Annotated in this window: 109 protein-coding genes, 2 tRNA genes and 1 riboswitch (2 of these 112 cut by a window edge); of the genes, 62 read left to right on the top strand and 49 right to left on the bottom strand. The window is 66.3% G+C overall.

Features of this window, described 5'->3' with window-relative positions; translation table 11 throughout:
• Positions 1–198, top strand: the final stretch of a protein-coding gene (locus tag QX132_RS24230; protein WP_316163070.1) for a DUF4337 domain-containing protein. 393 nt of this gene lie to the left of the window's left edge; the window shows 198 of its 591 coding nt (coding positions 394–591); its start codon lies beyond the left edge, outside the window; the stop codon is at positions 196–198.
• A gap of 41 nt (positions 199–239) precedes the next feature.
• On the opposite strand, the gene QX132_RS24225 is transcribed toward QX132_RS24230, so the two are convergent.
• From QX132_RS24225 to QX132_RS24175, 11 genes are all read right to left on the bottom strand, one after another.
• A complete protein-coding gene (locus QX132_RS24225) occupies positions 240–770 on the bottom strand; it encodes a hypothetical protein (protein ID WP_315740714.1) in 531 nt (176 codons plus the stop codon).
• Between the two features lie 129 nt (positions 771–899).
• Complete coding sequence (gene lpdA, locus QX132_RS24220; protein ID WP_315740713.1) at positions 900–2,303, bottom strand: dihydrolipoyl dehydrogenase; 1,404 nt, start codon at positions 2,301–2,303, stop codon at positions 900–902.
• Between the two features lie 44 nt (positions 2,304–2,347).
• On the bottom strand, positions 2,348–3,094 hold the full coding sequence (locus QX132_RS24215; RefSeq protein WP_315770549.1) for an SDR family oxidoreductase: 747 nt from the start codon (positions 3,092–3,094) through the stop codon (positions 2,348–2,350).
• Between the two features lie 65 nt (positions 3,095–3,159).
• Positions 3,160–4,398: a 2-oxoglutarate dehydrogenase complex dihydrolipoyllysine-residue succinyltransferase gene (odhB, locus tag QX132_RS24210; protein WP_315740710.1), complete on the bottom strand. Its 1,239-nt coding sequence runs from the start codon at positions 4,396–4,398 to the stop codon at positions 3,160–3,162.
• A 138-nt stretch (positions 4,399–4,536) separates the two neighbouring features.
• On the bottom strand, positions 4,537–7,494 hold the full coding sequence (locus tag QX132_RS24205) for a 2-oxoglutarate dehydrogenase E1 component (RefSeq protein ID WP_315770551.1): 2,958 nt from the start codon (positions 7,492–7,494) through the stop codon (positions 4,537–4,539).
• A gap of 139 nt (positions 7,495–7,633) precedes the next feature.
• Positions 7,634–8,518, bottom strand: a complete 885-nt coding sequence (gene sucD, locus QX132_RS24200; protein ID WP_316163069.1) for a succinate--CoA ligase subunit alpha — start codon at positions 8,516–8,518, stop codon at positions 7,634–7,636.
• Between the two features lie 55 nt (positions 8,519–8,573).
• Positions 8,574–9,770 (bottom strand): ADP-forming succinate--CoA ligase subunit beta, encoded by a 1,197-nt coding sequence (gene sucC / locus QX132_RS24195; RefSeq protein ID WP_315740707.1) that lies wholly within the window; start codon positions 9,768–9,770, stop codon positions 8,574–8,576.
• Positions 9,771–9,897: 127 nt separating this feature from the next.
• Positions 9,898–10,866, bottom strand: a complete 969-nt coding sequence (gene mdh / locus QX132_RS24190; protein ID WP_009031546.1) for a malate dehydrogenase — start codon at positions 10,864–10,866, stop codon at positions 9,898–9,900.
• 226 nt (positions 10,867–11,092) lie between these two features.
• A complete protein-coding gene (gene zapE, locus QX132_RS24185; RefSeq protein WP_315770553.1) occupies positions 11,093–12,274 on the bottom strand; it encodes a cell division protein ZapE in 1,182 nt (393 codons plus the stop codon).
• Between the two features lie 191 nt (positions 12,275–12,465).
• Entirely contained in the window at positions 12,466–13,005 is a 540-nt protein-coding gene (gene thpR, locus QX132_RS24180; RefSeq protein ID WP_315740705.1) for an RNA 2',3'-cyclic phosphodiesterase, read from the bottom strand.
• Positions 13,006–13,209: 204 nt separating this feature from the next.
• Positions 13,210–13,842, bottom strand: coding sequence for an arylesterase (locus QX132_RS24175; RefSeq protein WP_315781752.1), 633 nt, complete (start codon positions 13,840–13,842; stop codon positions 13,210–13,212).
• A gap of 55 nt (positions 13,843–13,897) precedes the next feature.
• Here QX132_RS24175 and QX132_RS24170 point away from each other — a divergent pair, with 55 nt between their 5' ends.
• The 4 genes from QX132_RS24170 (at position 13,898) to QX132_RS24155 (ending at position 18,938) form a co-directional block, all read left to right on the top strand.
• Entirely contained in the window at positions 13,898–14,635 is a 738-nt protein-coding gene (locus QX132_RS24170; RefSeq protein WP_315757140.1) for an ABC transporter ATP-binding protein, read from the top strand.
• Positions 14,632–17,202 (top strand): ABC transporter permease, encoded by a 2,571-nt coding sequence (locus tag QX132_RS24165; protein ID WP_316163068.1) that lies wholly within the window; start codon positions 14,632–14,634, stop codon positions 17,200–17,202. Before QX132_RS24170 ends, QX132_RS24165 begins: the two co-directional genes overlap by 4 nt.
• Before the next feature lie 264 nt (positions 17,203–17,466).
• Positions 17,467–18,258 (top strand): Bax inhibitor-1/YccA family protein, encoded by a 792-nt coding sequence (locus tag QX132_RS24160; protein ID WP_315740702.1) that lies wholly within the window; start codon positions 17,467–17,469, stop codon positions 18,256–18,258.
• 152 nt (positions 18,259–18,410) lie between these two features.
• Positions 18,411–18,938, top strand: coding sequence for a GNAT family N-acetyltransferase (locus tag QX132_RS24155; protein WP_315797883.1), 528 nt, complete (start codon positions 18,411–18,413; stop codon positions 18,936–18,938).
• Positions 18,939–18,981: 43 nt separating this feature from the next.
• On the opposite strand, the gene QX132_RS24150 is transcribed toward QX132_RS24155, so the two are convergent.
• The 3 genes from QX132_RS24150 to acnA form a co-directional block, all read right to left on the bottom strand.
• Positions 18,982–19,347 carry a DUF2794 domain-containing protein gene (locus QX132_RS24150; RefSeq protein ID WP_315757137.1) on the bottom strand — a complete coding sequence of 122 codons (366 nt, stop codon included), beginning with the start codon at positions 19,345–19,347 and terminating at the stop codon, positions 18,982–18,984.
• A gap of 424 nt (positions 19,348–19,771) precedes the next feature.
• Positions 19,772–20,554: a DUF1223 domain-containing protein gene (locus QX132_RS24145; RefSeq protein ID WP_315777347.1), complete on the bottom strand. Its 783-nt coding sequence runs from the start codon at positions 20,552–20,554 to the stop codon at positions 19,772–19,774.
• A gap of 188 nt (positions 20,555–20,742) precedes the next feature.
• On the bottom strand, positions 20,743–23,460 hold the full coding sequence (gene acnA / locus QX132_RS24140; protein WP_315740699.1) for an aconitate hydratase AcnA: 2,718 nt from the start codon (positions 23,458–23,460) through the stop codon (positions 20,743–20,745).
• Between the two features lie 223 nt (positions 23,461–23,683).
• On the opposite strand from acnA, the gene ccmA reads away from it, so the two are divergent.
• From ccmA to QX132_RS24115, 5 genes are all read left to right on the top strand, one after another.
• Positions 23,684–24,313 (top strand): heme ABC exporter ATP-binding protein CcmA, encoded by a 630-nt coding sequence (gene ccmA / locus QX132_RS24135; RefSeq protein ID WP_315797884.1) that lies wholly within the window; start codon positions 23,684–23,686, stop codon positions 24,311–24,313.
• Positions 24,314–24,635: 322 nt separating this feature from the next.
• A complete protein-coding gene (gene ccmB, locus QX132_RS24130; protein ID WP_315740697.1) occupies positions 24,636–25,304 on the top strand; it encodes a heme exporter protein CcmB in 669 nt (222 codons plus the stop codon).
• 93 nt (positions 25,305–25,397) lie between these two features.
• Positions 25,398–26,174 carry a heme ABC transporter permease gene (locus tag QX132_RS24125; RefSeq protein ID WP_315740696.1) on the top strand — a complete coding sequence of 259 codons (777 nt, stop codon included), beginning with the start codon at positions 25,398–25,400 and terminating at the stop codon, positions 26,172–26,174.
• A gap of 1 nt (position 26,175) precedes the next feature.
• Positions 26,176–26,355: a heme exporter protein CcmD gene (gene ccmD, locus QX132_RS24120; protein ID WP_315740695.1), complete on the top strand. Its 180-nt coding sequence runs from the start codon at positions 26,176–26,178 to the stop codon at positions 26,353–26,355.
• Positions 26,352–26,948: a DsbE family thiol:disulfide interchange protein gene (locus QX132_RS24115; RefSeq protein ID WP_315811917.1), complete on the top strand. Its 597-nt coding sequence runs from the start codon at positions 26,352–26,354 to the stop codon at positions 26,946–26,948. The genes ccmD and QX132_RS24115 overlap by 4 nt, the downstream gene beginning before the upstream one ends.
• A 105-nt stretch (positions 26,949–27,053) precedes the next feature.
• Here the strand turns inward: QX132_RS24115 and QX132_RS24110 are convergent, their stop codons facing one another.
• Together QX132_RS24110 and ftsY are read right to left on the bottom strand one after the other, a co-directional pair.
• A complete protein-coding gene (locus QX132_RS24110; RefSeq protein WP_315740693.1) occupies positions 27,054–27,656 on the bottom strand; it encodes a septation protein A in 603 nt (200 codons plus the stop codon).
• A 119-nt stretch (positions 27,657–27,775) separates the two neighbouring features.
• Positions 27,776–28,723, bottom strand: a complete 948-nt coding sequence (gene ftsY / locus QX132_RS24105) for a signal recognition particle-docking protein FtsY (RefSeq protein ID WP_316163067.1) — start codon at positions 28,721–28,723, stop codon at positions 27,776–27,778.
• Between the two features lie 59 nt (positions 28,724–28,782).
• Here ftsY and QX132_RS24100 point away from each other — a divergent pair, with 59 nt between their 5' ends.
• Entirely contained in the window at positions 28,783–29,679 is an 897-nt protein-coding gene (locus QX132_RS24100; protein WP_316163066.1) for an RNA pseudouridine synthase, read from the top strand.
• An 8-nt stretch (positions 29,680–29,687) separates the two neighbouring features.
• Here QX132_RS24100 and mtaB read toward each other — a convergent pair whose 3' ends face one another.
• Together mtaB and dapF are read right to left on the bottom strand one after the other, a co-directional pair.
• Positions 29,688–31,034, bottom strand: coding sequence for a tRNA (N(6)-L-threonylcarbamoyladenosine(37)-C(2))-methylthiotransferase MtaB (mtaB, locus tag QX132_RS24095; RefSeq protein WP_316163065.1), 1,347 nt, complete (start codon positions 31,032–31,034; stop codon positions 29,688–29,690).
• Entirely contained in the window at positions 31,031–31,897 is an 867-nt protein-coding gene (dapF, locus tag QX132_RS24090; RefSeq protein ID WP_315757130.1) for a diaminopimelate epimerase, read from the bottom strand. Before dapF ends, mtaB begins: the two co-directional genes overlap by 4 nt.
• Positions 31,898–32,067: 170 nt before the next feature.
• Here dapF and QX132_RS24085 point away from each other — a divergent pair, with 170 nt between their 5' ends.
• Both QX132_RS24085 and QX132_RS24080 read left to right on the top strand, forming a co-directional pair.
• On the top strand, positions 32,068–32,826 hold the full coding sequence (locus QX132_RS24085; protein ID WP_315797888.1) for a GyrI-like domain-containing protein: 759 nt from the start codon (positions 32,068–32,070) through the stop codon (positions 32,824–32,826).
• A 5-nt stretch (positions 32,827–32,831) separates the two neighbouring features.
• Positions 32,832–33,542 (top strand): SIMPL domain-containing protein, encoded by a 711-nt coding sequence (locus tag QX132_RS24080; RefSeq protein ID WP_315797889.1) that lies wholly within the window; start codon positions 32,832–32,834, stop codon positions 33,540–33,542.
• A gap of 214 nt (positions 33,543–33,756) precedes the next feature.
• Here QX132_RS24080 and QX132_RS24075 read toward each other — a convergent pair whose 3' ends face one another.
• Positions 33,757–34,749, bottom strand: a complete 993-nt coding sequence (locus QX132_RS24075) for an MBL fold metallo-hydrolase (protein WP_315797890.1) — start codon at positions 34,747–34,749, stop codon at positions 33,757–33,759.
• Positions 34,750–35,154: 405 nt separating this feature from the next.
• Here QX132_RS24075 and ffh point away from each other — a divergent pair, with 405 nt between their 5' ends.
• The 7 genes from ffh to QX132_RS24040 all read left to right on the top strand — a co-directional run bounded on the left by ffh (position 35,155) and on the right by QX132_RS24040 (position 41,633).
• Positions 35,155–36,705, top strand: a complete 1,551-nt coding sequence (ffh, locus tag QX132_RS24070; protein ID WP_315797891.1) for a signal recognition particle protein — start codon at positions 35,155–35,157, stop codon at positions 36,703–36,705.
• A 140-nt stretch (positions 36,706–36,845) separates the two neighbouring features.
• Complete coding sequence (rpsP, locus tag QX132_RS24065) at positions 36,846–37,178, top strand: 30S ribosomal protein S16 (protein ID WP_008964221.1); 333 nt, start codon at positions 36,846–36,848, stop codon at positions 37,176–37,178.
• A gap of 127 nt (positions 37,179–37,305) precedes the next feature.
• Positions 37,306–37,899 (top strand): ribosome maturation factor RimM, encoded by a 594-nt coding sequence (rimM, locus tag QX132_RS24060; protein ID WP_315797892.1) that lies wholly within the window; start codon positions 37,306–37,308, stop codon positions 37,897–37,899.
• Positions 37,900–38,101: 202 nt separating this feature from the next.
• Positions 38,102–38,878, top strand: a complete 777-nt coding sequence (gene trmD, locus QX132_RS24055) for a tRNA (guanosine(37)-N1)-methyltransferase TrmD (RefSeq protein ID WP_316163064.1) — start codon at positions 38,102–38,104, stop codon at positions 38,876–38,878.
• 109 nt (positions 38,879–38,987) lie between these two features.
• Positions 38,988–39,371, top strand: a complete 384-nt coding sequence (gene rplS / locus QX132_RS24050) for a 50S ribosomal protein L19 (RefSeq protein WP_015663536.1) — start codon at positions 38,988–38,990, stop codon at positions 39,369–39,371.
• A gap of 448 nt (positions 39,372–39,819) precedes the next feature.
• Entirely contained in the window at positions 39,820–41,226 is a 1,407-nt protein-coding gene (leuC, locus tag QX132_RS24045; RefSeq protein WP_315777296.1) for a 3-isopropylmalate dehydratase large subunit, read from the top strand.
• Between the two features lie 191 nt (positions 41,227–41,417).
• Positions 41,418–41,633 (top strand): hypothetical protein, encoded by a 216-nt coding sequence (locus QX132_RS24040; protein ID WP_315770559.1) that lies wholly within the window; start codon positions 41,418–41,420, stop codon positions 41,631–41,633.
• 84 nt (positions 41,634–41,717) lie between these two features.
• Here QX132_RS24040 and QX132_RS24035 read toward each other — a convergent pair whose 3' ends face one another.
• The 4 genes from QX132_RS24035 to QX132_RS24020 all read right to left on the bottom strand — a co-directional run bounded on the left by QX132_RS24035 (position 41,718) and on the right by QX132_RS24020 (position 43,919).
• Positions 41,718–42,362 (bottom strand): hypothetical protein, encoded by a 645-nt coding sequence (locus QX132_RS24035; protein ID WP_316163063.1) that lies wholly within the window; start codon positions 42,360–42,362, stop codon positions 41,718–41,720.
• 322 nt (positions 42,363–42,684) lie between these two features.
• Positions 42,685–42,960, bottom strand: coding sequence for a hypothetical protein (locus tag QX132_RS24030; protein ID WP_315740680.1), 276 nt, complete (start codon positions 42,958–42,960; stop codon positions 42,685–42,687).
• 94 nt (positions 42,961–43,054) lie between these two features.
• Positions 43,055–43,324: a hypothetical protein gene (locus QX132_RS24025; RefSeq protein WP_315777297.1), complete on the bottom strand. Its 270-nt coding sequence runs from the start codon at positions 43,322–43,324 to the stop codon at positions 43,055–43,057.
• 286 nt (positions 43,325–43,610) lie between these two features.
• A complete protein-coding gene (locus tag QX132_RS24020) occupies positions 43,611–43,919 on the bottom strand; it encodes a hypothetical protein (RefSeq protein ID WP_409997714.1) in 309 nt (102 codons plus the stop codon).
• A gap of 143 nt (positions 43,920–44,062) precedes the next feature.
• Here QX132_RS24020 and QX132_RS24015 point away from each other — a divergent pair, with 143 nt between their 5' ends.
• From QX132_RS24015 to QX132_RS23995, 5 genes are all read left to right on the top strand, one after another.
• A complete protein-coding gene (locus QX132_RS24015; RefSeq protein ID WP_315740677.1) occupies positions 44,063–44,461 on the top strand; it encodes a metallopeptidase family protein in 399 nt (132 codons plus the stop codon).
• An 89-nt stretch (positions 44,462–44,550) separates the two neighbouring features.
• On the top strand, positions 44,551–45,153 hold the full coding sequence (gene leuD / locus QX132_RS24010) for a 3-isopropylmalate dehydratase small subunit (protein ID WP_315777298.1): 603 nt from the start codon (positions 44,551–44,553) through the stop codon (positions 45,151–45,153).
• An 81-nt stretch (positions 45,154–45,234) separates the two neighbouring features.
• Positions 45,235–46,035: a hypothetical protein gene (locus QX132_RS24005; protein ID WP_316163062.1), complete on the top strand. Its 801-nt coding sequence runs from the start codon at positions 45,235–45,237 to the stop codon at positions 46,033–46,035.
• A 111-nt stretch (positions 46,036–46,146) separates the two neighbouring features.
• The gene (locus tag QX132_RS24000; RefSeq protein ID WP_315740675.1) at positions 46,147–46,563 is read left to right on the top strand and encodes a DUF6455 family protein; all 417 of its coding nucleotides are present in this window, start codon (positions 46,147–46,149) and stop codon (positions 46,561–46,563) included.
• 34 nt (positions 46,564–46,597) lie between these two features.
• Positions 46,598–46,969, top strand: coding sequence for a cytochrome c (locus QX132_RS23995; protein ID WP_315781693.1), 372 nt, complete (start codon positions 46,598–46,600; stop codon positions 46,967–46,969).
• Between the two features lie 4 nt (positions 46,970–46,973).
• Here QX132_RS23995 and QX132_RS23990 read toward each other — a convergent pair whose 3' ends face one another.
• Positions 46,974–47,852 (bottom strand): CoA ester lyase, encoded by an 879-nt coding sequence (locus tag QX132_RS23990; protein ID WP_315740673.1) that lies wholly within the window; start codon positions 47,850–47,852, stop codon positions 46,974–46,976.
• 101 nt (positions 47,853–47,953) lie between these two features.
• On the opposite strand from QX132_RS23990, the gene QX132_RS23985 reads away from it, so the two are divergent.
• On the top strand, positions 47,954–48,598 hold the full coding sequence (locus tag QX132_RS23985) for a carbonic anhydrase (protein ID WP_315740672.1): 645 nt from the start codon (positions 47,954–47,956) through the stop codon (positions 48,596–48,598).
• A 66-nt stretch (positions 48,599–48,664) separates the two neighbouring features.
• On the opposite strand, the gene QX132_RS23980 is transcribed toward QX132_RS23985, so the two are convergent.
• Together QX132_RS23980 and QX132_RS23975 are read right to left on the bottom strand one after the other, a co-directional pair.
• Positions 48,665–49,207 carry a TIGR00645 family protein gene (locus QX132_RS23980; RefSeq protein ID WP_315770572.1) on the bottom strand — a complete coding sequence of 181 codons (543 nt, stop codon included), beginning with the start codon at positions 49,205–49,207 and terminating at the stop codon, positions 48,665–48,667.
• 34 nt (positions 49,208–49,241) lie between these two features.
• Entirely contained in the window at positions 49,242–50,276 is a 1,035-nt protein-coding gene (locus tag QX132_RS23975) for an aspartate-semialdehyde dehydrogenase (RefSeq protein WP_315740740.1), read from the bottom strand.
• Positions 50,277–50,390: 114 nt separating this feature from the next.
• Here QX132_RS23975 and QX132_RS23970 point away from each other — a divergent pair, with 114 nt between their 5' ends.
• The gene (locus tag QX132_RS23970) at positions 50,391–51,194 is read left to right on the top strand and encodes a hypothetical protein (protein WP_316163061.1); all 804 of its coding nucleotides are present in this window, start codon (positions 50,391–50,393) and stop codon (positions 51,192–51,194) included.
• A gap of 228 nt (positions 51,195–51,422) precedes the next feature.
• The gene (locus QX132_RS23965; RefSeq protein WP_315740669.1) at positions 51,423–51,806 is read left to right on the top strand and encodes a hypothetical protein; all 384 of its coding nucleotides are present in this window, start codon (positions 51,423–51,425) and stop codon (positions 51,804–51,806) included.
• A 981-nt stretch (positions 51,807–52,787) separates the two neighbouring features.
• Here QX132_RS23965 and leuB read toward each other — a convergent pair.
• Positions 52,788–53,900, bottom strand: a complete 1,113-nt coding sequence (gene leuB / locus QX132_RS23960; RefSeq protein WP_316163060.1) for a 3-isopropylmalate dehydrogenase — start codon at positions 53,898–53,900, stop codon at positions 52,788–52,790.
• A gap of 272 nt (positions 53,901–54,172) precedes the next feature.
• On the opposite strand from leuB, the gene QX132_RS23955 reads away from it, so the two are divergent.
• Positions 54,173–55,369: a YbfB/YjiJ family MFS transporter gene (locus QX132_RS23955; protein ID WP_316163059.1), complete on the top strand. Its 1,197-nt coding sequence runs from the start codon at positions 54,173–54,175 to the stop codon at positions 55,367–55,369.
• Positions 55,370–55,533: 164 nt separating this feature from the next.
• Here the strand turns inward: QX132_RS23955 and QX132_RS23950 are convergent, their stop codons facing one another.
• From QX132_RS23950 to QX132_RS23940, 3 genes are all read right to left on the bottom strand, one after another.
• Complete coding sequence (locus QX132_RS23950; protein ID WP_315715877.1) at positions 55,534–56,316, bottom strand: molybdopterin-dependent oxidoreductase; 783 nt, start codon at positions 56,314–56,316, stop codon at positions 55,534–55,536.
• Positions 56,317–56,330: 14 nt separating this feature from the next.
• Complete coding sequence (locus tag QX132_RS23945; RefSeq protein WP_316163058.1) at positions 56,331–56,984, bottom strand: cytochrome b/b6 domain-containing protein; 654 nt, start codon at positions 56,982–56,984, stop codon at positions 56,331–56,333.
• Positions 56,985–57,184: 200 nt separating this feature from the next.
• Positions 57,185–57,739 carry a fasciclin domain-containing protein gene (locus QX132_RS23940; protein WP_316163057.1) on the bottom strand — a complete coding sequence of 185 codons (555 nt, stop codon included), beginning with the start codon at positions 57,737–57,739 and terminating at the stop codon, positions 57,185–57,187.
• Between the two features lie 481 nt (positions 57,740–58,220).
• On the opposite strand from QX132_RS23940, the gene QX132_RS23935 reads away from it, so the two are divergent.
• Complete coding sequence (locus QX132_RS23935; RefSeq protein ID WP_315777311.1) at positions 58,221–58,589, top strand: hypothetical protein; 369 nt, start codon at positions 58,221–58,223, stop codon at positions 58,587–58,589.
• Between the two features lie 12 nt (positions 58,590–58,601).
• Here QX132_RS23935 and QX132_RS23930 read toward each other — a convergent pair whose 3' ends face one another.
• Positions 58,602–59,789 carry a DNA topoisomerase IB gene (locus QX132_RS23930; protein WP_315770588.1) on the bottom strand — a complete coding sequence of 396 codons (1,188 nt, stop codon included), beginning with the start codon at positions 59,787–59,789 and terminating at the stop codon, positions 58,602–58,604.
• 377 nt (positions 59,790–60,166) lie between these two features.
• Between QX132_RS23930 and acs the strand changes: the two genes are divergently transcribed.
• Together acs and QX132_RS23920 are read left to right on the top strand one after the other, a co-directional pair.
• Complete coding sequence (acs, locus tag QX132_RS23925; RefSeq protein WP_315758728.1) at positions 60,167–62,119, top strand: acetate--CoA ligase; 1,953 nt, start codon at positions 60,167–60,169, stop codon at positions 62,117–62,119.
• Between the two features lie 216 nt (positions 62,120–62,335).
• Positions 62,336–62,842: a L,D-transpeptidase gene (locus tag QX132_RS23920; RefSeq protein WP_409997711.1), complete on the top strand. Its 507-nt coding sequence runs from the start codon at positions 62,336–62,338 to the stop codon at positions 62,840–62,842.
• Between the two features lie 84 nt (positions 62,843–62,926).
• Here the strand turns inward: QX132_RS23920 and QX132_RS23915 are convergent, their stop codons facing one another.
• Positions 62,927–63,181 carry a DUF1674 domain-containing protein gene (locus QX132_RS23915; protein WP_315740657.1) on the bottom strand — a complete coding sequence of 85 codons (255 nt, stop codon included), beginning with the start codon at positions 63,179–63,181 and terminating at the stop codon, positions 62,927–62,929.
• Between the two features lie 195 nt (positions 63,182–63,376).
• Here QX132_RS23915 and QX132_RS23910 point away from each other — a divergent pair, with 195 nt between their 5' ends.
• The 3 genes from QX132_RS23910 (at position 63,377) to purH (ending at position 68,559) form a co-directional block, all read left to right on the top strand.
• A complete protein-coding gene (locus QX132_RS23910; RefSeq protein ID WP_316163056.1) occupies positions 63,377–64,729 on the top strand; it encodes an RsmB/NOP family class I SAM-dependent RNA methyltransferase in 1,353 nt (450 codons plus the stop codon).
• 245 nt (positions 64,730–64,974) lie between these two features.
• Positions 64,975–66,690 carry a heparinase II/III family protein gene (locus QX132_RS23905; protein WP_316163055.1) on the top strand — a complete coding sequence of 572 codons (1,716 nt, stop codon included), beginning with the start codon at positions 64,975–64,977 and terminating at the stop codon, positions 66,688–66,690.
• Between the two features lie 172 nt (positions 66,691–66,862).
• Positions 66,863–66,943, top strand: a riboswitch (ZMP/ZTP riboswitch).
• A 23-nt stretch (positions 66,944–66,966) separates the two neighbouring features.
• Positions 66,967–68,559: a bifunctional phosphoribosylaminoimidazolecarboxamide formyltransferase/IMP cyclohydrolase gene (gene purH, locus QX132_RS23900; RefSeq protein WP_316163054.1), complete on the top strand. Its 1,593-nt coding sequence runs from the start codon at positions 66,967–66,969 to the stop codon at positions 68,557–68,559.
• A gap of 78 nt (positions 68,560–68,637) precedes the next feature.
• On the opposite strand, the gene QX132_RS23895 is transcribed toward purH, so the two are convergent.
• On the bottom strand, positions 68,638–70,041 hold the full coding sequence (locus tag QX132_RS23895; protein ID WP_315770595.1) for an MFS transporter: 1,404 nt from the start codon (positions 70,039–70,041) through the stop codon (positions 68,638–68,640).
• A gap of 169 nt (positions 70,042–70,210) precedes the next feature.
• Here QX132_RS23895 and ggt point away from each other — a divergent pair, with 169 nt between their 5' ends.
• Entirely contained in the window at positions 70,211–71,917 is a 1,707-nt protein-coding gene (gene ggt / locus QX132_RS23890; RefSeq protein WP_316163084.1) for a gamma-glutamyltransferase, read from the top strand.
• 167 nt (positions 71,918–72,084) lie between these two features.
• A complete protein-coding gene (locus tag QX132_RS23885) occupies positions 72,085–73,491 on the top strand; it encodes a serine hydrolase (protein WP_315740653.1) in 1,407 nt (468 codons plus the stop codon).
• Positions 73,492–73,494: 3 nt separating this feature from the next.
• Here QX132_RS23885 and QX132_RS23880 read toward each other — a convergent pair whose 3' ends face one another.
• A complete protein-coding gene (locus tag QX132_RS23880) occupies positions 73,495–74,160 on the bottom strand; it encodes a glutathione S-transferase (protein WP_315777318.1) in 666 nt (221 codons plus the stop codon).
• A 164-nt stretch (positions 74,161–74,324) separates the two neighbouring features.
• On the opposite strand from QX132_RS23880, the gene QX132_RS23875 reads away from it, so the two are divergent.
• The 5 genes from QX132_RS23875 (at position 74,325) to panE (ending at position 78,961) form a co-directional block, all read left to right on the top strand.
• On the top strand, positions 74,325–74,897 hold the full coding sequence (locus tag QX132_RS23875) for a DUF2239 family protein (protein WP_315781717.1): 573 nt from the start codon (positions 74,325–74,327) through the stop codon (positions 74,895–74,897).
• A gap of 151 nt (positions 74,898–75,048) precedes the next feature.
• On the top strand, positions 75,049–76,362 hold the full coding sequence (locus QX132_RS23870) for an MATE family efflux transporter (protein ID WP_316163083.1): 1,314 nt from the start codon (positions 75,049–75,051) through the stop codon (positions 76,360–76,362).
• Between the two features lie 104 nt (positions 76,363–76,466).
• Entirely contained in the window at positions 76,467–77,075 is a 609-nt protein-coding gene (locus QX132_RS23865; RefSeq protein WP_315797910.1) for a 2-hydroxychromene-2-carboxylate isomerase, read from the top strand.
• Between the two features lie 108 nt (positions 77,076–77,183).
• The gene (locus QX132_RS23860; RefSeq protein WP_315777321.1) at positions 77,184–77,921 is read left to right on the top strand and encodes an SDR family oxidoreductase; all 738 of its coding nucleotides are present in this window, start codon (positions 77,184–77,186) and stop codon (positions 77,919–77,921) included.
• Between the two features lie 116 nt (positions 77,922–78,037).
• Positions 78,038–78,961, top strand: coding sequence for a 2-dehydropantoate 2-reductase (panE, locus tag QX132_RS23855; RefSeq protein WP_315781723.1), 924 nt, complete (start codon positions 78,038–78,040; stop codon positions 78,959–78,961).
• Positions 78,962–79,211: 250 nt separating this feature from the next.
• On the opposite strand, the gene QX132_RS23850 is transcribed toward panE, so the two are convergent.
• Together QX132_RS23850 and QX132_RS23845 are read right to left on the bottom strand one after the other, a co-directional pair.
• Entirely contained in the window at positions 79,212–79,793 is a 582-nt protein-coding gene (locus QX132_RS23850) for a c-type cytochrome (RefSeq protein ID WP_316163053.1), read from the bottom strand.
• Between the two features lie 179 nt (positions 79,794–79,972).
• Positions 79,973–81,250 carry a PQQ-dependent sugar dehydrogenase gene (locus QX132_RS23845; protein ID WP_316163052.1) on the bottom strand — a complete coding sequence of 426 codons (1,278 nt, stop codon included), beginning with the start codon at positions 81,248–81,250 and terminating at the stop codon, positions 79,973–79,975.
• 384 nt (positions 81,251–81,634) lie between these two features.
• On the opposite strand from QX132_RS23845, the gene QX132_RS23840 reads away from it, so the two are divergent.
• The 3 genes from QX132_RS23840 to QX132_RS23830 all read left to right on the top strand — a co-directional run bounded on the left by QX132_RS23840 (position 81,635) and on the right by QX132_RS23830 (position 85,925).
• On the top strand, positions 81,635–82,981 hold the full coding sequence (locus QX132_RS23840; RefSeq protein ID WP_316163051.1) for an amidase: 1,347 nt from the start codon (positions 81,635–81,637) through the stop codon (positions 82,979–82,981).
• 96 nt (positions 82,982–83,077) lie between these two features.
• Positions 83,078–84,382 (top strand): nicotinate phosphoribosyltransferase, encoded by a 1,305-nt coding sequence (pncB, locus tag QX132_RS23835; RefSeq protein ID WP_315758706.1) that lies wholly within the window; start codon positions 83,078–83,080, stop codon positions 84,380–84,382.
• Positions 84,383–84,491: 109 nt separating this feature from the next.
• Positions 84,492–85,925 carry a caspase domain-containing protein gene (locus QX132_RS23830; RefSeq protein ID WP_316163050.1) on the top strand — a complete coding sequence of 478 codons (1,434 nt, stop codon included), beginning with the start codon at positions 84,492–84,494 and terminating at the stop codon, positions 85,923–85,925.
• 37 nt (positions 85,926–85,962) lie between these two features.
• Here QX132_RS23830 and QX132_RS23825 read toward each other — a convergent pair.
• Positions 85,963–86,037 (bottom strand) — tRNA-Gly (locus tag QX132_RS23825).
• Positions 86,038–86,325: 288 nt separating this feature from the next.
• Here QX132_RS23825 and trxA point away from each other — a divergent pair.
• Positions 86,326–87,246: a thioredoxin gene (gene trxA / locus QX132_RS23820; RefSeq protein WP_315781732.1), complete on the top strand. Its 921-nt coding sequence runs from the start codon at positions 86,326–86,328 to the stop codon at positions 87,244–87,246.
• 48 nt (positions 87,247–87,294) lie between these two features.
• The gene (locus QX132_RS23815) at positions 87,295–87,969 is read left to right on the top strand and encodes an LON peptidase substrate-binding domain-containing protein (protein ID WP_315715855.1); all 675 of its coding nucleotides are present in this window, start codon (positions 87,295–87,297) and stop codon (positions 87,967–87,969) included.
• Here the strand turns inward: QX132_RS23815 and QX132_RS23810 are convergent, their stop codons facing one another.
• From QX132_RS23810 to QX132_RS23800, 3 genes are all read right to left on the bottom strand, one after another.
• Entirely contained in the window at positions 87,970–88,800 is an 831-nt protein-coding gene (locus QX132_RS23810; protein WP_315758703.1) for an FTR1 family protein, read from the bottom strand.
• 11 nt (positions 88,801–88,811) lie between these two features.
• Positions 88,812–89,159, bottom strand: coding sequence for a cupredoxin domain-containing protein (locus tag QX132_RS23805; protein ID WP_316163049.1), 348 nt, complete (start codon positions 89,157–89,159; stop codon positions 88,812–88,814).
• Positions 89,160–89,454: 295 nt separating this feature from the next.
• Positions 89,455–89,805 (bottom strand): hypothetical protein, encoded by a 351-nt coding sequence (locus QX132_RS23800; RefSeq protein WP_315740639.1) that lies wholly within the window; start codon positions 89,803–89,805, stop codon positions 89,455–89,457.
• Positions 89,806–89,896: 91 nt separating this feature from the next.
• Here QX132_RS23800 and QX132_RS23795 point away from each other — a divergent pair, with 91 nt between their 5' ends.
• The 3 genes from QX132_RS23795 to QX132_RS23785 are packed head-to-tail and all read left to right on the top strand — an operon-like array spanning position 89,897 to position 91,626.
• Positions 89,897–90,439 carry a TetR/AcrR family transcriptional regulator gene (locus QX132_RS23795; protein WP_315770603.1) on the top strand — a complete coding sequence of 181 codons (543 nt, stop codon included), beginning with the start codon at positions 89,897–89,899 and terminating at the stop codon, positions 90,437–90,439.
• A 56-nt stretch (positions 90,440–90,495) separates the two neighbouring features.
• Positions 90,496–90,693: a Trm112 family protein gene (locus QX132_RS23790; protein WP_006613415.1), complete on the top strand. Its 198-nt coding sequence runs from the start codon at positions 90,496–90,498 to the stop codon at positions 90,691–90,693.
• A 3-nt stretch (positions 90,694–90,696) separates the two neighbouring features.
• Positions 90,697–91,626, top strand: coding sequence for an alpha/beta hydrolase (locus tag QX132_RS23785; RefSeq protein WP_316163048.1), 930 nt, complete (start codon positions 90,697–90,699; stop codon positions 91,624–91,626).
• A 3-nt stretch (positions 91,627–91,629) separates the two neighbouring features.
• Here the strand turns inward: QX132_RS23785 and QX132_RS23780 are convergent, their stop codons facing one another.
• Positions 91,630–92,850 (bottom strand): ubiquinone biosynthesis hydroxylase, encoded by a 1,221-nt coding sequence (locus QX132_RS23780; protein WP_315797918.1) that lies wholly within the window; start codon positions 92,848–92,850, stop codon positions 91,630–91,632.
• 155 nt (positions 92,851–93,005) lie between these two features.
• Here QX132_RS23780 and tesB point away from each other — a divergent pair, with 155 nt between their 5' ends.
• Positions 93,006–93,878, top strand: coding sequence for an acyl-CoA thioesterase II (gene tesB, locus QX132_RS23775; protein ID WP_316163047.1), 873 nt, complete (start codon positions 93,006–93,008; stop codon positions 93,876–93,878).
• Between the two features lie 25 nt (positions 93,879–93,903).
• On the opposite strand, the gene QX132_RS23770 is transcribed toward tesB, so the two are convergent.
• Together QX132_RS23770 and QX132_RS23765 are read right to left on the bottom strand one after the other, a co-directional pair.
• Positions 93,904–94,374 (bottom strand): zinc ribbon domain-containing protein, encoded by a 471-nt coding sequence (locus QX132_RS23770; protein ID WP_315781738.1) that lies wholly within the window; start codon positions 94,372–94,374, stop codon positions 93,904–93,906.
• The gene (locus QX132_RS23765) at positions 94,371–94,976 is read right to left on the bottom strand and encodes a GYF domain-containing protein (RefSeq protein ID WP_316163046.1); all 606 of its coding nucleotides are present in this window, start codon (positions 94,974–94,976) and stop codon (positions 94,371–94,373) included. Before QX132_RS23765 ends, QX132_RS23770 begins: the two co-directional genes overlap by 4 nt.
• 246 nt (positions 94,977–95,222) lie before the next feature.
• Here QX132_RS23765 and QX132_RS23760 point away from each other — a divergent pair, with 246 nt between their 5' ends.
• From QX132_RS23760 to QX132_RS23740, 5 genes are all read left to right on the top strand, one after another.
• A complete protein-coding gene (locus QX132_RS23760) occupies positions 95,223–95,561 on the top strand; it encodes a P-II family nitrogen regulator (protein WP_172112996.1) in 339 nt (112 codons plus the stop codon).
• Positions 95,562–95,651: 90 nt separating this feature from the next.
• Entirely contained in the window at positions 95,652–96,962 is a 1,311-nt protein-coding gene (locus tag QX132_RS23755) for an ammonium transporter (RefSeq protein ID WP_316163045.1), read from the top strand.
• Positions 96,963–97,294: 332 nt separating this feature from the next.
• On the top strand, positions 97,295–97,633 hold the full coding sequence (locus QX132_RS23750; protein ID WP_006611147.1) for a P-II family nitrogen regulator: 339 nt from the start codon (positions 97,295–97,297) through the stop codon (positions 97,631–97,633).
• 39 nt (positions 97,634–97,672) lie between these two features.
• Positions 97,673–99,175, top strand: coding sequence for an ammonium transporter (locus QX132_RS23745; protein ID WP_316163044.1), 1,503 nt, complete (start codon positions 97,673–97,675; stop codon positions 99,173–99,175).
• 1,034 nt (positions 99,176–100,209) lie between these two features.
• Positions 100,210–100,713, top strand: a complete 504-nt coding sequence (locus QX132_RS23740; RefSeq protein ID WP_316163043.1) for a DUF2059 domain-containing protein — start codon at positions 100,210–100,212, stop codon at positions 100,711–100,713.
• 227 nt (positions 100,714–100,940) lie between these two features.
• Here QX132_RS23740 and QX132_RS23735 read toward each other — a convergent pair whose 3' ends face one another.
• The 4 genes from QX132_RS23735 to tsaD all read right to left on the bottom strand — a co-directional run bounded on the left by QX132_RS23735 (position 100,941) and on the right by tsaD (position 104,288).
• Positions 100,941–101,156, bottom strand: a complete 216-nt coding sequence (locus QX132_RS23735) for a dodecin family protein (RefSeq protein ID WP_316163042.1) — start codon at positions 101,154–101,156, stop codon at positions 100,941–100,943.
• 167 nt (positions 101,157–101,323) lie between these two features.
• Complete coding sequence (locus tag QX132_RS23730; protein ID WP_316163041.1) at positions 101,324–101,737, bottom strand: EVE domain-containing protein; 414 nt, start codon at positions 101,735–101,737, stop codon at positions 101,324–101,326.
• A gap of 288 nt (positions 101,738–102,025) precedes the next feature.
• Positions 102,026–103,006 (bottom strand): NAD(P)H-dependent glycerol-3-phosphate dehydrogenase, encoded by a 981-nt coding sequence (locus QX132_RS23725; protein WP_316163040.1) that lies wholly within the window; start codon positions 103,004–103,006, stop codon positions 102,026–102,028.
• 214 nt (positions 103,007–103,220) lie between these two features.
• Positions 103,221–104,288: a tRNA (adenosine(37)-N6)-threonylcarbamoyltransferase complex transferase subunit TsaD gene (gene tsaD / locus QX132_RS23720; protein WP_315777336.1), complete on the bottom strand. Its 1,068-nt coding sequence runs from the start codon at positions 104,286–104,288 to the stop codon at positions 103,221–103,223.
• 140 nt (positions 104,289–104,428) lie between these two features.
• On the opposite strand from tsaD, the gene QX132_RS23715 reads away from it, so the two are divergent.
• The 5 genes from QX132_RS23715 (at position 104,429) to QX132_RS23695 (ending at position 110,442) form a co-directional block, all read left to right on the top strand.
• Complete coding sequence (locus QX132_RS23715) at positions 104,429–105,157, top strand: uroporphyrinogen-III synthase (RefSeq protein WP_316163039.1); 729 nt, start codon at positions 104,429–104,431, stop codon at positions 105,155–105,157.
• A 50-nt stretch (positions 105,158–105,207) separates the two neighbouring features.
• The gene (locus QX132_RS23710; protein WP_316163038.1) at positions 105,208–106,512 is read left to right on the top strand and encodes a hypothetical protein; all 1,305 of its coding nucleotides are present in this window, start codon (positions 105,208–105,210) and stop codon (positions 106,510–106,512) included.
• 7 nt (positions 106,513–106,519) lie between these two features.
• A complete protein-coding gene (locus tag QX132_RS23705; RefSeq protein ID WP_316163037.1) occupies positions 106,520–108,415 on the top strand; it encodes a heme biosynthesis protein HemY in 1,896 nt (631 codons plus the stop codon).
• A gap of 147 nt (positions 108,416–108,562) precedes the next feature.
• A tRNA-Thr gene (locus tag QX132_RS23700) sits at positions 108,563–108,638 on the top strand.
• 400 nt (positions 108,639–109,038) lie between these two features.
• Positions 109,039–110,442, top strand: coding sequence for a GSCFA domain-containing protein (locus QX132_RS23695; RefSeq protein WP_316163036.1), 1,404 nt, complete (start codon positions 109,039–109,041; stop codon positions 110,440–110,442).
• A 17-nt stretch (positions 110,443–110,459) separates the two neighbouring features.
• Here QX132_RS23695 and QX132_RS23690 read toward each other — a convergent pair whose 3' ends face one another.
• Positions 110,460–111,038 carry a hypothetical protein gene (locus QX132_RS23690; RefSeq protein ID WP_316163035.1) on the bottom strand — a complete coding sequence of 193 codons (579 nt, stop codon included), beginning with the start codon at positions 111,036–111,038 and terminating at the stop codon, positions 110,460–110,462.
• A gap of 432 nt (positions 111,039–111,470) precedes the next feature.
• Here QX132_RS23690 and QX132_RS23685 point away from each other — a divergent pair, with 432 nt between their 5' ends.
• Positions 111,471–111,887 carry a hypothetical protein gene (locus QX132_RS23685; protein WP_316163034.1) on the top strand — a complete coding sequence of 139 codons (417 nt, stop codon included), beginning with the start codon at positions 111,471–111,473 and terminating at the stop codon, positions 111,885–111,887.
• Positions 111,888–111,966: 79 nt separating this feature from the next.
• Here the strand turns inward: QX132_RS23685 and QX132_RS23680 are convergent, their stop codons facing one another.
• Positions 111,967–112,648: the 3' portion of a polysaccharide deacetylase family protein gene (locus QX132_RS23680; protein ID WP_316163033.1), read on the bottom strand. 359 nt of this gene lie beyond the right edge of the window; the window shows 682 of its 1,041 coding nt (coding positions 360–1,041); the start codon falls outside the window, past its right edge — the gene reads right to left on this strand; the stop codon is at positions 111,967–111,969.

The following is a 112,648-nucleotide window of genomic DNA, read 5'->3' as shown; positions in this document are numbered from 1 at the left end:
GAGCGCGACCTCGCCACCGCAAAGTACCACCACTATGAGCTCGCGTCGGCCGCCTTCCAGATCGGCATCGTGCTGGCGTCAGCGACGATCATCACGGGCATGCTCGTGCTGGCCTGGGCGTCCGGAGGGCTCGCGCTGATCGGTATTGCCATGACGTTGCTCGGCCTGTTCCAGCCACATCTCTTGCATCTGCACTGAGGTCAGCGACAGCAACTGGCTTTGCGACGTGGCGACCACCACTACCGCGCCTGCTGCACGCTCCTGCGGAAGCGCATGATCACGCGCAGCACGCGCGATGACCAGCCATCGGCATTGCCGCGGATGATCTCGCGGATGCGCTGCTTGATCGGATCGACCAGCGCCGCGGCTTTCCTGCGCAGCGCGAGCACGGCCTCGTAGAGCCACGCGAACCAGGACATCTGCAGCAGCTTGCTGCGCGTCACATCGAAGATGAAGGCGGTGACGCCGACGCCGACGATCTTGCCGAACACGATCGTGGCCAGCGCAAACTTCCACTGCTGGTGCATCAGCAGCCACATGCCGATCAGCTTGAGCGGAAACAGCAGCACGACCGGCACGACGAAGACGATCAGGGTCAGCGCCGGCGACAGCGTCTCAATGCGCCCGGCCAGCCAGTGCTTGAAACTACGCAGCGGTATCGCGGCGACAATGCGCGCCACGATCGGCTCGAGATGGTCCCACAGCCAGGCCTCGATCAGGAAGATGATCGCAAGCAGAACCCAGAACGGCTGAAGCAGGCGGCGCAGCATCGGACTCCATCTCCGCCAGGCCCCGCGGGTTGAGGCCGCTATGACGATACGACCTCGCGCCTTGCCGTTCGGTTCAGCGTCACCAGCGGGCGTTTTGTCGCACCCACCGAAGACGTCTCCGGGCGTCCATCACATATGGATGGCCCGCTTGCCCACCGCAAGCGCGGCTTCCTTGACGGCCTCCGACCGCGTCGGATGCGCGTGGCAGGTGCGCGCGAGATCCTCGGCAGAGCCACCGAACTCCATCAATACGGCGGCCTCGTGAATGATTTCCCCGGCCTCGCGGCCGATGATATGGGCGCCGAGCACGCGATCCGTCTTCGCATCCGCAAGGATCTTCACGAAGCCGTCAGTGGTCTGATTGACCTTGGAACGACCGTTCGCGGTAAACGGAAACTTGCCGACGGTATAGGCGACGCCCGCCTGCTTCAGCTCGTCCTCGGTCTTGCCGACGGACGCGACTTCCGGCGTCGTGTAAACGACGCCGGGAATGACGTCGTAGTTCACATGGCCGGCCTGTCCGGCGATGATCTCGGCGACCGCAACACCCTCGTCCTCGGCCTTGTGCGCGAGCATGGGCCCGGCGACGACGTCGCCGATGGCATAGACGCCCGGCACGCTGGTCGCGAAATGGTGATCGATCTGGACGCGGCCGCGATTGTCGAGCACCACGCCGGCCTCCTGCAGGCCAAGACCGTCGGTGTAGGGCACGCGCCCGATCGCCACCAGCACGACATCGGCTTCGATCTTTTCAGCCGCTCCGCCCGCGGCGGGCTCGATGGTCGCCGAGAGCGTAGCCCCGGACGTATCGACGCCGGTCACCTTGGCGCCGAGCTTGAACGCAAAGCCCTGCTTCTCGAGAATGCGCTGAAACTGTTTCGCGATCTCGCCATCCATGCCGGGCAGGATGCGGTCGAGGAATTCGACCACGGTGACCTTGGCGCCGAGGCGGCGCCACACCGAGCCGAGCTCGAGCCCGATCACGCCGGCGCCGACCACCAGCAGCCTCGAAGGCACTTTCTCCAGCGACAGCGCGCCGGTCGAGGAGACGATGCGCGTCTCGTCGATCTCGATGCCCTTCAGGCGCGCAATGTCCGAGCCGGTCGCGATCACGATGTTCTTGGTCTCGACGGTCTGCACCGCGCCGTCATTGCCGGTCACCTGCAGCTTGCCTGTGCCGAGGATTTTGCCCTTGCCCACGAGCACGTCGATCTTGTTCTTCTTCATCAGGAACTCGACGCCCTTGACGTTGCCGTCGATGCCCTGCTGCTTGAAGTTCATCATCGCCGGCAGATCGAGCTCGGGCTGCGACACCTTGACGCCCATCTTGGCGAAGGAGTGCCCGGCCTCCTCGAACAGCTCGGAGGCGTGCAGCAGCGCCTTCGACGGCATGCAGCCAACGTTGAGGCAGGTGCCGCCGAGGGTCGCGTTCTTCTCGACTACGGCCACCTTCATGCCGAGCTGCGCCGCGCGGATGGCGCAGACATACCCACCGGGTCCGGTGCCGATGACGACGAGATCGTAAGATGCCATGATCGAATGTTCCGTAAGCTTGCAGTCAAAGATGACGACGGTCGTCAGCGTCCGCCCGACACGTCGAGAATGGCCGAAGTGACATAGGAGGCCTCGTCCGACAGCAGCCAGACGATGGCATTGGCGACTTCCTCCGCGGTGCCGACGCGCTTCATCGGCACCATGGGGGCAAGGCGGTGGGCGCGATCGGGCTCGCCGCCGGCGGCATGGATCTCGGTGTCGATCAGGCCCGGGCGGATCGCGGCGACGCGGATGCCTTCGTTCGCGACCTCGTGACCGAGGCCGACGGTGAAGGAATCGATCGCCCCTTTCGAGGCGGCGTAGTCGACATAGGTGTTGGGCGAGCCGAGCCTGGCCGCGACCGACGACAAATTGATGATGACGCCGCCCTGACCACCATGCCGCGTCGACATCCGCTTCACGGCCTCACGTGCGCACAGGATGCTGCCGGTGACGTTGACCGCCATCAATCGCTCGATGCGCTCCGCGCTCATCTCGTCGACGCGCGTGGTGGGGCCGACGATGCCAGCGTTGTTGATGAGAGCGCCGAGGGTACCGAACTTGTCGGCCGCCTTGAACAGAGCGAGGATGTCGTGCTCGCGGCCGACGTCGCATTTGACCGCGATGGCCTTGCCGTTCTTGGCCTCGATCGCGGCCACCGTGCTCTGCGCCGCCGCCTCGTTGGAGGCGTAGCCGACCACGATCTTGAAGCCGCGCGATGCGGCCGCAATGGCGGTGGCGCGGCCGATGCCGCGGCTGCCGCCGGTGATCACTGCAACTCGATCGGTCATGATGGCCCCCGTTAGGTTTGAGGCGCGCTTTCGGCGCGCCTCTCGAGCATCAGATATGACGTTGCTCAGAGATCCAGCACGAGCCGCGCCGGATCCTCCAGGCTCTCCTTGACGCGCACCAGGAAGGTCACCGCCTCCTTGCCGTCGATGACGCGGTGATCGTAGGACAGCGCGAGATACATCATCGGGCGGACCTCGATCTTGCCGGCAACCACGACGGGGCGCTCCTGGATCTTGTGCATGCCGAGGATGCCGGACTGCGGCGCGTTCAGGATCGGGGTCGACATCAGCGAGCCGTAGATGCCGCCATTGGTGATCGTGAAGGTGCCGCCCTGCATCTCGTCGATCTTGAGCTGGCCGTCACGGGCGCGGCGGCCGAAATCGGCGATGCCCTTCTCGATGTCGGCGATCGACTTGTGGTCACAGTCGCGCACGACCGGCACGACCAGGCCCTTGTCGGTGCCGACGGCGACGCCGATGTGATAGTAGTTCTTGTAGATCAGGTCCGAGCCGTCGATCTCGGCGTTGACCGCCGGAATGTCCTTCAGCGCCTGCACCACCGCCTTGGTGAAGAAGCCCATGAAGCCGAGCTTCGAGCCGTGCTTCTTCTCGAACACGTCCTTGTACTGGCTGCGCAGCGCCATCACGTTGGTCATGTCGACCTCGTTGAAGGTCGTGAGCATGGCCGCGGTGTTCTGGACGTCCTTGAGGCGGCGCGCGATGGTCTGGCGCAGCCGGGTCATCTTCACGCGCTCCTCGCGCGCCGCATCGTCAGCGGGCGACGGCGCACGCACCTGCACGGCGGCGGCCGGCTGATTGACCGGAGTCGGCGCCGAGGCGGCGCGCTCGATCGCGGCCAGCATGTCGCCCTTGGTGACGCGGCCGTCCTTGCCCGATCCGGGCACGGTGGTGGCATCGACGCCGCTCTCGGCCGAGAGCTTGCGCACCGACGGGGCCTGCGGCGTATCGGCTGGCAGCGCCTTGGCCGGCGCAGGTGCCGCAGCCGGCGGCGCGGAGGCAGCGGGCTTTGCCGGAGCCGGAGCAGCAGCGGCCGGCTTGGCAGCCGCCGCGCCATCGGTGATCTGGCCGAGCAGCGCGCCGACGGCGACCGTCTCACCATCCTTGGCGATGATCTCGCCCAAGGTGCCGGCCGACGGCGCGGGCACCTCGATCGTGACCTTGTCGGTCTCGAGTTCGACGAGGGGCTCGTCGACGGCAACCGCGTCGCCAGCCTTCTTGAACCAGCGGCCGATGGTGGCTTCGGTGACGGATTCACCCAGCGTCGGAACGCGAATTTCAGTCATGGTCTTTTATCCTCAATAACCCGTGCGGCCATAAAGTCCGTCCGCCATCGCCTTGCGGCGAGCAAGCGATGCGGGACGGACGATCAACGCGATGTACTTGCGCCCCGCATGGCTTGCGGGGCGCCTCTATAGGCAGGTTCAGTTCAGGGCTTCGTCGAGCAGCGCCTTCAGTTGCGCAAGATGCTTCGACATCAGGCCCGTGGCGGTGGCCGCCGACGCGGCGCGGCCGGCATAGCGCGGACGCTTGCTCTTGCCGCCGGTCTGGTTCAGCACCCATTCGATATACGGCTCGATGAAATGCCAGGCGCCCATGTTGCGGGGCTCTTCCTGACACCACACCACTTCGGCGTTCTTGAAGCGGCTGAGCTCGGCGACCAGCGCCTTGAGCGGCACCGGGTAAAGCTGCTCGACGCGCATCAGATAGACGTCGTTGAGCCCGCGCTTCTCGCGCTCGTCATACAGGTCGTAATAGACCTTACCCGAGCACAGCACGATGCGGCGGATCTGATCGTCCGGCACCAGCTTGGTCTTGTCGTCCGCCTGCATCTGGGCGTCATCGTACAGGATGCGGTGGAAGGTCGTTCCCTTGGCCAGCTCCTCGAGCCGCGACACCGCGCGCTTGTGGCGCAGCAGCGACTTCGGCGTCATCACGATCAGCGGCTTGCGGATCTCGCGATGCAGCTGGCGACGCATCACATGGAAGTAGTTCGCCGGCGTGGTCGGATAGACCACCTGCATGTTGTCCTCGGCGCACATCTGCAGATAGCGCTCAAGGCGGGCCGACGAATGCTCGGGGCCCTGGCCCTCATAGCCATGCGGCAGCAGGCAGACGAGGCCGGACATGCGCAGCCATTTGCGCTCACCCGACGAGATGAACTGGTCGAACAGCACCTGGGCGCCGTTGGCGAAATCGCCGAACTGCGCCTCCCACAGCGTCAGCGCAGTGGGCTCGGCAAGCGAGTAGCCGTATTCGAAGCCGAGCACCGCCTCTTCCGAGAGCAGCGAGTTGATGACCTCGAAATGGCCCTGCTCCGGCGCCAGATGGTTGAACGGCGTGTAGCGGCTCTCGTCCTCCTGGTCGATCAAGACCGAGTGACGTTGCGAGAAGGTGCCGCGTTCGCTGTCCTGGCCGGACAGACGAACCTTGTGGCCTTCCAGGAGCAGCGAGCAGAACGCCAGCGCCTCGCCGGTCGCCCAGTCGATCCCGATGCCGCTGTCGATCGCCTTGGCGCGGTTCTCGAGGAAGCGCTGGATCGTGCGGTGCAGGCGGAAGCCGTCCGGCACCTTGGTGATCTTGCGGCCGATCTCCTTGAGACGGTCGAGCTCGACGCCGGTCACGCCGCGGCGCGCTTCTTCTTCCTGGTCGGCAGACTTGAACCCTGCCCACTTGCCGTCGAGCCAGTCGGCCTTGTTGGGACGATAGGAGGTGCCGGCCTCGAACTCGGCGTCGAGACGGGCGCGCCAGTCGGCCTTGGCCTTGTCGACCTCGCCCTCGGTCATGACGCCTTCGGCGACCAGGCGCTTGGAGTAGATCTCCAGGGTCGACGGATGACCGGCGATCTTCTTGTACATCACCGGCTGGGTGAAAGCCGGCTCGTCACCCTCGTTGTGGCCATGCCTGCGGTAGCAGAACATGTCGATGACGACCGGCTTGTGGAACTTCTGCCGGAACTCGGTCGCGACCTTGGCCGCGAACACCACCGCCTCCGGATCGTCGCCGTTCACATGGAAGATCGGCGCGTCGATCATCTTGGCGACGTCGGACGGATAGGGCGACGAGCGCGAATAGCGCGGATAGGTCGTGAAGCCGATCTGGTTGTTGACGATGAAATGAATCGAGCCACCGGTCCGGTAGCCCTTCAGGTCGGAGAGCGCGAAGCACTCCGCCACGACGCCCTGGCCGGCGAACGCCGCGTCGCCATGCATCAGCAGCGGCAGCACCGAGATGCGCATGTCCGGCGGATCGCCGTGCTGATCCTGCTTGGCGCGGACCTTGCCGAGCACCACGGGGTCGACGATCTCGAGATGCGACGGGTTGGCAGTCAGCGACAGATGGATCCGGTTGCCGTCGAACTCGCGGTCTGAGGAGGCGCCGAGGTGGTACTTGACGTCGCCGGAGCCTTCGACCGCGTCGGGATTGGCCGAGCCGCCCTTGAACTCGTGGAACAACGCCCGGTGCGCCTTGCCCATGACCTGGGTCAGCACGTTCAGGCGGCCGCGATGCGGCATGCCGAGCACGATCTCCTTCACGCCGAGATTGCCGCCGCGCTTGATGATCTGCTCCAGCGCCGGGATCAGCGACTCGCCGCCGTCGAGACCGAAGCGCTTGGTGCCGGTGAACTTGACGTCGCAGAACTTCTCGAAGCCTTCGGATTCGATCAGCTTCTGCAGGATGGCGCGACGGCCCTCGCGGGTGAACGAGATCTCCTTGTCCGGCCCCTCGATGCGCTCCTGGATCCAGGCCTTCTGCGCCGCATTCGTGATGTGCATGAACTCGACGCCGAGCGTCTGGCAATAGGTGCGCTCGCAGATCGCGACGATCTCGCGCAGGGAGCCGTATTCGAGGCCCAGCACGTGATCGAGGAAGATTTTGCGGTCGAAATCGGCCTCGGTGAAGCCGTAGGAGCGCGGGTCGAGCTCTTCGCGGTTGCGCGGCGCCTCGATGCCGAGCGGATCGAGCTTGGCGTGGAAGTGGCCGCGCATGCGGTAGGCGCGGATCAGCATCAACGCACGGACGGAGTCGCGGGTGGCCTGGTTGACGTCGGCCAGCGACAGTTCGACGCCCTTGGTCTGCGCCTTCTGCGCAATCTTCTCGCCGACCTTCTTCTCGACCACCGCCCAGTTGCCGTCGAGCGCCGAGGTCAGCTCGTCGCGCGGGGCCACCGGCCAGTTGCTGCGCGCCCAGGAGGGACCCGACGCATTCTTCTGCACGTCGGTCGGCGCATCCTTCAGGCTCTTGAAGAATTCCTGCCACTCGGGATCGACCGAGGCGGGATCCTTCTCGTAGCGGGCGTAGATCTCATCGATGTAGGTGGCATTGGTGCCCTGCAGAAAAGACGACAGGGCGAAGGCGGCGTTCGCGTCTTGGCGAGACATGGTGGCGTCCTGGTAATTTCGATGCGCCCAATCAAAACGGCGCAATGCCTGACCCGCTGACAAAGCGGATCAGGCTCCGGTTAGGACCGTCTACCTTATTTATTGTAAATATTCGCGCCGAAAAGCACTAAGCCCTGAATCAGGATTTCAACTTTTCGACAAGCGTCTTGCCGAGCCGTGCGGGCGACGGAGACACTGTAATACCAGCAGCTTCCATCGCGGCCGTCTTCGAGCCGGCATCGCCCTTGCCGCCCGAGATGATCGCGCCGGCATGACCCATGCGACGGCCGGGAGGGGCGGTGACACCGGCAATGAATCCCACCATCGGTTTCTTGCGGCCGCGCTTGGCTTCGTCCTTGATGAACTGCGCCGCGTCCTCCTCGGCCGAGCCGCCGATCTCACCGATCATGATGATCGAGGTCGTCTTCGGGTCAGCCAGGAACATCTCCAGCATGTCGATGAACTCGGTGCCCTTGACCGGGTCGCCGCCGATGCCGACCGCGGTGGTCTGGCCCAGGCCTTCCGAGGTGGTCTGGAACACCGCTTCATAGGTCAGGGTGCCGGAGCGCGACACGATGCCGACGGAGCCGGGCTTGAAGATGTTGGCCGGCATGATGCCGATCTTGCACTCGCCGGCGGTCATGACGCCCGGGCAGTTCGGCCCGATCAGGCGCGACTTGGAGCCCTGCAGCGAGCGCTTGACCCTGACCATGTCGAGCACCGGGATACCCTCGGTGATGCAGACGATCAGCGGGATCTCGGCGTCGATCGCCTCGCAGATCGCATCCGCTGCGCCCGGAGGCGGAACGTAGATCACCGAGGCATCGGCGCCGGTGGCCTCGCGGGCCTCCTTGACGGTGTCGAACACCGGCAGGCCGAGATGGGTGGAGCCGCCTTTGCCCGGCGAGGTGCCGCCGACCATCTTGGTGCCATAGGCGATCGCCGCCTCGGAGTGGAAGGTGCCGTTCTTGCCGGTGAAGCCCTGGCAGATGACCTTGGTGTTCTTGTCGATGAGGATGGACATCGTGCTTTCTCTAAAAGCGTTGCGGTGAGGAGTGAGCGAGCGCCTGAAACGGCGCTCAGCCTCCCTTGACGGCCTTGACGATCTTCTGCGCGGCGTCGTCGAGATTGTCGGCGGGCAGCACGTTCAGACCGGACTCGCTGATGATCTTCTTGCCGAGATCGACATTGGTGCCTTCGAGGCGCACCACCAGCGGCACCTTCAGACCCACTTCCTTGACCGCGGCCACCACGCCCTCGGCGATGACATCGCACTTCATGATGCCGCCGAAGATGTTGACCAGGATGCCCTTCACGTTCGGGTCGGCGGTGATGATCTTGAACGCCGCCGCGACCTTCTCCTTGCTGGCGCCGCCGCCGACGTCGAGGAAGTTGGCGGGCTCCATGCCGTAGAGCTTGATGATGTCCATCGTCGCCATGGCGAGGCCGGCGCCGTTGACCATGCAGCCGATGGTGCCGTCGAGCGCGACGTAGTTGAGGTCGTACTTCGAGGCCTCGATCTCCTTGGCGTCCTCCTCGGTCTCGTCGCGCAGCGCGACGACCTCGGGATGCTTGAACAGCGCGTTGGAGTCGAACGACACCTTGGCGTCGAGCACGCGGAGCTGGCCCTGCTTGGTGACGACCAGCGGGTTGATCTCGAGCATCGCCATGTCCTTGGCGACGAACGCATTGTAGAGCTGGGTGGTGAGCTTCTCGGCCTGCTTGGCGAGATCGCCGGAGAGCTTCAGCGCCTTGGCGACGGCACGGCCGTGATGCGGCATGACGCCGGTGGCCGGGTCGACCGAGAAGGTGACGATCTTTTCAGGGGTCTCGTGAGCGACGTCCTCGATGTTGACGCCGCCTTCGGTCGACACGACGAAGGCGACCTTCGAGGTCTCGCGGTCGACCAGCAGCGACAGATAGAACTCCTTGTCGATATCCGAGCCGTCCTCGATGTAGAGGCGGTTGACCTGCTTGCCGTCGGGGCCGGTCTGCACCGTCACCAGCGTCGCGCCCAGCATCTGCTTGGCGAAAGTGTTGACCTCGTCGATCGACTTGGCGAGGCGGACGCCGCCCTTGTCGCCGGCCGAGGCCTCCTTGAACTTGCCCTTGCCACGGCCACCGGCGTGGATCTGGCTCTTCACGACCCAGACCGGGCCGCCGAGCGTCTTCGCCGCCGCATCCGCGTCCTCCGGACGGAGAACCGGCACGCCCTTGGAAATCGGCACGCCGAACTCGTGCAGCAGTGCCTTGGCCTGATATTCGTGAATGTTCATAAGCGCTTGCTCCCCGAACCCGCGATGGGGTGACGACCAGAATTGTTGTTAGGATGTCTGGTATACCATATACCAAACATCCTGCAACTCGATGTGGGCGAGATTACGCCCCGTGAATGACCCCTGATCAGCGGCCGAGCAGGTCGGGCGCGATCTTCTTGCAGGCGTCGACGAGGCCCTGCACGGCGGCGACCGACTTGTCGAACGCCTCGCGGTCCTTGCCCGCGAGCTCGATCTCGACGATGCGCTCGACACCCTTGGAGCCGATCACGACGGGCACGCCGACATACATGTCCTTGACGCCGAACTCGCCGTTGAGATGCGCCGCGCAGGGCAGCACGCGCTTCTTGTCGCGCAGATAGCTCTCGGCCATCGCGATCGCCGACGCCGCCGGCGCGTAATAGGCCGAGCCGGTCTTCAGCAGATTGACGATCTCGGCGCCGCCGTTGCGGGTGCGATCGACGATCTCGTCGATGCGGGCCTGCGACGTCCAGCCCATCTTGACCAGGTCGGGCAGCGGGATGCCGGCAACGGTCGAGTACTTGGTCAGCGGCACCATGGTGTCGCCATGACCGCCGAGCACGAAGGCGGTGACGTCCTCGACCGAGACGTTGAACTCATCGGCCAGGAAGTAGCGGAAACGCGCCGAGTCGAGCACGCCGGCCATGCCGACGACCTTCTTGGCCGGGAGACCGGAGGCCTTCTGCAGCGCCCAGACCATCGCGTCGAGCGGGTTGGTGATGCAGATGACGAAGGCGTCCGGGGCGTACTTCTTGATGCCGGCGCCGACCTGCTCCATCACCTTGAGGTTGATCGACAGCAGATCGTCGCGGCTCATACCGGGCTTGCGCGGCACGCCGGCGGTAACGATGCACACCTTGGCGTTGTCGAGCGCCTCATAGGAGTTGGCGCCGGTGTAGTGCGCGTCGAAGCCGTCGACCGGCGACGACTGGGCGATGTCGAGCGCCTTGCCCTGCGGAACGCCTTCGGCAATGTCGAACATCACGACGTCGCCGAGCTCCTTGAGGCCAACGAGGTGAGCCAGCGTTCCGCCGATCTGACCGGAGCCAATCAAAGCAATCTTGTCGCGCGCCATGGCAAATTTTCCTTTGAACCCGAAGGAGTGAGGGAGGTTGAAAAGTCGAGTGGTGGTTATCCCTTTCGCCCGGGCCGTTCAAGTCACGCTATGGCCAATTGGCGGGCGTGCCTTGATTTCGATCAGGACCGGGCGACGGGCGCTGATGATCCTTTCAGCATGATTGACGTGGCCTTTTCGCGGCTGTGTGCCCGGCGGCAGGCGCTCGCCAAAGCTCCGGTGGTTGTCAGGTTTCGACCAACCCCGTGGAAGTCCCAGATGCCGCCGAGTCCTTCCGCCCGTGCGGCAGGGCCAGATAGGAGTCCGAGCCCATCTCGATCAGGCGCGAGGTGGTCCGCTTGAACTCCATGGCCTCCACGCCCTCGGTCGCGATGTAGAGCGAAACCGGGTCAGCCTCGGCGGAGGCGATCAGCTTCACGGCGTTGTCGTAGAGCGTATCGATCAGGGTGATGAAGCGCTTGGCGGCATTGCGCTCGGCCAGATCCATGACCGGAACATGATCGATCAGGATCGTATGATAGTCGTGCGCGAGCCGCAGATAGTCCGAGGCTGCCAGCGGCTTTCCGCACAGATCGGCAAAGCCGAAGCGGGCGACGCCGTTGGCGGAGCACGGGACATGCAGGATGCGCCCTTTGATCGTCATGTCGCGCGGCTTGCACTTGGCATGACCCGTGAGCCGCGCCCAGGCCTTGTCGAGCACCGCCCGCGCGTCGACATCGGCCGGCACCAGCCACATCTTCACGCCGGCCAGCTTCTCCAGCCGGAAATCGGTGCGCGCGTCCAGCCGCATCACGTCCATGTGGTCGGCGATCTGCTTGATGAAGGGCAGGAACAGCGCGCGGTTGAGGCCGCCTTTGTAGAGGTCTTCAGGCGCGACGTTGGAGGTCGCCACCACCACAGTGCCGAGCTCGAACAGCCTGGCGAACAGACGGCCCAGGATCATCGCGTCGGCGATGTCGGTGACATGGAATTCGTCGAAACAGAGCAGCCAGGCCTGGTCGAAGATCGCCTGCGCCGTGAGCCCGATCACATCGGCATCGGCGAGCTCGCCGCGCGCGATGTTCTGGCGGTAGCCGTAGATGCGCTCATGCACCTCGGCCATGAATTCGTGGAAATGCGCGCGGCGCTTGAGCTCAACCGGACAGTTCTGGAAGAACAGGTCCATCAGCATGGTCTTGCCGCGGCCGACCTCGCCATGGACATAGAGGCCATTCGGCGGCTCGCTCTTGTCGGCAAAAAGGCGGCCGAACAAGCCTTGCTTGCGCGAGGGCTTGTAGGTGGAGAGCCGGCGCTCCAGCGCCGCCAGCGCGTCGGCGACCTCGGCCTGGGCGGGGTCGGGCTCGATCGCACCAGTATCGACCAAAGACTGATATTGCGCGCGGAACGCGTCTGAGGGAGTGGACAGCATGAGTCCACTCTAGGTCACGAGACTTACGTAAAATGCAATCCGCAAATGGTGGAAGCCGCCATGCGTCGGAGCCGTGATGTCTTGGTATATGGCACGCAAACGCCGCCGTGATCGTTAGCCCGGGGCTAACGACGCTCGTCTTCGCTCTTGGCCTCAGCGAACGGCCGGGTTGAACGACCGCGCTGCAGACCTCATCCCGGGGAGAGATCGTAGGCGTCCTCGACCACATAGGGCCCGCCGCCGGTCGAGGCACGCGACGAAAACAGCACGAAACGCTCGGCCATAAACACGCGGCTCGGGAAATAGCCGCGGACGGAGAGATAGTCGGCGACGTCCTGGCTCGATGCATCGTGCAGCCGCGCCAGCGTGACGTGCGGCACGAATTTGCGTCCCTCGGGATCGAGCCCGATCCGCTGCATGAGCCGCTCCAGCTCGGCCTGCAGCTCGATCAGCGGCCGGCTCGGCGCGATGTTGGCAACGACGGCACGCGGCTTGCGGCCGCCGAAGCTGGAGAGACCTTGCACCGTCACTTCGAACGGCTTGCGGTTCACCCGCCAGAGCATCGAGGCGATCTCGTTGGCGGAGGCGCCGTCGATGTCACCGATGAAACGCAACGTCACATGGTAATTTTCGGGATCGATCCAGCGGGCGCCGGGGAGGCCACCCCGCAAACCGGAAAGCGTGTGGCCAACCTCGGCCGGGATTTCCAGTCCAGTAAACAGACGCGGCATCGTTTCAGGACTCCCGATGCTGGAGGCTGATCTCGAAAATTGACGAGATCATGCCTTCGAGAAATGATCGACGACGAATCGCCAATGCATAATTCCTACCGAACTTATATGACTCCGCGACGGAAGGTGGGTTAACGCCGGTAAAAGCTGCGGAAAACCCGGCCTTAAGGCTATCGCAAATGATCGGCGCAGGGCTTCGTTTCGCTATTGCCCACGAAGCGGACGCAGGAATGCTTCCGCCGTAGGCAACAGCCTGGACACGATGATGTCGACGCCCGCTGCGGTGGGGTGAATGCCGTCCGCCTGGTTCAGCTTGGGGTCAGCGGCGACACCGTCGAGCAAGAATGGATACAGCGGCACGCCGAATTCCTTGGCGAGCTCGGGATAGATCGCGTTGAATTTCGCGGCATAGTCGCTGCCGTAGTTCGGCGGCGCCAGCATGCCGCAGAGCATGACGGCGATGCCCCTGGCTTTCAGCCGGGTCACGATCTCGCTCAAAGCCTTGCGCGTCACGGCGGGATCGATGCCGCGCAGCGCGTCATTGGCGCCGAGTTCGACGACGACCGCTTCGGTCCCCTCCGGCACCGACCAGTCGAGCCGGTCGCGGCCGCCGGACGAGGTGTCCCCGGATACGCCGGCGTTGGTGAGGTCGATCGGCAGCCCCTGGGCCTGCAAGGCCTTCTGCAGCTTGGCTGGAAACGCATCTGAAGCGGACAGGCCGAGTCCCGCGCTCAAGGAATCGCCGAGAACGACCAGCTTGATCGGCTTGACGGCCTCGGCAGCGGCGAACGCGGACCCGACTGTCATCAAGGCGAGCATCAACACGAGTATGTGCACGAAGATGTGTCCGCGCCTCTCGACCCGGCTTGCGGAGTTGCCATATGACCGAGCCATGGACAGTCTCATCGAAACCTCGCGTTTGGCCGGCCTCGCGCCGGACACCATTACCATCTCGAACGTCAACCTCTCGCTCGGCACCGGCGCGGCGCGGGTCCATATCCTCAAGGACGTCAGCCTGCGGGTCGGACAGGGCGAGACGATCGGTCTGATCGGACCGTCGGGCTCTGGCAAGTCCACATTGCTGATGGTGATGGCGGGGTTGGAACGTCCTGACAGCGGTGAGGTGGTGGTCAACGGGACCGCTTTCAATGTCTTGGACGAGGACGCCCTGGCCCGGTTCCGCGGCCGCCAGGTCGGCATTGTCTTCCAGTCCTTTCATTTGATCCCGACCATGACGGCGCTGGAGAACGTCGCGGTGCCGCTCGAGCTGGCCGGCCACGCCGGCGCCGCCGAGCGCGCGGCCCGCGAGCTCGACTCGGTCGGGCTGGGCCACCGGCTGCATCACTATCCGACCCAGCTGTCGGGTGGCGAGCAGCAGCGCGTGGCGCTGGCCCGCGCCCTCGCTCCCGATCCTGCAATTCTCGTGGCCGACGAGCCGACCGGCAATCTCGACGAGACCACCGGACGGCAGATCGTCGATCTGTTGTTCACCAAGCACGCCGAGCGCGGCATGACCTTGGTGCTGGTGACCCACGACAGCAGCCTCGCGCACCGGTGCGACCGCGTCGTGCGGCTGCGCTCGGGGCGGATCGAAAGCGAGAGCGACGCCCGCGAGCCGGCTGACGCATGAGCGCCATGTCAGAACCGGTCGCGAGCGGCCGGATCGCCCTCCTGCCCGTTCGTTACGCGTTGCGCGAGCTGCGCGGCGGCTTGCGCGGCTTCTATGTCTTCATCGCCTGCATCGCGCTCGGCGTCCTCGCCATCGCTGGCGTCGGCTCGGTGGCGGCGAGCCTCAATGACGGGCTGGTCCGCGAAGGCCGCACGTTGCTCGGCGGCGACGTTGCCTTTTCGCTGTTTCAGCGCGAGGCCAAGCCGGAGGAGATCGACTTCCTGCGCTCGCGTGGACAGCTGTCGCTGGCGGCAACCCTGCGCGCGATGGTGCGCTCCAGCGACGCCAAGCTGGCCCTGGTCGAGCTGAAGGCCGTCGACAACGCCTATCCGCTGCTCGGCAAGGCCGAGCTCCAGCCCGATCTGCCGATGGCCGACATCCTGGCCGAGCGCGACGGCGTCTACGGAGCCGCAGCCGATCCGGCGCTGCTGGCCCGGCTCGACCTGAAGGTCGGCGACATCGTCACGATCGACACGGCCCGCTTCCAGATTCGCAGCGCGCTGCAGGCCGAGCCCGACAAATTGTCCGGCGGCATCGGCCTCGGGCCGCGCTTTCTGATCAGCGAGGCGGGTCTGCGGGCGACGCCGCTGCTGCAGCCGGGCAGTCTCGTGCGCTGGACCTACCGGGTCCGGCTGCCCGACAATGCCAAGGACGATCACGCCGCGGCGTCCTTCATCGCCGATACCCGCCTGACGCTGCCGTCGGCCGGATGGGAGATCCGCAGCCGCAGCAACGCCTCGCCGCAACTGGAGCGGACCATCGGCCGCTTCACCCAGTTCCTGACCCTGGTCGGTCTCGCCGCCCTGCTGGTCGGCGGCGTCGGCGTCGCCAATGCGGTCAAGAGCCATGTCGACCGCCGCACCGAGGTGATCGCGGCGTTCAAGGCGCTCGGCGCCACCAGCCGCGACGTGTTCGGCATCTACCTCGTGCAGGTGATGGTGCTCGCCACGATCGGTTCGATCATCGGACTCTGCACCGGCGCGGCCCTGCCGTTTGCCATCGTCGGGCTGTTCGGCAACATCCTGCCGCTGCCCGTGATCCCGGCTATTCATCCGGACGAGCTGGCGCTGTCCTTCGTCTATGGCCTGCTCACCGCGCTCGCGTTCGGTCTGTGGCCGCTCGGGCGCGTGCGTGACGTGCCGGTGGCGGCGTTGTTCCGCGAGGCGGTCATCGCCGAATGGCACCGGCCGCGCTGGAGCTATCTGGTGCTGATCGCGGGCACCGTCGTGCTGCTGATCGCGGTGGTGATCGGCCTGTCCTACGACAAGCGCATCGCCGCGGTGTTCGTCGCGGCCGCCGCGCTGGTGTTCGTGCTGTTGCGCGGCATTGCCGCCGCGGTGATGGCGATTGCGCGCGCCCTGCCGCGCAGCCGCTTCCCGATGCTGCGGCTGGCGGTCAGCAATATCTATCGCCCAGGCGCGCTGACACCGTCCGTAGTGCTGTCGCTCGGGCTGGGGCTCGCCGTGCTGGTCACCATCACCCAGATCGACGGCAATCTGCGACGCCAGTTCCTGGCACAACTGCCGGAGCAGGCGCCGTCGTTTTTCTTCATCGACGTCCCCTCGGGCGAGGCCGACCGCTTCCGCGGCTTCCTCAAGGACCTCGCCCCTCAATCGGCAGTCGAAGACGTACCGATGCTGCGCGGGCGCATCGTCTCCGCCCGCGGCGTGCGCGCCGAGGACCTCAAGGCGACGACGGACACCGAATGGGTGCTGCAGAGCGACCGCGGCCTGACCTATACCGCCGAGATTCCCAAGGGATCCAAGGTCGTCGAGGGCGCGTGGTGGGGCGAGAACTACAGCGGCCCGCCGCTGGTTTCGATCGAGAAGCGGATCGCCGACGGTCTCGGCCTCAAGCTCGGCGACGACATCGTGGTCAACGTGCTCGGACGCGACATCACGGCGCGGATCGGCAACATGCGCACCATCGACTGGCAGGGGCTCGGCATCAATTTCGTGCTGGTGTTCTCCCCGAATGCCTTCAAGGGCGCGCCCCACACCCATGTCGCCACCCTGACCGAGGCGCGCTCCGATGCCGTCGAGGATGCGCGCGTCATCCGCAAGGTGGCCGACGCCTTCCCGATGGTGACCAGCGTGCGGGTCCGCGAGGTGATGGAGACGGTCGGCTCGGTCGTCTCCAACCTTGCGCTCGCCATCCGCGGCGCCAGCGCGGTGACGCTGATCTCGGCCATCCTGGTGCTGGGCGGCGCGCTGGCCGCCGGCCACCGCCACCGGGTCTACGATGCCGTGATCCTGAAGACGCTGGGCGCCACCAGGCTGCGGTTGCTCGGCGCCTACGCACTGGAATATCTGATGATCGGCTTCGCCACCGCCGCCTTCGGCGTCGTCGCGGGGTCGGTCGCCGCGTGGCTGATCGTGACCCGGCTGATGACCTTGAGCTTCGCCTGGCAGGCGGGCAGCGCCGCGCTGGTCGTCCTGACCGCGCTGATCGTGACGGTCGGCCTCGGTCTGGCCGGCACCCTGCTTGCGCTCAACCAGAAGCCGGCGACGGTCCTTCGGAATCTCTAGCGGCTTGCGCGCTCATGCCGCACGGTTAACGCGATTTATACGGCTGGGACGCGCGCGGAGCGACATTCAGCCGCGCGTGGACGCTTGCGGCGGATATGCTAGTTTCCCATCTAGGGAATGGGCTCAGAGACCTGCCAAAAGATGGCGATTTTGCCGATGACGCAAATTTAATATCTGTGGCAGTGGGTATGAGATAGGGTTTTTCGAGAACCGGCTAAAGGTCCTGCCAGGACCGGACTGCCGGGCAACCAACGGGAATCGACCATGTCGGACCTAGACCGCAATTATGCTTCACCCTTTGGCCGGGTGGCCGGGCGCGCCGATGCCGCGACCGTCGACGCCGGTCTGCGCGCCTACATGCTGCGCATCTACAATTACATGAGCATCGGCCTGGCCATCACCGGCCTCGCGGCGCTGGGCGTCTACATGGCGTCGGTGACCGGCGATCCGGCTGCCGGCGTATTCAAGTTCGGCAACGCGTACCTGACGCAGTTCGGCTACGCGATGTTCGTGAGCCCGCTGAAGTGGCTGTTCATCCTGGCCCCACTGGTCATGGTGTTCGCGATCTCGGCCGGCATCAACCGCCTGGCGCCGTCGACCGCGCAGATCCTGTTCTGGGTGTTCTCGGCCTTGATGGGCATCTCGCTGTCGTCGATCTTCCTGGTGTACACTCACACCTCGATCGTGCGGGTGTTCTTCATCACCGCGGCGACGTTCGGCGCGCTCAGCCTGTACGGCTATACGACCAAGCGCGACATGACCGGCATGGGCTCGTTCCTGTTCATGGGCCTGGTCGGCATCGTGCTGGCGAGCCTCGTGAACCTGTTCCTGGCGAGCTCGATGCTGCAGTTCATCGTCTCGGTGATCGGCGTGTTCGTGTTCGCCGGCCTGACCGCCTGGGACACGCAGCGTCTGAAGAACGAGTACATCTACGGCTACGCTTCCGCGGGCGGCGACATTGCCGAGCGCGCAGCGATCACCGGCGCCCTGTCGCTGTACCTGAACTTCATCAACCTGTTCACGCTGCTGCTGCAGCTGCTCGGACAGCGCGACTGAGCCAGCGGCTCACACGAGCGACCTTCGAAGCCCCGGCCTCACCGCCGGGGCTTTTCGTTTGCGCAAGCCAATTGCGACCGCGGCGCGGGCGCGACGGCAGCCATGCCGCGAGGCCGGATTGATCGCCGCGTCCGCTTTGGTATGTTTCCACCATGTCCGACATTGAGATCCGGCCCACCCGGGAGGCCGACCTTCCCACCATCACCGTCATCTACGGCCAGGCCGTCCGCGAGGGCACGGCCACCTTCGAGCTCGACCCTCCGGATCTGACGGAAATGACGCGCCGCTTCCGGGCGCTCACCGACGACGGCTTTCCCTATTTCGCCGCCCTGCTGGACGGAGAGGTGGTTGGCTATGCCTATGCGGGGCCTTACCGGCCTCGCCCGGCCTATCGCTTCACGGTGGAGAACTCGATCTATCTCGCCCCCGCCAGCCAGCGTCGTGGCATCGGAATGCGACTGATGCGGCGGCTGATCGACGCCTGTGAGGAGGGAGGCTTTCGCCAGATGATCGCCGTCATCGGCGACTCCGCCAATGCCGGCTCGGTCCGGCTGCATACCGCCTGCGGCTTCCAGATGATCGGCACCCACCCGAGCGTCGGCCTGAAATTCGGCCGCTGGCTCGATACTGTGATGATGCAGCGCCCGCTCGGGGCCGGGAGCAGCGACGTCCCGGCGTAAGCAACGCCAGTCGGAATGTCATGATCAGCCGGAGCGCGTGGGATCAGACCAGCGCCGGCTTCGGCGCGATCACCAGCAGCACGCGCTCGAGCTCATGACCGCGGCGCAGGATCAGGCCGGTGGCCGAGATCACGCTGTACATGCCCTGCTTGCGCGCCAGCCGCGGGTCCTTCTCGATGCGGTAGATCGGCACCTCGGACGCCCGGCGAAACACGGAGAAGACGGCCCGGTCACGCAGGAAGTCGATCGAATAGTCGCGCCACTCACCGTCGGCGACCATGCGGCCGTAGAGGTTGAGGATACGATTCAGCTCGAGACGATCGAACGTCACCCGGTTGGGCGCTGCGGCCGCGTTGCGCGCCGCCGCGCGGTTCTCGCTGGGGTCGGCATCCTCCGGAGTGAGGTTCATGAGCGTCCTCCTGTCATCTGTGTGACATGATCGCGCCAACCGCCGGAAGCCGCAAGGGGCCGTTTTCATTGTTGAAGTTCGGCCGTGCATGCCAACCGCGCGAACTCCGCGAACACGCAAGCGTCACGGGATCGTTAGCAGAATCATAATCGCGCCGTCTTTCCGCCCACCGACCGCCCCCGACCTTAGGCATAAGATTCATGTGCGTTGGCCCGGTCCTTTCGGTTCCGGATTCCTCAGCCCCCAGCCCCCCGGGGTCGTCAGGATCGGGTCCATTCACAAGTAAGGCAAAGGGCCAACGCAAGTTGGTCCTTTTGCTTTTTTGGCGTGAGCTGCACGGAACATGTTATGGCGCGCCTCCGTCCTATGGACGTGACGCGCCTTACCGCAGGTCAAGGGAAACGAAGATCAGGACGACCGAAGATCAGCGCTCGGGAGCACGCGCCGTTGCTGAAGCCCGTCCGACCAATGGCAACTCGGAAAAGGCGGCCCCGAGCATCGCGCCGGGGCGGTCGCGACTGCCGTCCTGCACATAGACGACGGTGCCATCGACGCCCTCGCGGGCGATCTTCTCCAGCGGCACGCTCCATCTGACCGGCGAACCATTCCAGTCACCCAGCTTCTGAAGACCGCGAACGACGTTGTAATAGGTCAGATCACGGCCGCTGTTCTCGCCGCGGCCGACCGAGATCGGGACCACCCGCGAGATCGAGCAGACCCAGACCTCGCCGTGCTTGCGCGGCATCTGGTCGTTGGCCGCGGCCACGGAGACAGTGAGGTCCTGGCCGTCGACCGACAGCCTCACCGGCACCGACATCACGCTGCCACCCTGGACGGTCTCCTCGATGGCGCCTTCGATCGCCTCGCGGTCGCTGCCGATCACATGCACGGAGCCGTTGACCACCGCCTGCGGCGTATAGACTTCGCGATCGCCACGCGCCCTGGAATAGGCCCGCTGCCGGGCCGTGAAGCGGGAGTCGGCCAGCGTGTCCTTCCAGCCCAGGTAGTCCCAGTAGTCGATCGGCAGGGACAGCGCGATGACCGAGGGATCTCTGGCGAGCTCGCCGAGGATCTTGTCGGCCGGCGGGCAGGATGAACAGCCCTGGGACGTGAAGAGTTCGATCACCGCACGCGGATCGGACGCAGCCGGCCGGACGAAAGCGATGACCGCACAGACACTCAGCGCCGCGCGCGACCACCACGACATCTGTCCACTCATCGTCACTGTCCTGTCTGGAACATGGTCCGCTGCGCCCTGCCGCGTCAATGATCTGCGAAGCCGCCCTCGTAGTTAATAGATTGCAAACGAAAAGGAGGCGGCCTTTGTCATAGGCCGCCTCCTTCATCACCCGCTACTCACTTCAGAGTGAGCCAAACTGTCGCGTCGCGCTTTGGTTAAGCAGCAAGCTTGCGCAGCACGTAGTGCAGGATGCCGCCGTTGCGATAGTAGTCCAGCTCGTCCAGCGTATCGATCCGGCAGAGCAGCGGCACCTGCTGCGCCGCCCCGTCGGCCGACACGATCTCGGCGGTCAGGGTTTGACGCGGCTTCAGGTCGCCCTGCAGGCCCTTGATGGTGACCTTCTCGTCGCCCTTCAGGCCGAGCGAGGACCAGGACGTGCCTTCCTGGAAGGTGAGCGGGAGCACACCCATGCCGACCAGGTTCGAACGATGGATGCGCTCGAAGCTCTGGCAGATCACGGCGCGGACGCCGAGCAGCCGGGTACCTTTCGCAGCCCAATCGCGCGACGAGCCGTTGCCGTATTCGGCGCCGGCGAACACCACCAGCGGCACGCCCTCTTCCTGGTACTTCATCGCGGCGTCGTAGATCGACATCTGCTCGCCGTCGGGCCAGTGCTTGGTCAGGCCGCCTTCCGGAATGTTGCCGTCGGCACCTTTGAGCATGAAGTTCTTGATGCGGATGTTGGCGAAGGTGCCGCGCATCATGATCTCGTGGTTGCCGCGGCGCGTGCCGTACTGGTTGAAGTCGGCCGGGCGGACCTGGTGCTCGCTGAGGAATTTACCGGCGGGCGAGGTCAGCTTGATCGAACCGGCCGGCGAGATGTGGTCGGTCGTGATCTTGTCGCCGAACAGCGCCAGCACGCGGGCCTCGACGATGTCCTTGATCGGCTCGGGCTCCTTCTTCATGCCGTCGAAATACGGCGGGTTCTGCACGTAGGTCGACGACATGTTCCAGCGATAGGTCTCGCTCTCGACCGTCTTGATCTTGCGCCAGTTGGTGTCGCCCTTGAACACGTCGGCGTAGCGCTTCTTGAAAATCGACGCCTTGACGAATTTCTTGACGAAGTCGTTGACCTCCTTGGTCGTCGGCCAGATGTCTTTCAGGTAGACCGGCTTCTTGTCCTTGCCGATGCCGATCGGCTCGACCGAAAGATCCTTGGTCACGGTGCCGGCCAGCGCGTAGGCCACGACCAGCGGCGGCGAGGCCAGGTAGTTGGCCTGCACGTCCGGCGAGACGCGGCCTTCGAAGTTGCGGTTGCCGGACAGCACGGCCGCCGCGACGACGCCGTTGTCGTTGATCGACTTCGAGATCTCCTCCGGCAGCGGACCTGAATTGCCGATGCAGGTAGTGCAGCCAAAACCGACCAGGTTGAAGCCGACCTTGTCGAGGTCCTTCTGCAGGCCGGAGTTAGCCAGATACTCGGCGACCACCTGGCTGCCCGGGGCGAGCGAGGTCTTCACCCACGGCTTGGCCTTGAGGCCCTTGGCGGCGGCGTTGCGGGCCAAGAGGCCGGCGCCGATCAGCACGCTCGGGTTCGAGGTGTTGGTGCAGGAGGTGATGGCGGCGATGACGACATCGCCATGGCCGATGTCGAAGTCCTTGCCCTCAACGGGGAAGCGCTGCGCGGCATCGCTCTTCTTGTACTCGCCGGCCAGCGCGGTGGCGAAGCCCTCGGCCACCGCCGGCAGGGCGATGCGGCCCTCGGGACGCTTCGGACCAGCCATCGACGGCACGACGTCGGCGAGATCGAGGGTCAGCGTCTGCGTGAACACCGGGTCCGCCGACTTGGCGGTGCGGAACAGGCCCTGCGCCTTGGCATAGGCCTCGACCAGCGCGACGCGCGGGCCCTTGCGGCCCGAGGTCTTGAGATAGTCGATGGTGGCGGCGTCGACCGGGAAGAAGCCGCAGGTCGCGCCATATTCGGGGGCCATGTTGGCGATGGTCGACTTGTCGGCGACCGAGAGATGGTCGAGGCCGGGCCCGAAGAACTCGACGAACTTGCCGACCACGCCGAGCTTGCGCAGCATCTGGGTGACGGTCAGCACCAGGTCGGTCGCGGTCACGCCTTCCTTCAACGCGCCGGTCAGCTTGAAGCCGACGACGTCGGGCAGCAGCATCGACAGCGGCTGGCCGAGCATGCAGGCCTCAGCCTCGATGCCGCCGACGCCCCAGCCGAGCACGGCCAGACCATTGACCATCGTGGTGTGCGAATCGGTGCCGACCAGCGAATCCGGATAGGCGACCTCGAAGGTGCCCTTGGTGCGGCCGACGGTCATCTTCTCCTTCTTGGTCCAGACGGTCTGCGCGAGGTATTCGAGGTTGACCTGGTGGCAGATGCCGGTGCCGGGCGGCACGACGGAGAAGTTCGAGAACGCCTTCTGGCCCCACTTCAGGAATTCGTAGCGCTCCTGGTTCTGCTTGTACTCCTCGGCGACGTTCTTGCCGAACGCCTTGTTGTCACCGAAGTAGTTCACGATCACCGAGTGGTCGATGACGAGATCGACCGGCACCAGCGGGTTGATCTTCTCGGCATCGCCGCCGAGCTTCTGCATCGCGTTGCGCATCGCTGCGAGATCGACCACCGCAGGCACGCCGGTGAAATCCTGCATCAGCACGCGCGCCGGACGGAAGGCGATCTCGTGCTCCAGCGACTTCTTGCGCAGCCATTTCGACACCGCGACAATGTCGTCCTTGGTGACGGTGCGGCCGTCCTCGTTGCGCAGCAGATTCTCGAGCAGCACCTTCATCGAATAGGGCAGCTTGGAGATGTCCTTGAGACCGTTCTTCTCGGCTGTGGGCAAGCTGTAGTAAATGTAGCTCTTCGTTCCGACCTTGAGGGTCTTGCGACACTTGAAGCTGTCGAGCGAGGTCATGCGTGGAAATCCCAATTGATCTGTATACCCGGAGGGGGTATTTAAGAACCGTCAGCGCGAGGCGCCGGATGGCTTGCAGCGGGCGATTGTGTGCTGCATCAAGGTCGGGCTTATAGAAGCTTTCTAACTGCGCCGCCACAGCCACAAGCAAGCCGCGACGTGGCATCACCCACAAATTCTCACGCGCTAGCCATCAATTTCGTAAGGGCTGTCACGACGGGCCATGCAGCTTTCTCCAACACTGTCTCCGAAACTGTTCGGCCGCGACGTCAGATGCGTGCGCGGCGGCCGCGAGGTGTTCGCAGGACTTGCGTTCGAAGCGCTCGCGGGCGAGGCGCTGGCGGTGACCGGACACAATGGTGCGGGCAAGACATCACTGCTGCGGCTGATCGCCGGCCTACTGCTGCCGGCGGGCGGCTCCATCGCCATCGAGGGCGGCGAAGGCGAGTTGACGGTGCCCGAGCAGGCGCACTATCTCGGCCACCGCGACGCGCTGAAGCCGGCGCTCAGCGTGCGCGAAAACCTGACCTTCTGGGCCGAATTCCTCGGCGGCGGCGTCACGCGGCCGATCCCCGACTGTTTGGCGGCGGTGGGCATCGCGCACGCCATCGACCTGCCCGCCGCCTATCTGTCCGCCGGCCAGCGCCGCCGCCTGTCGCTGGCGCGCCTGCTGGCCGTGCCGCGCCTGCTGTGGCTGCTGGACGAGCCGACCGCCGCGCTCGACATCGCCGGACAGGCGATGTTCGCCGGCCTGATGCGCGAGCATCTCGCTGGCGGCGGGCTGATCGTGGCCGCGACACATGGACCGCTCGGCATCGCCACGCGCGAGCTGCGGATCGGGGAGGCTCGATGATTCCCTCTCGCCTCTTCGCAGTCCCACCCACCGCTCTCTCCGTTCCCTCCCCCCTTGTGGGGGAGGGTCAGGGAGGGGGGTGCCCCACGACGCGCTCTAACTTGTTTGACGAGATTCGGTCGCACCAACCAACGTCCCATCGGCGCGCCGACCCCTCCCCCTTGCGGGGAGGGGTCGGGGGTGGGCGTCCACAACGGCAGCGTCACCCGGAGCCACCCCCCTCCCCAGCCCTCCCCCACAAGGAGGGAGGGAGCGCAGTTTGCGGGTGGAGGGAGCGTGGCTCACCATCTGCCATCAAGCAATCAGCCAAGGCCCTCCCCGCATGACCGCGCTCGGTGCCCTCATCCGCCGCGACATCCGGATCGCGCTGCGCATCGGCGGCGGCGCGCTGATCGGCGTGCTGTTCTTCCTCACCGTCGTGGTGCTGATGCCATTCGCGGTCGGGCCGGATCTGGCGCTCCTGACTCGGCTCGGCCCCGCCATCCTCTGGCTCGGTGCCCTGCTCTCCAGCCTGCTCACCCTGGACCGGCTGTTCACCGCCGACCACGAGGACGGCTCGCTCGACCTGGTCGTGATGAGCCGGACACCGCTGGAGCTGGCCTGCGCCGCCAAGGCGCTGGCGCACTGGCTCGCCGCCGGCCTGCCGCTGGTGATCGCGACGCCCGTGCTCGGACTGCTTCTCAATCTCGACGCCACCGCCACCGGCGCCGTCGCGCTGACGCTATTGGCGGGCACGCCTGCCCTGACCTTCATCGGCATGATCGGTGCGGCGCTGGCGGTGACCATGCACCGCGGCGGGCTGCTGCTGGCGGTCTTGGTGCTGCCACTATCGATCCCGGTGCTGATCTTCGGCGTCGCGGCGTCGCAGGCGGCCATCGTCGGTCCGCTTCCGTTCGGGGCGCCATTCTCGATCCTGTGCGCATTGTCGCTGGTGAGTTTCGTGATCGGCCCGTTCGCCGCTGCGACAAGCTTGCGGAACGGGCTGGATTGACCCACCGCCCGCCGAGGTTTGACCATGATCAACTCTTACCTGGTGGCGCCGTGCTGATTGCCTGCAACCGCTTCCGCCTTTAACAAGGGTCTCATGTCGCTGATCGACCTTGCCAATCCCACCCGGTTCCTCGGCCTCGCCGCACGGTTGCTGCCGTGGCTGGCGCTGGTCACGACCGCGCTGCTGGCTGCCGGCCTGTACCTCTCGGCGCTGGCGCCCGACGACTATCAGCAGGGCGCGACCGTCAAGATCATGTTCATCCACGTGCCCAATGCGTGGCTGTCGATGTTCGTCTGGGGCGTCATGAGCATCGCCTCGCTCGGCACCCTGGTATGGCGGCATCCGCTCGCCGACGTCGCCGCCAAGGCCGCCGCCCCGATCGGCGCCAGCTTCACGTTCCTCGCGCTGCTCACCGGCTCGCTGTGGGGCCGGCCGATGTGGGGCACCTATTGGGAGTGGGATGCCCGGCTGACCTCGGTGCTGATCCTGTTCCTGATGTATCTCGGCCTGATGGCGCTGTGGCGCGCGGTCGAGGATCCCACCCGCGCCGCCCGTGCTGCCGCCGTGCTGACGCTGGTTGGCGCCATCAACCTGCCGATCATCAAGTTCTCAGTCGACTGGTGGAACACGCTGCATCAACCCGCGTCGGTGATGCGGATGGGCGGTCCGGCGCTCGACAAATCATTCCTGATCCCGCTGCTGGTGATGGCAATCGGGTTCACGTTCCTGTTCGTGACGCTGCATGTCGCGGCGATGCGCAACGAGATCCTGCGTCGTCGTGTGCGCAGCCTGCAGATGATGCAGGCGCGCGCCTACACGACGACCGCACCAGCCGACGATCCGGCAGGCCAGATCGCGGGAGCGGCTTGATATGGACCTCGGCCCCTATACCTCCTTCATCGCCACCTCCTATCTTGCGGCGGCGCTGGTCGTGGTGGTGCTGATCGGCTGGATCGCCATCGACTACCGCACCCAGAAGGCGCGCTTGCGCGCGCTCGAGGACAGCGGCATCAGCCGCCGTTCCGGCCGCGCGGCAACGGACATTCAATGACTGAACAGGCTGCGACAGAGCCGGCGCCGCGCCGCCGCTCATTCCTCATGCTGCTGCCGCTCGTGGTGTTCCTCGGGCTGGCGGCGCTGTTCTGGTCGCGCCTCGGCAACGGCGATCCGTCGCGCATTCCGTCGGCGCTGATCGGCCGTCCGGCGCCGGCCACACCGCTGCCGCCGCTGCCGGAGCTGGCCAGAGACGGCACGCCGGTGCCCGGACTCGATCCGGCCGCGCTCAAGGGCAAGGTCAGCATCGTCAACGTCTGGGCATCGTGGTGCGTGCCCTGCCACGACGAGGCGCCGCTGCTGGTCGAGCTCGGCCGCGACAAGCGCTTTCAGATCATCGGCATCAATTACAAGGATGGCGCCGACAACGCCCGCCGCTTCCTCGGCCGGCACGGCAATCCCTATGACGTCGTCGGCGTCGACGGCAATGGCCGCGCCGGCATCGAATGGGGCGTCTACGGCGTGCCCGAGACCTTCGTGGTCGGACGCGAGGGCACCATCGTCTACAAGCTGGTCGGCCCGATCACGGCGCAGAACATCGATGCGGTGTTGAAGCCGGAGATCGAGAAGGCGTTGAAGGCGGGATCGTAGTTCAGGCGTCGTTGCTAGCCAACGGGTCGGGGAAGCAATCCAGAGTCCTCGCGCAGCCCTGGATTGCTTCGTCGCTACGCTCCTCGCAAAGAGGGCACGGCGGAGCTACCCCTTGCTCACATCCCCCTCGGCCGCATCGCTGGCTTCGAGCGACGCCGGGTCCTGGTGGTAGCGCTTGATCAGCGGCATCTGGGCGATGGCGAAGATCATGGTCAGCGGCACAACCCCGAAAGCCTTGAAGCCGACCCAGAAATCGGTGCTCTGCGTGCGCCAGATGATCTCGTTCAGCACCGCCATCGCCGCGAAGAACAGCGCCCAGCGGAAGGTGAGGATGCGCCAGCCCACAGCCGTCAGGTTGAACATCTGATCGAACATGATCGCGATGAAGGAGCGGTTGAACAGCAGACCGCCGCCGAGCACGGCCGCGAACAGGCAGTAGATGATGGTCGGCTTGACCTTGATGAAGGTCTCGTCGTGCAGCACCAGGGTCAGCGTGCCGAACACGATGACGACGACGGCGGTCACCAGCGCCATCAGCGGCACGTGCCGCGTCACCACATAGGACGCGATCAGCGCCGCGATGATCGCCACCATGAACGCGCCGGTCGCAGCGAACAGATTGAACTTGGCGTTGACCACGAAGAACACGATCAGCGGACCGAGTTCGGTCGCGAGCTTGAACAGCGGATGCGGCTGGGTCTTGTCCATTCCATGTCCCGTTGGCTGTCATCATCCGCGGCCGCGGATGATCCAGTAGCCTCTGATGTCTCGTGGCGGAGGAGGCGCGCAACGGGCGGAAAGGCTCGCAGGCGCGCCGCACCGTGACGTCAATCCTCGATTCCCGCAATCGCCCGCGCGAAATCCTTGGCGGCGAACGGGGAGAGATCGTCGACCCCCTCGCCGACGCCGATGAAGTGCACCGGCAGCTTGAACTTCTCCGACAGCGCCACCAGGATGCCGCCGCGCGCCGTGCCATCCAGCTTGGTCATCACGAGACCGGTGACGCCTGCCGTACGATGAAACGCCTCGACCTGCGACAGCGCATTTTGTCCCACCGTCGCGTCGAGCACGAGCAGCACCGCATGCGGCGCCGACGCGTCGACCTTGCGAATGACACGCACCACCTTTTCGAGCTCGTTCATCAGCTCGGCCTTGTTCTGCAAACGACCGGCGGTGTCGATCAACAGAATGTCGCGGCCCTGCTCCTTGGCCGCGGTGATGGCGGTGAACGCAAGGCTGGCCGCGTCCGAGCCCTGCGCGCCGGCGATGACCGGCGCCTTGGTGCGCTCGCCCCAGACCTTGAGCTGCTCGATGGCGGCGGCGCGGAACGTGTCGCCCGCCGCCAGCATCACCTGCCTGCCCTCGGACGCAAATTTCGCGGCCAGCTTGCCGATGGTGGTCGTCTTGCCGGAGCCGTTGACGCCGACGACGAGAATGACGAACGGCTTGTGGCCCGGCGCGATCTCGAGCGGCTTCGCCACCGGCGACAGCACCTTCTCGACCTCGGTCGCGACCACCGCCTTCACCTCGTCGGCGCTGATCGCCTTGTCGTAGCGGCCGGTCCCGACGGCCTCCGCAATCCGCGCAGCGACCTGGGTACCGAGATCGGCGCGCAGCAGCACGTCCTCGATGTCGTCCAGCATCGCGCGGTCGAGCTTGCGCTTGGTGACGAGATCGGCCACGGCCGTGCCGAGCGCGCCGGAGGTGCGCTTCAGGCCCGCGGACAGCCGCCGCCACCACGACAGCTTGGGTGTTTCGGAGGTGGTATCGTTCATGGCGTGGTGTTAGCCCTTTCCATTCGCAAACGAAAGCTCACACCCGCGTTACGGTTTCCATGGACATTAACCAACCCAGCGACGAGGAGATGCTCGCCCGCGTGCTTCATCGCGACGGGCTGATGCTGGTGATCGACAAGCCGGCCGGCATTCCCGTGCACAAGGGACCAAAGGGCGGACCGAATCTCGAAGCCTCGTTCGACGCACTGCGCTTCGGCCTGCCGCGCCCGCCGGTGCTGGCGCATCGGCTCGACAAGGAAACCTCGGGCTGTCTGGTGCTCGGCCGTCATCGCAAGGCAACGGCCTCGCTCGGGCTTTTGTTCAAGCACGGCAAGATTTCGAAGACCTATTGGGCGGTGGTCGAGGGCGGGCCTGACGCTAATGAGGGCGTGATCGAGCTGCCGCTCGGCAAGCTCAACGCCGAGCGCGGATGGTGGCAGAAGCCGGATCCGCAAGGGCAGCCGGCGGTGACGAAATGGCGCGTGCTGGGGCGGTCATACTCTCTTGCCAGTCTATCCCTGAACTCCCCTCTCACTCGTGGCAACGACCCGCCTCCGCCTGCCGGCGGGGAGGGGTCGGGGGTGGGGGTCCCCACGGGCAGTGTCGCTTGGAGCCCCCCCCCTCCCCAGCCCTCCCCCACAAGGGAGGAGGGAGCGCAGCTGCCGGGTGTAGAGTCAGTGCACTCCAATCGCAGTGCGCGACTCACCTGGCTCGCCATGGAACCAGTGACCGGCCGCACCCATCAATTGCGCGTGCATTCGGCTGCGTCGGGTTGGCCGATCGTCGGCGACAACATCTACGGCAACGGCCCGCGCTTCGGCGAGCCGCGGCTGCATCTGCACGCGCGCGAGATTTCGATCCCGCTGTCGAAAAACAAGCCGCCGGTACACGTGGTGGCGCCGGCGCCGGTGCACATGCATGAGCGACTCAGGATGTGCGGGTGGAACGGGGAGTGAGCCCGCCATCAGGCGCAAGCGAGACCTGGGCTCGCACCACACCTACCGCCGTCATCGCCCGGTTCAACCGGCGATGACGGCGGGGGCAGGACTAACAGCCTGCCCCCATCATGACCTGACATCGTGAGGCGCTGCACGGTGCCCATCGTGTGACCCGCTACGGCCACCGGCAGATAATGCTCCGTCCGGCCTTGCGTCTCGCTCTCGATCAGCACCTCGCGCAGGCAGCCGATCTCCTGCTCCAACCGCCGCCGCAGCGCCGCTTCGCCCGCAGTCCGCAGCCGCCGCGCCCGCTCGCGGATGACGGTGCCGTCCACCTGCGGCATGCGCGCGGCCGGCGTGCCCGGCCGCGGCGAATAGGGAAAGACGTGCAGGAAGGTCAGCTCGCATTCCTCGACGAGATCGAGCGAGCGCGCGAACATCTCCTCGGTCTCGGTCGGGAAGCCCGCGATCAGATCGGCGCCAAGCGCGATGTCCGGCCGCAGCCGGCGCACCTGAGCACAGAATGCGATGGCATCGGCGCGCGCATGCCGCCGCTTCATGCGCTTCAGGATCAGATCGTCACCCGCCTGCAGCGACAGATGCAGATGCGGCATCAGCCTCGCATCATCAGCGAGGGCATCGAGCAGGTCGGCATCCGCCTCGATCGAATCGATCGAGGAGATGCGCAGGCGCTTCAGCTCGGGCACGTGGCGCAGGATCCGCTTCACCAGCCGGCCGAGCTTGGGTGCGCCCGGCAGATCCGCGCCATAGCTCGTGAGGTCGACTCCGGTCAGCACGATCTCGGCATGGCCGCCCTCGCTCAGCGCGCGCACCTGATCGACCACGGCGCCCATCGGCACCGAGCGCGAATTGCCGCGGCCGAACGGGATGATGCAGAACGTGCAGCGATGGTCGCAGCCGTTCTGCACCTGGACGAAGACACGCGGCAGGCCGCGCTGGAAGCCATCGACCAGATGCGGCGCCATCTCCGTCACCGCCATGATGTCGGAGACGGCGACCTTCTCGGACGCATCGATGCCGAAGCGTGGCACGGCCAGCGCCTGTGTCGTCGCACGCCACGCGTCGGGCTGCAGCTTGTCGTCATTGCCGATGACGCGGTCGACCTCGGGCATGGAAGCGAACATGGTGGCCTGCGTCTGCGCGGCGCAGCCGGTCACGACGATGCGCGCCGCCGGGCGCTCGCGCTTCAGCTTGCGGATGGATTGCCGCGCCTGCGCCACGGCCTCGTTGGTGACGGCGCAGCTATTGATGACGATGGTGTCATCGGCGCCAGCCGCCTCGGCATGTTTCGCGATCAGCTCGGATTCGAACGCGTTCAGGCGGCAGCCGAAGGTGACGACGTCGACGCTCATGCGACGCTGGCGAACATCGACGGCTCGAACCGCCCCTCGAACTCGAATGCGGCGGTGCCCGTCATCAGCACGTGATCGTCGCGCTCGCGCCACTCGATCGTGAGCTCGCCGCCGGGCAGCGTCATCTGCACGATCCGGTTGGCGCGCTTCAGCCTGGCAGCCGCGACCGCGGTCGCGCAGGCCGCCGAGCCGCAGGCCTTGGTCAGCCCCGCGCCGCGCTCCCAGGTGCGCATCGTGATGTGGTCGCGATCGACGATGTGGGCGAGCGTGATGTTCGCACGCTCCGGGAAAATCGGATGGTTCTCCAGCAGCGGCCCGAAGCGCTCCAAATCATAGGCATTGACGTCGTCGACCCAGAACACCGCGTGCGGGTTGCCCATGTTGACGACCGAGGGCGAATGCAGGATCGGGGCATTGATCGGCCCGATCTGCAGCTCGATGTAGCGGGTGTCGCGGAACTCCTCGGCGAGCGGAATCTCCTGCCAGCCGAACTTCGGCACGCCCATGTCGACGGTGTAGAGGTCGGGCGCCGGCCCCTGCCAGCAGTTCAACAATCCGGCGCGGGTCTCGAACGTCGCGCTGGTCTGGCCGGTCTTGCCGAACACCTGGCGCACCACGCAGCGCATGCCGTTGCCGCAGGCGCCGGACTCCGATCCATCGTTGTTGTAGATGCGGATGAACGCTTCGGTGCCGTCGAGCCGCGGCGGCTGCAGCACCATCAGCTGGTCGTAAGGCACCCGGGATGCCACCGCCCGCGCCTCGTCCGGCGTGACGACATGCTTCACGTCGCGCAGATCGACCACGACGATCTCGTTGCCGATCCCGTTCATCTTGACGAAGCTGTGGTTGGCCAGCGCGCTCATGAAAATATCCAAATTGTGTCCGCCTTATATGGCGAATGGCGCGGCATTGACCAGCCTGCAGAGCGACATGACGCATCTGTCATGGGACGCCGCGCCGCCGAGCATGTTAGGACCGGTTCATTCGCCGGCACGAACCGGGCAAAGCAGCACGGCCACTGGAGAATAGTCGAATGAATCTCAGCACTTTCCGCCTCGTTCTGGCCGTGAGCTCGGTCGCGCTTCTGCTCGGCGGTACGTTCGCCCGGGCCCAGGCGCCGTCGGCCTCGCCGGCTCCGGCGGCCTCAGCCACGCCCGCACCGGCCCCGAGCGCGCTACCGGCCCCGGCGGTGCCGGCCTCTCCTGCGCCTGCCGCGTCGGCCAGTCCGGCGCCCGCGACCAGCCCGATGCCGGCCGCCAGCGCGAGCCCCTCGCCGTCGTCATCTCCGACCGCGGCCCAGTCCCCGGCCACGTCGCCGCCAGCCCAGGCGGCCGACGCCTTCGGCGACGAGATCAAGCTCGAGGCGAAGAAGGTTGTCCTCGTCAAGGGCACCGCCAATTGGGACAATGCGTTCGAAACGCTGATCGACTCCTTCAAAACGCTGTCGGCCACGCTGGACAAGCAGGGCATCAAGCCCGCCGGCAACGGCATGATCGTCTACACCTCGACCGACGACACCGGCTTCACCTTCCTGGCCGAGATGCCGATCGAGCAGGAGCCGAAGACGCTCGGCAAGGGCATGAGCATCGGCCAGTCGCCCGAGGGCAAGGCGCTGAAGTTCGTCCATCGCGGCTCCTACGACAACATGGACAACACCTACGAGGCGATCACCAACCACCTCGACGAGCGCCGGCTGGAGGCCAAGGACACCTTCATCGAGGAGTACCTGACCGACCCCTTGAAGACGGCCGAAGACAAGCTCGTCATCAACGTCTACGTGCCGCTGAAGTGAGCACCATGATCATCAGACCCATCCTCGCGGTCGCGCTCGCGACCAGCTTCGCAATGCCCGCCCTCGCGGATGACATCGCCCGGCAGGACACGCCGGCGATCACCGTCAGCGGCGAAGCCAGCGTGTCGGCGCCGCCGGATCTGGCGCAGATCGACGCCGGCGTGGCGTCCGACGCCAAGACCGCGCGCGAGGCGGCCGAGGCCAATAACGCCGCTATGGCCAAGGTGCTGCAGGCGCTCAAGCAGGCGGGGATCGCCGACAAGGACTATCAGACCTCGCGGCTGTCGCTGCAGCCGCAATATGCGCAGAACCGGCCGGCCCAGCCGGCCGTGACCGGCTATCGCGCCAGCAATCGCGTCACCATCAAGGTACGCGACGTCGCCAAGGTCGCCAGCGTGATCGACACGCTGGTCGCGGCCGGCGCCAACGATGTCGGCAACATCTATTTCAGCGTCGCCGAGCCGTCCAAGCTGCTCGACCAGGCGCGCGAGAAGGCCGTCGCAGACGCCCGCCGCAAGGCCGAGATCTACGCCAAGGCCGCCGGCGTGACGCTGGGCCAGCCGCTCAGCATCTCCGAGGACGGCACGCCCGCTCCGGTGTTCCGCGCCAAGACCTTCGCCGCACCGATGGCCGCGACGCCGACCCCGGTGGCGCAGGGCGAGGAGACATTGTCGATCACGGTCAACGTGACCTGGGCGATCAAGCCGGGGCAGTGAGGCGCACTCCCTTCGGCGCGGCCCATTCACGCGGGGTCGTGAACCCACAGCGCGACGACAAACTCGGTGTCGTCCCGGCCAACGCGCCGGGACCCATAATCCGCAGCGGATGTTGTCGTGCGAGATGGAGCTGCTGATCTTCGCAAAACTTGATCCGGTGGTGATGGGTCCCGGCGTTCGCCGGGACGACACCTTTTGTGGTTGCGACAGCGAGTCAGATCTCCACCACCTGCCCCGGCTTCAGCACGCCGAACCGCTCGCGCGGGATGCCGGCCTGGTCGAGCGCGGCGTGCAAGGCGTGGACCGGCGCATCGATCGCCTCGTCCGTCAGTTGGAACGTGCCGTGGTGATGCGCCAGCGCGGCCTCCGCGCCGCAATCCTGCAGCGCCTGGACGGCGTCCTCCGGGTTCATGTGCTGGTCGCGCATGAACCAGCGCGGCTCGTAGGCGCCGATCGGCAGGATGGCGAGCCTGATCGGCGCGTGCTGCTCCGCGACGCGGCGAAAATGCTTGCCCGTGCCGTAACCGGAATCGCAAACGATGTAGACCCTGCCGCGCGGCGTCTCCAGCACGAAGCTCGCCCACAGCGCCTTGTTGCGGTCGAAGAGCCCGCGCGCCGTCCAGTGCCGCGTCGGCACCAGGGTCACGGCGACCTCCTCGTTCAGCGTCACGCGATCGTGCCAGTCATAGGCCTCGGCGCGGATCTTGGAGTCAGCGTCGATCATCGTAAGGTCGTTGCCGAGCGGCGTGACGACCCGCGGCGAAAAGCGCGCGGTCAGCTTCGACAAGGTCCGGAGGTCGAGATGATCGTAGTGCCCGTGCGACACCAGCACGACGTCGATATGCGGCAGCCCCTCAAAGGCGATGCCGGGATCATTGTGCCGCCGGGGACCGGCGAACGCGAATGGCGACACCCGCTCCGACCAGACAGGATCGACCAGGATGTTGAGCCCGCCGGTCTGGACCAGCCAGCTGGCGTGGCCGATGAAGGACAGCCGCACGGTCTCGCCGTCGATCCGGTGCGGCGGCGTGTCGGCGTGCGGGCTCGCCGCCCAGGACGGCCAGCGGGAACGCTTGCGGTTGCGGTCGAACTGCCAGCGCAGCACCTGGGACAGGGATTTGGGCGGAACGCCGTCGGGATCGTAGAAGCGCTTGCCGTCGAAATGGTCGGTGACGGGGCCGGAATAGGTCCTGGAACGGCGCAGCAAGGTCGTCCTCGCGAGGAAAGCTGAACTGCGGCAAGAGGTAAGCGGCCCAGCGCAGTCCGGCAACGGCAGGGCGCGGAGCAAGTTTCCTTGACTTTTCCGCGCGCTGAGGCTTAAACCCCGCCGAATTTCGAAAAGCATCACTTTTCGAGCCACCGCCCGGCCCTGGAGGCCGGAGGTCACCGCCCGACAGCGCTATGCGCCCTCGGGCGCAAAATTGTTTGGGATTTCCGTTTCGGCACCATCTGCTGAAGCACACGCTGTCATCACCCGCGAAGGCGGGTGATCCAGTGCTCCGGGACGGCGCGGTTCCGACCGAGGCGCCACGGCGTCCTGGATGCCCCGCCTGCGCGGGGCATGACGGTGAGAGACATAGCGAGCGCCTGACAAGGGCAAAGGAAAACGGCATTGTTCGACAATCTGTCGGAAAGGCTTGGCGGCATTCTCGATCGGCTGACGGGGCGTGGTTCGCTCTCGGAGGCCGATGTCGACGCCGCGATGCGCGAGGTCCGCCGGGCGCTGCTCGAGGCCGACGTCGCGCTGGAGGTCGTCCGCAGCTTCACCGAGCGCGTGCGCGAGCAGGCGATCGGAGCCACCGTCGTCAAGTCGGTCACCCCCGGCCAGATGGTCGTCAAGATCGTCCATGACGAGCTGGTCAAGACGCTCGGCGACGACGGCCAGACCATCGACCTCAACGCCGTGCCGCCGGTGCCGATCATGATGGTCGGCCTGCAGGGCTCCGGCAAGACCACCACCACCGCCAAGCTCGCGCGCCGCATGGTCCAGCGCGACAAGCGCAAGGTGCTGATGGCCTCGCTCGACGTCTACCGTCCGGCCGCCATGGAGCAGCTCGCGGTGCTCGGCCGCGACCTCGACATCCCGACGCTGCCGATCGTCGCCGGCCAGATGCCGCCGCAGATCGCGCGCCGCGCCATCGAGGCCGCCAAGCTCGGCGGCTACGACGTGGTGCTGCTCGACACCGCCGGCCGCACCACGCTAGACGAGGACATGATGAAGGAGGCCGCCGAGATCAAGGCGGTCGCCAACCCGCACGAGGTGCTGCTGGTCGCGGATTCGCTGACCGGCCAGGACGCCGTCAATCTCGCCCGCGCCTTCGACCAGCGCGTCGGCCTCACCGGCATCGCGCTGACCCGTATCGACGGCGACGGCCGTGGCGGTGCGGCGTTGTCGATGCGCGCCGTCACCGGCAAGCCGATCAAGCTGCTCGGCACCGGCGAAAAGACCGACGCGCTAGAGGATTTCTATCCCTCGCGTATCGCCGGCCGCATCCTCGGCATGGGCGACATCGTCTCGCTGGTCGAGAAGGCCGCGGCGAACATCGACGCCGAGAAGGCCGCGCGCGCCGCCGAGCGGATGCGCAAGGGCCAGTTCGACCTCAACGACATGCGCGAGCAGCTGCAGCAGATGGCGCAGATGGGCGGCATCGGCGGGCTGATGGGCATGATGCCCGGCATCTCGAAGATGAAGAACCAGATCGCCGCCGCTGGCATCGACGACAAGATCCTCAAGCGCCAGGTCGCGATCATCGATTCGATGACGCGCGAGGAGCGCAAGCATCCCGACCTGCTCAAGGCGAGCCGCAAGAAGCGCATCGCCGCCGGCTCCGGCCAGAGCGTCGAGCACGTCAACAAGCTGCTCAAGATGCACCGGAACATGGCCGACGTGATGAAGGCCATGGGTTCCGGCAAGCGCGGCCCGCTGGCTGGCATCGCCCAGGCGATGGGTTTTGGCGGCGGTGGCGGCATGCCGTCACCGGATCAGCTCAAGGCGCTTGCGGAAAAGATGCCGGGTGGCATGCCCGGCGGCGGGCTGCCGAACCTGCCGAAGGATCTGCCCGCCGGCCTGCGCGGCGGACTGCCGAATCTCCCCGGCCTCACCGGTCTCAGCGGCAAGCCGACGCTTCCTGGTCTTGGCCTCCCTCCGGGGAAGAAGAAATGATCTCACTCCCGTCATTGCGAGGCGCGAAACGGCGAAGCAATCCAGAGTCGCGCACGCCGCTCTGGATTGCTTCGCTTCGCTCCCAATGACGACCTCTTCCAACTTTCAAACCGATATATCGACCTCAAAGGAGAACTTTCATGTCCGTCGTTATCCGTCTCGCCCGTGCCGGCACCAAGAAGCGCCCGGTCTATCACGTCGTCGTCGCCGACTCGCGCTTCCCGCGTGACGGCCGGTTCATCGAGCGTCTCGGCTACTTCAATCCGCTGATGCCGAAGGACAACGAGGCGCGCCTCAAGCTCGACATGGAGAAGGTGAAGGGCTGGCTCGCCAAGGGCGCGCAGCCGTCCGACCGCGTCGCCCGCTTCCTCGACGCCGCCGGCGTCAAGAAGCGCGAAGCCCGCCAGAACCCGATCAAGGCCGTGCCGCGCAAGGAGCGCAAGGCGCAGGCCGAAGCCGCCGCCAAGGGCTAAGGTCGTTGACGAGCGCGGACTCATGCTTCGAGACGCACGGCTTGCGCCGTGCTCCTCAGCATGAGGAACTGGCTCCTCCTCCTGAGGAGCGCGCGTTCGAGCGCGTCTCGAAGGACGAGGCACGCTGATGTCCAAGCTCATTTGTGTCGCCAGAATCGGCGCCGCGCACGGCGTGCGCGGCGAGGTTCGCTTATGGGCTTTCACCGAGGATCCGCTGGCCGTGCTGCATTACGGCCCGCTCACGACCAAGGACGGCAGCCGTTCGTTCGAGGTCGCGAAAGCGCGCGAGGCCAAGGACCATCTGGTCGCAACCATCAAGGGCGTCACCGACCGCAATGCGGCCGAACGCCTCAACGGGCTCGAGCTCTACGTGCCCAGAGACCGCCTGCCCGAGACGGCTGACGACGAATACTACCACGCCGACCTGATCGGCCTCGCCGCGGAGACCGCTGACGGCGCGCAGCTCGGCCGCGTGCTCGCCATCCATAATTTCGGCGCCGGCGACATCATCGAGATCGCCCCGCCCTCGGGCAACACATTGATGCTGCCGTTCACCAATGCGGTGGTGCCGACGGTCGATCTTGCCGGCGGCCGCGTGATCATCGAGCTGCCAGCGGAGATCGAGGGCGATGATGAATCGGCCTCGGATGAGTTGGCCTCGGATCAAGACGACGCCGCCTCAAACTCCGCTCGTCGTCCCCGCGAAAGCGGGGACCCATAACCACCGCAGCTGGTTGGTTCACGCGGGATTGACCGCCTGCCTGTTTCAAACATCACGCAGTATGGGTCCCGGATCGGCGCCGCGACGCGCGGGTACGCGTCACGGCTTGTCCGGGACGACACCGGTAATGGAGAGTTGCATCAGTTGGCCAGCGCCGCTGCGGGGGCTCGATCTCACCGCGCCGGTGCCGTAACAGAGCATCATGACCGCTTCGCCTTCCGCCCCTCCCACGCCCTGGCACGCCACCGTGCTTACCCTGTTCCCGGAGATGTTCCCAGGGCCGCTTGGCGTCAGCCTGGCCGGCCGGGCGCTGGCGTCCGGCATCTGGGCGCTGGAGGCGCGCGACATCCGGGCGTCGGCCACCGACAAGCACCGCAGCGTCGATGACACCCCCGCCGGCGGCGGGCCCGGCATGGTGCTGCGCGCCGACGTGCTGGCCGCCGCGATCGACGCCGCTACCATCGCGCCTGAGCGGCCGCGGCTGCTGATGAGTCCGCGCGGTCGGCCCCTGACACAGGCCTTCGTCCGCGACCTCGCCGCTGGCCCAGGTCCGCTGATCGTCTGCGGTCGCTTCGAAGGCATCGACCAGCGCGTCATCGATGCCCGCGCGCTGACCGAGGTCTCGATCGGCGACTACGTGCTGTCGGGCGGCGAGATCGCCGCCCTGGTGCTGATTGACGCCTGCGTCCGGCTGCTCCCAGGCGTGATGGGCAAGCTCGAATCGGGCACCGACGAGAGTTTTTCCGATGGCCTACTTGAATACCCGCAATACACCCGGCCCCAACTATTCGAAGGCCGGACCATTCCGGATGTGCTCACCTCGGGTGACCACGCCAAGGTCGCCGCTTGGCGCCGCGCCCAGGCCGAGGCGCTGACTGAAGCGCGAAGGCCGGATTTGTGGGCCGATTGGCAGGCGCGCGACGGCCGAGAACAAAGAGGGACCGGCCAAAAAGAGCCAAAAAGCACGACAGACGGGTGACAAGCCTCGCGCTTTGGCTTATAGGAGCGCCCAATTCCGCAAGTGACGGCAGGAACAAGCGCAGCCCCCGCGTGACCCGGCTGGGCGCGCCGCCGATGGAGATTTACCCGTGAACCTGATTCAGCAGCTCGAAAAAGAGCAGTTCGACAAGCTGTCCGCCAACAAGACCATTCCGGAGTTCGGCCCAGGCGACACCGTGATCGTCAACGTGAAGGTGGTCGAAGGCGAGCGCACGCGCGTGCAGGCCTATGAGGGCGTCTGCATCGGCCGGTCCGGCGGCGGCATCAACGAGAGCTTCACGGTGCGCAAGATCTCCTATGGCGAGGGCGTGGAGCGCGTGTTTCCGATACTGTCCCCCATGATCGACTCGATCAAGGTCGTGCGCCGCGGCAAGGTGCGTCGCGCCAAGCTGTATTACCTGCGTCAGCTGCGCGGCAAGTCGGCCCGCATCGTCGAGAAGCAGGACCGCCAGCAGACCGCCGTCAACGAGTAATCGTTGCTTTCAGTGGGTTGACGGAGAGCGCGGGCTGGTCCCGCGCTTTTTCTTTTACGCTGCTGTCATTCCGGGGCAGCCCCGAAGGGGCTGAGCCCGGAATCTCGAGATGGCCTGATCACCTCGGGATTCCGGGTTCGCGTCTTCGACGCGCCCGGAATGGCGGCGGAGAGATCGCGCGTCCTCACCGCGACAAACGCATCTCGCACTCCCCGGCGTGCGTGCTATATATCCCTCTGAAATGGTTCTAGATCGCACCAGCATGGCCTGTCGCCGCGTCGTCATCGACGATCGCCGCCGGCTGCCCGGGCGGTTCTTCGGACGCTTCGCCACCTCGGCAACATCAGAGCTTAGGCGCGCGCTGTAAGCCGCAGCGCCATTCCTGATTGTTCACGCGTGCCCCTCACGCGTCCTGTTTCAAACCTTAAATTCCCGGGAGCATTCGCTCATGTCGAAACCGACCACGCTGTACGACAAGATCTGGAACGACCATCTGGTGCACGAAGCCGAGGACGGCACCTGCCTGCTCTACATCGACCGTCACCTGGTGCACGAGGTCACCTCGCCGCAAGCGTTCGAAGGCCTGCGCGCCACCGGCCGCAAGGTGCATGCACCGGAGAAGACGCTCGCCGTCGTCGACCACAACGTGCCGACCACCGACCGCACCAAGCCGAACCCTGATCCGGAGAGCATCGAGCAGATCAAGACGCTGGCCGAGAACGCCAAGGAATTCGGCATCGAATATTACAACGAGTTCGACCGCCGCCAGGGCATCGTCCATGTCATCGGCCCGGAGCAGGGCTTCACGCTGCCCGGCACCACCATCGTCTGCGGCGACAGCCACACCTCGACGCATGGCGCGTTCGGGGCGCTGGCGCACGGCATCGGCACCTCCGAGGTCGAGCACGTGCTGGCGACGCAGACGCTGATCCAGAAGAAGGCGAAGAACATGCGCGTCACGGTTGACGGCGTGCTGCCGGACGGCGTGACGGGCAAGGACATCATCCTCGCCATCATCGGCGAGATCGGCACCGCGGGTGGTACCGGCTACGTGCTGGAATATGCCGGCGAGGCGATCCGCGCGCTATCGATGGAAGGCCGCATGACCGTCTGCAACATGTCGATCGAGGGCGGCGCACGAGCCGGCTTGGTCGCGCCCGACCAGAAGGCGTTCGACTTCCTGCGCGGCCGTCCCAAGGCGCCGAAGGGCGCGGCCTGGGATGCGGCGATGCGCTACTGGGAGACGCTGCGCTCCGACGACGGCGCGCATTTCGACCATGAGCTCCGGCTCGACGCCGTCAAGCTGCCGCCGATCGTGACCTGGGGCACCTCGCCCGAGGACGTGATCTCGGTAACCGGCGTTGTGCCCGATCCGGACAAGATCGCCGACGAGGCCAAGCGCATCTCCAAGCATCGCGCGCTGAAGTACATGGGCCTGACCGCGGGCACGAAGATCACCGACATCAAGCTCGACCGCGTCTTCATCGGCTCGTGCACCAACGGTCGCATCGAGGATCTGCGCGCCGCAGCCAAGATCGCCGAAGGCAAGACCGTCAGCGGCCACGTCAATGCGATGGTCGTGCCGGGCTCGGGCATCGTCAAGGAGCAGGCGGAAGCCGAGGGCCTCGACAAGATCTTCATCAAGGCCGGCTTCGAATGGCGCGAGCCAGGCTGCTCGATGTGCCTCGCCATGAACCCGGACAAGCTGGCGCCCGAAGAGCGCTGCGCCTCGACCTCGAACCGAAATTTCGAGGGACGCCAGGGCTTCAAGGGCCGCACCCACCTGGTGTCGCCCGCGATGGCTGCGGCGGCCGCGATCGCAGGGCACTTCGTCGACGTGCGCGACTGGCGCTGACGTCATCTCGCTGCTTCACATCCGGCACGGCGGCCGGTCTACAAACGAGCGCGATGGCTTCACCAAGCCGTCGCGTTTTTCATTTCACCTCAACATCGACACAGTTCGGCAATGGCTTCTTAAGTCTCAGCGCGCACAATCCTACCGCCGGACGCGCTGCGTCTGCAGAGGAACGTGCCGAGGAGCCTGACATGGCCGACAAGCCGGAATACGTCGACCTCATCCGTGATGCGACGCGCCAGCGCCGGAAGACGCCGCCCGCCAAGATCATTGCCCAGCCCGAGGCTCCGAGGGAGGAGCGGCGGCTGTCGAACTGGCCGCCCGGCCGCTTTGCCAAATGGCGCCTGGAGACGCTGGTGCCTTGGAAGCTGAGCGTGAGGAACTGGCAGTTCAAGGACTGGCTCTGACCGCCGCGCCCCACTCATCCCCTTGAAATGAGAGAAGGACGCCGTTGAGCGTCCTTCCCTGTCTCGTTCGAACTTCAGACACCGTCAGTAGTAGCGCCAATGGTGCCGGTGGTGGCGATGATGCCACCGGTGATGAGGACGCCAGTGATGACCCCGCCAACGCCGATAGTGGCAGATGCGGCGCGGCCCGTAATAGGTCCAGACGACGCGACAACGGCGATAAGGATAGTAGTAGCCCGACGTATAGACCGGCGTGTAGTAGCTGCGATAGCCGTAGAAGTGCCGGCGGTGGTGATGGAAGTACGGCCGGTAGGCATAGTGCGGACGATAATGATAGCCGCCGCCATGGAACACCGGCCGCGGGCCGAATCCGCCGTGAAAGGCCGGGCCGCCGCCGTGGAAGACGGGACGCGGACCACCGCCTCCGAAGGCGTGGCCGCCGCCGCCATGGAACGCCGGGCCACCGCCGCCGCCGTGGAAGGCCGGTCCGCCGTGAAATCCACCACCGCCGGGATGTCCACCGCCGCCACCCCCGCCATGGCCGCCGGGTCCTCGGACCTGAACGGCCAACACGTCGGAGGGCGCCTGCGTCGCAGGCCCGGCGCCGGGACTCACCGGCGACATCGCAAGCGCCGGCCGGCCGGACGCGCCGGCCAAGAGAAACAATGTCGCCGCCGCAAGACTGAGGCGACGAGCCAGACCAGCGCGCTGGTCCTTCATCCTCATCATGGTCCCTTCTCCCTGAATGCCGTGCAACGATGGACCCATGCAGCGCCGATGCTGGTCGTCCGATCGGTGGATTGGCGCGCCCCAACATGAACGTAGAGATAGCGACGTGAATGCGGCATGAATGATGCTCGTCAGTGATGCACGGTGCACGCGCATCTGCGGCGTGGCGTCGCGGCAGAGGAGATGCACGTGAGCCTCTAGGTCGTCCTGCAACTCAGGATCACGGATGCCGACGCAAGGGCTGACGCGCTGCTCGTGCGGGGACTTCGCAACTAACCACGCGCAGGCATTTGCTCCGCGAACGCGACGCGCTGACATGGCCTCAATCGTAGAACGGCGTGAACAGAACCAAGGGGCCCGGCGGATAGGCCGGCGCGTAGTCCGTGGGACGGTCAAGATAGTGGGGCACCTCCGCCGTCGACACCACGGGCTTCACTCTGCGACCCTCCCGGCGCGGGCCAGGATCCGTTGCGGTCTGACGCGCCTGCGTGACGGCGGGGCCTGCGGCGACAGGAGAGGTGGCAGCGGAACTCGCGAGCAGCATCGCCACCGTGACGATGCCGATCCCGAGCCAGGTTCTGTTGACTGATGGTTTCATGGCGAACCTCGTTGCCAGCCCCCATCAACGTACAGGCCCGCAATGCGGGCCTGTTTGATTTCGGTCATTGTCTCGATCGGCCGGAAAGCGCGGCTTACCAGCGGCCGTGATGGCGATATCCGTAGTGATGCGGCCGCCAGTGATGCCGCGGATGATAGTAATGCCGAGGATAGTAGTAGCGCCGGGGATGCCAATGGTGGCGGCCGTGCCAATGCACCTGCGTGGTCTCCTGCACCGTGCCCTGCTGCACCGCGGTCGCGGCGCCCGGATTGATCAGCGACAGCGCCTGCGCGCGTTCGGCGGGGGCAGCCATCGCGAGAACGGCGCCAACCGCCGCGATGCCCAACAGCTTCATCACAGTCATGAACTTCTCCCTCGATCGCCTGACATCACGTCCGGCACCGTACATTCCGCCTTGTCAGTTGCCTGAAGGGCGGCCGCAGCAGCGCGACGCAGACCAGTCTCGAACGAGCGACGTGAATGGGACATGAAGACCTGCGCAGGAGCAGAATGCCGATATGTCGCACATGGTTCCACCGCAGTGCGCGACATATCGGCACTGTGTCCGGACGGTAACATCAGGCACCGTCGCGATCGCGACCGAATCACGTGCGCGCTTGCCGAGCCGATCAGTGCGCGGGACCCAGGAGTCAGCCGCGTCGCCAGACGCAACTCATATGCGGGACGATCACGGTGCCGCTCGGCCGATGCTCTGGAACATAGGTGGCATCGCATACACGAACCGCGTTCGGACCCGGATTGAAGCGCGGCACCACGTCCGGCTGCCAATGACCCTCGTAGCGCGGATAGATCTGGATTCGTCGTTGCCGGCGCTGTGCGGAGAGATCCGTGCTCATCTCGCTCTGGACGGCGCCGCGTACGCCCGCGGCCTGCTCCGCTTGCGCTCCCGCCGAGATCGAGATCACGACCGCCGCGGCCAGCGCCGTCCCGGCCAGCACCATCGACATCTGTCTCATCTGTCCCCAACCCCCAATTCGCGCGCCAAGACGGTCGCCGTTTTCATCCCCTGCGTCAACCGGCGCCGCCCCACATGTCATAGAACCAAGATGCAAGATGATCAAAGCCAGGCTAGAAGGCGGCAATGTGGACGGATCTGAAAGCCCCATCGCTCGCCGACATGGAAGTCATGGCGCACGAGATGTTCGAGCGTCTGCCCGAGCATTTTCGCAGGCTTTGCGAGGGCGTCATCATCCGGGTCGACGACTTTCCGACCGAGGAGGTGCTCGACGAGATGCAGGCCGAAAGCGAGTTCGACCTGCTCGGCCTGTTCCAGGGCACGGGACTGCCGTTTCGCAGCAATGACGACCTGCCCCGGCTGCCCAACATGATCTGGCTCTACCGCCGTCCGATCCTGGATTACTGGGCCGAGCACGACGAGAGTCTTGGGCACATCGTCCGCCACGTCCTGATCCACGAGATCGGCCATCATTTCGGAATGTCCGACGACGACATGGAGGCGATCGAGGCGTCCGTCGACTGACGACCCGGCGATAGCACCGGGATTTTGACTTTATCCGCCCTGCCGTTCGGGCTAAACAGCGGCCTGCCCGTATTCTCGAAGGTGCCCCGATGGACAAGTTCACCACGCTGGAAGGCGTCGCCGCGCCGCTGAAGATCATCAATGTCGACACCGACATGATCATCCCCAAGCAGTACCTGAAGACCATCAAGCGCACCGGCCTCGGCAAGGGCCTGTTCTCGGAGCAGCGCTACAAGGACGACGGCAGCGAGAACCCGGATTTCGTGCTCAACCAGCCGGCCTATCGCAATTCCAAGATCCTGGTCGCCGGCGACAATTTCGGCTGCGGCTCGAGCCGTGAGCACGCGCCCTGGGCGCTGCTCGACTTCGGCATCCGCTGCGTGATCTCGACCTCGTTCGGCGACATCTTCTACAATAACTGCTTCAAGAACGGCATTCTGCCGATCCGCGTGTCGCAGGCCGATCTCGACAAGCTGTTCGACGACGCCGAGCGCGGTGCCAACGCGACCTTGACGGTTGATCTCGCCAACCAGGAGATCCGCGGCCCCGACGGCGGCACCGTCAAGTTCGACATCGATCCGTTCCGCAAGCACTGCCTGCTCAATGGGCTCGACGACATCGGGCTGACGCTGGAGAAGAAGGCCTCGATCGACAGCTACGAGGCCAAGCTGGCCGAGCGCGCCTGGGCCTGAGCCCCGCTTGAAGGCAGAGAGTTCGCGGGCCCCGGACCTCGTCCGGGGCCTTGTTTCGAGAGCAGCCCAGCAGGTCCGCCGTTGACGCGTGTATTGCCAGAGGTCGTCACCTTCTGGCGCGGGCCGCTCGACCGGCTGCGCCAGACCTGCCTGCGCTCGCAGCTCTCCGCCGGCCACAAGGTCACCGTCTACAGCTTCGACCCGCTGCCCGGCCTGCCCGACGGCGTCGGCAATGCCGAGGCCGAGGCGGTCCTTCCTTACGCATTCTCCGAACGTCTCAGGCCGCCGCAGCCCGACGGCAGCTGGCGCGATTGGACCACCTTGCAGTTCAGCGACTTCTTCCGGATGCGGCTGATGGCACAGCGCGCCGGCCTCTGGCTCGATGCCGACGTGCTGCTGCTCAGGCCGGTCGAGATCGATCCGGCTCTGCCCTACTTCGCCTGGGAGCGTCCGCGGCAGCTCGGCAACTCCGTGCTCTACCTGCCGCCGGACGATCCGATCGTCGCCGAGTTCGCTGCGCTGATGGCGCAGGACGAGCTGACGCCGAACTGGCTGTCGCTGCGTCATCGCCTCACCTATGCGATGCGCCGCCTGCGCGGCGGCTCCGACCGCCTCTCGGACATCCGCGTCGCCATCTTCGGCCCTGCCGCGCTGACGGCGCTGGCCCGCCGCCACGGCTCGCTGCGCCACGCGCTGCCGAAGCGCAGCTTCTACGCTGTCCATGCCGAGCCGAAGGCGTTCTTCGATCCCTCTGACTTCTCCGGCCTGATCGGCGATCCCGCGATCATCGGCCTGCACATCTCGCCGAAGGGCCGCGGCGGCGAGGCGCCGATCCCTGGCAGCCTCTATGCATGGGCGGCCGAGCGATTTGCCCCGCGCTGACCTTCGCCGCGCAGCTTTGCGGCCTGCGCAGGACCGATTCGCTGCTTGATCTACCGCAACGTCCGCGCGTCCACCCGGTGATTGATTGCGAACAATCATCGGAGACGTGTCATGACCGTAGACGCCAAGCCCTATCCGCGGGTTCAGTTCCTGATCGATACGTTCGCACAATGGCTCCGGCACCGGCGTGAGCTGAGCGAGATCCGGCAGCTGGACCGCGACGATTTCGAGCGCATCGCGATGGACCTGCAGGTCACACCGGCGGATCTCGACGAGCTGGTCCGTCACGGCGAGCACGCCGCCGACGAGCTGCCCCGGATGCTGAAGGCGCTCGGCATCGACGAAGCCTCGCTGGGGCGCGCCGAGCCGCTGGTGCTGCGCGACATGGAGCGCGTCTGCGCCATGTGCAAGGACAAGCCGCGCTGCCATCGCGATCTTGCCGCCGGCACGAGCGCCGAGCACTATGAGGAGTACTGCCTCAACGCCCCGACCATCGACCGCCTGGGCACCGCCGCGGTCAAGCACTGATCGCCGTCTCCCTCCCACTGAGCGAAGCAACGCGATGAGCCTGCCCAAACTGTACCGCAACACCTGGCTCCATGTCGGCGTCGCGATCCTGCTCGCGCTCGGCGCGATGCTGCTGATCCGGCTGCACAATGCCGGCGGCGTGACGCCCGCGGCCGACAGCGTGCAGGCCGGCCGCAAGCTGGCGGAGGCCTGGTGCAGCACCTGCCACGCCATCGACACGAGCGGCGCGCGAAGCCAGACCACGACCGCCCCCGACTTTGTGGCCGTCGCCAACATGCCCTCGACCACCGAGCTGTCGCTCAAGGTGTTCCTGCAGAGCAGCCACCCGACGATGCCCAACGTCATCCTGACCGCCGAGCAGCGCGGCGACTTGGTCAACTACATCCTCAGTCTCCGCCGCATCTGACGCCTCACTTCGCCACAGCCGCGATCGCATCGGCGATCGCGATCGTGCGCCGCGCCATCTCGGCATGCAGCCGCTCGACCATGCGGCCGTCGATCTGGATCGCGCCGCGCGAAGCATTCTCCGGCAGCTCGAACGCAGCGATGATCTTGCGTGCCGCGGCGACCTCGTCGGCCGGCGGCGTGAAGATCGCGTTGCAGGCATCGATCTGGCCGGGATGGATCAGCGTCTTGCCGTCGAAGCCGAGATCGCGGGCCTGGATGCATTCCTGCGCGAAGCCGTCGGTGTTGGCGAAGTCGCTGTAAGGCCCGTCCAGAATCTCCAGCCCATGAGCCCGCGTCGCCAGGATGCAGTGGCTGATCATCGGCAGCATCGTGGAGCGGCCCGGCAGCATGCGGATGCGGGTCTCGCGCGAGATGTCATTGGGCCCGAACACGAAGCCGGCGAGCCGCGAGCCCGGCTCGTGCACCGTGGCCGCGAGCAGATCGGCATCGAGCACGGCGCGCGCCGTCTCGATCATGGCCCAGACCTTCAGCGCCGGATCTGCCCCGACCTCGGCCAGACGATCCGTGACCAGACGAAGGTCCTCGACGGTCGACACCTTGGGAACGAGGATGCCGTCCGTCGCCGCTTGTCCGGCCATGGCGACGTCGTCGCTCCACCACGCCGTATCCAGGCTGTTGATACGGATCAGCAGTTCCCGCTTGCCGTAGCCATCGGCCGCCACCGCCTTGGCGATCTGGTCGCGGGCGGCGGCCTTGGCATCCGGCGCCACCGAATCCTCGAGATCGAGGATCAGCCCGTCGGCCGGCAGGTTCCGCCCCTTCTCCAACGCACGCGCATTGGAGCCGGGCATGAACAGGAGACTGCGGCGCGGGCGGATCATTTCGGCGTTTCCCTTGGTTTATCGACGCGGCCCGCGATACCATTTCGGGAGCCAGGCCGAAAGGCTTGTTCCCGGAAGGCGCATGTGTTTAGGCAAGGTCCATGATCTCGTTTCCGCAACGCCTGCTCGAAGGCTATCGCGCCTTCGCCACCCAACGCCTGCCGACCGAACAGAGCCGTTACCTCGAGCTCTCGGAGCGCGGCCAGTCGCCCGAAGTCATGGTGATCGGCTGCTGCGACTCGCGCGTCTCGCCCGAGGTGATCTTCGACGTCGGCCCCGGCGAATTGTTCGTGCTGCGCAACATCGCCAATCTGGTGCCGATCTATCAGCCCGACGCCAACGCGCACGGCGTGTCGGCGGCGCTGGAATACGCCGTCACCGTGCTGAAGGTGAAGCACATCGTCATCCTGGGCCACGCCCAGTGCGGCGGCATCCGCGCCTTCGTCGACAAGGCGGCGCCGCTGTCCCCGGGCGACTTCATCGGCCGCTGGATGTCGATGTTCATCAAGCCCGGCGAGGTCGTCGAACAGCGCACGCATGAGAGTTTCCAGGACTTCGTCACCCGGATCGAGAAGGCCGCGGTGTTCCGTAGCCTCGAGAACCTGATGACGTTCCCCTTCGTCCGCAGCCGGGTCGAGGCCGGCGACCTGCAGCTCCATGGGGCCTATTTCGGCGTCGCCGAGGGCTCGCTGTTCGTGCTCGACAAGGCCGCCAAGGAATTCAAGAGCGCGCGCGCTGGCGAATAGCGAATGGGGAGTAGCGAGGAGTTCATCGGCCCTATTCGCCATTCGCTCCTCGCTATTCGTCCCTGTTCAATGATCACCCGACCAGCGGTCCGACAGCGCGAGCATCACCGTCGACACCACGAAAGTCATGTGCACGCCGACCAGCCAGGCGAGCTTGGTCGAGTCGTAGCCGGCGTCGAGATTCATGAACGCCTTCAACAGCTGGATCGCCGAGATCGCGACGATCGAGGCGAGCAGCTTCTGCTTCAGCCCGGCGAAGTCGACCTTGGTCATCCATTCCGGCCAGTCCGGATGGCCGCCGGGATCGATGCGCGAGACGAAGTTCTCGTAGCCCGAGAACACCACGATCAGCACGAGATTGCCGGTCAGGCAGACGTCGATCAGGCTGAGCACGCCGAGGATGATGTCGCTTTCCTTGGCGGTGGGCAGATGAATGACACTCTCCCACAGCAGCAACACGAACTTGAACAAGAGCACCGCGAGGCTGATGACGAGGCCGACATAGAACGGCGCCATCAGCCAGCGGCTCTTGAACAGGAAGCCTTCGAGGCCGCGCTCGACCGGACCCGGGACGTGCTTGGCGGCTTCCGGCGGCACCTTCTCGCTCATCGTGTCCCGCGTCCCACCCTGACGACGTCTCCGCTCAGGCCGCCTTCTTCTTGGCCGTGATCAGCTTGCGGTTGATCAAGACCTCCGCGATCTGGATCGCGTTCAGCGCCGCGCCCTTGCGCAGGTTGTCGGACACGCACCAGAAGGCGAGACCGTTCTCGACCGTGCCGTCCTCGCGGATGCGGCTGATATAGGTCGCGTCCTCGCCGGCCGCCTCGTAGGGCGTCACGTAGCCGCCCGGCTCGTGCTTGTCGATGACGAGGCAGCCCGGCGCGTTGCGCAGGATGTTGCGGGCCTCGTCCGCCGTGATCGGATTCTCGAACTCGACATTGACGGCTTCGGAGTGGCCGACGAACACCGGCACGCGCACGCAGGTCGCGGTCAGCTTGATCTTCGGATCCAAGATCTTCTTGGTCTCCATCATCATCTTCCACTCTTCCTTGGTGAAGCCGTCTTCCATGAAGACGTCGATCTGCGGAATGACGTTGAAGGCGATGCGCTTGGGGAACTTCTTATTGACCAGCTCGTCATTGGTGTAGACGGCCTTGGTCTGCGAGAACAATTCGTCCATCGCATCCTTGCCGGCGCCGGACACCGACTGATAGGTCGACACCACGACGCGCGTGATCTTCGCCTTGTCGTGCAGCGGCTTCAGCGCGACGACGAGCTGCGCCGTCGAGCAGTTCGGGTTGGCGATGATGTTCTTCTTGTTGAAGCCGGCGGCGGCGTCGGCATTCACCTCCGGCACGATCAGCGGCACGTCGGGATCCATGCGCCAGGCCGACGAGTTGTCGATCACGACCGCGCCGGCGGCGCCGATCTTGGGCGACCACTCCTTCGACACCGAACCACCGGCCGACATCAGGCAGATGTCGACATCGGCAAAATCGTAGTGCTCGAGCGCTTTGACCTTCAGGGTGCGGTCGCCATAGGACACCTCGACGCCGACGCTGCGGCGTGACGCCAGCGCCACGACCTCGTCCGCCGGAAACTGGCGCTCATCGAGAATATTGAGCATTTCCCGTCCGACATTGCCGGTCGCGCCGACCACTGCGACTTTGTAACCCATCATTCACTCTCCGAAGAAATATGGCCGATCGCGCAACCAGGCGGAAACGGAAGCGGCAGCGCTTCTATGCGAGAAACGTCCCTGACACAACGTTACCACGATGTCTCGCATTCGATGCAGTCCGATTCGGCCAGAACAGCCGCAGCGCCCCGATCCGCGTCCGTCCTGCAGGGGCTCCAGAGCTTCGCGGACGAGGTCTGCGGCACATTTGCGCGCCTGTTCGCCTATGTGGGGGCTCTGGCGCTGATCGCCATGCTCGGCGTGGCCGGCTGGAACCATCTCGACGGCGGCGATGACACGTCGCCCGGCCGCGCCGGCTGGACCTTGGCCGACGGCGCCGTGCCGGCGTTCTCGCTCCGTCTCACCGACCAGCCCGACAGGACCGCCACCTACACCGTGCTCATCCATCCCGAAGGCGGCCGCAAGGACGTGTTGCGCTGGGGCGAACCCGCCGATCGCCCGGCCGCCGAACTGGAAGTCTACCGGCTCGGCGTGGAGCGCGATGCGCGCCACGACCCGCGCGCCGATCTCGCCCTCCGGATGGGACAGGGCACCGCCACCGAGCTCGAGACCGCCGGCGTGATCGACAGCCGGTTCGGACCGGTCAGCCTGGTGCGGCGGGCTGGGGCTCCCGAGGGCGCCGGAGCCTGCCTCGGCTTTCTCAAGACCATCGCCGAGCCGAGCTTGCGGATCTCCGGCTGGTCGTGCCAGGGCGTGACGATGCCGGCGCGCCGCGCCATGGTCGGCTGCATGCTCAACCGGCTGACCCTGCTGGCGCCCGACCAGAACCGGGCCCTGAGCCAGCTTTTCATGGGGACCGATCAGCGGCGCGGCGGTTGCGACGAACCCGCCATCGCCAGCGGCAGCGGCGATTGGGTGACTTCGACCGCCAATCCGAGGCTGCGCGGCGCCTTGTGAATGTCTGCCTGCGTCCGGATGTTGCTGGGCGTGACCGCATCCTATTCGACCCGTCAAACCCACGGGCAAGTGACGGATATTGATGCAACTTTCCCGCCACAGCAGGGATTTATCTTGCCCCTCGCCGCGGGAATGACCTTGTGATGCCACAGCCGACCCAGATATTGTGCGGGCCAAATCATGCGCATGGCGAGCGCCCGCCCCTTTTGGCGCGAGGAAGAGGACGTGATGATCGAATTTCCTGCTGCGACCCGGGTCATGGCCTTGGCGGTGATCGCCGCGACGGGCCTTGCCGTCACGTCTCTTGCCGCCACCTCGGCGGATGCCGCCACCACCAAGCGCCGTGCCGTTGCCGTCACCAACAACGGCAATCCGAACTATTCCTACCAGTCCGGCCCGCGCACCCGCATCTACATCACCCGCCGCTCGTTCCTCGACGGCGGCACCGAGGTGCTTCCGGGCGACCGCAAGTTCTCGGACTATGCGTTCCCGCCGGCTGTCGGCTACCCGTCGTTCGCGCGCGAGAATCTGAACCGTCCGATCGACCGCCAGCCGCTGATGGCGCCGTCCGATCTCGGCGGCTATCCGACCCGGATTCCGATCCCCTACTGAGGGCGGCCGCATCGTCAGATCATCAAGGCCGGGCCCCGCCCGGCTTTTTGTTTGTGAGCACGCCGACATCGCCTCTCTCCTCTCGTCATAGCGGGGAGCCAACGGGTCCGCGCAAAGCGCGGCCCGATGACCGGCTCCGCGACGACGCAATCCCGACTGCCGGCGCCGAGGGATTCTGGATTGCGTCGCTTCGCTCGCAATGACGGTGACATGCAATCTTGATCTCGCGACGCTGCCGCGTCCGAGTAATTCGGTACGTTCCGCCCTCATTGACAGCAAGGGCGCAGGGAAGGCCGAGCCTCGGCTGAGGCCCGTGGCCCCCGTGCGGAAAGAATGCACGGGGCAGGAACCACAGGTACAGCCGGATCGACCCGGCCCTCCCTGCGCGATGGATTACGACTTATACGCAGTCTCCTCGGTGTGCCGGGCTTGTTAGCCACCGTCGCTGCGCAGATCATCTTCCGCACAGCTTGGCATCAGCATCGGGATGCCGGGACCCTACGATTTCGTCGTCCTGCCCGAACCGTTCGTCCGCGCGCTCAGAGCACGCTGCGATTCCAACAGGCCACCGCATCCCCGCCTCACGCCTCGTGACGATCGCGAAACGCCCCTTGCAAGCGAGACGGGATGAGGGGAGAGGAACACGGATTCTGGAAAGACGAAAGCGAAATCCTTGGCGTCAGCAGGCTGGATCAACGCATCAGGTTGATCGCGCGGGCGAAATGAGTTTTTCGGCGCGGGGGATTCCGGGATGAACGATGCTCGTTCGCGGCTGCCGATCCAGATGGATCGCGCAAAATGACGAACTGATTTGCCCGACGGGCGGGCCGGCATGCGCCTCGCGCGCAGTCGATTCGAGACCGAACTAATGAGTTGAACGAGCTACACCCCCGGCGACAGTGCGCTCCCCTCCCCCTTGCGGGGAGGGGGGCAGACTGTCAGCGGGGTGAGAGCTGGGCTCGAAGGAGCATCCGCTCCCGACTACGCCGTGAGCTTCTCCAGCTCCTTGATGATCGCCTCGCCCATCTGGGCGGTCGTGGCCGGGGTCGAGCCTTCGGCCTTGATGTCAGCGGTGCGCAGGCCCGAGGCGAGCACGGCGGCGATGGCGGCGTCGAGCTTGTCGGCGAGCGCGCCCATGTCGAAGGAGTAGCGCAGCGCCATGCCGAACGACGTCAGCATCGCGATCGGGTTGGCGAGACCCTTGCCGGCAATGTCCGGCGCCGAGCCGTGCACCGGCTCGTACAGCGCGCGGCGCTTGTGGGTCTTGGCGTCGACCTCGCCGAGCGAGGCCGAGGGCAGCATGCCGAGCGAGCCGGTCAGCATCGCCGCGATATCCGACAGCATGTCGCCGAACAGGTTGTCGGTGACGATGACGTCGAACATCTTCGGATATTTCACGAGATTCATGCCGCCGGAATCGGCGAGCTGGTGCTCGAGCGTGACGTCCTTGTATTCGCGATTGTGGACCGCGGTGACGACCTCGTTCCAGAGCACGCCCGACTTCATGACGTTGCGCTTCTCCATCGACGTCACCTTGTTGCGGCGCTTGCGCGCGAGATCGAAGGCGACGCGGGCGATGCGCTCGATCTCATAGGTGTCGTAGACCTGGGTATCGACGGCGCGCTTCTGGCCGTTGCCGAGATCGGTGATGGTCTTGGGCTCGCCGAAATACACGCCGCCGGTGAGCTCGCGCACGATCATGATGTCGAGGCCCTCGACGATCTCGCGCTTCAGGCTGGAGGCATCGGCCAGCGCCGGATAGCACACCGCGGGACGCAGATTGGCGAACAGGCCGAGATCCTTGCGCAGGCGCAGCAGCCCCGCCTCGGGGCGGACCTCATAGGGAACACCGTCCCACTTCGGACCGCCGACGGCGCCGAAGATGATCGCGTCCGCCGCCTTGGCCTTGTCCATGTCAGCCTCGGAGATCGAGGCGCCATGGGCGTCATAGGCGGCGCCGCCGACCAGACCGTCCTCGGTCTCGAACGAGGCCAGCCCCTTGGCGTTGAGCCAGCCGATCAGCCGCTTCACCTCGGCCATCACTTCGGGGCCGATGCCGTCGCCGGGCAGCAAAAGGAGCTTCTGGGTCGCCATGGTCGTTGTCCTCACGGGGCTTGTCATGCCCGGGCCTGGCCCGGCATCCATCATGCTTGGGATTGCCGGCTTGCCGTCGATCAAATCGAGGGCAGGCGACCGGCAATGACTGGAGCTGTCAAAATCGGCGGAGTGCTAAAGCCCTCCTGCGCGGTTGGCAAGCCACCATTGCCGCCGCCCGTCTTCTGTAGTGCTGGACGACGCTATAGTGTGCTCGAAAATGGCGGCCGAGCAGCATGATTTGCCGGACATTCGCCGCGCCGGAGCATTTCTTGCCAAACTCCCCATCCGCCTCGACTCCGGTCCACCCGGCGTTGACCAACCTGACGCTGTCGCTCGGTCCCATCATCGGTCTCGGCATCGGCCGCTTCGCCTATGCGCTGGTGCTGCCGGACATGCGCGACACCTTGCACTGGTCGTATTCGGCGGCCGGCTTCATGAACACGGTCAATGCCGCCGGCTACCTGATCGGCGCGCTGATCGCCTCGCAGACGGCCCGGCGCTTCGGTGGTCTGGCCGCGGTGCGCGGCGGCACGCTGGCGGCTCTGGCCTCGCTCGTGGTCTGCGCCATGACGGGCGACTTCGTCGCGCTGAGCCTGGCACGGCTGGTGACGGGGATCGGCGCCGGCGTGGCCCTCGTCGTCGGCGGCGCGCTCGCGGCGCGGGTCGCCCTGGCGCGTCCGGCGCAGGCGAGCTTCGTGTTGAGCCTGTTCTATGCCGGACCGCCGCTCGGCATCGTCATCTCCGGCCTGATCGCGCCGTTCGTGCTGCAGGCGTTCGGGCCCGGCTCATGGTGGATCGTGTGGGCGGTGCTCGCAGGCGCCGGCGCGCTGCTGATCGTGCCGCTGCTGCTGATGCGGCTTCCAGCGAACGCCGCCATGCCGGAGACGCGGGCGGACCGCGTCTCGCTGCGGCCGATGGCAATCTACCTGTTCGGCTACTTCCTCTACGGCGCCGGCTACATCGCCTATCTCACCTTCATGATCGCCTATGTCCGCGACCTCGGCGGCGGCGCCGCGGCGCAATCCGGCTTCTGGTGCCTCATTGGCCTCGCCGGCTTCACCACGCCCTGGGTGTGGCGCCGCGTGCTGGCGCTCGATCGCGGCGGCTGGCCCACCGCCCTCATCCTCACCATCAACGCCATCGGCGCCGCCCTGCCCTCGCTCAGCCATTCGCCCGTCATGCTGACCTTGTCGGCCGCGGTATTCGGCATCGCATTCTCGACCGTGACCACGGCCACGACCGCCTTCGTGCGCTTCAACCTGCCGCAGAGCGCGTGGCCGCGCGCCATTGCGGCACTCACCATCTCGTTCGGCGTCGGCCAGACGTTGGGTCCGTTCGCCGTCGGCGCGATCACCGATGCGATGGGGAGCCTGACCTATGCGTTGAACGTGTCAGCGGCGCTGTTGCTGCTGGGCGCCGTGATGGCGGCGATGCAGGGGAAGTTGAAAGCAGCCGATCGAGCCTGATCGACAGTGTCGTCCCTGCGAACGCAGGGACCCATACCGCGGACACTATCGAGGGATCTGGCTGGTAGTTTCCTGCCTCTTCACGGCCGGTGGTTATGGGTCCCTGCGTTCGCAGGGACGACAGCGGAGATTGCGGCCGCCATCCGGGCTCGACTAGCTGGAGATCAGCTCCCGCTGAACGAATTGTACCCCTGGTCTTCCCAGTAGCCGCCCTTGTAGTCGTTGGTGACTTCCATCGCGACGACGTATTTCGGGTTCTTGAAGCCGAGCTTGGTGGGCACCCGGATCTTCATCGGATAGCCGTAGGCGCGCGGCAGGATCTGGTCGGCGAACTTGAAGGTCATCTGGGTCTGCGGATGCAGCGCGGTGCGCATGTCCAAGGGCGAATTGTAGCCGTCCTTGTCGGCGCAGTTGAACCAGACGTACTTGGCGCGCGTATCGGCGCCGATCAGCTTGAGGAAATCGCGCAGCGGCGTGCCGGTCCAGGAGCCGATCGCGCTCCAGCCCTCGACGCAGATGTGACGCGTGATCTGCGTCACCTGGGGCAGCGCGTGCAGCTCGGGAAGCGTCCACGACTTCTTGTTGTCGACGAGCCCGCGCACCTCGAGCTTCCAGTCGGCCGCATCGATCTCCGGCGCCTCGTCGAGCGTGTAGTAGGCGTTGAACGGGAACGGTTTCGTGATCGCGCTCTCCGGGAAGGTCGGCGCCAGCGCGTCCGGATTGAACATCCAGGCCTGCACCGCGTCGTTGAACTTCGAGACCTTCTTGAGCAGCTCCTCGGCGGTGTCGCCGTCGACGACGTCGCAGCCGGCGAGCAGGGTCAGCGCGCCCAGGCTGGCGCCGCCGGTGAGGAAGCGGCGCCGGGTGAGATCGGGCATCACCTTCAGCGAGTCCTTGATCAGGAGCCGCTTGTCGACGCCGGGAATGAGGAACGGACGTTTCGCCATGGCTGTCTCTCCTCTCAGCGGCCGATGATCATCGCGCGCAGGCTCTTCGGCACCAGCAGCGCGAGCAGGATGTGGATCACCAGGAAGGCGCAGATCAGCGCCATGCAGACGAAATGGACGTAGCGCGCCGCCGGATAGTCGCCGAACAGGCTCACCAGCCAGTGCAGCTGCACCGGCTTCCACATCGACAGGCCCGTGAGCACGACGACGATGCCGACGCAGATGATGCCGAGATAGAGCAGCTTCTGCACCGCGTTGTAGACGGTGAGGTCGTCATGGGCGAGCTTGAAGGTCAGCGCGGCCTTGAGGTCGGCGACGACGGACGCCGGCGAGATCGGCAGCAGCTTGCGGCGGAACCGGCCGGTGGCGAGACCGGTGACGAGATAGGCGAGGCCGTTCAGCATCAGCAGCCACATCGCCGCGAAGTGCCACAGCAGCGCGCCGCCGAGCCAGCCGCCGAGCGTGAAGCTGCGGTCGAAGCGGAAGTCGAACAGCGGCGAGGCGTTGTAGATCTGCCAGCCCGACATGATCATCATGATCATTGCGATGGCGTTGATCCAATGCATGACGCGCACCCAGGCCGGCTGAATGACCTTGGTCGCGACTCCGGTTACAGCTCCCCCGGTCGCCGCGAGGGTCGAGGGGGCGCTGGTGGTGGCGCTCGTCATGGCGGTCGGCTCCGTCGCTTGCATTCGTCACGGTAAGTATACGCCGGCTCGGCGGGCTCCGTTACGCTCCGGTACCGATCAAATCGATACGTGAAAACTATGGTGTTCACAAAAAAGCGAGCCGGGGGTCGCCCGGCTCGCTCCTGGTCACATCCGCGAGGAGGAGGAAGAAACGGATGTGTCCGGTGTCGCGCCGGGCCTCACGACGCCGGCATCAGCACGGTGTCGACCACGTGGATGACGCCGTTCGACTGGTTGACGTTCGGGATCGTCACCATCGAGGTGCCGCCCTTGGCGTCGACGATCATGACGTTCTTGCCCTCGCGCTTGACGGTGAGCTGCTCGCCCTCGACCGTCTTCAGCATCTGGCCGTCCTTCAGGTCGGACGCCTCGAGCTTGCCGGGCACGACGTGATAGGTGAGGATCTTGGTCAGCGTCGCCTTGTTCTCCGGCTTGACGAGGCTGTCGACGGTGCCGGCCGGCAGCTTGCCGAACGCGGTGTTGGTCGGCGCGAACACCGTGAACGGTCCCTTGCCTTCCAGCGTCTGCACGAGGCCGGCGGCCTTCACCGCGGCGACCAGCGTCGTATGATCCTTCGAGTTGACCGCGTTCTGGATGATGTTCTTCGACGGATACATCGCCGCGCCCCCGACCATCACGGTCTTCTCTTCGGCGTGCGCGGGCGCGACGAAGGTCGAGGTCAGCGACAGCGCGCCGAAGGCGGCGGCAGCGAGAAAGGCAATGCGCTTGGACATGGTTAGCTCCCTAATGAAGACGGCGGCAGAGCCGCGTGATGAGTTCGACTGCGACACCGATGCTGATCTTGAGCGGATGCGCTCTTGCGTCGTGTCAGGCCGAGCTACGCCGCGTTCGGAAGCGAGTTTCGGCGCATAATTTAACGTGATCCGTGAAACCTGCGGCGATCGAGATCGTCTCACCGACTCATTGAACGAGAGCCGCGCCGCAATGTCGCAGCCTGCTGCGAACTGATCACTCCACATCGGTCATTGGCCGATGCCGATGACCGATCATCGTCGTCATTAACTACAATGCGAGCCGAGCCCGGCCGAACCTGCCGAAAACATTGCGAGTAAGACTTTCTTAAGGTTGATTGGTCGGCACGGCGCCGGCTGCGGGAAGGGGATGTCCCGCACTGTCCGGCGCGATCGGCGGGGGTTTCCTACAGTGAACAGAACGATCTGGATTGCGGGGTTCTGCCTCGTGATAATCTGCTGCTTGCTTGCAACGAAGATGGTGCTTGCCGCGGTATCGCCCGGCGACATCGCGGGCGAAGCGACGTCGTCGCTGATCCGCGAGCCGATTCCCGGCGTTGATACGTTGAACGAGTCCGATCGCAGTTTCGAATCACCGCCGCTCGATCTCAACGAAGGCGCGCGCCTGCCGCTGCTCTCGAGGGCCGTGCGCGCGGAGGGACGTGGTGCGTCGGCTGCCCGCCGTGCCAAGCCGGCCAGCAAGTCGACCGTGCTGCGGCCGGCCAGGCGCGAGGCCGCGACGGTGAAGAGTGCGGCGGTGCCGTGCCGGCAGCTCGATCCGATCGCCCGCTTCCTTGCGTCGGCCAAGATCGGGGCGCGCTGCCAGGCTTGATCGTTAGCTGTGTCAGGCCGAGACGGCCGTCACCACTTGCGCCAGCAATTGCTCGCGCCGCGTCTGCGAGCGCTGGCCCTTCATGGTGGCGGCGAAGCGTTCGAGAATGCCGTCCTCGAACGCCGTGACGATGGTGTCGTGCACATAGCTGCGGCGGCAGATCGCCGGCGTGTTGGTGAGCTCGTCGGCGGCGGCGCGGATCGCTTCCAGGATCTGCTTCTTGCGGCCGCGCGCGCTCGGCGCCGGCGTGATCCGCGACAAGGTCTCCAGCGCGACGGCGGAGGCCATCAGCGTGCGGAAATCCTTCAGCGAGATCTTGATGCCGGCGATCTCGCGCAGGAAGGCATTGACCTGCGTGGTCGAGACCGCACGCACGACGCCCTGCGCGTCGCGATACTGGAACATGCGCCGGCCGGGCACGCCGCGCAGGATGCCGACGGCCCGCACCAACTTGGCGGCGTCGCATTCCTTGCGCACGGCCTTGCCGCCCTTGGCCTTGAAGGTGAGCACCAGGCTGTCGTCCTCGAGCGCGACGTTCGACTTCAAGAGCGTGGTGGCGCCGCGGGTGCCGTTCAGCCGCGCATAGGATTCGTTGCCGGGGCGGATTGCCGTGCGCGCGATCAGCTCGATGACAGCAGCGAGCGCGAACTCGCGCGTCGGCTCGTCGCCGGCGAGATGTTTCGACACCGCGCGACGGATGCGCGGCAGCGCGCCGACGAGCTTGGCGAGGCGATGCGCCTTGCGATGCTCGCGCACCTTCTCCCAGTCGGCGTGATAGCGGTATTGCAGCCGGCCGGCGGCGTCGACGCCGACCGCCTGCAGGTGCAGGCTCGGGTCGGGGGCGTAGCGTACCTCGCGATAGGCCGGCGGCACCGCCATGGCGTGCAGGCGGCGGATCGTGCCGGCGTGGCGGATCGGGGTGCCATTGGCGCGGATGAAGGTATAGCTCTTGCCGCGCTTGATGCGGCGGATGGTCAGCTCGGCCTGGTCACCGAGCTTCAGCCCGATGCGCTTGGCGAGCTCCTCGACCGAGGTCTTGGCATTGCCCTGGGCGTCGGCGGTCTTGGCGTGGGCCAGATCCTTCAAGGTCAGCTTGCGGCGCGGCGGCTTGGACGGCCACTGGCCCAGCGCTTTCGCGAGCGCGACCTCGGCGTCGGCCGGGCCGACCCGCGGGCTCTCGAAATTCTGCTGGTCCATCATTGCTTTAGACGCCCTGCCGTCGTGTTGATCCGCTCAATGCCCCGGAGTCCGGTTTGGTTCCGGCCCAGTTATCCACAGCTTCAAGGCGATTTAGGGCGTGATGGGCCGGATAGCGAGTCCCTAATTTTGGGCAAAGCGGTTTCAAAATACCGGGCAGCGACCCGATTCTGGGTAACCTTGATGCTGCTGATTGTCGCGACCTCTGCCGCGCGGCCGGCTGCCGCAACCTCCGCGCACAATTCTTTGATCCTGCGCAGACCGGGTCCCCGCCGAAGGTTCTACTTGTCTTGCCTTGTCGCCGCCGGTTACGCGGACGCATAGTGGGAACAACGACGGCCTGCGCTGGACCACGGCGGGCCGCATGTGGAGGGTGTGAAATGTCCGAGAAGATCTACGACGTTCCGGCCGAATGGGCGAAACGCGCCTTTGTCGACGACGCGAAGTACCAGGAGATGTACGCGCGCTCGATCAAGGATCCCAACGGCTTCTGGGCCGAGCAGGCCAGGCGCGTCGACTGGGTCAAGGCGCCGACGAAGATCGAGAACGTCTCCTTCGCCCCCGGCAACATCTCGATCAAATGGTTCGAGGACGGCGTCCTCAACGCCGCCTACAACTGCGTCGACCGTCACCTCGCCACCCGCGGCGACCAGACCGCGATCATCTGGGAGGGCGACGACCCCTCGCAATCCAAGCGCATCACCTATCGCGAGTTGCACGACGAGGTGTGCAGGATGGCCAACATCCTGCGCAACCGCAACGTCAAGAAGGGCGACCGCGTCACCATCTATCTGCCGATGATCCCGGAAGCCGCCTATGCAATGCTGGCCTGCGCCCGCATCGGCGCCATCCACTCGGTGGTGTTCGCCGGGTTCTCGCCGGACTCGCTTGCCCAGCGCATCAAGGACTGCGATTCCAAGATCATCATCACCGCCGACGAGGGCCTGCGCGGCGGCCGCAAGGTGCCGCTCAAGGCCAATGTCGATGCCGCGCTGAACAAGGTCGACAATGTCGACTGGGTCGTCGTGGTCAAGCGCACCGGCGGCAAGATCGAGATGAACCCGAGCCGCGACCTCTGGTACCACGAGGCTGCGGAGATGGTGACCACCGAGTGCCCGTGCGAGCCGATGCATGCGGAGGATCCGCTGTTCATCCTCTACACCTCGGGCTCGACCGGCCAGCCCAAGGGCGTGCTACACACCACCGGCGGCTATCTCGTCTACGCCGCGATGACGCATCAATACGTGTTCGACTATCACGACGGCGACGTCTACTGGTGCACCGCCGACGTCGGCTGGGTCACCGGCCACAGCTACATCCTCTATGGGCCGCTGGCCAATGGCGCTGTCACGCTGATGTTCGAAGGCGTGCCGAACTATCCGGACAATTCGCGGTTCTGGAACGTCATTGACAAGCACAAGGTCAACATCTTCTACACCGCGCCGACCGCGATCCGCGCCCTGATGCAGGGCGGCGACGGGCCGGTCAAGAAGACCTCGCGCGCGTCTCTGCGCCTGCTCGGCTCGGTCGGCGAGCCGATCAATCCGGAAGCCTGGGAGTGGTATCACCGCGTCGTCGGCGACGACCGCTGCCCGATCGTCGACACCTGGTGGCAGACCGAGACCGGCGGCATCCTGATCACGCCGCTGCCGGGCGCGACCAAATTGAAGCCGGGTTCGGCGACGCGGCCGTTCTTCGGCGTCGTGCCGGAGATCGTCGATGCCGACGGCAAGCCGCTGGAGGGCGCGACCGAAGGCAATCTCTGCCTCACCCGCTCCTGGCCGGGCCAGATGCGCACCGTCTATGGCGACCATGCCCGGTTCGAGATGACCTACTTCTCGACCTACAAGGGCAAGTACTTCACCGGCGACGGCTGCCGCCGCGATGCCGACGGCTACTATTGGATCACCGGCCGCGTCGACGACGTCATCAACGTCTCCGGCCACCGCATGGGCACCGCCGAGGTGGAGAGCGCGCTGGTCGCCCACGCCAAGGTCTCGGAAGCAGCCGTGGTCGGCTATCCCCACGACATCAAGGGCCAGGGCATCTACGCCTATGTCACCCTGATGGCCGGCGAGCAGCCGAGCGAGGAGCTGCGCAAGGAGCTCGTCGCCTGGGTGCGCAAGGAGATCGGCCCGATCGCCTCGCCCGACCAGATCCAGTTCGCCCCTGGCCTGCCCAAGACCCGCTCCGGCAAGATCATGCGCCGCATCCTGCGCAAGATCGCCGAGGACGAGCCGGGCGCGCTGGGCGACACCTCGACCCTCGCCGATCCCGGCGTGGTCGACGACCTCGTGCAGCACCGTCAGAACCGCAAGGAGAAGCAGGCGTAGGCACGCCGTGCCCGGCGGGCGCGAGACGCGCTCGCCGCGGTCGTCAAGGCTCATCGCACTCCCGCGGCTGATTCCGCGGGAGTGTTGTTTTCAGGTCATTTACTTGCAGGCGAAGTTTTTCTTTCCTCAAGCCATCCGCGTGCTCCCGGCCGGGGAGCAGGCGCCGCGGAACGGCCTGAGGGGATGGCGATGCGGACTGGGGCGGGCAGGCTGACAATGAAGGCCGCGATGGTGGCCGCGTCGGTGGTCGGAGCCATGGTCACGACGGCCGACTCTGCGTCGGCCCGTCCCGAGCTGGTCGCCATCGCCGGCGACTATTCGCCGGGCACGATCGTGGTGAGGACCGGCGAGCGGAAGCTCTATCTCGTGCTCGATGGCAGCCACGCCATGCGCTACACGGTCGGCGTCGGCAAGGCCGGCCGGCAATGGGCCGGCACCACCAAGATCGACGGCAAGTACAAATATCCGGCCTGGGCGCCGCCGGCCGACGTCAAGCGCGACAAGCCCAACATCCCCGACGTGATCCCCGGCGGCTCGCCGCAGAACCCGATGGGCGTCGCCGCCATGACGCTCGCGGGCGGCGAATATGCGATCCATGGCACCAACGTGCCAAACTCGGTCGGCGGCTACGTGTCCTACGGCTGCATCCGCATGCTCAACACCGACATCACCGATCTCTATGAGCGCGTGTCGATCGGCACGACGGTGGTTGTCACGCGCTGAGTCACCGCTGCGATCCGGGAGCGCGGAGAACGCGGGACCGACGAGCCCGGCGCCGAACAACGAAAGCCGCGCGCGGACATCCCGTCAGAAGTCCGAGATGATTCCCTTTTTCTCCCAGTCGCCGTAACGGGTCGGCTCCGGCCCTTTCGGCCCCTGCAACTCCGTCGGCATCGGCTTCGTCTGTTCTGCTGCCAGTCGGCGGCGTTCCTCAGCCTCGGCCAGCGCGCGCTGCGCGGCCGGCGTCAGCGGCTTGCGCGGATTGTCGTTGCTGGCGACCACCGACAATGCGGGCCTGGTCTCAGGCCCGCTCTTGGACTCACTCTTGGGCTCGTTACTCATCGTACCATTCCACCGTTGAACCGGATCGTTCCCGATATCATCAGATCGTGTGAGCGCACGCGATAAAACAGGTCTAAAAAATGCGGAGCCGATTCTTACATTTGGCATATTCCGGTGACAGAGGACCCGCAAGCTGATGGCATGCACCCGATCGTCGCGGAACTGCCTTTCTTCTTTCGCGAGTAATTCCCAGGCATGCCTCCGCCGCGTTTTGCGACCCCTTCCGAAGTCCCAGGCCTGGCGGCACGCCGCATCGCCGCCGACGTGGTTGACGGCGTGCTGCACAAGCATCGCACCCTCGACGATCAGCTCGACGGAACCGGCGCGCATCCCGGACTGAAGCATCTCGCCGACCGCGACCGCGCGCTGATGCGCCGGCTGGTCGCCACCACCCTGCGGCGGCTCGGAACGCTCGGCCACGTGCTGTCGCGGCTGTTGGATCGCGGCGTGCCGACCGACGCGCCGCGGGCGCAGAGCGCGCTCTTGATCGGCGCCGCCCAGATCCTGTGGATGGACGTCCCCGACCACGCCGCCGTCGACCTCTCCGTCCGCCTGGTCCAGGCCGACCGCCGCGCCGCGAAATATGCCGGGCTCGTCAACGCGGTGCTGCGGCGCTGCGCGCGCGAGGGCGCGGGCCTGCTCGACGATGCCACCGGCCAGCCGCTCGACATCGCGCCCTGGCTGCTCAAGCGCTGGATCGATCATTACGGCGAAGCGACCGCGAAGGACATCGCCGCGGCGCTCGGCCAGGAGCCGTCGCTCGACCTGACAGTGAAGTCGGACCCGGCGCAATGGGCGTCGCGGCTGCATGGTGAGGTGCTGCCGACCGGGACCGTGCGCACCGTGCTGCATGGTTCGGTGACAGTCCTGCCGGGCTTCGTCGAGGGACAATGGTGGGTGCAGGACGCCGCCGCCGCCCTGCCGGCACGGCTGCTCGGCGACGTCGGCGGCAAGACCATCGCCGACCTCTGCGCCGCACCCGGCGGCAAGACGGCCCAGCTCGCCCACGCCGGCGCCCGCGTCACCGCGGTCGACCGGTCGCCGGCCCGGATGAACCGGCTGAAGGACAACATGACCCGGCTGCAGCTCACGGCCGAGACGGTCGTGGCCGATGCCGCCGAATGGCAGCCCGCCGAAAGCGGCGGCTTCGACGGCCTGCTGCTCGATGCCCCCTGCACCTCGACCGGCACCATTCGGCGCCATCCCGATGTCGGCTGGTTGCGCAGCGAGGCCGACATCGCCGCCCTGTCAGCACTCCAGGCGCGGCTGCTGACCCGAGCGAGCGGCCTGCTCAAGCCGGGCGGAACCCTGGTCTACTGTACCTGTTCGCTGGAGCCCGAGGAGGGCGAGCAGGTGGTCGAGCGCGTGCTGGCCGAAACCACCGAGCTGCGCCGCGTCCCCGTCACCCCTGGCGAGGTGGCGGGGCTGGCCGAGCTGGTCACCCCGGCCGGCGACCTGCGCACTCTGCCCTGCCATTTGCCGCACCAGGACCCCCGGCTTGGCGGTCTCGACGGTTTTTATGCGGCGAGACTGGAGCGGCGGCCGTGAGCGTGTCATCGTGCGCGCCGTGCGCCGGCCCTGCCGTCGGTCGCGGGTTGAGGGCGTCGGCGTTGCGTTAGTCCGTTAAATCCTGATTTTGCACCAGATTCTGGTCCCGCGATGGTGCTGCACCGGGGCCAAAAATGGTGTATCGGCGGCAGTTGCGATCTATGAAGGATGCGCAACCGAATCCCCCTCTGAATCCAAGGCTTGGCGTGTCCGCCGCTCAACGCAGACGCATATCGACGCTGGTGATGGGCCGCTTTGCGCGCAGCCTGATGTCCAACGTCAGCGGTGTATCGGTATCCGTGTCCGGCTTGTGGCCCGGACGGGCGGACCGACTCATCATTGCGCCGCATGATCTGCGCACTTCGGACGCGACGCGGGCCGCCGAGATCTATGCCGGCCGCTTCGTCTTCGCCGGCAAGATCGTGACCTGCCATGGCCGCTCGATCTTCGACCTGGAGCCGCCATCGGAGGATTGGGAGGTCGCCCTGCTCGGCTTCGGCTGGCTGCGACATCTGCGCGCAGCCGACACCGCGCTGACCCGCGCCAACGCCCGTGCCCTGGTCGATGACTGGATCACCAACCAGATCGGCCGCCATCCGCTGAGCCGGCGCGCCGACGTGCTGGCCCGGCGGGTGATCTCGCTGCTGTCGCAGGCGCCGCTGGTGCTGGCCGATTCCGACGGCAAGTTCTACCGCCGCTATCTTCGGGGGCTGACCCGCGAGATCCGCTATCTGCGCTATTCGACCATCGACATCCCGGATGGCGCGCCGCGGCTGCAGGTGCTGATCGCACTGTGTTACGCGGCGCTGTGCCTCGCCAACCAGGCCAAGCACATCCGCAGCGCGACCCGAAAACTCTCCGACGAATTGCAGCGGCAGATCCTGCCCGATGGCGGCCACGTGTCGCGCAATCCGGGCGCGCTGATCGAGCTGCTGATCGACCTGCTGCCGCTGCGGCAGACGTTTGCGGCCCGCAACATCGCCCCGCCGCCGGCGCTGCTCAACGCCATCGACCGCATGATGCCGATGCTGCGCTTCTTCCGGCACGGCGACGGCAACATGGCGCTGTTCAATGGCATGGGCGGCACCCCGTCCGACCTGCTGGCGACCCTGCTCGCCTATGACGACACCCACGGCACGCCGATGGCGAGCATGCCGCATTCCGGTTTCCAGCGGCTCGACGCCGGACCGATGACGGTGATCGTCGACACCGGTGCGCCGCCGCCGCCGCATCTGAGCCATGAGGCCCATGCCGGCTGTCTCGCCTTCGAGATGTCCTCCGGACCATGCCGCATCGTGATCAATTGCGGCATGCCGTCCACCGGCCGCGACAATTGGCGCGCCTTCGCGCGCAGCACGGTGGCGCATTCGACGCTGACCTATCACAACACCTCGTCCTGCACCTTCGTCGAGATGTCGGCGATGAAGCGCCTGCTGCATGGCGCGCCGATCGTGTCGGGTCCGACGAGGGTCGAGAACTTCCGCGAGGTCGTGCCGGACGGCACCGTGCTGTCGACCTCGCACAATGGCTACGCGGCGAAGTTCGGCCTCGTCCACCGCCGCGTGCTGGTGGCGGCCGAGGACGGCTCCCGGCTCGACGGCGAGGACACCGTGACGCCGGCGCAAGGCGCCCGTCTTCGCGGCGGCGGCTCGGACTACGCCCTGCGCTTCCACCTGCATCCGGCCGTCAAGGCCAGCCGGCTCAGCGACGGCCGCGGCGCCATGCTGGTGCTGCCCAATCGCGAGGTCTGGACGTTCGAGACGTTCGACGATCGCGTCGATCTCGAGGACAGCGTGTTTCTCGCCGGCAATGACGGTCCGCGCCGCACCACGCAACTGGTGATCCGGCAGGACGCGCAGCAGGCCCCATCGATCCGCTGGAGCTTCCTGCGCTCGTCGGCGTCGCCGACCGAGACCAACGGACGCCGCAACGCGCGGAGAGAGCCGGAATTGCCGCTGTAACGCTTCTCACATCATCTCACATCACCGTTCGTCGAGCCGTCCGCCTTCGGCGGGCCCTCGGGACGCGGCCGATGTTCGGGCAAGACCGTGCACCCTCATGGTGAGCCGTGAGGCCAGGATGATCGTTTGATCGCCCACCCGTTGTCGCGGGCGGCAAAAGCTGATATGAGGCCCGCTCTCGTGCGACTGGCGACTTTGGATGGAGCACCATCGGGGAGCGCGGGATTGACCGCCGTGCGCCTGGGCAAATTGAACTCCTGCACAAGGACTCTGCCCATGACCAATCAGCTTCGTCGCGTTCACCGTGCCCTGTTATCCGTTTCCGACAAGACCGGTCTGGTCGAGTTCGCGCGCGCGCTTGCGGCGCGCGGTGTCGAGCTCGTATCGACCGGCGGCACCGCCAGGGCGATTTCCGAGGCCGGCCTGAAGGTCAAGGACGTCTCCGACCTCACCGGCTTTCCGGAGATGATGGACGGCCGCGTCAAGACCCTGCACCCCAAGGTGCATGGCGGCCTGCTCGCGATCCGCGGCAATGATGAGCATGCGGCGGCGATGAAGAGCCACGACATCGCGCCGATCGACCTGCTCGTCGTCAACCTCTACCCGTTCGAGGCCACGGTCGAACGCGGCGCCCCGTTCAACGACTGCATCGAGAACATCGACATCGGCGGCCCGGCGATGATCCGCGCGGCGTCGAAGAACCACGAGGACGTCGCCGTCGTCGTCGACGTCAACGACTATCACGCCGTGCTCGACGACCTGACGCGGCATGACGGCTCGACCACGCTACTGCTGCGCCGCCGACTTGCTGCCAAGGCCTATGCGCGCACTGCCGCCTATGACGCCGCGATCTCCAACTGGTTCGCCGCCACCATCCAGAACGACGCGCCCGATTACCGCGCCTTCGGCGGCAAGCTGATCCAGTCGCTGCGCTATGGCGAAAACCCGCATCAGCATGCGGCGTTCTACGCGCTGCCCGGCCGCCGTCCCGGCGTCGCCACCGCGCGCCAGCTCCAAGGCAAGGAGCTGTCCTACAACAACATCAACGACACCGACGCGGCCTATGAGTGCATCGCCGAGTTCGATCCGGCGCGCACCGCCGCCTGCGTCATCGTCAAGCACGCCAACCCGTGCGGCGTCGCCGAAGGGCCCGATCTCGTCACCGCCTACCAGAAGGCGCTGGCCTGCGATTCGACCTCCGCGTTCGGCGGCATCATCGCGATGAACCGCAAGCTCGACGCCGCCACGGCACGCGCGATCACCGGCATCTTCACCGAGGTGATCATCGCGCCCGACGCCACCGAGGAGGCGATCTCCATCATCGCCGGCCGCAAGAAACTGCGGCTGCTGCTCGCCGGCGCCCTGCCCGATCCGCGCGAGGCCGGCCTGACCGCGAAGACGGTGTCCGGCGGCCTTCTGGTGCAGAGCCGCGACAATGCCGTCGTCGATGACATGGAGCTGAAGGTGGTGACCAAGCGCGCGCCCACCGAGGCCGAGCTGCGTGACCTGCGCTTCGCCTTCCGCGTCGCCAAGCACGTCAAGTCGAACACCATCGTCTATGCCAAGGATTCGGCAACGGTCGGCATCGGCGCCGGGCAGATGAGCCGGGTCGATTCGGCGCGCATCGCCGCGCGCAAGGCGCTGGATGCGGCCGCGGAGCTGAAGCTCGCCGAGCCCCTGACCAAGGGATCGGTCGTCGCCTCCGACGCGTTCTTCCCGTTCGCCGACGGCATGCTCGCCTGCATCGAGGCCGGCGCCACCGCAGTGATCCAGCCGGGCGGCTCGGTGAAGGACGACGAGGTCATCAAGGCGGCTGACGAGCACGGCATCGCCATGGTGCTGACCGGCGTGCGGCACTTCCGGCACTAGCGAGGTCGTCATTGCCGGGCTTGACCCGGCAATCCATCGTCTAAAGAAGAGCCTGTCGAAGCGGGATGGATGCCCGGGTCAAGCCCGGGCATGACGGTCTGAGTTGACCCGCGCCAGCAACACCAGCCCCACCGCAAAGAACGGCACGAGCACGGCCATGCCGGCCTTCTGGCTCGCGGTGACCGCGGTGATGGTGCCGATCAGCAGCGGGCCGATGAACGACGTCACCTTGCCGGTGAGCGCGAACAGACCGAAATATTGCGCCACGCGCTCCTTCGGCACCATCCGGATCAGCAGCGAGCGCGAGGCCGCCTGCAGCGGCGCGCCGCAGGCGCCGATGATGCAGCCGAGCAAGAGATAGGCGCGCTCCGGCAGCGAGGCGAACAGCGGGCCGCCGGGCACCGCCGGCGTGACCGGAATAAACAGAATCGACTCGCGGCTCACCATGAGAATCGCGATGATCGCGAGCAGCAGCAAGGTCATGCTGCCGGCGATCACGCGCTTCGGCCCCAGGAAATCATCCAGCTTGCCGCCGAGCCAGCCGCCGAACGTGCCGGCGGCGGCGAGAATGATGCCGAAGGTGCCGATCTGGATCGTGTTCCAGCCGAACGTGCCGGCGGCATAGATGCCGCCGAAGGCGAACAGCGAGACGAGGCCATCGGTGTAGATCATGTTGGCGAGGAGAAAGAACGCAACGTCACGTTGCTGCGGCAGGCTGCGCAATGTCTCCTTCAACTGACCGATGCCTTCGCGCACGGCCGCGCCCAACCGGTGCCGCGCCGGAAAGTCCGGCGTGAACAGGAACATCGGCAGCACGAACACGATGAACCAGAGCCCGGTGAGCGGACCGGAGATGCGGTCGCCTTCATGGCTCACGGGATCGAGCCCGAACAGCGGCTTGAATCCAAACAGCGTGCGGCCGCTATCGGGATTGGCGGCGAGAAAGCCGAGCACGATGACGAGCGAGAGAATGCCGCCGACATAGCCGGTGGCCCATCCGGTGCCGGACAGCCGGCCGATGCGTTCCGGCGGCACCAAGGTCGGCATCATCGCGTTGTTGAACACCGTGGCGAACTCGACGCCAATGGTGGCGATCACATAGACCGCGAGCAGCGGCGGGATCAGCTCCGGCGCGCCGGGACGCCCGATCCACATCAGCGAGGCGCCGATCACCAGCATCGCGCCGAACGCCGCGATCCATGGCTTGCGGCGGCCGGTGGCATCGGCGATGGCGCCGAACACCGGTGACAGCAGCGCGATGACGATGCCGGCCGCGGCGGTCGCAAAGCCCCACAGCGCCTGGCCGCTCGCCGCGTCCGGCGCGACATGCGCCGCGAAATAGGGCGCGAAGACGAAGGTCGTGATCAGCGTGAAATAGGGCTGCGCCGCCCAATCGAAGAAGATCCAGCTGACGACGGCCGCGCGCCCGGGATAGATTCGGCCGTCGGCAGTGCCAGAGGTCTCGATCGTGGTGACGGCCATTCGAAGATCCTTTGCGATCACGACGTCGCATCCTGCGACGATCACGGTGTCGCGTTTTACGCCGGCGACGCGGCCCTATAACATCTGACGATCCCAGGCGGATGTCAGCAACGGCGGAATTGCGATGACCACGTTCACGATTGATCGACGACGGCTCCTTGCGGGTTTCATGCTGTTGCTGGCCGGCTGCCTGCCGGCGCGGGCGCTGGATTCGCAAGCCATCGACATCCCGCAGCCACCCGGTGTCGCCGCGCCGGCGCAGCCGCCCGCGCATGGCATGGTGGTGGCACAGGAGAGGATCGCAGCCGAAGTCGGCCAGCGCATCCTCGCGCTCGGCGGCAACGCAGTCGATGCCGCCGTTGCCACCGGCTTTGCGATGGCAGTCACCTATCCCGTTGCCGGCAACATCGGCGGCGGCGGCTTCATGGTCATTCACATCGCCAGGACCAACGAGGACGTGGCGATCGACTATCGCGAGACCGGCCCCGCTGCCATCACGCGCGACATCTTCCTCGGCACCGATGGCAAGCCCGACAATGCCAAGTCGCGCGACTCCGCACTGTCGATCGGCGTGCCCGGATCGGTCGCAGGTCTCGCGCTGGCGCTGGAGAAATACGGCTCGGGCAAATTCACGCTGGCGCAGTTGCTGCATCCGGCGATCGTGCTGGCGCGCGACGGCATCCCGGTCACCGACGACGTTGCCGTCACCCTGCCGATGATGGCGCCGCGGCTGGCCAAATGGAAATCGTCGGCCGCGATCTTCATTCGTCCCGACGGCACGGTGCTGAGGGAAGGAGACCGGCTGATCCAGCGCGATCTGGCGGCGACGCTCACCGCCATTGCCGAGCAGGGCCCGCGCGGATTTTATGAAGGGCCGGTCGCCGACCAACTCGCCAAGGCGATCCAGGATGCCGGCGGCATCATGACAGCGGACGACCTCAAATCCTACCAGCCGGTGCTGCGCACGCCGGTGCGCGGCACCTATCGCGGCTATGACATCGTGTCGATGCCGCTGCCGTCGTCGGGCGGCACCGTGCTGGTCGAGATGCTGAACATCCTCGAAGGCTTTCCGCTCGCTGAGCTGAAGCAGGGCTCGCCCGCGTCGCTGCATCTGCTGATCGAGGCAATGAAGCGTGCCTATGCCGATCGTGCGCGCTATCTCGGCGACCCCGCCTTCGTCGACGCGCCGGTGCGCGCGATGTTGTCGAAGGACTATGCCGCGCGCCAGCGCGCCGGGATCGATCCCGCGCACGCCACCAGCGCCGGCGACGTGCTCAACACCACGCCGCTGCGGGAGGGCAGCAACACCACGCATTTCTCGGTCGTCGACAATGACGGCAATGCCGTCAGCAACACCTACACGCTGAACTTCCCCTATGGCGTCGGCCTCGTCGCCGAGGGCACCGGCGTGCTGCTCAACAACGAGCTCGACGATTTTACCGCCGCGCCCGGCGCCTCCAACGCCTTCGGCCTGGTCGGCTTCGAGGCCAATCTGCCCGGTCCCGGCAAGCGGCCGCTGTCGTCGATGTCGCCGACCATCGTGCTGAAGGACGGCAAGCCCGTGCTCGTCACGGGCTCCCCGGGCGGCAGCCGCATCATCTCGACCGTGCTGCAGGTGACCGTCAACGTGCTCGACTATCGGATGGACGTCCGACAGGCCGTCACCGCGCCTCGCCTGCATCACCAATGGATGCCCGACGAGGTCCGAATCGAGAAGGGTTTTGCCGATGACGTGCTCGCCGGTCTGCGCGCCCGAGGTCACAAGATCGAGGAGCCGATGGGACGGACCTCGGCCAACTCCATCCTGGTGACGTCCGATGGATTCGTCGGCGCGCCGGATCCGCGCAGCAAGGGCGCCACCGCAGCCGGGCGCTGAGGCGCCGGTTCCCAGGCGATGTCGGACATCGTGGCCCCGGATGACGATTTGCCGCCGCCCGGCGGGGCCCTTCACCCGCTTCCCTCCGTTGGCGTGGTGACCGAGGCGCGTTAGAAGTATACCAGGGCGCAGCGAGGCTCGCCCGCGAGACGGTGTCGGACGTTCTGGTGCATTTGCGAAGATTCGTGGTCGGTCTGCTGGTGTTTGCGGCCCTGCTGGTGGCGGGGTGGCTCACCTATCGGCCTGACCGGGCGCTGCGCGTTGCGACCAGCGCGGTCGCCGAGATGATCTGCGCCAAGACCTACGTCTCCGGCCTCGATCCGCAAACGGTGTTTGCGGAGACCATGGAACGGCCCGGTCTGCGCCGGTTGCGGGCCGTGATGCGCTACCGGGTGGAGCCCGACATGCGCCTGGTGGAGGCGTCGCTGCTCGGCCTGCACGCCACCCGCGCCTCGTTTCACGACGGCCTCGGTTGCGTGACGCTCCAGGGCCAGAAGCCGCCTTACCTGCCGCACACCGACGTCGCTGCGCTGCGTGCTGCGGGGCCTGCTCCCGCCCTGCCCGACTTCGCGGAAAACACGGCGGTGGAGCCCAGCGATCCCGCGCTGAAGGCGGCGCTCGATCATGCCTTCGAGGAGCCGGCCAACCCGCCGTTCCGCCGCACCAAGGCGGTCGTCGTCGTCAAGGATGGTCACCTGATCGCAGAGCGCTATGCGCCGAGCATCGGCGTCGATACGCCACTTGTGGGCTTCTCGATGACCAAGACGGTCACCAATGCCCTGCTGGGCATCCTCACCCGGCAGGGCAAGCTGAGCCCGTCGATCCCGGCGCCGGTCGCGGAGTGGCGCGAGGCCAGAGATCCGCGCCACGACATCACGATCGAGCAGTTGATGCGCATGACATCAGGCTTGGCGCTGGACGAGACCAATTCCGGCTTCGATCCGTCGAGCCAGATGGACATCCACCGCGACATGGCGGCGTTCGCGGTGCATGCGCCGTTGATCGCGCCGCCCGGCCAGCGCTGGGCCTATTCGAGCGCGAGCGCCCAGATCCTGGCGCGCATCATCCGCGACGCCGCCGGGGGACCGGAGCAGACCATCGAGCTGGCCTGGCGCGAGCTGTTCAACCCGCTCGGCATGCGCAGCGCGACGCTGCAATACGATGGGAGCGGGACCGTTCAGGGCTACGGCAACATGCTGGCGAGCGCGCGCGACTGGGCGAAGCTCGGACTGCTCTATCTCGGCGACGGCGTCGTCGGCGACCGGCGCATTCTCCCGGAAGGCTGGGTCGCGATGTCGGCAACTGCGACGCTGGACACCGACTACGGCGCCGGGCTGTGGACCAACCGCAGCCAGCATTTTCACGCGCAGGGACGTGCCCGCGCGGGAATTCCGCCGGACGCGTTCTTCGCCTTCGGCCTGCTCGGCCAGCGGTTGGTGATCATGCCGAGCCAGCGCATGGTCGTGGTCCGGCTCGGCGATTCCGTGGATCCGAACGGCGACATCAAAGGCGTCGCCCGGCTGGTGCGCGAGGTGATTGCGGCGACCGCGGCGCCGGCGACGGCCACAAAATAGCGCTCAGCGGCCGACCTCGTAGGGCCCGCCCTTCTCCAGCGCGATCTTGTAGGCAGGCCGCGACTCGATGCGCGCGAGGAAATCCATCGCCCGCGGATGGCCCTGCTCCAGGCCGCCGCGCGATGCCGCCGCCTGCAGCGGGAAGCTCATCTGGATGTCGGCCGCGGTGAACGAATCGCCGGCGAACCACTCGCTCTTCTGCAGCTCGCTTTCCCAGAACGCCATGTGTTGCTTCAGCTGCGGATTGACCAGTGTGCTCAAGGCCTGGTTCGACACCTTGCGCACGATCGGACGCAGCAGCGCCGGCGCTCGCTTCGGCATGATGTTGAACAGCAGCTTCAGCAGCAGCAGCGGCATCGCCGAGCCCTCGGCGTAATGCAGCCAATAGGAATAGCGCAGCCGCTCCGGTGTCTTCGGCGGCGGGATCAGGCGGCCATTGCCGTAGGTCTCGATCAGATATTCGACGATGGCACCGGACTCCGCGACGGTGTTGCCGTTGTCGGTGATGACAGGCGACTTGCCGAGCGGGTGGATGGCGCGCAGCTCCTTCGGCGCCCGCATGTCGGGCTGGCGCTCGTAGCGGATGATCTCATAGGGCACGCCGAGCTCCTCGAGCAACCAGAGCACGCGTTGCGAGCGGGAATTGTTGAGGTGGTGAACGGTCAGCATGGGGTTTCCAGGGACGGATCGGGTGGCGGGCGCCGTTCCGTAGCAGGACAGGACGGGTTCGGCGAGGCGCCGGGATCCTCACCCCGGCATGAAATAATTACCCGGGTAATATTGACTTTAATTTCACCCGGGCTTTATTGGGGTGATCACATGGGACTGCCGATATGGACACCTTCACCGCATTTGCCGGCCAAACCCGGGTCGCCGCCGGGCCGCTGCCCAAGGTGGCGCTGGTGCTGAAACACGCCGCGCCGGGCACCGAGCCGATCGTGATTTTCAGCGACCGCACCGGACAGCCGATCGACCTCGATCTGCGCGGCAGCGACCGGGAGATCCTGGCGCGCCTGCCGGTCGAAGCCGGCGCGGCGGCGAACCAAGGGCCGACCGAGCCGCGTGGCCGCGGCCGGCCGAAGCTCGGGGTCGTGGCCCGCGAGGTGACCTTGCTGCCGCAGCACTGGGACTGGCTGAACGCGCAGCCGGGCGGCGCCTCGGTCGCACTGCGCAAGCTGGTCCACGACGCCCGCCGTGCCAGCGGCGACACCGACCGCGCCCGTGAGGCACGCGATGCGGCCTATCATTTCATGTCCGGGATCGGCAGCAACCTGCCGCAGTTCGAGGAGGCGTCGCGGGCGCTGTTCGCCGGCGATCTCGGCCGCTTCGCCGCCTTGATCGCGGACTGGCCGGCCGACATCCGCGACCACGCCGTCGCACTCGCGCACCGCCACCGCGCCGAGTGAGATCGGCTGATTTCAACAGCCAATGAGAGCAGCCGTTCGCGGCGGCACTCGTTCCAATTCCTCGCAACGCGACCGTACTCCGAATGAAGAGCGGTCGACGGAGAAACATGCCGTGTCGCCGCCAACCACCTCGCTGCGCAAGCCGTTCCTGATGTTCGTCGTTCCGATGATGCTGAGCAACATCCTGCAGTCGCTGTTCGGCACCATCAACAACGTCTATCTCGGCCAGATGATCGGCGTCGATGCCCTCGCCGCGGTCTCGGTGTTCTTCCCGGCGATGTTCTTCTTCGTCTCCTTCGTCATGGGCCTCGGCTCAGGCGCCGGCGTTCTGATCGGCCAGGCCTGGGGCGCCGGTGAGCCCGCGAAGGTGAAGCAGGTCGCCGGCACGACGCTGACCATTGCGCTGCTGCTCGGCGGCCTGATCGCGGTATTGGGCGGCGTGTTCAGCCGCCAATTGCTGACCGCGCTCGCCACGCCCGCCAACATCCTTGATGCAGCCGCGGGCTATGCCCGCATCATGATGATCACGATGCCGCTGACCTTCGCCTACATCCTGCTGTCGTCGCAGATGCGCGGCGTCGGCGACACCGTGACGCCGCTGGCCTCGCTCGCCGCATCGACCACGCTCGGGCTGGTGCTCACCCCGGTCTTCATCCGCGGCTGGCTCGGCGCGCCCGTGCTCGGCGTCGCCAGCGCCGCCTGGGCCTCGGCGATCTCGACGTTGACGACGCTGGCCTGGCTCCATGTCCATCTGCGCCGTCGCAAGCATCCGCTGGCGATCGATGCGGCATTCCTGCGGGGCATGCTGCCTGATCCGAAACTGTTGCGGGCCGTACTGCGGCTCGGCATCCCCGCCGCGATCGGCATGATCGTGATGTCGCTGGCCGAGATGGTGCTGATCGGCCTCGTCAACGGCTTCGGCTCGGACGCGACGGCGGCCTATGGCGCGGTCAACCAGGTGCTCGGCTATGTGCAGTTTCCGGCGCTGTCGATCGCGATCTCGGTCTCGATCTTCGGCGCCCAGGCGATCGGTCGCGGGCAAGCCGAGCAGATCGGCGACATCGTGCGCACGGGCATCGAGATGAACGTGGTGCTGACCGGCGGCCTGGTCGCGATCGGCTATCTGTTCTCACGGGTGCTGATGGGTTTCTTCATTACCGACCCTGCCGTCATCGAGGTGGCGCAGCATTCGCTGCACATCGTGCTGTGGAGCTCCGTGCTGTTCGGCATGTCCATCACGTTCTCGTCGGCGATGCGCGCCTCCGGGACGGTGTGGATGCCGCTGGCGATCTCGGCGTTTGCTATCGCCGCGATCGAGGTGCCCGCTGCCACCGGGCTCAGCCGCAGCATCGGGCTCGACGGCGTCTGGCTCGCCTATCCCATCACGTTCGCCGCGATGATGCTGCTGCAGATGAGCTATTATCTCCTGGTCTGGCGCAAGCGCACCGTGCACAGGATGATCTGATGCACCCTCGATGCCTCCCGGCCGCTGGAATATGATGACCGTCATAAAACCCTGGACGGGGCTGCTGCGCTGGACCACAATGCGAAAAATCGAGGAGACCGCCCATGAGCCGTCCGGCGCCAGAATTCATGTTCGACTTCGGCAGTCCCAACGCCTATCTGAGCCACGAGGCGATCCCGGCGATCGTGAAGCGGATCGGCGTCCAGTTCTATTATGTCCCGGTGCTGCTCGGCGGCATCTTCAAGGCGACCAACAACAGGTCACCGGCCGAGTCGCTCGCCGGCATCAGGAACAAGCGTGAATTCCACGAGGTCGAAACCCAGCGCTTCCTCAAGCGCTATCAGGTGCAGCCCTGGGTCTGGAACCCGTACTTCCCGGTGAATACGTTGAACCTGATGCGCGCGGCGATCGCGGCCCAGCTCGAGGGCGTGTTCGAGGCCTATGTCGACGCGGCGTTCCACCACATGTGGCGCGAGCCGAAGAAGATGGACGATCCCGAGATCGCGATCGCCGCGATCACATCGTCCGGGCTCGACGGGGCCAAGCTGTTCGCCCGCGCCCAGGAGCCCGAGGTCAAGGCGAAGCTCGTGGAGAACACCCAGCGCGCGGTCGAGCGCGGCGCGTTCGGCTCGCCGACCTTCTTCGTCGGCAATGAGATGTTCTTCGGCAAGGAACAGCTGCGCGACGTCGAGGAATACATCCTGGGCAAGTGATTGTCGTCATCGCGAGCGCAGCGACGCGATCCCGCCGCAAAGCAAGGCTGGATTGCTTCGTCGCTTCGCTCCTCGCAATGACGCTGAAGTGAGATCGGGAGAGCAAGCATGCAACAGCGCAACGCTACCGTCGCGGTCGTCGGGGCCGGCGACTACATCGGCGCCGAGATCGTCAAGAAATTCGCGTCCGAAGGCTTCACGGTGTTCGCCGGCCGGCGCAATGGCGAGAAGCTCGCGCCGCTGGTCGCGGAGGTCGAGGCCGCTGGCGGGCGGATCGTGGCGCGCTCGCTCGATGCCCGCAAGGAGGACGAGACCACCGCCTTCCTCAACGATGCCGACAGGCATGCGCCGCTCGAGGTCGTGATCTTCAATGTCGGCGCCAACGTCAATTTCCCGATCCTCGAGACGACGGACCGCGTGTTCCGCAAGGTCTGGGAGATGGCGTGCTGGGCCGGCTTCGTCACCGGGCGCGAGGCCGCCCGGCTGATGCTGCCCCGCGGCGGCGGCAAGATCTTCTTCACCGGCGCGACCGCCTCGCTGCGCGGCGGCTCCGGCTATGCCGCCTTCGCTTCGGCCAAGTTCGGCCTGCGCGCGGTGGCGCAGGCGATGGCGCGCGAGCTGATGCCGCAGAACATCCATGTCGCCCATCTGATCATCGATTCCGGCGTCGATACCGCCTGGGTGCGCGAGCGCCGCGCCCAACTCTGGGGCAAGGAGGCGCTGGACAATCCCGACCTGCTGATGCCGCCGGCCTCGGTCGCGGGTGCCTATTGGCAGCTCTACCAGCAGCCGAAGAGCGCCTGGACCTTCGAAATGGAGATCCGTCCGTCTGGCGAGAAATGGTGAGAAGCGATGGCGAACAGGGAGTAGCGAGTAGGGCATGGTGGCCATCCCCATTCGCTACTCGCCATTCGCTATTCGCTCCTGCATGATGAGACCTCGCTGAGAGAGAGGACCTACCCATGCGTATTCTCGTCGTCGGCGCCGGCGCCATCGGCGGCTATTTCGGCGGCCGGCTGCTGCAGTCCGGCGCCGATGTCACCTTCCTGGTCCGCCCGCGCCGCGCGGCTGAACTCGCCAGTGCCGGCCTCGTGATCCGCAGTCCGACCGGTGACGTCACCCTCCCCAATCCGCCGACCGTACAGGCGGACACTCTTAAGCAGCACTTCGACGTCGTGCTGCTGAGCTGCAAGGCCTACGACCTCGACGATGCAATCACCTCGTTCGCGCCGGCCGTGGGTCCGAACACCGCGATCATCCCGCTGCTCAACGGCATGAAGCATCTCGACGTGCTCGACGCCAGGTTCGGGCGCGCGCGCGTGCTTGGCGGGCTCTGCGCCATCGCCGCGACCCTGAACGAGCAGCGCGAGGTCGTGCAGTTGCAGCCGATGCAATCGCTGAGCTTCGGCGAGCGCGACGGCGGATCGTCGGACCGCGTCCGCGCGATCTTCGAGATTTTCCGGCGCGGGAATTTCAATGCGTCGGCCAGCGACCACGTCATGCAGGACATGTGGGAGAAGTGGGTGTTCCTGTCCTCGCTCGCTGCATCGACCACATTGATGCGTGCGCCGGTCGGCGTGATCCTGACCGCGCCGGGCGGCAAGGATTTCCTGCTCGGCATGCTCGACGAATGCAGCGCCACCGCTGCGGCCGCAGGCTACCCCCCAGCCGGCGCGTTCTTCCAGCGCGTCTCCGGCATGCTCACCGCGGAGGGATCACCGATGACCGCCTCGATGTTCCGCGATCTCAGCGCCGGCCTTCCGGTCGAGGCCGATCACGTCATCGGCGATCTCGTCGCCCGCGCCGATGCCGCCAAGGTCCCGGTGCCGCGCCTGCGCATATCCTACACGCAGCTCAAGGTGTACGAGGCGCAGCGGCAAAGTTGACCGCAGTGGCCGGATAATCAGGCGATTTAGGTTGATCAGGCACGGTCCCGCGGCAAGTACAGGTGTCGTCCCTGCGAACGCAGGGACCCATACTCCGCGGCCGCGGTGAGGCAGGCAACTCGCAGCGAAATCCCTCGATGGACTCCGCGGTATGGGTCCCGGATCGGCGCCCGCCAACGCTTCGCGTCGGCAGGCTTGTCCGGGACGACAGCTGTGGGTGTGGCGCGAGACCCCATCCCATCACCAGCAACTACAGATGCGCCAGATAATGCGCCAGCGCCGTGATCTCCTCGTCGCTTAGCGGATAGGCAACATCGGTCATCGCGGCCTGGCTGCCGCCGACGCGCTGGCCGGATTTGTAGTCGTGCAGCGCCTTGACGAGATATTCCTCGCGCTGGCCGGCGAGCCGCGCCACGCCCTTGGTGCCGGCATAGCTGTCGAGATGGCATGAGGCACAGCGCCGGCCGGCGGCGGCTTGCGCGCCTTTGGCCGACAGATCCGGATCGTTGTCCGGCGGCGCCTTGGCCGGCTGCAGCGAGGCGAAATAGGCGCCGAGGTTGCGGATGTCCTCGTTGGTGAGCTGATCGACGATCGGCTTCATCGCCTCGTTCTTGCGCGTGCCGGCGCGGAAGAACACGAGCTGCCACTGGATGAACTGATCCTGCTGGCCGGCGAGCGAAGGAATGTTCTCGGTCTGCGAGATGCCGTTCTCGCCGTGGCAGCCGGCGCAGAGCTCGGCCTTGGCCTTGCCCGCTTCGATATCGGCGGCATGAGCCGGAGGCGCCGCAAGCATGAGCATGAGCATCAGCGCGGCGGCCATCACCTGGTGCATTCTGGAGGTCCCTGGATTCATCGCAGGCGTTCTCGCTCCCATCATTGCTTTGGCGCGCGGACGATGCCCGAAACCCGCGACCGGGTGCGGCACGTCGTCCTTGATCAACGCGCGACATTCAAAATAGTTGGGGCTGCGGCCGCCGTAAGGCAGCGCGCAGCCCCGCTTTCACGACGAGCTCATTTCTTCTCGTAGCTGATGCGATAGATCGCGCCGGCCCAGTCGTCCGCCACCAGGATCGAGCCGTCCTTGGCGAGGATGATGTCGTCGGGGCGGCCGAGATAGCCCTGGTCGCCCTCGAGCCAGCCGGAGGCGAACACCTCCTGCTTGGCGTCCTTGCCGTCGGGGCCGACGATGACGCGCATGATCCGTGCGCCCTGGTACTTGTGCCGGTTCCAGGAGCCGTGCTCGGCGATCAGGATGTTGTTCTTGTACTCCGCCGGGAACTGGTCGCCGGTGTAGAACTTCATGCCGAGCGGCGCCACGTGCGGACCGAGGTTCAGCACTGGCGGTGTGAACTCCGAGCACTTGTGACCCATCGCGAATTTCGGATCCGGCAGGTCACCCTGATGGCAATAGGGATAGCCGAAATGCTCGCCGATCTTCGAGATCATGTTGAGCTTGTCGCTCGGCAGATCGTCGCTGACCCAGTCGCGCGCATTCTCGGTGAACCAATATTTGCCGGTGCGCGGGTCGACGTCGCCGCCGACGCTGTTACGGACGCCGAGCGCATAGATCTCGGCATTGCCGGTGCGCGGATCGACTCGGCGGATCTGCGAGACTGACGTCGGCGGGATGCCGATGTTGAAGGGCGGTCCAAAGGGGATATAGAACCAGCCTTCCTTGTCGACCGCGATGTATTTCCAGCCATGCGCCGCATAGGACGGCATGTCGTCGTAGACGACCTTGCCCTGGCCGAGATTGTCGAGACTGGCTTCGGCATTCTCGTATTTGATCAGCTTGTCGACCGCGATCACGTAGAGATTGCCATCCTGGAAGGCGAGGCCGGTCGGCATGTTCAGGCCCTTGAGGACCGTCTTGACCTCGCGTTTGCCGCCCTTGTCGGTGATGGCATAGACGTTGCCGAGCCCGAACGAGCCGACGAACAGCGTGCCCTTGTCGCCCCAGGCCATCTGCCGCGCGGCGAGCACGCCCGAGGCCCAGACCTCCATCTTGAAGCCGTCCGGCAGCTTCACCTGCTTGACGATCTTCGCGAGCTCGGCATCGGACGCACCGGTCGGCGGGCCCGACGGCGGCGCCAGCCCCTTCTGCGCCTCGGTCTCGTCGCCGAGGAACCAGTCGTCCGGCGGATGCGTCCAGAACTCCTTGGTGCCGGATTCGTATTTCTTCAGGCCCTTCCCCTGATCGGATTGCTGCTGCGCGCCGGCGATGCTGGTGCCGGCGAGGAGACCTATTGTTGCAAGCGCAAGAATGCTTCGGTGAAAAGCCGATGTCATCGCTTCACTCCCATGAGGCAGCTCATGTGGCTGCGTCTACTTATCGGAACGTATCTGAAGACGTCCTTTGGCCGACCACATCAGTGGTCCTGCTCGAAAATGGTAGCACATCCTGAGCGGGTGAGAAGCGGATTGCTGCCAGGTTCGCGCGAGGCTCAAATGATGCCGCTCCACTCATGTCATGCCAGATGCGCATGTCCGTGCGCGTGCCTGCGCCGCATCGGCGATTGTCCGCCACGCGGCACGGGCCTGCCGCCATGCGCTGTATTCATATGCGCCGATCGGCCGGACGATTGGCGTGTGCTTGAACAGCCGATAGGATCGGAACAACACGCTGCGGCCGTTCACCGCCCGGCAACGAGATCAAGTCGATAGGATCGATGAATGTCCGAGCGTTTCCCTGTGTCCACACCGAAGGCCGGTGCCGGCGTCCTCGACCTGCTGCAGCGGTTCGCAGCCGACCCCGCAGCAGCCATCGCCTATGGTGAAGAATGCCTGAAGAAGACGCAGGCGATCGAACCGCAGCTGAAAGCATTCGAATATCTGCCGCGGGATGTCGCTCCAAAGACCGGCCCGCTCGGTGGAATTCCCGTCGCCATCAAGGACATCATCGCCACCTCGGACATGCCTACCACCAACGGCTCGCAAATCTATCGCGATCACGTGCCGGATGCGGACGCCTGGGTGGTCGAACGGCTGCGCAATCTCGGCGCAACCATCTTCGGCAAGACGGTCTCCACTGAATTCGCCTGGCGCCATCCAGGTCCCACCGTCAATCCATGGAACCCCGAGCACACACCGGGCGGCTCATCGTCCGGATCAGCCGCCGCGGTTGCGGCCGGCCTGGTGCCGCTGGCGCTGGGAACACAGACACTCGGCTCGGTGATCCGACCGGCGGCCTTCAACGGCGTCGTCGGCTTCAAGCCGAGCTTCGGCGCGATTCCACGCGGCGGCGTGCATCCGCTTAGCCCGTCGCTCGACCATGTCGGCTTCTTCGCCCGCCGCGTCGACGACGTGGCCTTCGCCCTCTCGTTGCTGGCAGGCACCAGCGCAGATGATCGCCACGGCCGGCCGCTGCCGGGCTTCACCGTCGGCATCGACCAGGGCCTCACGCCGCACCGCACGCCACGGCTCGCGGCGGTGCGCTTCGCCAAATGGGAGCGCGCCGAGGCGGAGCAGAAGACCGTATTCGAGTCCGTCATCGACAAGCTGCGCAGCGCCGGTGCGACGATCATCGAGGTCGAACTGAGAGAGCTCGACGCGGTGAACTGGCATGCGATCACCACGATCATGCTCAGCGAGGCGACCACGATCTTCTCCGATCTGATCGCGCGCCATCCCGACCGGGTCAGCGAGGTCATGAAGGGCCACGTCGAGAGCGGGCGAAGCAAGACGGCCATGGAATATCTCGCCGCGAAGGCGGCCCAGGCCTTAAGGCAGAAGGCGCTCGCCGCTGAGCTCGACGGCTTCGACGCAGTGCTCACCTTGCCGGCTTTCGGCGAAGCGCCGCGCGGCTTGGATTGGACCGGAGACGCCGAATATTGCGCGCCCTGGACCTTCGTCGGAGCGCCGGCAGTCTCCTTGCCGGCCGGGTTCGGCAACAACGGCCTGCCGCTGGGCGTACAGATCGCCGGCCCCTATCGCAACGACCTCCATGTGCTCCGCGTCGCGAAATGGGCCGAAGCGGTGCTGGCGTTCGACCCCGGCGTGCCGCTCCTGGCGCGCAAATAGCCGCCACGAACCCCGAGCAAGGATACCGCTGCGCCACGATGGCCTCCTGCGACAAGCCCAGTGGCGGGTTTGCGGCCAGCGCTGTAAAACGATCACATGACAGTCACAGACATCGCGAGCAGAACCTATAATCACGGTTGGCGCCTCGATCCGATCGTGCGCAGCCTGCTCGACACCGATTTTTACAAGTTGTTGATGCTGCAGATGATTCGGGAGTTCTACCCGAGTCAGCAGGTGACCTTCTCGGTCATCAACCGGACCCGGCGGGTGCGGCTCGGCGACGTCATCGACGAAGGCGAATTGCGCGCCCAGCTCGATCACGCCCGCACCATCCGCTTCGCCAAGAAGGAGTTGATCTGGCTTGCCGGTAACACCTTCTACGGCAAGACCCACATGTTCTCGCCGGAGTTCATCGCCTGGCTCGCCAATTTCCGCCTGCCCGAATACGAGCTGCGCAAGTCGGAGGGCCAGTACGAGCTGCATTTCCACGGACCCTGGACCCACACCACGATGTGGGAGATCCCGGCGCTCGCGATCGTCAACGAACTGCGCTCGCGCCAGGCCATGAAGGGCCAGGGCCGGTTCGCACTCGACGTGCTGTTCGCCCGCGCCAAGGCCAAGCTGTGGGCCAAAGTGGAGCGGCTGCGCAAGCTCGAGGGGCTGCGGCTGTCGGATTTCGGCACCCGCCGCCGCCACGGCTTCCTGTGGCAGCGCTGGTGCGTCGAGGCCGTCAAGGAAGGTCTCGGCTCGTCGTTCACCGGCACCTCCAACGTGCTGCTGGCGATGGACAACGATCTCGAAGCCATCGGCACCAACGCCCATGAGCTGCCGATGGTCGCGGCGGCGCTCGCGAAGGACGATGACGAGCTGCGCTTCGCGCCGTATCGCATTCTCGACCAGTGGCGGCAGACCTACGCAGGCAACCTGCTGATCGCGCTGCCCGACGCATTCGGCACCAAGGCCTTCCTGCGCGACGCACCCGACTGGGTCGCCGACTGGACCGGCTTCCGTCCCGACAGCGCGCCGCCGATCCAGGCCGGCGAGGAGATCATCGCCTGGTGGAAATCGAAGGGGCGCGATCCCAAGCAGAAGCTGCTCGTGTTCTCCGACGCGATGGACGTCGAATCGATCGAGCAGCTCCATCATCGATTCTCCGATCAGGTGCGGCTGTCGTTCGGCTGGGGCACCAACCTGACCAACGATTTCGTCGGCTGCTCGCCGGACGGCTCGGTCGACCTCGATCCGATCTCGCTGGTCTGCAAGGTGACGTCGGCAGACGGGCATCCCGCCGTGAAGCTGTCCGACAACCCGGAGAAGGCGACCGGCGATCCTGCCGAGATCGCCCGTTATCTCCGCGTGTTCGGCGATGCCGGCCGGGTGCGCACGCCGGTCGTCGTCTAGGCCGCCGACAGCCCACGGCAATTCCTCCTTCCTGCCACGATTCTTGTTCCTGCTTTGTTCGAAATGCGGTAAAATCGTTGCACAGATCGCGTGACAGGAGATCGTTGGCATGCGTCGGGTGATCGGCCGAGTTGGACAGCTGCTGTCTGCAACCATCCTTGTCGCCGGCGCGATCCTGATCTCGATCGGGCCCGCTGCCGCCGACAAGCGCGTGGCGCTGGTGATCGGCAACTCCATTCACGAGCGCGCGCCGCTGCTGGACGAGCCGGCGGCGGATGCCCGGCTGATCGCCGACAGCCTGTCGCGGCTCGGCTTCACCCTGAGCGGCGGTGCCGCGCAGATCGACCTCGACAGGCGAGGCTTCGATCGCGCGCTTGCCGAGTTCAAGGGCAGGATCGCCGACGCCGACGTCGCGCTGATCTATTATGCCGGCTATGGGCTCAACCTGGGCGGCGCCGATTATCTCGTCCCGGTCGACGCGGCACCGGCGACAGCTGCGGATCTCAACACCGAGCTGCGCGACCTGACTGCGATTCTGCGCGAGCTGGGCGGATCGAGCCCCCGGCAGAACGTGATCATTCTCGACGCCTTCCGCTCCAATCCGTTCGCCGGGCGCGGCATCGCCGGTCTTGCCGCCGGCCTCGTCCCGGTCGACGTTTCCGCACGGACCGTGATCTCCTTTGCCGCACAGGCCGGGACGACAGGACAGCGCGGCCCGGACGGTCACGGCGTGTTCGCCGCAGCCCTTGCAGAGGCGCTCCAGCAGCCTGGCCAACGTCTGATCGAGATCCTCAACCAGACCGACGCCGCGGTGGAGCGCGCCACCAGCGGAGCGCAGCGGCCGCTCGTGATGTTCACGTCGATCGACAGCGGCGCTCAACTGAGCGGCGCCGCCGCGAAGCCGGCGCAGCCGGCCGGCCCTGACGCCGCCCGGAGCAGCGCTCCCGTTTCGAGCCCGACCGCCTCGTCCGACGCGGCAGATGCGCGGACGCCCGGACTTGCCGTGCTGTATGATGAGGATCTCTCCGACCCCAAGGGTAGGCGCTATTCCGGCTCGATCACCTGGCGGACCGAGACGGTCAAGAACGCACAATCAGGGCGGCCCACGCCGGTGATCCGTGGCGAGATCGACATTCCCGAGCGCAAGCTGAAGGTCAGCCTGCAGTTGCGCCGCAACGACGATCCCAGCCTGCCGGCCAGCCATGTCGCCGAGCTCACATTCAGGCCCGCTGCCGACTTCGTCGGTGGCGGCATCAGCAGCGTCCCGGGAATGCTGATGAAGACGGATGAGAAGTCGCGCGGGACGCCGCTTGCCGGGCTTTCCGTCAAGATCACCGAAGGTTCGTTCCTGGTGGGCTTGTCCAACGTCGAGGCCGATCGCACGCGCAACGAGGAACTCCTCGCACGGCGCGAATGGTTCGACATCCCGGTCGTCTATGCGAACCAGCGCCGGGGCATCCTCGCCATCGGCAAAGGTCCCAGTGGAGATCGGGTATTCGCCGACGCGCTCGCGGCCTGGGACAAATCCCCGCCGACGAAATGATGAGGCATGAGACGAAGGAACAACGGAGCGGAATTTTTGGAGCGGGCGAAGGGGTTCGAACCCTCGACCCCGACCTTGGCAAGGTCGTGCTCTACCACTGAGCTACACCCGCATCCGTGACGCCTTGGCGGCGTGGCCGCCAGCGACGGGCAGACCTATGCCAAATGCCGCGGACGAATGCAACAGGTCTGCGACAGGTTTCGTACGCCGACGACGTTCAAATTTTAGCGGTCGGGGGCGGCCGAGCCGGGCCCAAACCTGCCCATCACCGGGCCGCGATGGGCGCTGATTGAAATTTCCAGCTGGACTGCCACTTAAAGTGAGAGAAAACGTGTATTGAGGCGCGGCGGCGGCCGGTTCCCGGTCGCCGTCCATCGGAATTTTTCGGACGAGGGACCCCGTGACCATTGTTGAGCAGGGCGGCGGAGCGGCGCCGCAGGTGCCGGATCTGATCAAGGACACCACGACGCAGAGCTTCGTGAAGGACGTCATCGAGGAATCGAAGCGGCAGCCGGTCCTCATCGACTTCTGGGCGCCGTGGTGCGGACCGTGCAAGCAGCTGACGCCCATCCTGGAAAAGGCCGTCAAGGCCGCCAATGGCAAGGTCAAGCTGGTCAAGATGAACATCGACGAGCATCCAGCCATTCCCGGCCAGATGGGGATCCAGTCGATTCCGGCCGTGATCGCGTTCGTCGGCGGACGGCCCGCCGATGGCTTCATGGGTGCCGTGCCCGAGAGCCAGGTCGCCGCCTTCATCGAAAAGATCACCAAGGGCGTTCCGGGCGTCGGCGAGCCCGACATCGCCGAAATCCTCAAGGAAGCCGAAGCCGCACTCGCCGAGGGCGATGCGGCCGGCGCGGCCGAGATCTATGCCGAGGTGCTCGCGGTCGATGCCGCCAACATCCCGGCGATCGCCGGGCTTGCGAAGTGCCAGGTCGAGCTCGGCGCGATCGACGAGGCCAAGCAGACGCTTGCGATGGTCCCGGACGCCAAGCGTAGCGATTCGGCGGTCTCCGCCGTGCAGGCCGCGATCGATCTGGCCGAGCAAGCCCAGTCGCTCGGGCCGGTCGGCGAACTCGAACAGAAGGTCGCCGCCAATCCGCTCGACCACCAGGCGCGTTTTGACCTGGCGACGGCGCTGAACGCCGCGGGCAAGCGGAAGGAAGCCACCGACCAGCTGCTCGAGATCGTGAAGCGCGACCGCAAATGGAACGAGGACGGCGCGCGCAAGCAGCTCGTGCAGTTCTTCGAAGCCTGGGGCGGCGCAGACGAGGCCACCATCGAGGGCCGCAAGCGGCTGTCGACGATCCTGTTTTCGTAACCCGGCTGGACGGGACGCGCGCTCGTTCCAGCGGACACGAGGTATCGCATGCCGATCAATGCCGAATATCGCGGTCCCGCCGAGCTGCCGGAGATCGTTCCGGTGTTTCCATTGGCGGGAGCCTTGCTGCTGCCGCGCGGCCAAATGCCGCTCAACATTTTCGAGCCGCGCTATCTCGCGATGGTCGACGATGCGCTTCGCGACGGCCATCGGCTCATTGGCATGATCCAGCCCGACGTCACGCATTCCTCCAGCGAGGAGCGGCCGGTGCTGTTCAAGGTCGGCTGCGTCGGCCGGATCACGCAGCTCGCCGAGTCCGGCGATGGCCGCTACATCCTCGAGCTCACCGGCGTGTCCCGCTTCAAGGTGGTCGAGGAAATGACGGTGCTCACACCCTATCGGCAGTGCAAGGTCGATTATTTCCCGTTCGTCGATGATTTCACGGCGCGCAAGGGTGAGGACGCGGTCGACCGCGAGGCGCTGCTCGCGGTGCTCACCGACTTCCTCAAGGCCAACAATCTCAAGGTCGACTGGGCCGGCATCGAAGCCGCGCCGAACGAAGCGCTCGTGAACGCGCTGGCGATGATGTCGCCCTACGGCCCGGCGGAGAAGCAGGCGATGCTCGAGGCGCCGGACCTCAAGACCCGCGCCGAAATCCTCATCGCCGTGACCGAGATGGATCTCGCCAAGAAGCGGACCTCGGGTGATCCGCCGCTGCAATGATCATTCGGCGGCGGCCGCACGCGGCGCTGGCGGCGCCGCCGTGAGACGCATCAGCGCGATGGTGGCGAGGATCACCCCGATGTAAACCGCGAGCTGCATCGCGGTGGGCTGATCCGTATAGCCGATCAGGGCCTTGAGGGTCCGTCCGGCGACGCCACGCTCGGGCAGAACCGCGCTCGAATCCCACACCACCTGGTCGAACGATGTCAGCCAATTGGCGCGGGCGAGAAAGAACACCGCCTGCGCGGCCATTCCCGCCGACAACAGGGTGATCAGCACGGTGGTGGTCTTGAACAGCGCGCGCGGCGGGATGCGCATCAGACCCAGATAGGTCGCGAGACAGACGGCGACGCCGAGCAGCAGGCCGAGGACGCCGCCACCGAGCAGCGCCCGCCCGCCGCCGTCACCGGAGGCCGCCACGCCATAGAGAAACAGCGCGACCTCGCTGCCCTCGCGCAACACGGCGATGGCGATCACGGTCGCCAGCGCGACCAGCGGCTTGGCGCCTTCGGCCACCGCTTGGCCCATCGTCCGCAACTCGTTGCTCATCTCGCGGCCGTGCCGGGCCATCCAGACATTGTGCCAGGTCAGCATGATCACGGCAGCCGACAGGACCCCTGCATTGAACAATTCCTGTCCCATGCCTTCGAATAGCTGAGTCAGCGTGCCCGCGAACGCCGCGACGATGCATGCGCCGACCAGGCCGGCAAACAGCCCCGCGCCGATCCAGCGCAGGCGATGCGGGACCGCGCTGGTGACGGCGAGCACGATGCCGACGATCAGGCCGGCTTCGAACACTTCGCGGAAGACGATGATCAGGGCGGCGAGCATGGGATCTGGACCTATTGGACGTTGACGAAGCCGCGGGCCTTTTCGTTGAAGTCGTTATAGAACTCGTACCGCCCGGACTTCATGGCGCGAACGTTGAGCACCGCCTCGCTGTTGGCCGCGATCACCTTCTCGACCTTCAGGGTCTCGCTCTCGAACTCGATGGCCTTGCTCTCCATGTTCTTGACGCGGATCGTCAGCGGCGCGTCGGCAGGAACGGTCGGCTCCTTGGGCTCGAATTGACCATTGGCATAGGTGAGGCAGATCTCGTTCGATTCCCCGGCGTGCGCCTGCGCTGCCATCAGCAGCATGCCGACGCTTCCACCTACGACGACCAACTTCCGCACCACGTCGACCAACATCGATCCGTCCCCTCTCCTATCCCGACAAGCAAATCGGAGAACGGTTGCGCGCCCGGATCGATGTCGACGCCGGGCACCCGTTCGCGACGACGAACAACTAAGCGGCTCGCCGCCGTGTCTGCAAAGAGACTCCTTCTAAGTTAGAACCATTCTTGGCGAATGTGTCGTGGCAGTGGCCTCGCGGTGAACGGAGTGCGGCCGAACGGCAGTTAAGGCGATCCAGCGGTTGCAAAGCGTCGCAATGCCGTCATCTCGCCGAGTTTGTGCCGCGGCTATGTCGACCGGATTCGCAGCATCAGTAGCCGGCGATGGCGAGGAGGACCACGCCGGCGAGCATGATCCAGCCGAAATGCCGCGCGCGCGTCGCCAGCGCATTGGCGCCTGCAGCGAAGGTGAACACGACGATGACGGTGACCACCGTCCAATGCCGCGCCGACTCCGACGCCATTCGCGGGGCGGCCGTGAGCAGCACGCCACAGCCGATCCACGCCACCGTGCCCGTTTGCCAGACCAGCCGCAGCAGGGTTCGCAACCGCTCCGGCGAGATGGTGGCACGCGCGAACACCATCGTCTCGCCGAGCACGCCATGGATCACGGCGACGGTGATCGCCATCAGCCCCGCGGTTACGAGCAGCGCATCGCGCATGGCACGCCTTCCATACAGTTATGTATGGAAGATGCACGAAGCCCTGGCGGCCGTCAATACAGTTATGTATGGTCGTCCTGATGGTGACGACATGACGGATCAGCTCTCCGCGGACGATTGGCTGACACAGGGATTGAAGGTGCTGGCCACCCGGGGCTTCACCGCGCTGAAGGCGGAGCCGCTGGCGAAAGCCATGGGCGTGTCGCGCGGCAGCTTCTACTGGCATTTCGCCGATGTGGCCGCGTTTCACGCCGCCCTCCTCAAAAAGTGGCGGGAGATTGCGGCCGAGCAGATCATCACCGGGGTGGAGGCGAGCGCCGGCGACCAGCCGGCGATTGCCGTGCTCCTCCGGCGCGCGTTCACCGTCAGACTCACCCTGGAGCGCGCCGTGCGCAGCTGGGCCGGATCCGACCCCGCCGCGCGCCAGGCGGTCCAGGCCATCGACAGACGCCGGCTGGGCTATGTCGAGAGCCTGCTTTCAGCCGAAGGACTGATGCCGGCGATCGCGCACGCACGCGCCCAGGTGCTGTACTGGGCCTTCCTCGGCCACGCGCTGTCGGATCGGCCGTTGCCGGCCCAGCAACTGGACACGGTCATCGAGGAGCTGATCCGGATCGCCCTGCACAAGCCTTGAAGGACGACAACCAGGCGGACGATATGCTACAGAGGCGCCCGCCGGAGACCCTTGCCATGAACGCCCCGCTCGAACGCCCCGCCAATTCCGTCGATCCCAAGCTGCTCGAGATCCTGGTCTGCCCGATGACCAAGGGCCCGCTGGAATACGACGCGGCGAAGCAGGAGCTGGTCTCGCGGTCGGCGAAGCTCGCCTACCCGATCCGCGACGGCATCCCGATCATGCTGCCGGAGGAAGCGCGGAAGATCGACTGACCGATGCGGCCCGTCGTGATCCGCTGCGCGCTCGCCGTGGCGCTGATGGCCCTCACCTCGGTGGTCTCGGCCGAGGAGAGCGCCGTCCGCATTGGCGCACTCGACGCCGTCTTGACCACGCCAGCGGGCGTCGAGCGCCCTCCGGTGGCGCTGCTGATCGCCGGCTCCGGGTCGACGGACCGGGACGGCAATGGGCCGCAGCTCAAGCCGGCGACCTTGAAGAAGCTCGCCGAGCAGCTCGCCGCCCGCGGCATCGCCAGCCTGCGTTACGACAAGCGCGGCGCGCGCGGCTGGAAGGCGGAGTTCGGCCGCCCGGAAGACTTCCGCTTCAAGGATTATGTCGGGGACGCCGCCGCGCTGGTCGACTTCCTGCGCGGCAAGTTCGCCCGGATCGTCCTGGTCGGCCACAGCGAGGGCGGCCTGGTCGCCATCCTCACCGCCCGTCGCACCCCGGTCGACCGTCTCGTCCTGCTCGCGTCGTCGGCGCGGCGGCAGGGCGATCTGCTCAAGGCGCAACTCGAGAAGAAGCTGCCGGCCGCGAAGATGGAGCCGGTCGCCAAGGCGATCGACGCCATCATGGCCGGGCAGGTCGTCGATCCCGCCCCGCCCGAGTTGCCGATCGCCCCAAGCATGCAGCCCGGCATCGGCTCCGCCTTCGCCGAGGATCCGATCGATCCGCTCAAGCAGCTCACGATCCCGACCCTCATCGTCGGCGGCGCCCGCGATTCCCAGATCCCACGGCTCGACTTGGTGGCGCTCGCCGCCGCCGCGCCGGCCGCCAAGACGCTGTGGCTGCCGGACATGAACCACGTGCTGGTCGACGTCGCCAATGAGGACGAGAACCTCGCCTCCTACAACGATCCAGACCGCCCGCTCGACCCCGACATGATCGACGCCGTCGCCGGTTTCATCGCCGCCGCAGGCCCGCGCTGAACCTCAAAGCGCCTCGCCTTTCAGCAGCCGCGGCATCTCGCCGGTGAGCCCCGCGGCCTGCTTGATGAACAGCTCCTTCAACGGCGGCGCGCGATCGACGATCCCAAGGCCGATGTCGCGCACGGCCCGCAACAGCGTCGATTTATTGGAGAACAGGAAGTTCAGCGAGTTGGTGGCGACGCCCATCGCCATCGTGTCGAAGCGGCGCCAGCGCTGATAGCGCTCGAGGACATCGACCTGCCCCGGGTCGATTCCCACTCTTGCCGCATCGACCACGACCTCGGCCAGTGCGGCGACGTCCTTCAGCCCCATGTTGAGCCCCTGCCCCGCGATGGGGTGGATCACATGGGCGGCGTCGCCGACCAGCGCCAGCCGCGGCGCGATGAACGAGCGGGCGACGAAGTAGGACAGCGGAAACGCGCGCGGCTGGTCGAGCACCTTCAACTCGCCGAGATGCAGGCCGGCGCGCTTCTCCAGCTCGGCCTGGAATTCATCCGCGCTGAGCGCGACGAGGCGCTTCGCCTCGGCGCGCCGCTCGGTCCACACCAGCGAGGAGCGCTTGCCGGTCAGCGGCAGGATCGCGAATGGTCCGGGCGGAAGGAAATGCTCCTCGGCGCGGCCGCCATGGTCGCGCTCGTGACCGATGGTCACGACGATGCCGGACTGGTCATAGTCCCAGCCATGGGTCTGGATGCCCGCGCGCTCGCGCAGCTTCGAGCGCGCGCCGTCAGCGGCAACCAGCAGGCTCGCCTCGAGCTGGCTGCCGTCGCCCAGAGTCACCGCAATGCCGTCGGCCCGCGTCGCAAAGCCGGTCACCGGCATCGCCTTGAGCTCGACGCCTGCGGCCTCCGCATGCCGGACCAGCGCGTCGATCAAGAGCCGGTTCTCGACCATGTGCGCGAACGGCTCGCCGGCCTCGACCTGGCCCGCAAAGGTCAGGAACGCCGGGCGGATCGCATCCTCGGGCTTGGAGTCGGTGATGACCATGTCGAGGATCGGCTGCGCCTCGGGCGCGACATCGGCCCAGACCCCGATCGCGTCAAACAGCTTGCGGCAGGCCGCGACGATGGCGCTGGCGCGCGGATCACGGCTCGGCCGGTTCGCCAGCGCCGGATCGGCCACGATCACCGGCACCTCGGGCCCAAGCCCCTGACGGAGCGCCAACGCCAGCGCCAGGCCGGCAAACGCCCCGCCACAAATGACAATGCTTCGCTGTGTCGTCATGCCGCCCTGCTCACGGTTACTCTTGCGAGTGGAGTATAGCTGGGCGAAACAGGGGCGTGAAACAAGGTCTGCCCTCCGAAACCGTCATTTCCGGATGCCTGATCCCGCTGGAACGGGGCCGGAGCTGACGGCCGAGCCAGCGAAAGCACCACGCCATGTCCAAGGGACTGATCGACCTGATCTCGATCCTCGATCTCGAGCCGATCGAGGTGAACCTGTTCCGCGGCAACAGCCCGAAGACGAGCTGGCAGCGCGTGTTCGGCGGCCAAGTGATCGGCCAGGCGATGATGGCGGCGTGCCGCACTGTCGAGGGCCGGCTGCCGCATTCGCTGCACTGCTACTTCATCCTGCCCGGTGACCCGCAGGTGCCGATCATCTACCAGGTCGAGCGCCTGCGCGACGGCAAGAGCTATGCGACCCGGCGCGTCACCGCGATCCAGCACGGCAATGCGATCTTCTCGATCATGGTGTCCTTCCACAGCGACGAGGACAGCGCATTCAACCACCAGGACAAGATGCCGGACGTGCCGCCGCCGGAGAAGCTGACGGCGGAGGAGATCTCCAAGCAGCCGATGTTTCAGGAAGTCTTCCGAAGGATGCCGGACTTCATCCGCCGCTACTACGAATCCGACCGGCCGATCGAGCTGCGCCCCGTCGAACTGAACCGGTACTTCGGCCATAAGATCGAGGATGGCCGCATCAACGTCTGGATCAAGACGGCGGCGAAGCTGCCCGATGATCCGGCGCTGCACATGTGCGCGCTGGCCTATGCGTCGGACTTCTCGCTGCTCGACGCGGTCATGGCGCGCTATGGCCGCACCTTGTTCGACAAGCGCATGATGCCGGCCTCGCTGGATCACGCGATGTGGTTTCACCGGCCGTTCCGCGCCGACGAATGGCTGCTTTATGCGCAGGATTCGCCGAGCGCGCAGGGCGGCCGCGGGCTCACCCGCGGCTCGATCTTCAAGCCCGACGGCACGCTGGTCGCCTCCGTCGCGCAGGAGGGCTCGATCCGCGAGCGCCGGTAAGCTGCGCCCGTTGTAAATGAACACGTTAGATGGCCTGCAGTGACGCCCTTGGAGAAACAATTCCCAGCGACTTGAGAAAGAGTCCAAAGGACAGCCCTGCTGACATCGATATCTCGCTCAGCCAGCGCCAAAAGATCAAGCTCAGCGCGATATTGACGATGGCGACGACTGAAACAGAGAAGACAGAGAAGTAAGCTTGTCTAGCGGCATCGCCGCGTCTGCTATTCCAGCTCCCTCTGAAACACATCATCAATGCCAGTAATGGTGGCAATATCAGTACGGGAACGGTCGCAAGCACCCAGATCAGAACCGCGGGGTCCTGCAGATAGGCGCCGGCCCGTCCAACCCAATACCGGAACTCAGATCTCACGCGGCTCGAAATATTTTCGACGGCAGTGACGCTGCCGCAATAGCCACATGTCAGCGCGCCTTCGCTCAAAGCGGAGCCGCAGGACGGGCAGCTCTGAAAGGAAATATTGGGCGCAGCTTTCGTCATACTGGCTGGCCCGACTGCAGGCGACGCAGGTATCGCAGGTTCATGTCCTTCGCCGTCGCGTAGGCATCGATCATCGACCAAATCCAGACTGTCCATCCCAAAAAGATGAACCACAGAGCTATACACCCAATCAGCATCAGGATTCCTTTCCCGACTCTGCCGCAGTACATTTGACCCGCACCGCAGAGGAGAAATGAAAGGAACAGAGCGACGCCCGGCGATTTCGCGCCGAAGACTCCGGTGTCGTCGAGAAGGACGGCTGTCGGCGCCATCTGGTTGGTTATCTGGACAACGGTCGAGCCGGCTGCAGCGGAGATCGGCGGAGCTTGCGGCGGAGCCCGGTTGAACAGCGAGGCGAGACGAAGGTCTTGCCCAGCCAAGGACCAAGCCTCGCTACCGACCTCGAGAACTTGGGTCGACTTGTCGATGCGGCCTTCCTTGACGAACTCACCCAGGCGGTGGCCGGTGTAAGGGCCGTAGGTCTGTCCATTGATATGGACGTGCCACTCCGCATCCAGCGGATGGGGCGGGGCATCCAGTGGCACTGCGGAAACGGGACTTGTGCTGGAAGGAAGGGGATTGATCTCGGGAATATTGCCCACGGTTTCTCTCCAAAATAATGTTTTCGTGGCACATGAGCCGCAAAGCGTCGTTCAATCTGAGCGCGGGGTCGCTGCAATGAGTCGCGCTCAGACTAGCTGTCCGAACGATATCCAAGCAATAGGCGATCAAATATCGCTTAACGCTGCGCTCTTTTTGTGCCATTTGCCTAGGAACAGGCCACAACAGCCGTTCGACGCCTGCCTCAGAAGCAGGCTGCCCAGACCCGAGGAAACCAAGGCCCGCCCATGAAGCTCGTCGTCGCGATCATCAAACCCTTCAAGCTCGACGAGGTGCGCCAGGCCCTCACCGCGATCGGCGTCCACGGCATGACCGTCACCGAGGTCAAGGGCTACGGCCGCCAGAAGGGCCATACCGAGATCTACCGCGGCGCCGAGTATATCGTGAACTTCCTGCCCAAGCTGCGCATCGAGATCGCGGTCAACTCCGACATCGCCGAGAAGGCGGTCGAGGTGATCACGACGCACGCGCGCACCGGCCAGATCGGCGACGGCAAGATCTTCGTGACGCCAATCGATCATGCCCGCCGCATCCGCACCGGCGAGACCGACACCGACGCACTCTAAGCCCGTCAAGCAGCCGCAACGGCTGCGCGCCCGCCGCAACGGCGCGGCGGACTGCAAGATCCTAACATCTGACATGCCGGGGGGACTGTCATGGAGACCTGCGCGTCTCGTTGCCTGCGCGCGTCTGCAGCATTGGCTGCAGCGGGCGCGATTGCCTTCACCACGCCCGCAGCAGCGGCAGCGCCGTCCACGATCGAACCGGCCGACACCGCCTGGATGATCGTCGCCACCGCTTTGGTGCTGATGATGACCATTCCGGGTCTGGCGCTGTTCTACTCGGGCATGGTGCGCAAGAAGAACGTGCTGGCGACGATGGCGCAGAGCCTCGCAGCCGTGATGCTGATCTCGATCCTGTGGGTCGCATTCGGCTACTCGCTGGCCTTCGTCGGCGACGGCACCTGGATCGGCTCGCTCGACCGCGCCTTCCTCGCCGGCATGGGCATGGACAGCGTCCATCCCAGCGCCAAGACGATCCCCGAGTCGCTGTTCATGCTGTACCAGATGACGTTCGCGATCATCACGGTGGCGCTGGTGGCGGGCTCGGTCGCCGACCGCATGCGCTTCTCGGCCTACCTCCTGTTCAGCATTGCATGGTTCATCTTCGTCTATGTGCCGCTGGCGCATTGGATCTGGGGCGGCGGCTTTCTTGCGCAGGCCGGCGTGGTCGACTTCGCCGGCGGTCTCGTCGTGCATCTCTCCGCGGGCACCGCGGGATTGGTCGCGGCGCTGGTGATGGGACGCCGCCAGGGCTATGGCAGCGAGAACCTCTCGCCGTTCGATCTGTCGCTCGCGGTGGTCGGCACCGGCCTGCTCTGGGTCGGCTGGTTCGGCTTCAATGGCGGCTCGGCGCTCGGGGCGAATGCGCATGCGGTGATGGCGATCCTGACGACGCATCTGGCCGCTTGCGCCGGCGCCGTCACCTGGGGCGCGCTGGAATGGTCGACGCGGCGCAAGCCGTCGGTGCTCGGCATGATCTCCGGCGCGGTGGCCGGCCTCGGCACCATCACGCCCGCTTCCGGCTTCGTCGCCCCCTGGCATGGGCTGGTGATCGGCGCGCTCGCCGGTATCATCTGCTACTGGGCCTGCACCTCGCTGAAGCACCGCTTCAACTATGACGATTCGCTCGACGTGTTCGGCGTCCACGGCATCGGCGGCCTCACCGGCACGCTGCTGGCCGGCGTGTTCGCGACCGCCGCGATCGGCGGCACAGCCGGGCTGATCGAGGGCAACCCGAAGCAGCTTGCGGCCCAGCTCTACGGCGTCGCCGTCACCCTGGTGTGGTCGGGCGGCGTCACCTGGGGGCTCCTGAAGCTGGTCAGCGCCTTCGTGCCGCTGCGGGTGTCGCGCGAGCACGAGCTGGAAGGACTCGACATCTCCCAGCATGGCGAGGCGCTGCAATAGCTGCAGCAATTGGCGCCAATTGACCTGTTCGGCGTCGCGGGATTCTGCCCGCGCGGTGAGCAGCATTGTGTCTTGAGCCTGACATGCGCAACTTTTGCGCATACATGCCCATTCCTTGAGCGCGACGGAATAGCGCAGCCTTTGATGCCCCCGGTGAGGGGTGAAAAGGTCAGGATTCACCGCTCGTTAGCCCTGACCAGCCGTCTGGCACGGCATTTGATTCTATCGCTCCCGGCTGTGCCCGCGTCGTGAAGCTCTCTCCGCGTGGTGAACCTCAGTCGACAGGAAGCGCTCGGTAACGTCCGTGCCGGGCCCAAGCGGGGATAGGACCCATGAAAATTGTTATGGCGATCATTAAGCCATTCAAGCTCGAAGAAGTCCGGGACGCCCTGACCGCCATCGGCGTTCATGGTCTCACGGTGACGGAAGTGAAGGGGTACGGCCGTCAGAAAGGTCATACGGAAATCTACCGCGGCGCCGAATATGCGGTGAGCTTCCTGCCCAAGATCAAGATCGAGGTCGCGATCCCCTCCGACCAGGTCGACAAGACCATCGATGCGATCAGCTCGGCCGCCAAGACCGGTCAGATCGGCGACGGCAAGATCTTCGTCATCAGCCTCGACCACGCCGTGCGCATCCGCACCGGCGAAGCGGACGCTGCGGCCCTTTGATTTCGCGCTCAAACCAGAACACTTACGGAGTACAATAAAATGACGTTCAAGCGTCCAACCAGCGCGGGATGGGTTACGCTCGCAATTGCAGGGCTCTGCGTCGCAGGCCTCGCCGATGTGGCGTTCGCCGAGGACGCGCCTGCCGCCGCTGCCGCAGCCGCCCCCGTTCCCAACAAGGGCGACGTCGCCTGGATGCTCGTGTCCAGCGCGCTCGTCCTGATGATGTCCATCCCCGGCCTCGCGCTGTTCTATGGCGGCCTCGTCCGCACCAAGAACATGGCCTCGGTCCTCACGCAGGTGTTCGCCATCGTTGCGATGGTCGGCGTGATCTGGACGCTCTACGGCTACTCGCTCGCCTTCACCGACGGCGGCAGCATGACCTCGTGGGTCGGCGGCTTCTCCAAGGCCCTCCTGCACGGCGTCGACGCCAACTCGACCGTTCCGACCTTCTCGAACGGCGTGGTGATCCCGGAGCTGGCCTACTTCGTGTTCCAGATGACCTTCGCGATGATCACCCCGGCCCTGATCGTCGGCGCCTTCGCCGAACGCATCAAGTTCTCGGCGGTGATGCTGTTCATCCTGCTCTGGGTGACCTTCATCTACTTCCCGATCGCGCACTGGGTCTGGTTCATCGCAGCTCCCGATGACATCGCTGCTGCTGCCAAGGCTCTCGCTGCCGCTGGCGACGCTGCCGCCAAGACCGCTGCCCAGGCCAAGCTCGACGAAGTCACCGGCGCTGTCGGCTGGCTCGCCGGCGCTGGCGCTCTCGACTTCGCAGGCGGCACCGTCGTCCACATCAATGCCGGCATCGCCGGCCTGGTGGGCGCGGTCCTGATCGGCAAGCGCACCGGCTACGGCAAGGAGCTGATGGCTCCGCACTCGCTGACCATGACCATGATCGGCGCCGCGCTGCTGTGGGTCGGCTGGTTCGGCTTCAATGCCGGCTCGAACCTGGAGTCGAACGGCGTCACCGCACTGGCCTTCGTCAACACCATGGTCGCCACCGCCGGTGCGGCGCTGTCCTGGCTGCTGTGCGAATGGGCCGTCAAGGGCAAGCCCTCGCTGCTCGGCATCTGCTCGGGTGCGGTCGCCGGCCTCGTCGCCGTCACCCCGGCCTCCGGCTATGCCGGCCCGATCGGCGCGCTGGTGCTCGGCCTGATCGTCTCGCCGGTCTGCCTGTTCTTCGTCTCCACCGTGAAGAACGCGCTCGGCTATGACGACGCGCTCGACGTGTTCGGCGTGCACTGCATCGGCGGCATCATCGGCGCTCTGGCCACGGGCATCCTGGTCAACCCGGCGCTGGGCGGCGTCGGCATCACCGACTACACCAACATCACCGGCAACAACGCCGGCACCTACGACTTCGCCACGCAGATGCTGGCGCAGCTCAAGGCTGTCGTCGCCACGCTGGTGTGGTCGGGTGTCGGCTCGGCGATCCTCTACAAGGTCGTCGACGTGGTCATCGGCCTGCGCCCGACCGTGGAGCAGGAGCGCGAGGGTCTGGACATCACCGACCACGGCGAGCGCGCCTACAACTACTGAGTTCTCCCGGGACTTGGTCGTACGCGACCAGGTCCGCAACTTCGGTTCGGGCAAATACCCGGCAATGCCCTGACCGTTGAGGGGCTCCAGCGCAAGCTGGGGCCCCTTTCTTTTTGTTTGGATCGTGAGGGCCGAGCGCGCGCCAAATAACCGGTGTCGTCCCTGCGAACACAGGGACCCATACCGCGTGATGTTTGTAAGAGGCAGGCTGCTGGTCCCGTGCAAGACAACTGAACCCTGTGGTTATGGATCCCGGGTCGGCGCGCTTCGCGCTTGCCCGGGACGACAGCTGTGGTTGGCGCGCCCGGCGTTGCCTCCGAGAAGCAGCTCGAAGGCGAACAATCTCGTTCTCGCGACACGATGCGCCCGAGCTGTGCTGAAACTCACCGCCCTCGGAAAACAGAGGGCGCAGGGAAGGCCGGGCGCTGGCCGCGCCCGTGGCCCGCCAGCGAAAGAAAATGCTGGCGGCAGGTACCACAGGTCTGGCCGAACACACCCGGCCCTCCCTGCGCAACGGTTTTAACGGCTGCTTCGCGTTCTCCTTGGCGCGCCGGGCTTGTTGGCCACCATCACGAGCGCGACACGTTAGCATCAGCACCCGCTTGATATCAGCATCGGGATATCAGGACCGCGCGACTTGACCGTGCGCGTGTCGCCGTTCGTCCGCGTGGCGACCACGCTGCAGCAACACACGCCCATCGCATCCCACTGCCAACGGTTCGTGACGGTCGCGAAACGCCCCTCATGCGGCAACAGGATGCGCGGAAATGTGAAGGTGATTTGCCCGACGACACAAGCCGGCGCGGCTGCGGCAAACTAACTCGACAGGCAATTGGCGCATGTCGGGAATGCGGAAACTGCCCGACGGGCAACCGAGCAGGCTTTGATCCGCACAATAGCGCGGGGATGCCAATCCGGTTGCAGCGGCAGAAAACACAGCTTAGCAATACTGTTCGCTGGCTCCGGCTGATCTTAAGAATTGGAACCCGGCCGTAGCAGCGATCGCCGCTGCAGCCGGCACATGGGGGATCAGGATGAAGCATCGCTGTCGGTACGTAGTCGTCGCCTCCGCCATTTGGCTCACCGCCGCAACGCCGCCATCGGCAAGAGCCCAAGCGACATCACAGGAGTCCTTGGCGGCTGCGAAAGAGCTGGTCTCCGTGATGCATATGAATGACCAGGCGACAGCCCTGTTGCCGATCGTTCTGAAGAACCTGAGACCGACGATCGTCCAGGGGCGCGCCGAGGTCGCTCTGCAATATGATGCGTTGATCCCGAAGTTCACCCAGGCCTTTCAGGGCAGGGTTTCCGAATTCTCGGATGCGATCGCGGTCGTCTATGCCAGGAACTTCTCGGCGGACGACCTCAGGACCATGGCTGAGTTCTACAGGACCCCGACAGGTCAAAGAGTCCTGCAGAAGCTGCCGTCCGTCACCCAGGAGTCGAGCATTGCCGGGCAGAAATTTGGTCAAGCTCTCGGCGAAGAGATCAGGAAGCAGATGGTTGATGAACTGAGGAAGAAAGGTCTCGATCTCTGATCCGAACTCCCGATCGTCATGCAGCGGCGCTGCCCTGCGACATAACCGGCGCGACGGGCAATTTCCGTATGACAGGCTTGTGGTCCGTCCCGCCTCGCCATCCCCCGGGAAGCCGAACCGAGACGTCCACGGTCATGCCCCCGATGGCGGGCACGACACCGGATTGCAGGCTCAAACCTTGCCGCGGCCGATAGGCCGGCGAACGACAACGCAAGTCGATGGTCAGCTCATGCGCCTTCGAACTTGAACGACACGTTGAGCTTGGCCCGATAGGCTTCGACTTTCCCCTTCGCATCGAGTTGCATGTCGAGCTTGACGACTTCTGCAACGCGCAGGTCCCGGAGTGTTTTCGCAGCTTGTTCGACCGCGTTCGCGGCCGCCCTTTCCCAAGATTCGCTGCTGGTACCGATCAGCTCGATGACTTTGTAGACGCTGTCAGACATGTCGGTCTCCTGTTCGGTATGGAGCAGGAAGCAGGTGCTCCCTGCTACAACTGAACGTAGCATCATAGCGCGGCGCCTGAAAGGACGCAGCCTGCCCATGGCAGCCGCAGGTCCGGAGCTACCACGAATGGCGCTAACGCCTTGCGCGTCTCACAAGCCCTTGCGCCCTACACTCCGCCCAGCTTGCAGATGTGCTTCCACTCCTCCGCCGTCACCGGCTGCACCGAGAGCCGCGACTGCTTCACCAGCGCCATCTCCGACAGCTTCTTGTCAGTTTTGATCGCGGCGAGCGTCACCGGGGTCTTGAAGGGCTTGTGCGCCTTGATGTCGACGCAGACGAACTTGCCCGTCTTGTCGGTCGGGTCGGGATAGGCTTCCTTGATGATCTCGGCGATGCCGACGATCTCCTTGCCCTCGTTGGAATGATAATAGAAGGCGAGCTCGCCCTTCTTCATCGCCACCAGGTTCTGCCGCGCCGTGTAGTTGCGCACGCCGGTCCAGGCCTCCCCCTTCGCGCCCTTCGCCACCTGCTGGTCCCACGACCATACCGAGGGTTCGGATTTCACCAGCCAGTAGTTCATATGTGCAAGATCCTCAGATCACGTCGCGCCAGTCTCGAGCGGAATACGGCCTCGCTCGGCGGCCGGATCAAAGAAGACGACAACGGCCGGGTCAACACCTTAGAGCCGGGGCGCTGCGCTTTTGCCCAGCGATGACGCGGCGCCGGTCTCTGCGCTCAACCCTCATGGTGAGGAGCGCCGCAGGCGCGTCTCGAACCATGAGGCCGGATCAGGGCCTCCCCCTTCGAGACGCCCGCCTGCGGCGGGCTCCTCAGGGTGAGGGGTGAATGTGGTGCGCAGCCAGAACGCTCACTCCTCCGCCTTGAACGGGCGCATCATCAGCGCCTCGATCGCGGCATCGATCGTCACGGTGCCGGCGAGAATGGCGGCCACCGCCTGCGCCACCGGCATCTCGACGCCGCGCGACGCGGCGAGCTCGACCAGCACCGGCGCGGTGTATTGTCCCTCGGCGAGCTTGCCAGCAGGGAGCGGCTCGCCGCGGCCGAGCGCGAGGCCGGCGGCGAAGTTGCGCGATTGCGGGCCGGCGCAGGTCAGGATGAGGTCGCCGAGGCCGGACAGGCCGGTGAGCGTTTCGCTGCGGGCGCCATAGGCGCGGCCGAGCCGCACCAGCTCGGCGAAGCCGCGCGTGGTCAGCGCCGCCAGCGCCGAGGCGCCGAGCTTGCGGCCGGAAACGATGCCGGCAGCGATCGCCAGCACATTCTTGGCGGCGCCGCCGATTTCGACGCCACGCACGTCGGTGGAGTGATAGGGCCGGAAGGTCGGCGAGCCCAGCGCATGGACGAGGTCGGCCGCGAGCGCCTCGTCGGGCGCGGCGAGCGTCACCGCGGTCGGGAGCCCGCGCGCGACGTCGTCCGCGAAGCTCGGACCGGACAGGATCGCCGGGACTGCGTTCGGCGCGGCCTCCGCGATCACCTCGGTCATGAATTTATGGGTGCCGTGCTCGATGCCCTTGGCGCAGGCGATGAGCGGCGTGCCCGGACGGAGCAGCGGTGCGAGATGCATGACGGCGCCGCGCAGATGCTGGGCGGGGACGACGATGAGAACGGCGTCAGCGCGGGCGGGCTCGGCAAGATCGGCGGTCACGGCGATGCGCGACGCGAGGGGAATGCCGGGAAGGCGCGGGTTCTCACGGGCAGCGCCGATGCGCGCGGCGTGGTCGGCATCGCGGGCATAGAGCGTGACGTCACGCCCGGCACGCGCGGCGACGGCGGCGAGCGCGGTGCCCCACGCACCGGCGCCGATGACGGAGATCGTTTGGAAACGAGTCATTCGCCGCGGATTCGGCTGCGCTCCCTCCCCCCTTGCGGGGGAGGGTTGGGGAGGGGGGTGCCACGAGCGAGAATTTTTATGGAGCCACCCCCACCCCTGACCCCTCCCCGCAAGGGGGAGGGGAGCGCACCGCGTGTGGTGCACGAGCTTGCCACATCACAGCCGAGGGCGATCCAGCCGCTTCGTGCGGAATGAAAAAGCAATTCCATAACCCTCAAAACCCCGCGCGCGTATTCGCGAACTTGCCGGGCACGCTGGCATTCGCATCCAGCAGCCAGCGCGCCCGCGGGGCGGCGTCCATGCCATCGACGAGGCCGAGCGCGAGGCGCTCCAGTCCGGCCCAGGCGATCATGGCGCCATTGTCGGTGCAGAGCGCGGGCGGCGGCATGATCAGCCGCGTGCCGGCCTGCTGCGCGACGTCGTCGAGCGCGCCACGAATGGCCTGGTTGGCGGCGACGCCGCCGGCGGCGACCAAGGCAGTCGGCGCGCCGAAGCGCTGCTTGAACAGGTCGAGGCCGACGCGCAGGCGATCGGCCGTCGAGTCCAGCACCGCCGCCTGGAAGCTGGCGCAGAGGTCGGCGATGTCCTGCTCGCTCACCTTGTCGAGCCGGCCGATCTCGTTGCGCACGGCCGTCTTCAGCCCGGACAGCGAGAAATTGGCATCGCTGCGGCCCAGCATCGGACGCGGGAAGGCAAAGCGCGCGGCGTCGCCATTGCGCGCGGCCTGCTCGACCTGCGGTCCGCCCGGATAGGGCAGGCCCAGCATCTTCGCGACCTTGTCGAACGCCTCGCCCATCGCGTCGTCGACGGTGGTGCCGAGCCGGACGTAGTCGCCGACGCCGGCGACCGCGACGATCTGGGTGTGACCGCCGGAGGCCAGGAACAGGCAATAGGGGAAGTCGATTGCATCGGTGAGGCGCGGCGTCAGCGCATGCGCCTCGAGATGGTTGACCGCGATCAGCGGCGTGTCGTGCACCATCGCGATCGCCTTGGCGGTGGTGAGGCCGACGATGACGCCGCCGATCAGGCCCGGCCCGGCCGCCGCGGCGACGCCGCCGAGCGCGGCATAGTCGATGCCGGCTTCGCGCATCGCCGCGTCGATGAGATGATCGAGCATGTCGACATGGGCGCGCGCCGCGATCTCTGGAACCACACCGCCATAGATGGCGTGCTCGTCGGTCTGCGAGCGCACCACGTTGGAGAGGATCTGCCCCTTGCCGTCCGAATCACGCGCCACCACGGCCGCGGCGGTCTCGTCGCAGGTGGTCTCGATGCCCAGCACGAGCGTTTGCGATTCGTTACCCAATCTCAACCCTTTTGGTCATTATGAGTGCGCAGAACCGCCTAACACCACGAGGTCGCCAGGTGCAATCGTCCGTCCGTTGCAGCCCGGCCGATCCGTGTTCGACGGGAGCATAGCACATGGCCGTGCTGGTGACCCGTCCCGCCCCGGACAATGAACGCACTGCGAGCGCCCTGCGCGCGCGCGGCTTCGAGGTGCTGCTGGCGCCGATGCTGCGCTTCGAGCCGGTCGCGCTGCCGCCGGACGCGGGCCACGACGCCGCCGGCGTCATCGTGACGTCATCGAACGCGCTGCGCGCGGCGGCGCCGCAGCTCAGGGCGTCCGCCTTGCTGCGCCTGCCGCTGTTCGCGGTCGGCGACCGGACCGCCGCGGCCGCACGCGAGGCCGGCTTCACGCAGGTGATCTCGGCCGCGGCCGATGCGGCGGCGTTGCGCGACCTGATCGCAGACAGCGGCGTCATCGACGCCAAGGCCACCCTGCTCTATCTCGCCGGCGCCGACATCTCGCGCGACCTCGCTTCCGAGCTCGCCGAGCGCGGCTTCGATGTGGTCACCCAGACCGTCTATCGGATGGCGCCGGTCGCGGCGCTGCCGCGCGACGTCTGCGCGGCCTTCGCAGCCAACCGGATCGAGGCGGTGCTGCATTATTCGCGGCGGAGTGCCGCGGCATTCGTGGCCGCCATCCGGGCCGATGGCGTCGAAATCTCGGCGCTGGCGGTGCCCCATGGCTGCCTGTCGGCCAATGTCGCCGAGGTGCTGCGCGAGGCCGGCGCCACCCAGGTCACAATCGCGGCGCATCCGGATGAAAACGACATGCTGGAGGGCCTGACCCGTGCGCTACGGTCGTGAATGGCGTAAGAGGGCCTGCTCAATCTTGCCTCAGCCAGGGAACTTCCACCATGGTCGATGAACCCGACACCGCTGCACCGGCCTCCGACACCGGGCGGCCGAAACGGCCACCGCCGACCATCGACCTGGAGCCGACCTCACGCGAGGAGCGCCCGTCGGCCAGCGAGAGCGCGGCCGAGCGGCCGACCGCCTCGCCATGGTCCGCTCCGGCGGCGGCGATGGCCGAAGGCTCGTCGGAGACCGCCGCCGAATCGCACCCGCATTTGGCGCCGGACGCCGAAGCGGCTGCTGCCGCCGATGACAGGGTCGAGGAGACCATTGCCGCGGCCGAGCCGCCGCGCATGGCGCCGCCCCCCTCCCGGCCGGTGTCGCCCTGGATCATCGCGCCGTTCTCCGGCGCGGCCGCGGCCGCGCTGGTCATCGGCGTCGGCTGGATGCTGGGCTGGCCGCAGGTCGCACCGCCGTCGGCGATCTCGCCGCAGGCCACGGCGGTCGACGAGCTCACCTCCCGCGTCGCCGGGCTGGAGCAGCGCATCGGCAAGCCGGATGGCGCCGTGACGGGCCGGCTCGATGCCGCCGACAAGGCGATGGCAGCGCTTCGCAACGACGTCGTCGGCCTGCGCGCTCAGGCCGACAAGACCGTGGCCGCCCTCAACGACGTCCGGGCGCAGCCGCGCGACGGCTCCGCGCCGGCGCCCGCACCCGAGCCGGTCGATCTCTCCGGCCTGACCGCACGCATCGACGCGCTGGAGCGGGCGAGCAAGAGCCAGAGCGCGGCGCTGGCACAGGAGCGCGCCAGGATCTCCGAGGCGGCAGAGGCGGCCAAGCCGGCCGACGACGCGCCGCTGCGCCGCGTGGTCGCCGCGACCCTGCTCGACGTCGCCGTCCGTCACGGCGATCCCTATGGAGCGGCGCTGACCACCGCCAAATCTCTGGCGCCCGACGCGGCCGCGCTGAAGCCGCTGGAGGCGTTCGCCACGACCGGCGTGCCGAGCCCCGCGGCACTGAGCCGCGAGCTGCTCACCATCGTGCCGAAGCTCTCGCCGCCGGCGCCCGAGAGCACCACCGGGACCTCGATCCTCAGCAAGCTCTCGGCCGGCGCCTCGAGCCTGGTCAAGGTCGAGCGCACCGACGGCGCCGGCACCGATCGCGGCGCGGTGGTGGCACGGATCACCGCGGCGGCGCTGCGCAACGATTTCGCCGAGGCCCGCCGCGAGCTGAAGGGTCTCTCGCCTGGTGATCGCGCCCCCGCCAATGACTGGCTCGCACGCGCCGATGCCCGCGACGCCGCGCTGTCGGCCGCCCGCAAATTCGCCGACGACGCGATGACCGCGCTCGCCAAACCCGCGCAATAGGACGCCCATGTTCCGGATCGTCATTTTCCTCATCCTGGTCGGGCTCGCCGCTGCGGGCTCGGCCTGGGTCGCCGAGCAGACGGGCGACGTCGTCTTGAATTGGGGCCCGTGGCGGATCGCCATGACCTTGCCGGTGTTCGTGCTCGCGCTCGGCCTCACCATCGCCGCCTGCGTCGCGCTGTGGAACCTGATCAGCGCGCTGCTGCGGGCACCCGGCCGTATCCGCAAGGCGCACCGCGCTCGCCGGCATCAGCGCGGCCGCCACGCCATCACCCACGGCCTGCTGGCGATCGGCCACGGCGATTCGACCGCGGCGCGGCAGCACGCCGACACCGCCAAGCGGCTGGCCGGCGATGATCCGCTGACGCTGCTCCTGCACGCCCAGGCGGCGCAGCTCGAAGGCGACCGCGACGGCGCCCGGCGCGCCTTCCGCGCCATGGCCGAGCGCCAGGACACCCGCCTGCTCGGCCTGCGCGGCCTGTTCATCGAGGCGCAGCGCGCCGACGACGCCTATGCCGCGGTGATGATTGCCGACGAGGCGCTCAGGCTGGCGCCCAACGCCACCTGGGCCTCGCATGCGGTGCTCGGCTTCCGCTGCGCCGAGGCCGACTGGGACGGTGCGCTTTCGATCCTCGACGGCAACTACACCGCCGGCATGATCGACAAGCCGACCTACCGCCGTCAGCGCGGCGTGCTGCTGACGGCGCGCGCGCTGGCGCTGGAGACCGGGGATCGCGACCTGTCGCGCACCAGCGCGGTGGAGGCGGTGAAGCTGGCGCCGACCCTGGTGCCGGCCGCGGTGCTGGCGGCGAAGTTCGAGAGCGAGGCGCACCAGGTGCGGCGCGCGATGAAGATCATCGAGGCCGCCTGGGCCGCGTGCCCGCATCCGGATCTCGCCGATGCCTACGCCCATGTGCGGCTCGGCGATTCGGCCACGCAGCGGCTGGCGCGGGTGGAGAACCTGGCCGCGCGGACGCCCGGCCATGTCGAGGGCGCGCTGGCGGTGGCGCGCGCGGCGATCGACGCCGCCGAATTCGGCCGCGCCCGCGAGGCGCTGGCGCCGTTCACGGAGGACCCGACCCAGCGCGTGGCGATGCTGATGGCCGAGCTGGAGCGCACCGAGCATGGCGACGCCGGCAAGGCGCGGGACTGGGCGCTGCGCGCGGTGCGTGCCCGCCACGACCCGGCCTGGACCGCGGACGGCTATGTCAGCGACCGCTGGCAGCCGATCTCGCCGGTCACCGGCCGGCTCGACGCCTTCCAGTGGCAGACGCCGGTGGCGAGCCTGCCCTCGGAGCGCAGCAGCGTGATCGAAAGCTCGGCCTTCGCCGAAGCCGTGCTGGCGCCGCCGGTCCGGCAGGCCGTGGCCGAAGCCGCAGTCGCGCCGCCGCGCGAGCCCGCACCCGAGCCCGTGGTGATCACGCCGGCCGTGCAGGACAACGAGCCGCCGCGGCCGGCGGCCGCCGCCGAGCCCGAGCAGGCCGAAAAGCCGGTCGAGGCAGTGGACAAGCCTGTCGACAAGCCCGTGGATATCCCTGTGGACAAGGCTGAGGACGGCAGGCTGATCGAGGCTACCGCCATCGCCGCCGAGCCGGCGCCGCCGCTGCAGGCCGCGGGCCCCGCCGAGGCCGAATCGGAGCCGGAGACCGAGGCCGAGCCGGATGCCGTGGCCGCCAAGCCGGCCGAGACCGCGGCCACCGCGCCGACGCCGCTGTTCCGCACCCGCAACGATCTCGCCAGGCCGGCGGAGACGCCGATCCAGGCGATCGTCCCGATCATGCGACCGCCGGACGATCCCGGCGTCGACGACGACGACCAGCCCCGCGACGAGTTCGCCGAGCAGATCGCACCCAAGGCCCAGGCCGGCGGCTGGCGCGGGTTCTGGTCACGGTTCGGCGGCTGAGGGCAACCAGCCCCGCCGTTCCGGGTCACACCGGTTCGTTTCCGCGCCGCGGCGGCGCGCGTTGTCCTTGCCAACGGGCCGTTCGCCCGATATCAGGAACGCGATCGCGTCGTCCGTCCCCGTGCCGGGCGCTCGCCGCTATGGTTCGCCGCAATAGCTCAGCTGGTAGAGCACGTCATTCGTAATGACGGGGTCGGGGGTTCGAGTCCCTCTTGCGGCACCAGCCTCTCCTTCCGTCCCCATCTCTCCTTTCCTGACCCGCCCGCTCGTTTCCTGACCCGTCCGCTCGCCGCGCTGCATTTGCCGGTTAAGAATTGCTTAACCCAAATCGCGCCATCGTTCGGCGCGAGCGGCGGGATGAATGCCCGCACTGGCGGCTGGCGGCGATCCGGACGAGCGCGTCCGAGGCGTTCGAATCCCGCCGGTGCCGGTTGCGCTCGGGCGTACGCCAGCGGCCAAGCCGGTGGCGATCAGTATCCAGAGGTCATGGTGGGACGTCTCTCGCGAGGGCATGGCACCTGTGCGCGTGACGATTCGACCGGCACTGGCGATGCACCGGCTGCTGGCAGCGGCGCCGGATCAACGGCCGAAGACGCAACGCGAGACAAAGGCGAACCCGCGACATGAGCACGACTGCCCTCGACAACCACACCCAGTTTCAATCCATCGTCGGCCAGATCCGGACGCTCGCCTACAAATATATCGAGGACAAGGACTTCGTCAGCGCCCAGCTCGCGTTCCAGAAGCTGCTCGAGCTCGACCCCAAGGACATCAACGCGCGCTTCATCTATGCGCAGCTGATCGACGACGGCTCGCACAAGAAGCGCGCCGAGGCGCGCGACATGATGCTGGCGATCCTCGACGAGCATCCGGAGATTTTCGACGAGCCGAGCGAGGGCAACCTGCACCTGATCCGCAGTGCGGCCGTGCGCTGCAGCCATGTCGGGCCGTTCACGCGCTCGATGGAGCTGTTCCGCAAGCTCGCCCGCGCCTCCAACCAGGCGGCCGATTATTTCTCGCTCAGCGAGATCCTGACCCAGGGCAACGAGTTCGAGGAAGCGGTCGCCGCGCTGGAGAAGGCGATCAAGCTCAACCCGGCCTATGACAACCCGATCAACCGCGAGACGCTGGAGCTCGCGCGGTCGAACGCCAAGAAGGGCAAGGCCAAGGAAGCCAAGGGCCGCGCCAAGGTCGGACGCTATCCGGAGACCAAGGACTTCCTTGGCGACCTGCAGACGCTGATCACCAACCACATCGCGGTGAACCTCGCCGCCGCGCCGAAATTCCTCGACAAGAGCACGCGCTTCTTCACCATGGGCTCGTGCTTCGCGCGCAACCTCTCCAAGAGCCTCACCGACAGTGGCTATGCCAGCCACCACATGGAGATCTCGGAGTACATCAACACGACCTTCGCCAACCGCGTGTTCGTCGACTGGCTGCGCGACGCCAAGATCGATCCGGAGATCCGCGAGCGCATCGTCGAGCTGCTGCCGCCGGGATCGAGCAAGGAGAACACGCTGGCCGTCATCAAGCAGGCCGATGTCTTCATCCTGACGCTCGGCGTCGCCGCGGCGTTCTTCGACCGCGAGACCGGCGCCTTCGTGCTGCCGCGGCCGACCGCGCTGAACTCGCGGGCGCTGGCGGAGAAGTACAAGTTCCGCACCGCCAGCGTGCAGGAGAACGTCGACAACGTGCTCTATCTGATCGAGTTCATCCGCAGCATCCGGCCAGGCATCAAGGTGATCGTCACCGTGTCGCCGGTGCCGCTGCTGACCTCGTTCGAATATGAATCGGTGGTGCAGGCCGACTGCCTGTCGAAGAGCACGATGCGGCTGGTCGCGCACGAGGTCGTCAACAATTCGAACCTCGAGGACATCTGGTACTGGCCGTCGTTCGAGGTGTTCCGCTGGGCCGGGTCGAATGCGTCGAGCTTCTTCGCCGCCGACGACGGCGCCGCCTGGCACGTCTCGGAGGACAAGGTGTCCGCGGCGGTGCGCGCCTTCGTGCAGACCTTCTCGCCGGCCTGAGCGCGCGAACGGCGGCCTCAGGGCAGCCGCTTCTTCCAGAGTCGGATGACCAGGATGCCGGCCTGGGCATAGCCCGGCGGCGAACTCTCAGGTCCGAACGGCGTCTTCGAATACAGCGAGCTCGAGACCAGGAAGCCGCCGACATAGGGCTCAGGCAGGCCCGACAGCGCCAGGAAGCAGCGGTGGGTGAGCAGGCCGTCCTCCGGCAGATTGCCGCGCACCAGCCGGCAATCGCCGATGCCGGTGAACGCGATGCCGTTGAGCTGGCCCTCGGTGTAGGTGCCGAGCAGGGTCGGATCCATCGCCTGGCCGATGCAGACCCGCATCTCGCCGATGCTCTTGTCGCCGGTGTCGGTCATGCGGCCGTCAGCCGGCCGGACCCCGACGGAACGGATCGAGAGCTGATCCTCCAGCGCCGGTGCGAAGCCGGTCTTGGTCGGCGCGCAGAAATCCGACGGCACGACGCGGCCCTGGCGCACGCTCCGCGCGATATAGATCTCCTCGACGCTGTTGTCGCCGGACTGCGCCCGGCCCTGCCCGCTGGCGGCCAGCAACGTCACGGCCGCCATGAACATCGCAACGATCACCCGGCCCATGCGCGCATCCTTCCTCCGAATCGATCGCCCTGACTATCGGATTCGGCGAATCTTCTGAACCAGCACCAACGAACAGGACATATACATACAATCATACCTCAATCTTGAGATCGCCCTGGCCCCCATGAAGCACTCGCGTCGTGACGGTCATTTGGTCGCAACAGTCAGGTAAGCAGGACTGCCGCGGGCGCCGCCGCGCAAATGCTGCAGTCGGTCGCTTGTCCGGATGGGCTCGTCCCGAGCTCCCGCGTCCTGAACGGAAGTCGCCGCGGCGGCGAAAAGGGTTCGAGAAAAATGGTGCGCCGGTCCGCAATGACATGTGCCGAGATCCCGGCTCCATTCGCGCTTGCAGGGCCGAGCGTGACCGCAGTCACATCGGACGGTCGCGCCGGCGTCTAAACCTCCTCTCAGTCAACGAGGGGAGCCTTCACGATGCGCAAGATAATCCTGATCGGAGCCATGATGCTCGCGTCCGCCGCGGCCGCACAGGCCGAGGGAACGCGCAGCCTGTCGATGACGTCGAGCGATGCCGCCGCTCCGGCACCGCGCCCGACCTACGTCCAGCAGGCCGGCGAGGTCACCGTCACGCCGGCGCCGGTGCCAGCAGCCGCGGTCCAGGTCCAGCCGATTGCGCAACCGGTTGCGCCTGCGGCTCCCGCGGCTCCGGTCGCCGCAACGACGCCACCACAGCCCGCCGTCGCCGCTGCGACGCCGGCGCCCGAGCCGACCCGCTCGGTGCAGAAATCATCGCGGCGGTCGAAATCGGCGCGCTCCGACCGGACGCGCCGCAAGAGCTGGACTGAAGCCCGGATCGTCCGCGAGCTGCATCGCCACGGCATCTATTGGTGAGCGGCCGGCGACAGGCGACAAACGAAGAAGGCCGGGCGAATGCCCGGCCTTTCGCGCGAGGAGACCCTGCAGCGGAGCATCACTGCGAGATGGTCTGGATCACGCTCGAGATCGGCCGCGCATTGGTCATTGTCGTCGGCAGCTTCGGATCCTGGCCGATCATCGCGTCATATTCCGGGAGCGTGTCGAGCGTGCCCTTCGGCTTCATCGCAACCACCTTGTAGCCGCCGGCCTTGAGCCGCCGCAGCAGGGTCGGCAGCGCCAGCGCGGTGTTCTTCTGGAAGTCGTGCATCAGGATGATGCCCTTGCCCTTCTTGTCGAGCCCGGTCATCACGGTGTTGACGACCTGGTCGGCATCCTTGGAGCGGAAGTCGAAGCTGTCGACGTCGCAGGAGAACATCGCGACATTGCGGCTTCCGAGATAGGCCACGGCAGAGGGCCGGTGCTGCAGTTGCGGGAAGCGGAAGAACGGCGCCGGGTTGGTGCCGAGCGCGAACTTGACCGCGCTGAAGCCCTTCTCGAGCTCCTCCTTCGCCGTCTCGTCGGTCATCTTCTTGCCGTTCAGATTGGCATGCGACCAGGTATGAACGCCGACGACATGCCCGGCGGCCAGCACCTGGCGCAGGATCTCCGGATGATAGGTCGCATGCTTGCCGATCGTGAAGAAGATGCCGGTGGTGCATTCGTCGGCCAGCGCCTTCAGCACCGCCGGCGTGTTGACCGGCCACGGGCCGTCGTCGAAGGTCAGCACCACCTCGTGG

The sequence above is a fragment of the Bradyrhizobium sp. SZCCHNRI20481 genome, from assembly GCF_032485055.1.
Taxonomy (GTDB): Bacteria; Pseudomonadota; Alphaproteobacteria; order Rhizobiales; family Xanthobacteraceae; genus Bradyrhizobium.
The sequence above is the reverse complement of the archived record's forward strand: the minus strand, read 5'-3'. Positions and strand labels throughout refer to the sequence as shown.

Bases quoted from the DNA above. Each gene is read 5' to 3' on its own strand.
- QX132_RS23840 (WP_316163051.1), top strand. From the start codon at position 81,635: ATGTCCGAGCGTTTCCCTGTGTCCACACCGAAGGCCGGTGCCGGCGTC.
- QX132_RS24080 (WP_315797889.1), top strand. From the start codon at position 32,832: ATGATCATCAGACCCATCCTCGCGGTCGCGCTCGCGACCAGCTTCGCA.
- rimM (WP_315797892.1), top strand. From the start codon at position 37,306: ATGTCCAAGCTCATTTGTGTCGCCAGAATCGGCGCCGCGCACGGCGTG.
- dapF (WP_315757130.1), bottom strand. From the start codon at position 31,897: ATGAGCGCGCTGGCCAACCACAGCTTCGTCAAGATGAACGGGATCGGC.
- ggt (WP_316163084.1), top strand. From the start codon at position 70,211: ATGCTGTTGCTGGCCGGCTGCCTGCCGGCGCGGGCGCTGGATTCGCAA.
- QX132_RS24145 (WP_315777347.1), bottom strand. From the start codon at position 20,554: ATGTCGTGGTGGTCGCGCGCGGCGCTGAGTGTCTGTGCGGTCATCGCT.
- QX132_RS23865 (WP_315797910.1), top strand. From the start codon at position 76,467: ATGAGCCGTCCGGCGCCAGAATTCATGTTCGACTTCGGCAGTCCCAAC.
- QX132_RS23970 (WP_316163061.1), top strand. From the start codon at position 50,391: ATGCAGTCCGATTCGGCCAGAACAGCCGCAGCGCCCCGATCCGCGTCC.
- QX132_RS24155 (WP_315797883.1), top strand. From the start codon at position 18,411: ATGTCCGACATTGAGATCCGGCCCACCCGGGAGGCCGACCTTCCCACC.
- QX132_RS23930 (WP_315770588.1), bottom strand. From the start codon at position 59,789: ATGATGGACCAGCAGAATTTCGAGAGCCCGCGGGTCGGCCCGGCCGAC.
- QX132_RS24025 (WP_315777297.1), bottom strand. From the start codon at position 43,324: ATGACTGTGATGAAGCTGTTGGGCATCGCGGCGGTTGGCGCCGTTCTC.
- acs (WP_315758728.1), top strand. From the start codon at position 60,167: ATGTCCGAGAAGATCTACGACGTTCCGGCCGAATGGGCGAAACGCGCC.
- QX132_RS23780 (WP_315797918.1), bottom strand. From the start codon at position 92,850: ATGACGACACAGCGAAGCATTGTCATTTGTGGCGGGGCGTTTGCCGGC.
- QX132_RS23715 (WP_316163039.1), top strand. From the start codon at position 104,429: ATGGCCGTGCTGGTGACCCGTCCCGCCCCGGACAATGAACGCACTGCG.
- QX132_RS23895 (WP_315770595.1), bottom strand. From the start codon at position 70,041: ATGGCCGTCACCACGATCGAGACCTCTGGCACTGCCGACGGCCGAATC.
- QX132_RS23710 (WP_316163038.1), top strand. From the start codon at position 105,208: ATGGTCGATGAACCCGACACCGCTGCACCGGCCTCCGACACCGGGCGG.
- sucD (WP_316163069.1), bottom strand. From the start codon at position 8,518: ATGTCCATCCTCATCGACAAGAACACCAAGGTCATCTGCCAGGGCTTC.
- QX132_RS23915 (WP_315740657.1), bottom strand. From the start codon at position 63,181: ATGAGTAACGAGCCCAAGAGTGAGTCCAAGAGCGGGCCTGAGACCAGG.
- thpR (WP_315740705.1), bottom strand. From the start codon at position 13,005: ATGCCGCGTCTGTTTACTGGACTGGAAATCCCGGCCGAGGTTGGCCAC.
- QX132_RS23795 (WP_315770603.1), top strand. From the start codon at position 89,897: ATGACGGATCAGCTCTCCGCGGACGATTGGCTGACACAGGGATTGAAG.
- QX132_RS23830 (WP_316163050.1), top strand. From the start codon at position 84,492: ATGCGTCGGGTGATCGGCCGAGTTGGACAGCTGCTGTCTGCAACCATC.
- QX132_RS24110 (WP_315740693.1), bottom strand. From the start codon at position 27,656: ATGGACAAGACCCAGCCGCATCCGCTGTTCAAGCTCGCGACCGAACTC.
- QX132_RS24015 (WP_315740677.1), top strand. From the start codon at position 44,063: ATGTGGACGGATCTGAAAGCCCCATCGCTCGCCGACATGGAAGTCATG.
- QX132_RS23905 (WP_316163055.1), top strand. From the start codon at position 64,975: ATGGGCCGCTTTGCGCGCAGCCTGATGTCCAACGTCAGCGGTGTATCG.
- QX132_RS24225 (WP_315740714.1), bottom strand. From the start codon at position 770: ATGCTGCGCCGCCTGCTTCAGCCGTTCTGGGTTCTGCTTGCGATCATC.
- QX132_RS23725 (WP_316163040.1), bottom strand. From the start codon at position 103,006: ATGACTCGTTTCCAAACGATCTCCGTCATCGGCGCCGGTGCGTGGGGC.
- leuB (WP_316163060.1), bottom strand. From the start codon at position 53,900: ATGGCGACCCAGAAGCTCCTTTTGCTGCCCGGCGACGGCATCGGCCCC.
- QX132_RS23760 (WP_172112996.1), top strand. From the start codon at position 95,223: ATGAAGCTCGTCGTCGCGATCATCAAACCCTTCAAGCTCGACGAGGTG.
- lpdA (WP_315740713.1), bottom strand. From the start codon at position 2,303: ATGGCATCTTACGATCTCGTCGTCATCGGCACCGGACCCGGTGGGTAT.
- QX132_RS23755 (WP_316163045.1), top strand. From the start codon at position 95,652: ATGGAGACCTGCGCGTCTCGTTGCCTGCGCGCGTCTGCAGCATTGGCT.
- QX132_RS23990 (WP_315740673.1), bottom strand. From the start codon at position 47,852: ATGATCCGCCCGCGCCGCAGTCTCCTGTTCATGCCCGGCTCCAATGCG.
- QX132_RS23875 (WP_315781717.1), top strand. From the start codon at position 74,325: ATGGACACCTTCACCGCATTTGCCGGCCAAACCCGGGTCGCCGCCGGG.
- QX132_RS24030 (WP_315740680.1), bottom strand. From the start codon at position 42,960: ATGAAACCATCAGTCAACAGAACCTGGCTCGGGATCGGCATCGTCACG.
- QX132_RS24160 (WP_315740702.1), top strand. From the start codon at position 17,467: ATGTCGGACCTAGACCGCAATTATGCTTCACCCTTTGGCCGGGTGGCC.
- QX132_RS24115 (WP_315811917.1), top strand. From the start codon at position 26,352: ATGACTGAACAGGCTGCGACAGAGCCGGCGCCGCGCCGCCGCTCATTC.
- acnA (WP_315740699.1), bottom strand. From the start codon at position 23,460: ATGACCTCGCTCGACAGCTTCAAGTGTCGCAAGACCCTCAAGGTCGGA.
- QX132_RS24170 (WP_315757140.1), top strand. From the start codon at position 13,898: ATGGACAGTCTCATCGAAACCTCGCGTTTGGCCGGCCTCGCGCCGGAC.
- QX132_RS23920 (WP_409997711.1), top strand. From the start codon at position 62,336: ATGAAGGCCGCGATGGTGGCCGCGTCGGTGGTCGGAGCCATGGTCACG.
- QX132_RS23690 (WP_316163035.1), bottom strand. From the start codon at position 111,038: ATGGGCCGGGTGATCGTTGCGATGTTCATGGCGGCCGTGACGTTGCTG.
- QX132_RS23940 (WP_316163057.1), bottom strand. From the start codon at position 57,739: ATGTCCAAGCGCATTGCCTTTCTCGCTGCCGCCGCCTTCGGCGCGCTG.
- QX132_RS24085 (WP_315797888.1), top strand. From the start codon at position 32,068: ATGAATCTCAGCACTTTCCGCCTCGTTCTGGCCGTGAGCTCGGTCGCG.
- trmD (WP_316163064.1), top strand. From the start codon at position 38,102: ATGACCGCTTCGCCTTCCGCCCCTCCCACGCCCTGGCACGCCACCGTG.
- rpsP (WP_008964221.1), top strand. From the start codon at position 36,846: ATGTCCGTCGTTATCCGTCTCGCCCGTGCCGGCACCAAGAAGCGCCCG.
- QX132_RS23770 (WP_315781738.1), bottom strand. From the start codon at position 94,374: ATGACGAAAGCTGCGCCCAATATTTCCTTTCAGAGCTGCCCGTCCTGC.
- QX132_RS23735 (WP_316163042.1), bottom strand. From the start codon at position 101,156: ATGTCTGACAGCGTCTACAAAGTCATCGAGCTGATCGGTACCAGCAGC.
- QX132_RS24035 (WP_316163063.1), bottom strand. From the start codon at position 42,362: ATGATGAGGATGAAGGACCAGCGCGCTGGTCTGGCTCGTCGCCTCAGT.
- QX132_RS23880 (WP_315777318.1), bottom strand. From the start codon at position 74,160: ATGCTGACCGTTCACCACCTCAACAATTCCCGCTCGCAACGCGTGCTC.
- QX132_RS24000 (WP_315740675.1), top strand. From the start codon at position 46,147: ATGACCGTAGACGCCAAGCCCTATCCGCGGGTTCAGTTCCTGATCGAT.
- QX132_RS23965 (WP_315740669.1), top strand. From the start codon at position 51,423: ATGATCGAATTTCCTGCTGCGACCCGGGTCATGGCCTTGGCGGTGATC.
- QX132_RS23695 (WP_316163036.1), top strand. From the start codon at position 109,039: ATGAGCACGACTGCCCTCGACAACCACACCCAGTTTCAATCCATCGTC.
- QX132_RS23945 (WP_316163058.1), bottom strand. From the start codon at position 56,984: ATGACGAGCGCCACCACCAGCGCCCCCTCGACCCTCGCGGCGACCGGG.
- QX132_RS23785 (WP_316163048.1), top strand. From the start codon at position 90,697: ATGCGGCCCGTCGTGATCCGCTGCGCGCTCGCCGTGGCGCTGATGGCC.
- pncB (WP_315758706.1), top strand. From the start codon at position 83,078: ATGACAGTCACAGACATCGCGAGCAGAACCTATAATCACGGTTGGCGC.
- QX132_RS23740 (WP_316163043.1), top strand. From the start codon at position 100,210: ATGAAGCATCGCTGTCGGTACGTAGTCGTCGCCTCCGCCATTTGGCTC.
- QX132_RS23985 (WP_315740672.1), top strand. From the start codon at position 47,954: ATGATCTCGTTTCCGCAACGCCTGCTCGAAGGCTATCGCGCCTTCGCC.
- QX132_RS23850 (WP_316163053.1), bottom strand. From the start codon at position 79,793: ATGCACCAGGTGATGGCCGCCGCGCTGATGCTCATGCTCATGCTTGCG.
- QX132_RS24125 (WP_315740696.1), top strand. From the start codon at position 25,398: ATGTCGCTGATCGACCTTGCCAATCCCACCCGGTTCCTCGGCCTCGCC.
- QX132_RS24100 (WP_316163066.1), top strand. From the start codon at position 28,783: ATGGACATTAACCAACCCAGCGACGAGGAGATGCTCGCCCGCGTGCTT.
- QX132_RS23705 (WP_316163037.1), top strand. From the start codon at position 106,520: ATGTTCCGGATCGTCATTTTCCTCATCCTGGTCGGGCTCGCCGCTGCG.
- QX132_RS23975 (WP_315740740.1), bottom strand. From the start codon at position 50,276: ATGGGTTACAAAGTCGCAGTGGTCGGCGCGACCGGCAATGTCGGACGG.
- QX132_RS23910 (WP_316163056.1), top strand. From the start codon at position 63,377: ATGCCTCCGCCGCGTTTTGCGACCCCTTCCGAAGTCCCAGGCCTGGCG.
- QX132_RS23810 (WP_315758703.1), bottom strand. From the start codon at position 88,800: ATGCTCGCCGCCCTGATCATCGTCTTCCGCGAAGTGTTCGAAGCCGGC.
- QX132_RS23815 (WP_315715855.1), top strand. From the start codon at position 87,295: ATGCCGATCAATGCCGAATATCGCGGTCCCGCCGAGCTGCCGGAGATC.
- QX132_RS23950 (WP_315715877.1), bottom strand. From the start codon at position 56,316: ATGGCGAAACGTCCGTTCCTCATTCCCGGCGTCGACAAGCGGCTCCTG.
- sucC (WP_315740707.1), bottom strand. From the start codon at position 9,770: ATGAACATTCACGAATATCAGGCCAAGGCACTGCTGCACGAGTTCGGC.
- purH (WP_316163054.1), top strand. From the start codon at position 66,967: ATGACCAATCAGCTTCGTCGCGTTCACCGTGCCCTGTTATCCGTTTCC.
- QX132_RS23980 (WP_315770572.1), bottom strand. From the start codon at position 49,207: ATGAGCGAGAAGGTGCCGCCGGAAGCCGCCAAGCACGTCCCGGGTCCG.
- QX132_RS23730 (WP_316163041.1), bottom strand. From the start codon at position 101,737: ATGAACTACTGGCTGGTGAAATCCGAACCCTCGGTATGGTCGTGGGAC.
- mtaB (WP_316163065.1), bottom strand. From the start codon at position 31,034: ATGAGCGTCGACGTCGTCACCTTCGGCTGCCGCCTGAACGCGTTCGAA.
- ccmB (WP_315740697.1), top strand. From the start codon at position 24,636: ATGACCGCGCTCGGTGCCCTCATCCGCCGCGACATCCGGATCGCGCTG.
- tesB (WP_316163047.1), top strand. From the start codon at position 93,006: ATGTCCAAGGGACTGATCGACCTGATCTCGATCCTCGATCTCGAGCCG.
- ccmA (WP_315797884.1), top strand. From the start codon at position 23,684: ATGCAGCTTTCTCCAACACTGTCTCCGAAACTGTTCGGCCGCGACGTC.
- QX132_RS23800 (WP_315740639.1), bottom strand. From the start codon at position 89,805: ATGCGCGATGCGCTGCTCGTAACCGCGGGGCTGATGGCGATCACCGTC.
- zapE (WP_315770553.1), bottom strand. From the start codon at position 12,274: ATGCTGTCCACTCCCTCAGACGCGTTCCGCGCGCAATATCAGTCTTTG.
- mdh (WP_009031546.1), bottom strand. From the start codon at position 10,866: ATGGCGCGCGACAAGATTGCTTTGATTGGCTCCGGTCAGATCGGCGGA.
- panE (WP_315781723.1), top strand. From the start codon at position 78,038: ATGCGTATTCTCGTCGTCGGCGCCGGCGCCATCGGCGGCTATTTCGGC.
- ftsY (WP_316163067.1), bottom strand. From the start codon at position 28,723: ATGAACGATACCACCTCCGAAACACCCAAGCTGTCGTGGTGGCGGCGG.
- QX132_RS24215 (WP_315770549.1), bottom strand. From the start codon at position 3,094: ATGACCGATCGAGTTGCAGTGATCACCGGCGGCAGCCGCGGCATCGGC.
- QX132_RS23685 (WP_316163034.1), top strand. From the start codon at position 111,471: ATGCGCAAGATAATCCTGATCGGAGCCATGATGCTCGCGTCCGCCGCG.
- QX132_RS23790 (WP_006613415.1), top strand. From the start codon at position 90,496: ATGAACGCCCCGCTCGAACGCCCCGCCAATTCCGTCGATCCCAAGCTG.
- QX132_RS24040 (WP_315770559.1), top strand. From the start codon at position 41,418: ATGGCCGACAAGCCGGAATACGTCGACCTCATCCGTGATGCGACGCGC.
- QX132_RS23860 (WP_315777321.1), top strand. From the start codon at position 77,184: ATGCAACAGCGCAACGCTACCGTCGCGGTCGTCGGGGCCGGCGACTAC.
- QX132_RS23870 (WP_316163083.1), top strand. From the start codon at position 75,049: ATGTTCGTCGTTCCGATGATGCTGAGCAACATCCTGCAGTCGCTGTTC.
- QX132_RS23750 (WP_006611147.1), top strand. From the start codon at position 97,295: ATGAAAATTGTTATGGCGATCATTAAGCCATTCAAGCTCGAAGAAGTC.
- leuC (WP_315777296.1), top strand. From the start codon at position 39,820: ATGTCGAAACCGACCACGCTGTACGACAAGATCTGGAACGACCATCTG.
- ccmD (WP_315740695.1), top strand. From the start codon at position 26,176: ATGGACCTCGGCCCCTATACCTCCTTCATCGCCACCTCCTATCTTGCG.
- QX132_RS24165 (WP_316163068.1), top strand. From the start codon at position 14,632: ATGAGCGCCATGTCAGAACCGGTCGCGAGCGGCCGGATCGCCCTCCTG.
- QX132_RS23995 (WP_315781693.1), top strand. From the start codon at position 46,598: ATGAGCCTGCCCAAACTGTACCGCAACACCTGGCTCCATGTCGGCGTC.
- QX132_RS23805 (WP_316163049.1), bottom strand. From the start codon at position 89,159: ATGTTGGTCGACGTGGTGCGGAAGTTGGTCGTCGTAGGTGGAAGCGTC.
- leuD (WP_315777298.1), top strand. From the start codon at position 44,551: ATGGACAAGTTCACCACGCTGGAAGGCGTCGCCGCGCCGCTGAAGATC.
- QX132_RS24150 (WP_315757137.1), bottom strand. From the start codon at position 19,347: ATGAACCTCACTCCGGAGGATGCCGACCCCAGCGAGAACCGCGCGGCG.
- QX132_RS24205 (WP_315770551.1), bottom strand. From the start codon at position 7,494: ATGTCTCGCCAAGACGCGAACGCCGCCTTCGCCCTGTCGTCTTTTCTG.
- QX132_RS23745 (WP_316163044.1), top strand. From the start codon at position 97,673: ATGACGTTCAAGCGTCCAACCAGCGCGGGATGGGTTACGCTCGCAATT.
- odhB (WP_315740710.1), bottom strand. From the start codon at position 4,398: ATGACTGAAATTCGCGTTCCGACGCTGGGTGAATCCGTCACCGAAGCC.
- QX132_RS23845 (WP_316163052.1), bottom strand. From the start codon at position 81,250: ATGACATCGGCTTTTCACCGAAGCATTCTTGCGCTTGCAACAATAGGT.